This is a genomic window from Paraburkholderia sacchari (assembly GCF_000785435.2).
Classification (GTDB): Bacteria; Pseudomonadota; Gammaproteobacteria; order Burkholderiales; family Burkholderiaceae; genus Paraburkholderia; species Paraburkholderia sacchari.
This window is the reverse complement of record NZ_JTDB02000005.1, coordinates 57,672-171,501: the sequence shown is the minus strand read 5'-3', so window position 1 is coordinate 171,501 and position 113,830 is coordinate 57,672. Positions and strand designations below refer to the sequence as shown.

107 protein-coding genes and 2 pseudogenes (2 of these 109 only partly in view) are annotated in these 113,830 nt (G+C 63.5%); 50 read left to right on the top strand and 59 right to left on the bottom strand.

The window, feature by feature from the left end:
- Positions 1-906: the 5' portion of a chromate resistance protein ChrB domain-containing protein gene (locus NH14_RS19200; protein ID WP_035524469.1), read on the bottom strand. The gene continues 72 nt to the left of window position 1, outside the view; 906 of the gene's 978 nt are visible here — the first part of the coding sequence; its start codon is at positions 904-906; its stop codon lies beyond the left edge, outside the window.
- Between the two features lie 119 nt (positions 907-1,025).
- Here NH14_RS19200 and NH14_RS19195 point away from each other — a divergent pair, with 119 nt between their 5' ends.
- The 3 genes from NH14_RS19195 to NH14_RS19185 all read left to right on the top strand — a co-directional run bounded on the left by NH14_RS19195 (position 1,026) and on the right by NH14_RS19185 (position 2,965).
- Positions 1,026-1,349 (top strand): helix-turn-helix transcriptional regulator, encoded by a 324-nt coding sequence (locus NH14_RS19195; protein ID WP_035524466.1) that lies wholly within the window; start codon positions 1,026-1,028, stop codon positions 1,347-1,349.
- 240 nt (positions 1,350-1,589) lie between these two features.
- Positions 1,590-2,225: a hypothetical protein gene (locus NH14_RS19190; RefSeq protein WP_035524463.1), complete on the top strand. Its 636-nt coding sequence runs from the start codon at positions 1,590-1,592 to the stop codon at positions 2,223-2,225.
- Between the two features lie 17 nt (positions 2,226-2,242).
- Positions 2,243-2,965: a hypothetical protein gene (locus NH14_RS19185; protein WP_508613267.1), complete on the top strand. Its 723-nt coding sequence runs from the start codon at positions 2,243-2,245 to the stop codon at positions 2,963-2,965.
- Here the strand turns inward: NH14_RS19185 and NH14_RS19180 are convergent.
- Positions 2,931-3,666 (bottom strand): annotated as a pseudogene (locus NH14_RS19180) (IS3 family transposase). The gene NH14_RS19185 and the pseudogene NH14_RS19180 sit on opposite strands and share 35 nt — an antisense overlap.
- Positions 3,667-4,222: 556 nt before the next feature.
- Here NH14_RS19180 and NH14_RS19175 point away from each other — a divergent pair.
- The 13 genes from NH14_RS19175 to NH14_RS19115 are packed head-to-tail and all read left to right on the top strand — an operon-like array spanning position 4,223 to position 16,746.
- Positions 4,223-5,278: a Gfo/Idh/MocA family protein gene (locus NH14_RS19175; RefSeq protein ID WP_035524461.1), complete on the top strand. Its 1,056-nt coding sequence runs from the start codon at positions 4,223-4,225 to the stop codon at positions 5,276-5,278.
- A 51-nt stretch (positions 5,279-5,329) separates the two neighbouring features.
- Entirely contained in the window at positions 5,330-6,448 is a 1,119-nt protein-coding gene (locus NH14_RS19170; RefSeq protein ID WP_035524982.1) for a DegT/DnrJ/EryC1/StrS family aminotransferase, read from the top strand.
- On the top strand, positions 6,448-6,960 hold the full coding sequence (locus NH14_RS19165; protein WP_035524458.1) for an NUDIX hydrolase: 513 nt from the start codon (positions 6,448-6,450) through the stop codon (positions 6,958-6,960). Before NH14_RS19170 ends, NH14_RS19165 begins: the two co-directional genes overlap by 1 nt.
- Before the next feature lie 5 nt (positions 6,961-6,965).
- On the top strand, positions 6,966-8,060 hold the full coding sequence (locus NH14_RS19160) for a DegT/DnrJ/EryC1/StrS family aminotransferase (RefSeq protein ID WP_035524454.1): 1,095 nt from the start codon (positions 6,966-6,968) through the stop codon (positions 8,058-8,060).
- Complete coding sequence (locus NH14_RS19155; RefSeq protein WP_035524451.1) at positions 8,038-9,402, top strand: FAD-dependent oxidoreductase; 1,365 nt, start codon at positions 8,038-8,040, stop codon at positions 9,400-9,402. The genes NH14_RS19160 and NH14_RS19155 overlap by 23 nt, the downstream gene beginning before the upstream one ends.
- Positions 9,399-10,106 carry an HAD family hydrolase gene (locus NH14_RS19150; RefSeq protein WP_202031711.1) on the top strand — a complete coding sequence of 236 codons (708 nt, stop codon included), beginning with the start codon at positions 9,399-9,401 and terminating at the stop codon, positions 10,104-10,106. The genes NH14_RS19155 and NH14_RS19150 overlap by 4 nt, the downstream gene beginning before the upstream one ends.
- Entirely contained in the window at positions 10,103-11,218 is a 1,116-nt protein-coding gene (locus tag NH14_RS19145; protein WP_202031710.1) for a fatty acid desaturase, read from the top strand. The genes NH14_RS19150 and NH14_RS19145 overlap by 4 nt, the downstream gene beginning before the upstream one ends.
- Complete coding sequence (gene mtnP / locus NH14_RS19140) at positions 11,215-12,126, top strand: S-methyl-5'-thioadenosine phosphorylase (protein ID WP_084225264.1); 912 nt, start codon at positions 11,215-11,217, stop codon at positions 12,124-12,126. The genes NH14_RS19145 and mtnP overlap by 4 nt, the downstream gene beginning before the upstream one ends.
- 4 nt (positions 12,127-12,130) lie before the next feature.
- Positions 12,131-12,727 carry an NUDIX domain-containing protein gene (locus NH14_RS19135; RefSeq protein ID WP_035524445.1) on the top strand — a complete coding sequence of 199 codons (597 nt, stop codon included), beginning with the start codon at positions 12,131-12,133 and terminating at the stop codon, positions 12,725-12,727.
- Between the two features lie 16 nt (positions 12,728-12,743).
- The gene (locus tag NH14_RS19130; protein ID WP_035524443.1) at positions 12,744-13,949 is read left to right on the top strand and encodes an MFS transporter; all 1,206 of its coding nucleotides are present in this window, start codon (positions 12,744-12,746) and stop codon (positions 13,947-13,949) included.
- 19 nt (positions 13,950-13,968) lie between these two features.
- On the top strand, positions 13,969-14,658 hold the full coding sequence (locus NH14_RS19125) for an HAD family hydrolase (protein WP_035524440.1): 690 nt from the start codon (positions 13,969-13,971) through the stop codon (positions 14,656-14,658).
- A complete protein-coding gene (locus NH14_RS19120; RefSeq protein ID WP_084225262.1) occupies positions 14,651-15,631 on the top strand; it encodes an ABC transporter substrate-binding protein in 981 nt (326 codons plus the stop codon). Before NH14_RS19125 ends, NH14_RS19120 begins: the two co-directional genes overlap by 8 nt.
- On the top strand, positions 15,628-16,746 hold the full coding sequence (locus tag NH14_RS19115) for an aldose epimerase family protein (protein WP_084225260.1): 1,119 nt from the start codon (positions 15,628-15,630) through the stop codon (positions 16,744-16,746). Before NH14_RS19120 ends, NH14_RS19115 begins: the two co-directional genes overlap by 4 nt.
- Positions 16,747-16,899: 153 nt before the next feature.
- Here the strand turns inward: NH14_RS19115 and NH14_RS19110 are convergent, their stop codons facing one another.
- On the bottom strand, positions 16,900-17,802 hold the full coding sequence (locus NH14_RS19110) for a LysR family transcriptional regulator (protein WP_035524434.1): 903 nt from the start codon (positions 17,800-17,802) through the stop codon (positions 16,900-16,902).
- Between the two features lie 103 nt (positions 17,803-17,905).
- Between NH14_RS19110 and NH14_RS19105 the strand changes: the two genes are divergently transcribed.
- The 4 genes from NH14_RS19105 (at position 17,906) to NH14_RS19090 (ending at position 21,583) form a co-directional block, all read left to right on the top strand.
- The gene (locus tag NH14_RS19105; RefSeq protein ID WP_035524432.1) at positions 17,906-18,235 is read left to right on the top strand and encodes a MoaF-related domain-containing protein; all 330 of its coding nucleotides are present in this window, start codon (positions 17,906-17,908) and stop codon (positions 18,233-18,235) included.
- 71 nt (positions 18,236-18,306) lie between these two features.
- Positions 18,307-19,545: an MFS transporter gene (locus tag NH14_RS19100; protein WP_052147949.1), complete on the top strand. Its 1,239-nt coding sequence runs from the start codon at positions 18,307-18,309 to the stop codon at positions 19,543-19,545.
- 29 nt (positions 19,546-19,574) lie between these two features.
- On the top strand, positions 19,575-20,381 hold the full coding sequence (dkgB, locus tag NH14_RS19095) for a 2,5-didehydrogluconate reductase DkgB (RefSeq protein ID WP_035524430.1): 807 nt from the start codon (positions 19,575-19,577) through the stop codon (positions 20,379-20,381).
- 77 nt (positions 20,382-20,458) lie between these two features.
- Positions 20,459-21,583, top strand: coding sequence for an alkene reductase (locus NH14_RS19090; RefSeq protein WP_035524428.1), 1,125 nt, complete (start codon positions 20,459-20,461; stop codon positions 21,581-21,583).
- A 62-nt stretch (positions 21,584-21,645) separates the two neighbouring features.
- Here NH14_RS19090 and NH14_RS19085 read toward each other — a convergent pair whose 3' ends face one another.
- From NH14_RS19085 to NH14_RS19020, 14 genes are all read right to left on the bottom strand, one after another.
- Positions 21,646-23,061: an MFS transporter gene (locus NH14_RS19085; protein WP_035524425.1), complete on the bottom strand. Its 1,416-nt coding sequence runs from the start codon at positions 23,059-23,061 to the stop codon at positions 21,646-21,648.
- A 62-nt stretch (positions 23,062-23,123) separates the two neighbouring features.
- On the bottom strand, positions 23,124-24,389 hold the full coding sequence (locus NH14_RS19080; RefSeq protein ID WP_035524423.1) for an NAD(P)/FAD-dependent oxidoreductase: 1,266 nt from the start codon (positions 24,387-24,389) through the stop codon (positions 23,124-23,126).
- Positions 24,386-25,348: a VOC family protein gene (locus NH14_RS19075; protein WP_035524975.1), complete on the bottom strand. Its 963-nt coding sequence runs from the start codon at positions 25,346-25,348 to the stop codon at positions 24,386-24,388. Before NH14_RS19075 ends, NH14_RS19080 begins: the two co-directional genes overlap by 4 nt.
- A 23-nt stretch (positions 25,349-25,371) precedes the next feature.
- Positions 25,372-26,865, bottom strand: a complete 1,494-nt coding sequence (locus NH14_RS19070; protein ID WP_035524420.1) for an aldehyde dehydrogenase — start codon at positions 26,863-26,865, stop codon at positions 25,372-25,374.
- A gap of 20 nt (positions 26,866-26,885) precedes the next feature.
- Positions 26,886-27,710 carry an aspartate dehydrogenase gene (locus tag NH14_RS19065; RefSeq protein ID WP_035524418.1) on the bottom strand — a complete coding sequence of 275 codons (825 nt, stop codon included), beginning with the start codon at positions 27,708-27,710 and terminating at the stop codon, positions 26,886-26,888.
- Complete coding sequence (locus tag NH14_RS19060) at positions 27,703-29,361, bottom strand: thiamine pyrophosphate-binding protein (RefSeq protein WP_035524415.1); 1,659 nt, start codon at positions 29,359-29,361, stop codon at positions 27,703-27,705. The genes NH14_RS19065 and NH14_RS19060 overlap by 8 nt, the downstream gene beginning before the upstream one ends.
- Positions 29,354-30,181, bottom strand: a complete 828-nt coding sequence (locus tag NH14_RS19055; RefSeq protein ID WP_035524413.1) for an SDR family oxidoreductase — start codon at positions 30,179-30,181, stop codon at positions 29,354-29,356. Before NH14_RS19055 ends, NH14_RS19060 begins: the two co-directional genes overlap by 8 nt.
- Positions 30,178-31,053 carry an IclR family transcriptional regulator gene (locus tag NH14_RS19050; protein ID WP_035524410.1) on the bottom strand — a complete coding sequence of 292 codons (876 nt, stop codon included), beginning with the start codon at positions 31,051-31,053 and terminating at the stop codon, positions 30,178-30,180. Before NH14_RS19050 ends, NH14_RS19055 begins: the two co-directional genes overlap by 4 nt.
- A 26-nt stretch (positions 31,054-31,079) precedes the next feature.
- Positions 31,080-31,964, bottom strand: coding sequence for an alpha/beta fold hydrolase (locus NH14_RS19045; RefSeq protein WP_035524972.1), 885 nt, complete (start codon positions 31,962-31,964; stop codon positions 31,080-31,082).
- A gap of 63 nt (positions 31,965-32,027) precedes the next feature.
- The gene (locus NH14_RS19040) at positions 32,028-32,564 is read right to left on the bottom strand and encodes a cupin domain-containing protein (protein ID WP_035524407.1); all 537 of its coding nucleotides are present in this window, start codon (positions 32,562-32,564) and stop codon (positions 32,028-32,030) included.
- A 46-nt stretch (positions 32,565-32,610) separates the two neighbouring features.
- The gene (locus tag NH14_RS19035) at positions 32,611-33,387 is read right to left on the bottom strand and encodes an SDR family oxidoreductase (protein ID WP_035524405.1); all 777 of its coding nucleotides are present in this window, start codon (positions 33,385-33,387) and stop codon (positions 32,611-32,613) included.
- Positions 33,380-34,465 carry an aromatic ring-hydroxylating dioxygenase subunit alpha gene (locus tag NH14_RS19030; protein WP_035524403.1) on the bottom strand — a complete coding sequence of 362 codons (1,086 nt, stop codon included), beginning with the start codon at positions 34,463-34,465 and terminating at the stop codon, positions 33,380-33,382. The genes NH14_RS19035 and NH14_RS19030 overlap by 8 nt, the downstream gene beginning before the upstream one ends.
- A gap of 44 nt (positions 34,466-34,509) precedes the next feature.
- On the bottom strand, positions 34,510-34,821 hold the full coding sequence (locus NH14_RS19025) for a recombinase-like helix-turn-helix domain-containing protein (RefSeq protein ID WP_035524401.1): 312 nt from the start codon (positions 34,819-34,821) through the stop codon (positions 34,510-34,512).
- 1 nt (position 34,822) lies between these two features.
- Complete coding sequence (locus NH14_RS19020) at positions 34,823-35,137, bottom strand: non-heme iron oxygenase ferredoxin subunit (RefSeq protein ID WP_035524399.1); 315 nt, start codon at positions 35,135-35,137, stop codon at positions 34,823-34,825.
- Positions 35,138-35,583: 446 nt separating this feature from the next.
- On the opposite strand from NH14_RS19020, the gene NH14_RS19015 reads away from it, so the two are divergent.
- A complete protein-coding gene (locus NH14_RS19015; RefSeq protein ID WP_035524396.1) occupies positions 35,584-36,660 on the top strand; it encodes a porin in 1,077 nt (358 codons plus the stop codon).
- 39 nt (positions 36,661-36,699) lie between these two features.
- On the opposite strand, the gene NH14_RS19010 is transcribed toward NH14_RS19015, so the two are convergent.
- Positions 36,700-37,704: an IclR family transcriptional regulator gene (locus NH14_RS19010; RefSeq protein WP_035524394.1), complete on the bottom strand. Its 1,005-nt coding sequence runs from the start codon at positions 37,702-37,704 to the stop codon at positions 36,700-36,702.
- A gap of 237 nt (positions 37,705-37,941) precedes the next feature.
- Between NH14_RS19010 and sbcD the strand changes: the two genes are divergently transcribed.
- Positions 37,942-39,201, top strand: a complete 1,260-nt coding sequence (gene sbcD, locus NH14_RS19005) for an exonuclease subunit SbcD (RefSeq protein WP_035524391.1) — start codon at positions 37,942-37,944, stop codon at positions 39,199-39,201.
- Positions 39,198-42,740 (top strand): AAA family ATPase, encoded by a 3,543-nt coding sequence (locus NH14_RS19000; RefSeq protein ID WP_035524388.1) that lies wholly within the window; start codon positions 39,198-39,200, stop codon positions 42,738-42,740. Before sbcD ends, NH14_RS19000 begins: the two co-directional genes overlap by 4 nt.
- 21 nt (positions 42,741-42,761) lie before the next feature.
- On the opposite strand, the gene NH14_RS18995 is transcribed toward NH14_RS19000, so the two are convergent.
- Positions 42,762-43,406 carry an FMN-binding negative transcriptional regulator gene (locus tag NH14_RS18995; protein WP_035524386.1) on the bottom strand — a complete coding sequence of 215 codons (645 nt, stop codon included), beginning with the start codon at positions 43,404-43,406 and terminating at the stop codon, positions 42,762-42,764.
- 174 nt (positions 43,407-43,580) lie between these two features.
- Positions 43,581-44,891 (bottom strand): hypothetical protein, encoded by a 1,311-nt coding sequence (locus NH14_RS18990; protein ID WP_152617100.1) that lies wholly within the window; start codon positions 44,889-44,891, stop codon positions 43,581-43,583.
- A 634-nt stretch (positions 44,892-45,525) separates the two neighbouring features.
- On the opposite strand from NH14_RS18990, the gene NH14_RS18985 reads away from it, so the two are divergent.
- Complete coding sequence (locus NH14_RS18985; RefSeq protein ID WP_052147914.1) at positions 45,526-46,578, top strand: acyl-CoA dehydrogenase family protein; 1,053 nt, start codon at positions 45,526-45,528, stop codon at positions 46,576-46,578.
- A gap of 138 nt (positions 46,579-46,716) precedes the next feature.
- Complete coding sequence (locus NH14_RS18980; protein ID WP_035524380.1) at positions 46,717-47,094, top strand: hypothetical protein; 378 nt, start codon at positions 46,717-46,719, stop codon at positions 47,092-47,094.
- 226 nt (positions 47,095-47,320) lie between these two features.
- On the opposite strand, the gene NH14_RS18975 is transcribed toward NH14_RS18980, so the two are convergent.
- On the bottom strand, positions 47,321-48,073 hold the full coding sequence (locus NH14_RS18975) for an SDR family oxidoreductase (protein ID WP_035524376.1): 753 nt from the start codon (positions 48,071-48,073) through the stop codon (positions 47,321-47,323).
- Between the two features lie 198 nt (positions 48,074-48,271).
- Between NH14_RS18975 and pdxR (NH14_RS18970) the strand changes: the two genes are divergently transcribed.
- A complete protein-coding gene (pdxR, locus tag NH14_RS18970) occupies positions 48,272-49,798 on the top strand; it encodes a MocR-like pyridoxine biosynthesis transcription factor PdxR (protein WP_035524373.1) in 1,527 nt (508 codons plus the stop codon).
- A gap of 14 nt (positions 49,799-49,812) precedes the next feature.
- Here pdxR (NH14_RS18970) and NH14_RS18965 read toward each other — a convergent pair whose 3' ends face one another.
- From NH14_RS18965 to NH14_RS18940, 6 genes are all read right to left on the bottom strand, one after another.
- Positions 49,813-49,998 (bottom strand): hypothetical protein, encoded by a 186-nt coding sequence (locus NH14_RS18965; protein WP_084225256.1) that lies wholly within the window; start codon positions 49,996-49,998, stop codon positions 49,813-49,815.
- A gap of 414 nt (positions 49,999-50,412) precedes the next feature.
- The gene (gene aroE / locus NH14_RS18960; protein WP_035524371.1) at positions 50,413-51,249 is read right to left on the bottom strand and encodes a shikimate dehydrogenase; all 837 of its coding nucleotides are present in this window, start codon (positions 51,247-51,249) and stop codon (positions 50,413-50,415) included.
- A 6-nt stretch (positions 51,250-51,255) separates the two neighbouring features.
- Positions 51,256-52,467: a CaiB/BaiF CoA transferase family protein gene (locus NH14_RS18955; protein ID WP_035524369.1), complete on the bottom strand. Its 1,212-nt coding sequence runs from the start codon at positions 52,465-52,467 to the stop codon at positions 51,256-51,258.
- Positions 52,467-52,925 carry a MaoC family dehydratase gene (locus NH14_RS18950; protein WP_035524367.1) on the bottom strand — a complete coding sequence of 153 codons (459 nt, stop codon included), beginning with the start codon at positions 52,923-52,925 and terminating at the stop codon, positions 52,467-52,469. The genes NH14_RS18955 and NH14_RS18950 overlap by 1 nt, the downstream gene beginning before the upstream one ends.
- Positions 52,926-52,927: 2 nt before the next feature.
- Positions 52,928-53,320, bottom strand: a complete 393-nt coding sequence (locus NH14_RS18945; protein WP_035524364.1) for a VOC family protein — start codon at positions 53,318-53,320, stop codon at positions 52,928-52,930.
- A complete protein-coding gene (locus NH14_RS18940; protein ID WP_035524362.1) occupies positions 53,317-54,267 on the bottom strand; it encodes a ketopantoate reductase family protein in 951 nt (316 codons plus the stop codon). Before NH14_RS18940 ends, NH14_RS18945 begins: the two co-directional genes overlap by 4 nt.
- A 104-nt stretch (positions 54,268-54,371) precedes the next feature.
- Between NH14_RS18940 and NH14_RS18935 the strand changes: the two genes are divergently transcribed.
- Positions 54,372-55,277, top strand: a complete 906-nt coding sequence (locus NH14_RS18935; protein WP_035524966.1) for a LysR family transcriptional regulator — start codon at positions 54,372-54,374, stop codon at positions 55,275-55,277.
- 99 nt (positions 55,278-55,376) lie between these two features.
- Here the strand turns inward: NH14_RS18935 and NH14_RS18930 are convergent, their stop codons facing one another.
- Together NH14_RS18930 and glaH are read right to left on the bottom strand one after the other, a co-directional pair.
- The gene (locus NH14_RS18930) at positions 55,377-56,615 is read right to left on the bottom strand and encodes an alpha-hydroxy acid oxidase (RefSeq protein ID WP_035524359.1); all 1,239 of its coding nucleotides are present in this window, start codon (positions 56,613-56,615) and stop codon (positions 55,377-55,379) included.
- Between the two features lie 95 nt (positions 56,616-56,710).
- Complete coding sequence (gene glaH, locus NH14_RS18925; RefSeq protein ID WP_052147913.1) at positions 56,711-57,640, bottom strand: glutarate dioxygenase GlaH; 930 nt, start codon at positions 57,638-57,640, stop codon at positions 56,711-56,713.
- A gap of 263 nt (positions 57,641-57,903) precedes the next feature.
- Between glaH and NH14_RS18920 the strand changes: the two genes are divergently transcribed.
- The 9 genes and pseudogenes from NH14_RS18920 to NH14_RS34125 all read left to right on the top strand — a co-directional run bounded on the left by NH14_RS18920 (position 57,904) and on the right by NH14_RS34125 (position 68,463).
- Positions 57,904-58,884, top strand: a complete 981-nt coding sequence (locus NH14_RS18920; RefSeq protein ID WP_035524357.1) for a LysR family transcriptional regulator — start codon at positions 57,904-57,906, stop codon at positions 58,882-58,884.
- Positions 58,881-60,368 (top strand): flavin-containing monooxygenase, encoded by a 1,488-nt coding sequence (locus tag NH14_RS18915; protein ID WP_035524354.1) that lies wholly within the window; start codon positions 58,881-58,883, stop codon positions 60,366-60,368. The genes NH14_RS18920 and NH14_RS18915 overlap by 4 nt, the downstream gene beginning before the upstream one ends.
- Positions 60,365-61,339, top strand: coding sequence for an ABC transporter permease (locus tag NH14_RS18910; RefSeq protein ID WP_035524352.1), 975 nt, complete (start codon positions 60,365-60,367; stop codon positions 61,337-61,339). Before NH14_RS18915 ends, NH14_RS18910 begins: the two co-directional genes overlap by 4 nt.
- Complete coding sequence (locus NH14_RS18905) at positions 61,336-62,265, top strand: ABC transporter permease (protein WP_035524350.1); 930 nt, start codon at positions 61,336-61,338, stop codon at positions 62,263-62,265. The genes NH14_RS18910 and NH14_RS18905 overlap by 4 nt, the downstream gene beginning before the upstream one ends.
- A gap of 29 nt (positions 62,266-62,294) precedes the next feature.
- Positions 62,295-63,290: an ABC transporter ATP-binding protein gene (locus tag NH14_RS18900; protein WP_035524959.1), complete on the top strand. Its 996-nt coding sequence runs from the start codon at positions 62,295-62,297 to the stop codon at positions 63,288-63,290.
- Entirely contained in the window at positions 63,287-64,384 is a 1,098-nt protein-coding gene (locus NH14_RS18895) for an ABC transporter ATP-binding protein (protein WP_084225254.1), read from the top strand. Before NH14_RS18900 ends, NH14_RS18895 begins: the two co-directional genes overlap by 4 nt.
- 48 nt (positions 64,385-64,432) lie before the next feature.
- Positions 64,433-66,001, top strand: a complete 1,569-nt coding sequence (locus NH14_RS18890; RefSeq protein WP_035524347.1) for an ABC transporter substrate-binding protein — start codon at positions 64,433-64,435, stop codon at positions 65,999-66,001.
- The gene (locus NH14_RS18885) at positions 65,998-67,377 is read left to right on the top strand and encodes an acyl-CoA thioesterase/bile acid-CoA:amino acid N-acyltransferase family protein (protein WP_052147912.1); all 1,380 of its coding nucleotides are present in this window, start codon (positions 65,998-66,000) and stop codon (positions 67,375-67,377) included. Before NH14_RS18890 ends, NH14_RS18885 begins: the two co-directional genes overlap by 4 nt.
- Positions 67,361-68,463: pseudogene (locus NH14_RS34125) on the top strand (CMD domain-containing protein). The gene NH14_RS18885 and the pseudogene NH14_RS34125 overlap by 17 nt, the downstream one beginning before the upstream one ends.
- Before the next feature lie 84 nt (positions 68,464-68,547).
- On the opposite strand, the gene NH14_RS18870 reads toward NH14_RS34125, so the two are convergent.
- On the bottom strand, positions 68,548-69,606 hold the full coding sequence (locus NH14_RS18870; RefSeq protein ID WP_035524340.1) for a beta-keto acid cleavage family enzyme: 1,059 nt from the start codon (positions 69,604-69,606) through the stop codon (positions 68,548-68,550).
- Between the two features lie 110 nt (positions 69,607-69,716).
- Here NH14_RS18870 and NH14_RS18865 point away from each other — a divergent pair, with 110 nt between their 5' ends.
- Positions 69,717-70,745, top strand: a complete 1,029-nt coding sequence (locus NH14_RS18865; RefSeq protein ID WP_035524337.1) for an AraC family transcriptional regulator — start codon at positions 69,717-69,719, stop codon at positions 70,743-70,745.
- Positions 70,746-70,772: 27 nt separating this feature from the next.
- Here the strand turns inward: NH14_RS18865 and NH14_RS18860 are convergent, their stop codons facing one another.
- The 8 genes from NH14_RS18860 to NH14_RS18825 all read right to left on the bottom strand — a co-directional run bounded on the left by NH14_RS18860 (position 70,773) and on the right by NH14_RS18825 (position 79,310).
- Positions 70,773-72,041, bottom strand: coding sequence for an MFS transporter (locus NH14_RS18860; protein WP_035524334.1), 1,269 nt, complete (start codon positions 72,039-72,041; stop codon positions 70,773-70,775).
- Between the two features lie 26 nt (positions 72,042-72,067).
- Entirely contained in the window at positions 72,068-73,150 is a 1,083-nt protein-coding gene (locus NH14_RS18855; protein WP_035524332.1) for a sugar phosphate isomerase/epimerase family protein, read from the bottom strand.
- A gap of 149 nt (positions 73,151-73,299) precedes the next feature.
- Positions 73,300-74,766, bottom strand: coding sequence for a MocR-like pyridoxine biosynthesis transcription factor PdxR (gene pdxR / locus NH14_RS18850; protein ID WP_202031708.1), 1,467 nt, complete (start codon positions 74,764-74,766; stop codon positions 73,300-73,302).
- A gap of 17 nt (positions 74,767-74,783) precedes the next feature.
- On the bottom strand, positions 74,784-75,446 hold the full coding sequence (locus tag NH14_RS18845) for an HAD family hydrolase (protein WP_202031707.1): 663 nt from the start codon (positions 75,444-75,446) through the stop codon (positions 74,784-74,786).
- 22 nt (positions 75,447-75,468) lie between these two features.
- Positions 75,469-76,485 carry an ABC transporter ATP-binding protein gene (locus tag NH14_RS18840; RefSeq protein ID WP_035524324.1) on the bottom strand — a complete coding sequence of 339 codons (1,017 nt, stop codon included), beginning with the start codon at positions 76,483-76,485 and terminating at the stop codon, positions 75,469-75,471.
- Positions 76,486-76,495: 10 nt separating this feature from the next.
- Complete coding sequence (locus NH14_RS18835) at positions 76,496-77,266, bottom strand: ABC transporter permease (protein ID WP_035524323.1); 771 nt, start codon at positions 77,264-77,266, stop codon at positions 76,496-76,498.
- Positions 77,256-78,146 (bottom strand): ABC transporter permease, encoded by an 891-nt coding sequence (locus tag NH14_RS18830; protein WP_035524320.1) that lies wholly within the window; start codon positions 78,144-78,146, stop codon positions 77,256-77,258. The genes NH14_RS18835 and NH14_RS18830 overlap by 11 nt, the downstream gene beginning before the upstream one ends.
- 99 nt (positions 78,147-78,245) lie before the next feature.
- Positions 78,246-79,310, bottom strand: coding sequence for an ABC transporter substrate-binding protein (locus NH14_RS18825; protein ID WP_176329268.1), 1,065 nt, complete (start codon positions 79,308-79,310; stop codon positions 78,246-78,248).
- Between the two features lie 217 nt (positions 79,311-79,527).
- Between NH14_RS18825 and NH14_RS18820 the strand changes: the two genes are divergently transcribed.
- From NH14_RS18820 to NH14_RS18810, 3 genes are all read left to right on the top strand, one after another.
- Complete coding sequence (locus NH14_RS18820) at positions 79,528-80,313, top strand: UTRA domain-containing protein (RefSeq protein ID WP_331253462.1); 786 nt, start codon at positions 79,528-79,530, stop codon at positions 80,311-80,313.
- Between the two features lie 121 nt (positions 80,314-80,434).
- Positions 80,435-81,415: an ABC transporter ATP-binding protein gene (locus NH14_RS18815; protein ID WP_052147910.1), complete on the top strand. Its 981-nt coding sequence runs from the start codon at positions 80,435-80,437 to the stop codon at positions 81,413-81,415.
- Positions 81,412-82,173 (top strand): ABC transporter permease, encoded by a 762-nt coding sequence (locus tag NH14_RS18810; RefSeq protein WP_035524312.1) that lies wholly within the window; start codon positions 81,412-81,414, stop codon positions 82,171-82,173. Before NH14_RS18815 ends, NH14_RS18810 begins: the two co-directional genes overlap by 4 nt.
- Positions 82,174-82,185: 12 nt before the next feature.
- Here NH14_RS18810 and NH14_RS18805 read toward each other — a convergent pair whose 3' ends face one another.
- Positions 82,186-83,526, bottom strand: a complete 1,341-nt coding sequence (locus NH14_RS18805; protein WP_052147909.1) for a hypothetical protein — start codon at positions 83,524-83,526, stop codon at positions 82,186-82,188.
- A 218-nt stretch (positions 83,527-83,744) separates the two neighbouring features.
- Between NH14_RS18805 and NH14_RS18800 the strand changes: the two genes are divergently transcribed.
- On the top strand, positions 83,745-84,011 hold the full coding sequence (locus NH14_RS18800; RefSeq protein WP_035524946.1) for a hypothetical protein: 267 nt from the start codon (positions 83,745-83,747) through the stop codon (positions 84,009-84,011).
- 88 nt (positions 84,012-84,099) lie between these two features.
- Here the strand turns inward: NH14_RS18800 and ggt are convergent, their stop codons facing one another.
- The 5 genes from ggt to NH14_RS18775 form a co-directional block, all read right to left on the bottom strand.
- Positions 84,100-85,692 carry a gamma-glutamyltransferase gene (gene ggt / locus NH14_RS18795; RefSeq protein WP_035524308.1) on the bottom strand — a complete coding sequence of 531 codons (1,593 nt, stop codon included), beginning with the start codon at positions 85,690-85,692 and terminating at the stop codon, positions 84,100-84,102.
- Between the two features lie 71 nt (positions 85,693-85,763).
- Complete coding sequence (locus NH14_RS18790) at positions 85,764-86,558, bottom strand: amino acid ABC transporter ATP-binding protein (protein WP_035524303.1); 795 nt, start codon at positions 86,556-86,558, stop codon at positions 85,764-85,766.
- Position 86,559: 1 nt separating this feature from the next.
- Complete coding sequence (locus NH14_RS18785; protein WP_035524301.1) at positions 86,560-87,327, bottom strand: amino acid ABC transporter permease; 768 nt, start codon at positions 87,325-87,327, stop codon at positions 86,560-86,562.
- A 15-nt stretch (positions 87,328-87,342) separates the two neighbouring features.
- Positions 87,343-88,161: an ABC transporter substrate-binding protein gene (locus NH14_RS18780; protein ID WP_035524299.1), complete on the bottom strand. Its 819-nt coding sequence runs from the start codon at positions 88,159-88,161 to the stop codon at positions 87,343-87,345.
- A 93-nt stretch (positions 88,162-88,254) separates the two neighbouring features.
- Positions 88,255-88,938, bottom strand: coding sequence for a GntR family transcriptional regulator (locus NH14_RS18775; protein ID WP_052147948.1), 684 nt, complete (start codon positions 88,936-88,938; stop codon positions 88,255-88,257).
- Between the two features lie 511 nt (positions 88,939-89,449).
- Between NH14_RS18775 and gabP the strand changes: the two genes are divergently transcribed.
- From gabP to NH14_RS18760, 3 genes are all read left to right on the top strand, one after another.
- Positions 89,450-90,853 carry a GABA permease gene (gabP, locus tag NH14_RS18770; protein ID WP_035524296.1) on the top strand — a complete coding sequence of 468 codons (1,404 nt, stop codon included), beginning with the start codon at positions 89,450-89,452 and terminating at the stop codon, positions 90,851-90,853.
- A 144-nt stretch (positions 90,854-90,997) separates the two neighbouring features.
- Entirely contained in the window at positions 90,998-91,732 is a 735-nt protein-coding gene (locus NH14_RS18765; RefSeq protein ID WP_035524294.1) for an aldolase, read from the top strand.
- A gap of 19 nt (positions 91,733-91,751) precedes the next feature.
- On the top strand, positions 91,752-92,600 hold the full coding sequence (locus NH14_RS18760; protein ID WP_084225250.1) for an AraC family transcriptional regulator: 849 nt from the start codon (positions 91,752-91,754) through the stop codon (positions 92,598-92,600).
- A gap of 88 nt (positions 92,601-92,688) precedes the next feature.
- Here NH14_RS18760 and NH14_RS18755 read toward each other — a convergent pair whose 3' ends face one another.
- The 4 genes from NH14_RS18755 to eat all read right to left on the bottom strand — a co-directional run bounded on the left by NH14_RS18755 (position 92,689) and on the right by eat (position 97,799).
- Entirely contained in the window at positions 92,689-93,732 is a 1,044-nt protein-coding gene (locus NH14_RS18755; RefSeq protein ID WP_035524288.1) for a helix-turn-helix domain-containing protein, read from the bottom strand.
- Positions 93,733-94,080: 348 nt separating this feature from the next.
- Positions 94,081-94,923 (bottom strand): ethanolamine ammonia-lyase subunit EutC, encoded by an 843-nt coding sequence (gene eutC / locus NH14_RS18750; RefSeq protein ID WP_035524285.1) that lies wholly within the window; start codon positions 94,921-94,923, stop codon positions 94,081-94,083.
- A complete protein-coding gene (locus NH14_RS18745; protein WP_035524282.1) occupies positions 94,920-96,329 on the bottom strand; it encodes an ethanolamine ammonia-lyase subunit EutB in 1,410 nt (469 codons plus the stop codon). Before NH14_RS18745 ends, eutC begins: the two co-directional genes overlap by 4 nt.
- Positions 96,330-96,365: 36 nt before the next feature.
- A complete protein-coding gene (eat, locus tag NH14_RS18740) occupies positions 96,366-97,799 on the bottom strand; it encodes an ethanolamine permease (RefSeq protein ID WP_052147908.1) in 1,434 nt (477 codons plus the stop codon).
- Between the two features lie 392 nt (positions 97,800-98,191).
- Here eat and NH14_RS18735 point away from each other — a divergent pair, with 392 nt between their 5' ends.
- Complete coding sequence (locus tag NH14_RS18735) at positions 98,192-98,854, top strand: response regulator (protein ID WP_035524940.1); 663 nt, start codon at positions 98,192-98,194, stop codon at positions 98,852-98,854.
- Positions 98,851-100,209, top strand: coding sequence for an ATP-binding protein (locus tag NH14_RS18730; RefSeq protein WP_035524278.1), 1,359 nt, complete (start codon positions 98,851-98,853; stop codon positions 100,207-100,209). Before NH14_RS18735 ends, NH14_RS18730 begins: the two co-directional genes overlap by 4 nt.
- 27 nt (positions 100,210-100,236) lie before the next feature.
- Here NH14_RS18730 and NH14_RS18725 read toward each other — a convergent pair whose 3' ends face one another.
- From NH14_RS18725 to NH14_RS18695, 7 genes are all read right to left on the bottom strand, one after another.
- Positions 100,237-100,569 carry a nucleotide pyrophosphohydrolase gene (locus NH14_RS18725; protein WP_035524938.1) on the bottom strand — a complete coding sequence of 111 codons (333 nt, stop codon included), beginning with the start codon at positions 100,567-100,569 and terminating at the stop codon, positions 100,237-100,239.
- 414 nt (positions 100,570-100,983) lie between these two features.
- Complete coding sequence (locus NH14_RS18720; RefSeq protein ID WP_035524276.1) at positions 100,984-101,409, bottom strand: VOC family protein; 426 nt, start codon at positions 101,407-101,409, stop codon at positions 100,984-100,986.
- 139 nt (positions 101,410-101,548) lie between these two features.
- Positions 101,549-102,241 (bottom strand): DUF2848 domain-containing protein, encoded by a 693-nt coding sequence (locus NH14_RS18715; RefSeq protein WP_035524273.1) that lies wholly within the window; start codon positions 102,239-102,241, stop codon positions 101,549-101,551.
- 15 nt (positions 102,242-102,256) lie between these two features.
- Entirely contained in the window at positions 102,257-103,603 is a 1,347-nt protein-coding gene (locus NH14_RS18710; protein WP_035524270.1) for an amidase, read from the bottom strand.
- A 2-nt stretch (positions 103,604-103,605) separates the two neighbouring features.
- On the bottom strand, positions 103,606-103,992 hold the full coding sequence (locus tag NH14_RS18705) for a cupin domain-containing protein (RefSeq protein ID WP_035524267.1): 387 nt from the start codon (positions 103,990-103,992) through the stop codon (positions 103,606-103,608).
- 42 nt (positions 103,993-104,034) lie between these two features.
- Positions 104,035-105,516: a 4-hydroxyphenylacetate 3-hydroxylase family protein gene (locus NH14_RS18700; protein WP_035524263.1), complete on the bottom strand. Its 1,482-nt coding sequence runs from the start codon at positions 105,514-105,516 to the stop codon at positions 104,035-104,037.
- A 31-nt stretch (positions 105,517-105,547) separates the two neighbouring features.
- Complete coding sequence (locus NH14_RS18695; protein ID WP_035524260.1) at positions 105,548-106,078, bottom strand: flavin reductase family protein; 531 nt, start codon at positions 106,076-106,078, stop codon at positions 105,548-105,550.
- 272 nt (positions 106,079-106,350) lie between these two features.
- Here NH14_RS18695 and NH14_RS18690 point away from each other — a divergent pair, with 272 nt between their 5' ends.
- Complete coding sequence (locus NH14_RS18690; protein WP_035524257.1) at positions 106,351-107,574, top strand: IscS subfamily cysteine desulfurase; 1,224 nt, start codon at positions 106,351-106,353, stop codon at positions 107,572-107,574.
- A 50-nt stretch (positions 107,575-107,624) separates the two neighbouring features.
- Here the strand turns inward: NH14_RS18690 and NH14_RS18685 are convergent, their stop codons facing one another.
- Complete coding sequence (locus tag NH14_RS18685) at positions 107,625-108,167, bottom strand: MarR family winged helix-turn-helix transcriptional regulator (protein ID WP_035524254.1); 543 nt, start codon at positions 108,165-108,167, stop codon at positions 107,625-107,627.
- 122 nt (positions 108,168-108,289) lie between these two features.
- Here NH14_RS18685 and NH14_RS18680 point away from each other — a divergent pair, with 122 nt between their 5' ends.
- Entirely contained in the window at positions 108,290-108,883 is a 594-nt protein-coding gene (locus NH14_RS18680) for a nuclear transport factor 2 family protein (protein WP_035524251.1), read from the top strand.
- 69 nt (positions 108,884-108,952) lie between these two features.
- Here NH14_RS18680 and NH14_RS18675 read toward each other — a convergent pair whose 3' ends face one another.
- Both NH14_RS18675 and NH14_RS18670 read right to left on the bottom strand, forming a co-directional pair.
- Positions 108,953-110,134, bottom strand: a complete 1,182-nt coding sequence (locus NH14_RS18675) for an MFS transporter (RefSeq protein ID WP_035524248.1) — start codon at positions 110,132-110,134, stop codon at positions 108,953-108,955.
- A gap of 88 nt (positions 110,135-110,222) precedes the next feature.
- Positions 110,223-111,938 carry an amidohydrolase gene (locus tag NH14_RS18670; RefSeq protein ID WP_035524246.1) on the bottom strand — a complete coding sequence of 572 codons (1,716 nt, stop codon included), beginning with the start codon at positions 111,936-111,938 and terminating at the stop codon, positions 110,223-110,225.
- Between the two features lie 223 nt (positions 111,939-112,161).
- On the opposite strand from NH14_RS18670, the gene NH14_RS18665 reads away from it, so the two are divergent.
- Together NH14_RS18665 and NH14_RS18660 are read left to right on the top strand one after the other, a co-directional pair.
- Positions 112,162-113,022, top strand: coding sequence for a response regulator transcription factor (locus NH14_RS18665; RefSeq protein ID WP_035524244.1), 861 nt, complete (start codon positions 112,162-112,164; stop codon positions 113,020-113,022).
- Positions 113,023-113,072: 50 nt separating this feature from the next.
- Positions 113,073-113,369 (top strand): YciI family protein, encoded by a 297-nt coding sequence (locus tag NH14_RS18660; RefSeq protein ID WP_035524242.1) that lies wholly within the window; start codon positions 113,073-113,075, stop codon positions 113,367-113,369.
- A gap of 124 nt (positions 113,370-113,493) precedes the next feature.
- Here NH14_RS18660 and NH14_RS18655 read toward each other — a convergent pair whose 3' ends face one another.
- A protein-coding gene (locus tag NH14_RS18655) for an FRG domain-containing protein (RefSeq protein ID WP_035524239.1) crosses the window boundary here: on the bottom strand, positions 113,494-113,830 show its 3' end. 452 nt of this gene lie beyond the right edge of the window; the window shows 337 of its 789 coding nt (coding positions 453-789); the start codon falls outside the window, past its right edge; the stop codon is at positions 113,494-113,496.

The window sequence follows — 113,830 nt, the reverse complement described above, 5'->3', positions numbered from 1 at the left end:
CATCTGTTCCAGCAACTGGTCGTCGTTTTCCACGCGTTGGCGCGTGCCCGCCATCACGGCCTCGAAGCCGACCGTTTCGGCCGCGGCGGGCCCGCCCACGTCGAGCGCATGCACGATCTCGCCAAGCCGCAACAACGCAGGATCCGTGTCGAGCCCGAAACTCGCGAGCAAAACCTCGAACGTCACGCGCTCGCCCACGTGGGTGAACGCGGCACCGTCGAAATCGAAGCCGAGCGCGTCAGGTGGACAGTCCGCCGGCGAGGCGAGCCAGATGAAGCGCGCACGCGCGTCGATGAAGCGGCGAATCAGCCAGGCACTGGCGACGCGATCGACCCACATTCGCTGACGCGTTGCCCAGGTACGCCCTTGATACTCGCCGATGGCAAGCCGGCGGATCGCGCGCTCTGCCGCGTGCGGCTCACCCGGCGACAGTATGGTGTCGACGAGCGCGATGAAATCCTGCAACGCGACTTCTGCGCGAGTGGCCACGTCGCCCGGAAAGTAGTCGATCCCACGGATGGTGTCGAAATCCTTGCGCTGCCGGCGCAGCAGACGCGCCAGTTCCGTGGCCGACTGCCCAGCCAGCGTTTTGCGGGCCTGCGCGAGCGCCCTGGTGAAGGCGGCGTATTCCTCGCTGCGATCGAATAGCGCGCGGAATTCCAGTTCCTGCGACGCGTCGAGACTTGGCGCGCGTAGCAGATGGGCGGTGCCGCCGCTGTCGGCGATCGCACCTGCGAGCTCGCGCAGCATTGCCTCGCGCTCCTCCGTGTAGGGCAGCAGGTAGATGCCGTCGCGCAACACCGCGCAGCCCTTTGCCTTGAGCGCGCGCCAAAAGCGCATGCGGGCCGTCGCGTTTTCCGTAGGCAGGGTCAGGACGAAGAGCGACCACGTCGAAATAGCATTCATGTAGCGAATACTACTCACGCGTTATGATGTCTACAAGTTAACTTTTTACGTCTGACCGTCGCGGGCGAGCGATCGCGGAGAACCGTCAAGGCGGTTCGGTGACTTCGTGGCTCCGATCGATGATCGACCTCGACGCGAAGCTGACCCAGTCGAACGCGAGCATCGCCGAAAAAGTCATCCAACACTCATCTTTGCGCTATTGCCGGTTGGCGAATGCGATTCAGACTGGGTGGCGCAGAAACTTGGGGGGGCACCGGAAGACGCCCTATCGGCGCCTTGCCGAGCACGGCCATACCTGGTCATCGCTCGTGGATGAAGTACGGGCCGAGCTGGTGACCCGCTATATCGAGTCCGATGAGCGCCCCTTCACCGGCGTGGCGAGGCTGTTGGGGTTCTCGTCGCTGAGCGCGTTTTCGAGGTGGTTCACGGCTCGCTACAGATAGTCCTGCTTCGTCGTGGAGGCAGGGCCGATCGCACTAGCCACGCTTTATCCACTAGCGCTAGCCGTAGGCCGCAATTAATTTGACACTACCCGTCCCCAGTAACGACGTGCCAAAGCGCGACCCTGGTGACGTTTTTATTTACCTTTGAATCGCAATAAAAGCGTCAATTCGCACAAGTCCGCATTAAATTCGTCACTTCACCTCCTCGACTTCGAATCCCGTCCGTAAGGTTCTGATCTTATGGAGCATTCCCTGAAAATCCCGGAGCCGGTTGCGCTCGCTCGGCCTCGTGGCGCTCGCCGTCTTGAGGCATTCAGCCCGAAACTCGCGCGGCGAGTGACGTTTTTCCGTCGCGCCCTGCTGGATCAGTGGATTCTGCTTGAGGCGGACCCTGCCGTGATCACCTTCTGCGAACGCCTGGGCTACGTTATCGTTGATGACGAGAGACGGCTCGCAGATTTCCGGGTTCGTTTTTCTGGTCGCCATGAATTAGTAATCCTTAGTGATGAGGATGATGAAAGTGTGCCTGATGAATCGTGGCACGATCTCGACGCCGCTGCCTTGCCGATCCGGGAAGTGGTGCCTGCAGAGATCGCGGCAGCGCGGGCATGGATCGACAACTGGCAGCGCATGTTGCCGTATATCGTCGCGAACCGGGATCTCCCTTCCGCAGCGTTGTCCCGTGCGATCGAGCGCTTTCTCGCGCACCCGCACAGACTGCTTGATGTCGAGCGGGAGTTCGCGACTGGCGACCCCGTACTGGTGCGTACTGCTCTATTCGGGCTGTTGCACGCCGGCAAGGTCAATGCGCCGGAACTGCGCACGCAACCGCTGTCGCTGCTCACGACCTTTCTGGTTGAAGGGGCGCAGCCCTGAATTGCCGCAAACCGGAATTGCAGGGGATTGATGTCGCGGTGTGGCCGACCGTCGCTCACACTGAGTTCGATGATGATACACGACGTGTTTTCGAAGCACGGATGCAGGCGGTTCTGGGTTACGTCCGAGGAGACTCGCTTGGACAGATCGAGCAGTCAACGGGAGTTGACCGACGGCAGCTTTATCGTCTGCTCGGACGGGCCCTGTCTCCCCATCCCGATGGCAGACCATTTGGCTTTCGTGCGCTGGTCAGGTATGTAAGGATCGCCGACTACGTCAGGCTGCGTGCTGTTGTGGTGCGCGGTGAACGCGGCAGTCGCGGCGCGGCCGGCGCACTTTCCCAGCTTTTTGAGCGTCATCCGGCGCTCGCCGCGTGGCTGCTGCTGCAGGTGAAACAGCGCAGGGTACTGCTCGAACAGATCCACACGGATGGAAACTTGCGCACGCGTCTTCGCGGCCTGCAGACGATGCATGACGAGTTCCTGCGCCAGTGTCGCGCGGTGGGCCTGACTGCTGCCGATTACCCGTTCAACACCGCGGGGCACGCGATCCGCTCCCTGTCGTCCCGGCTGAAGGCGGAAATGCTTCGTAGCTTCGGCACCGCCGCGCGCGCAGCCGGTGCATCGCACCTGAAGGGGCTGCCGCGCTTCGATGATGACGAGAAGGTGAGGTTCCCTCGGTTTTTCGCCTTCCAGAGGCCTCGGGTTACGCGGCCGCATCCTTGGTCTGCTGAGCTTTGATCCGGTCTTGCAGGAACTGAACCGGCGATACAAAGCCGAGCGACGAATGACGACGACTGCGGTTATAAAACACTTCGATGTATTCGAACAGGTCCGCCATCGCTTCCTGATGGGTACGGTATCGCGTAGCATGCACCCGTTCGTTCTTCAGGCTGTTGAAGAAGCTCTCCGTGGGGGCGTTGTCCCAACAATTTCCTTTTCGGGTCATCGAGCAGCGCATGCCGTATTGCGCCAGCTTGCGCTGGAAATCGTCGCTGGCATATTGGCTACCCCTGTCCGAATGGTGCAGCGTGCCGGGCTCGGGCCGGCGTCGGAACCATGCCGTCGTCAGCGCATCGGTCACGATGTCAGCCGTCATGCGCGGCTTGATCGACCAGCCGACGACTTCCCGATTGAACAGGCCCGATAGCCATTCAGACTGACCGACAGGACCCCACACAACGCCGACAGCGGATAGTGCCAGCGATGCGAATCAATCCAGGCGTACTTCACAGGAGGTCCTTCGCGAAGAACGCCGCCGCTAATAGGATGGTCCGCCCCCCCCCCGCAGTCGCATAATCGGCCTTGACCCAGTTGCGCAGCGACTGGTGTGAAATCCCCAGTTCACGAGCAACATCTCGCGCGCTTTGCCCGCCCTTCACTCGCTGTACCGCGAGCGTCCTGAACTCAGCGGTGTACGCCTGCTTCGGTATTTTGAACATCGATTCTTTCCTTCCTTCGGGTCGAATTTACACATGACCTACTGGAAGGTGAAATTTCGGGGGAAGCTCAAAGGGGGCATGACGCGTTTCGCGAAATGGCAGTTTCAGTAAAAAATGCTGGACTATCGATAACAAGGGTTAGCGACAGGGCTCCGTTTTCGGGCGTCCGCACCTCCGCTTGTCGACACGCAATGCGAGGCTAATTCGGAACAACGCTGCCTTCGAACCTGCGAATTCAGACTCAACAAAAGTGATTCACAACGACTGAGCGCTGGACGGCGTACGTCCTGCACCGAGAAATCAGCTCTTACCATATTGCTATCTCTTTACAGCCTACATGCTTGATAGGTTTCTCTCAAAAAAAATCAGCGGTCTAATCGCTGGGTTTCTAACGTTTTTGCGTGAGTGAGTTTCAATCTGATATTCGTCTATAGCTTTCAGAGAACCTCTGTCAGCTGTTGCGAAAAACGCCACTTCGCAGCGGGTAATAGCGCTCCCCCCGGAAGGGCGCTGATCTCGTGCGCAAAGGCACAATTAACCTATTGGAGACAACAAGATGACGGCGATCAAGGTCGGCCTCGTCGGTATCGGGGCGCAGATGAAAGAGAATTTGCTTCCCTCGCTACTGCAAATGCCCGATGTCCGCATCATTGCTGCATGCGATACGGATCGGGCTCGCGTCACTGAGATTCATCGCTTCGTGCCGGGGATTCCGGTGAAAGACAGCGTTGTCGATTTGCTTAAAGACATACACGTGGATGCGCTAGTAATGGCCGGCCCGCCGCAGATGCATCGGGAGGCTGCTCTGCTTGCGATGCAACGGGGTGTGGCTGCCTTCGTCGAAAAGCCGCCATGTTCCACGCTCGCGGAGCTAGAGGAGCTCGTCGACGTTGCGAATCGTCACGGAGTCGTTACTGGCGTCGGTATGAACTTCAAGTTTGCGAAACCAATACGCCAGTTGCGCGAGATGACGACGTCACGTGAGTTCGGTGATACGTTGTTTGTCCAGATCAACCACTATGCAAACAAGCCGCGCACGCCATTGTGGGGTCTCGACTCATCGTTGCGATCATTCTTACTGGCTCAGGCGATTCACACGATTGATCTCGCGGTAACGTTTGGTCGCGGAGAATTGATTGATGTGCGACCGCGTGTTCAGCGCCACAGCGATGGGTTAATTGTTAACGGTGATCTGACATTTTCTTCTGGTGTGACAGCGAGCTTGCTCTCGGGCACCACTTTCCCTTATTTTGAATTCCAGATGAAGGTTGTGAGTTCAACTTCGACGATGGTGGAACTCGACAATCTCTGGAACATGACTGTCCATGAACCCGAGCACGGGACGAACGTAACGGGTGTAGCAAAGCGCTGGCGTGGCACTTGGCAACCGGGCCCGCTGGACTCGGGTTATGAGCGCAGTGGCTACTATGGTGAACTGCTCGCCTTCTTTGATGCAGTGAGAGCACGCGGCTGCTTCGAGGCGGATTACGCGAGTCTTTTGCCGACGTATCGCGTCATCGAAGCCATCTGCCAAGAAGAAACGGAGAGCGCGTTTGAGGGCCTTTCGTTACGCAGTCAATCGCGCTCGGAGCACACGGCCATTGCTCTTTAATGGCGGCCAAGCCCCACCGAAATAACTTCCATGATCAGAGGAACCCGCTTCATGAGCACCGTTCGCAAATCGGCCGCCCGCAGCAACCGCATGATTATTTCAGATAAATATCGTCCGACGTACGGCGATGACCTTCCCACCCTCAAGAAGACATTGAGTTGCTCATTATCAGGAACCAGTGACGTTGTCGGTGCTTACGAACGTGCGTTAGCCGAGTGGTTCGGTGCGAGCGAGGCTATTGCCGTGTCGTCGGGCGGAGCGGCACTGAGTGTCGCGCTATTCGCCGTCGGAGTGCAAGCGGGCGACGACGTACTGCTTACCCCAAGCTGCCCACTCTGTACAGCCTACCCCGTCATCGCGGCGGGGGCGAACCCCGTATTTGTTGACACACGGGTGCACGGCTTTGGCGCTGATCCGAATGCTGTGCGCGCCGCCATAACTGCACGAACAAAGGCAATCATTGACATCCCAATGTGGGGCTATCCCACCGAAGTCGACGAACTGCACACGCTGGCGCGGGCGAACGGAATCAAGCTCGTCCTTGATTTAGCTCATTCACATGGCACCACGCTCCATGGCCGGTCGCTTTCACATTATGGGGATCTCTCATGCTTCAGTACGCACGAGCGAAAGCCCCTTGCAACGGGCGAAGGTGGATTCATTCTGACTGACAATGCTGGCCTGGCACAGCGTTGTCGAGACTATAGCCGGTTCGGAAATCTAAACGGAAAGGATTTCGGCTTGAATTACAAGCTCGCGGCGCTGCCGGCTGCCTTGGGTCACAGTCGTCTTTCCGCTCTTGCACCGCAGATCGAAAAGCGCCGCCAGAACGTGCAGTACTTCATGTCAAAACTTGAAAATCACAAGGTACGGGAAAAGAAAATTATTAGCGGTGGCGTGCCAAATTACTACTTCCTGAATCTCGAACTGCTTTTCGAGAAAAATGGCGCGTTCATCGACTATCTGGACGAGTCGGGAATTCCATCTGACATCAAGCGATACGGCTGCAAGGCGCTATATGAATTCCCCGTGTTTGAAAAATATCGGCGTAGTTGTCCGAACGCAGAAGGACTGCTGGCGTCAATGACTACTATCCCCGTGCATCCTGACATCACCAATGAAGAGCTGGACTACATGGCCGATCATATTAACGCTTATCACGGTGCCTGATGAATAGCGAAGCAGCGGGGCGGTCGCTCCTTGAAAAACACTTCACCGCCTCGGCTTTTGTTCTTAATCCGCGGCGTGAAGTGTTGCTTGTTCATCACCGAAAACTTGATGTCTGGTTGTACCCAGGTGGTCATATTGAACATGGCGAAACCCCTGATGACGCGGTGCGACGTGAGGTACAGGAGGAGACAGGCCTGCCCGTCGATTTCATCGACGGGCGCGACATCTCATTGGGCGACCACGCTGCGGACGTGCAAGTTCTTCACCGTCCATATCAAGTACTTTGCGAGTTCATCGAAAGCAAGCAATCGCCGCACTACCACATTGACCTCATCTATTTGTGTTCAACTGCCGCGCGAGTCTTGCCGGCTCAACGCGAGGTCCGGGACGCTGGCTTCTACACCCGTAGTCAGGCGGCGGAGCTGAAGATGTTCCCGAATTTCGGGCGCATGCTCGATCGGTTATTCGACGACGAGTCGGTGTGGCGGGTCGTCATGGAGCGGCAGGCATAAAATTCATGATTGAACATCGCACAATAGCGGACTTAGGCTCGCACGATTCGCCTGATGATGTGAACGAGCTGACGCGCGCGCTCGCATCTGGATTTTCCGGTACGTCGGGGATCGTCGCTGAATACGAAGCAGCAATCGCATCACTGTATGGTGTGGAACATGCGATAGCGGTCTCGTCTGGGGCCGCGGCTGTTGCTGCCGCGCTCTCGGGTATCGACCACGACCCGGGAGACGAGATCATCGTGTCGCCCGCGTGTCCCATCTGTACCGTGCTGCCGATTCTCGCGTTTGGCTTGAAACCAATTTTCTGCGATGTTGCTCCAGATGGATTCGGGCTGGATCAGCAGGATCTCGTTCGGTGCATCACCGCGCGAACCCGCGCGGTGATCGAAGTGCCAATGTGGGGCTACCCGATTCGCTCGGATGAAACGGCAGCCCTTGTTGCAAAGCACGGTATCCCGCTAATCCAAGATCTCGCTCACGCACATCTAACCCGACTCAACGGAGACTGGATCGGACGGCATGGAAGTATCGCCTGTTTCAGCAGTCACGACTGCAAGTTCATGTCAACGGGCGAAGGGGGCTTCGTCACAACCGATGACAGCCTGCGTGCCGAGCGCATCCGGTCATATACCCGCTTTGGCAATCTGACCGGTGAGTCAGTTGGCGTCAACCTGAAGCTCGGTGGTCTGCTAGCTGCATTGGGACTTGCACGCTCGCGCCACCTGCTCGCGCACAGAGAGCGCCGGTTGCGCAACCGCGCGCGGTTGCTTGCCCTGCTGAATAACCACGCATTTCGAGAACTACCTGTGGTCACCGGCGGCGAAGTAAACGGCTATGCCTTGCTGCTTCAATCCGCCGGCCATGATGGACGCGATCTTGTGCGGTATCAGCAGGCCCATGGCATCCCGTCGGATGTCGGCAAATATGACAACAAGCCGCTGTTTTTGCTGCCATTGCTTACAGCGTACGAACGGCCCTGTCCAAATGCAACGCGTCTGTTGCGCTCGCTGACTACTGTGCCGTTGCATCCGGATCTTTCTGACGATGATATCGACTACATTGCGAAGGTGCTAAATGGATACGCTCCCACCCGCTGATCAACGCGCCAACCACGCGATTGTAATCGGAGCAAGCGTTGCTGGTTGTCTGACCGCTGCTGTTCTCGCGCGACGCTTCCAGCACGTGACGCTAGTTGAGAAAGGTGACTTCTACGACGAGTCCGCGCCACGTCGGAGCCTTCCGCAGGAACATCACGTTCATCTACTTCTTTCCCGCGGCAAGCAGGTGATTGAGAGGATTTTCCCCGGCTTTCTCGCTGAACTCGAGACCCACGGTGCAGAGGTCGCGGACCTCGGTCACGATGTGAAGTGGTATCAGGGGGGCTTGTGGAAGAACCGGTATCGCAGTGGTATTCGTGCGCATTACTGTAGCCGTCGCCTGATTGACAACCTCCTGAGACGCCGTATCACGCGCGAGGCCCGTATCCAAGTCTTGTCGGGCGCACGTGTGGAGAGTTGTGAGTTCGACGACAGCGATTCAGATCGGAAGATAACCGGTGTGCTGGTGGATGACGGCGGTGGGCGCAGACGCCTGCCTGCGCAGTTCGTTGTCGATGCGAGTGGTCGTGGAACCCGGCTGCCGGACTGGCTAGAGCAAGCGCAGTTCGGCACCGTAGAACGGACCGTTGTCCAAACCGATTTGGGTTATGCCTCGCGAATTTATCGCAGGATGCCTGAATTCGCCTCGAATTGGCGAGTTTTGCTCGTACTGCCTGAAGCACCAGCGCAACGTTCAATGGGTGTCATCAGCCCGATTGAGGATGACCGTTGGTTGGTTACGACAGGGGGGTGGTTCGGAAATTTTCCAGGGAGTGATCCTGACGAGTTCCTGGAAGCGCTCGCCAATTTGCCGGTTCCTGATATTTACGATGTGGTTAAGAGGGCTCAGCCGCTGTCGGACATCTCGACGTTTCGCATGCCGGGCAGCCAGCGCCGCCACTATGAACGCTTGCCGACGTGGCCGAGAGGTTTGCTCGCGGTGGGCGACGCACTGACGAGCATGAACCCACTGTATAGCCAAGGAATGACGCTCTGCGCGCTCGAAGCCGAGTGCATCGATATCCATGTCGACGCAGCGCTGCGCGGGGAATTGTCTTATCAATCACTGCAGCGACAGTTGTCGGACGTCGTCGAGTCCGCATGGCAAATGGCGACAACCGAGGATCAGCGCTTCCCTGAAACACGGGGTAAACGCAGCGTGAGTATCCGCTTTCATCACTGGTACGGCGCGCGCCTCGCGCGCGTGTCCGGCTATAACCGCCGCGCACTGGAAACGCAGATAGGTGTGGCAAATTTGGTTGTCGATCCGGACAGACTGTTCGCGCCCGGGATCGTAGCGCGCGTTCTGCGTGAATCCGTCTTTTCCACGAAGGGGCGATGATGACGTTAAGCCCTGGTTTGCTGCGCGGCGCAGAGCATATCGTGTTCGACTGGAATGGGACGTTAATCGATGATCTCTGGCTTGCCGTCAGGGGAGTGAACCATTGCGCCGAACGCTACGGCGTGAAACCGGTTACTCATGCGAGTTACCGGGAAGCGTTCTCTTTTCCCATTTCCGATTTTTACGCGCGCCTCGGTTTCGACCTGAAGCGCGTACCGTTCACGGAAATCGTGAACTTTTATCTTGAGTACTTTGATAAAAACGTCGCCGAATGTCCTTTGCACGATGGCGTTCACGAGTCAATCGCCGCTGCGGAACGCGCAGGCATGAGTGTCTCTATCCTGTCGGCATCACACAATGCAATTCTGATACAGACCCTTCGCGCAAAGTGCTTGCTTGAGCGTTTTACGTATGTTGTTGGTCTGACCGACAACCTTGCGATAGACAAGCGCGCCGCGGCGATTCGGCTGCAGAAGCAGTTAGGTGGAAATCCTGAACGGACGATTTACGTCGGCGACACGCTGCATGACTTCGAGGTTGCGAATGCCGTTGGCTGGACACCTGTTCTGGTTGCGACAGGTCACCAATCGGCAGAGCGGCTATTGGCAAGCAAAGCGACGGTGATCAAGAGACTCGGAGATCTGGCAAGGGCGCTGACGCTGGAAACCGACGTGGTGTCATTTGGCGAAAGGAGTGTATCGTGAGCGACGGATTATTCATTTCATTCGTAAGCGTGGTCGCAGCGAGTTTTATGATGCGTGCCAGCGTCGCGTTCTACTATCGTGACGGCGCTCGTATCTTGCGCCTGCTTCGTCTTATTCCGCGTGGGCCGGGTCGTCCTGAAGCATATTACCGCCCGTTTGACGCATGGTTAGCGCCTTTGCCCTTTATCTGGACATGGCTTGACATCGTAGCAGGTGTTTTATTCGGTTCGATGTTGCATTCACCGCTTGCGTGGATCGGAGTGGTGATATGGAGCGGTGGCAGAATGCGCGCGCTACAGGAATTTGGCCACAATGCAGTGCATTTCGCACTGTGCCGATCGCATGCGTGGCAATGGTGGCTGAGTGATGTTTTCTATCAGTTTCCAGTGTTCAAACGTGACATGCACAGTCGACACAAGGCTCACACGCTGGAACATCACCGCCACCCAAACGATTCGGTACGGGACCCCAATCGCGCACGAGTGGTAGCGGGAGGATATGTTGCCGGGCTGACGCATTGGGCATTCTATGCAAGACTTTTCTATCCACTAACGCCTGTCGGTGCGTACGGCAACATCGCGACGATGGTCCGCAGCAGCCTGCTGAACCACTCGTGCGCCACGAAGTTTGCCCGCTGTACTTCGCTGCTCGCAACGGCTGGCTTGATGTATTTGGCAGGTGGCTGGCAAGGGATCGTGTTTGGCTGGCTCCTTCCTTTGCTAACCACGTATCCGCTGTTTGCCTGGATCTCCTTGCTGACGGAACACCGTTGGATGATCGATGGCCAGCCCGAAGATCGCCTGGAACTCGAATTTTTGGTTGGCCGGCCAACCGACTACTTCGGAATCTCGGGATGGCTGGTGCGCGTATTTGTTGCGCCCACTTCCGACGCATATCATCTTGCGCATTCGCTTTATCCTGGTGTGCGATGGAACTATCTGCCACTGATAGACCGGCATCTCAAGGTTCATGAGCCACGCTATGTTTCTAACGCGAGTGAGGGACTTATTGCACGCCGTGGCAACGCACCTTCAGCACTATCAGAACTTTATGAACGCCTCGTCATGGGCGAGAGCGGTGATCCAGTTTTTCAAACGAGAGGTCCAGTGTGACAAAAGCCGAATCGAATGAATCGATGCCACGCATCGGCATTATTGGCGGAAGTGGTTTTCAGCAACTACTAGGGTTGGACGGGAGCGAAGTGGTTGAGTGCGAGACGGCTTTCGGTAAGCCGTCGTCGCCACTGACGCTGGGTAAGATCGACGGCGTGCCGGTGGCATTCTTGCAGCGGCACGGCGTAGGCCACGTGATACCTCCTGCGGCTATCAACGCTCGGGCGAATATCGCTGCACTTCGTCAGGCGGGATGCACGCAAGTACTTTCCATGAGTGCGGTAGGGAGCCTCGCGGAGGATGTGCCTCCGGGGCACTTCGTACTCGTTGACCAGTTTATTGATCGAACGCTGATGCGCGACAAGACGTTCTTCGGCCCGGGGCTGGTCGGCCATGTTCCGTTCGGCGAGCCTATCTGTGCTCGTATGCGCGCAACACTGATGGACAGTGCGGCTGTGGTCGATGTGTCTGCTCGCAATGGCGGCACGTACGTCGTCATGGAGGGGCCACAGTTTTCCACGCGTGCGGAATCGCACTTGTACCGGATGTGGGGGGGCACAGTAGTCGGAATGACGGCCATGCCGGAAGCAAAGCTCGCCCGCGAGGCCGAGCTTTGCTATGCGCTTGTTGCGGTCCCGACGGATTTTGATTGTTGGCACGACGCGCATGAAGATGTCAATGCGCAGATCGTTGGCGAGCAAATGAAGCATATCGGTGAATCAGCCATGCGCCTGTTAGGGGAGGCGGTGAGGCAACTCGGGGCGCATCACGGGGCGTGCCCATGTGGTTGCGACCGCGCGCTGGACACCGCGGTGATGACCACGCCCGCATTGCGTGATCCCGAGATGTTTTGCCGCTTGCTGAAGGTCGCGCCAAACGCGAGCCGACTGTCGTCCCATGGAGAGTAAATCAATGCCTGCCGTAACGAGTACACACGCGCGTGTACGAATCAAGTCGACTGAGCTCTTGTCCGACAATTGGTATGTCTTACGCAAGACGATATTCGATTTTCAGCGAAAAGATGGAAGCTGGCAGACGTTAAGCCGTGAAACATATGATAGAGGGAACGGCGCGACTATCCTGTTGTACAACGTCGAAAAGAAGACTGTCGTGCTTACGCGGCAGTTTCGATTTCCAGCGTTCGTCAACGAGCATGACGGCATGTTGATAGAAGCATGCGCCGGCCTGCTTGATCGCGACGACCCGGAAACATGCATTCGCAAGGAGACCGAAGAAGAAACCGGCTATCGGATCGAGAACGTTCGCAAGGTTTTCGAAGCTTTCATGAGTCCAGGCTCTGTCACTGAACGGCTCTATTTCTTCGTCGGTGAATACTTCGACAACGACAAGGTCGGCGATGGTGGTGGAGTAGAGGCAGACGGCGAGGAAATTGAAGTGCTCGAGATGACGCTGGACGAAGCGCTGGCGTGTGTCGAAAGTGGAGCCATCATGGATGGCAAGACCATCATGCTTTTGCAATATGCAAAGCTTCGCCGGCTTGCAGAGTGAACTGGAGCGCTGAGTCGTGAACGATATTTCCTTATACCCAAAGGTGCTGTTCCGAAGGGACGCGCCGACATGGTTTCTCTATCTGGTGCTGACAATTTTTGGTTTCCAGCAGTCGGTGCTGGGTTCCACATTACCGTTCCTGAGTAGTGAATTTCACTATGACACGGTACAGGTAGGATGGCACTTTACGTTTTACGCGATCGGACTTGTTGCCTCCGGGTTTTTGAGCAGTGCGCTGCTTAAGCGCATGCAGATCAACACATTGATTCGGATCTCTGCGGTTGCGATGGTAACGGCGGTGCTCGCAATCACGCAGGTGAGCGGCTTGACGGGTATGCTCCTCGTTGCGGTTGCAATGGGATTGACCGGGGGATGTGTACAGGCGGCCGTGCAAGCTGGCATTGCGTGGCACCACGCCGAGAATCGCGATATGGCGATGGTGGAGGCTTTTGTCTGTGCGGGAGTAGGCGTGTTCGTTGGACCTTTGTTGATCGGTCAGGTCTCGGCAGCAGGGTTCTCATGGCGTTTCGCTTTGCTAGTCTGCGCAGTTGCGCTGGCCATCGTCTTTGCGACGCTTCCCGGCCCGAGTATGCCGGCTGACGGCGCGGCGCCACTTCTTGCACCGGATGATGATGCAGGCGCGCGTTTGAGCAGGGTTCCATTTTCCGTGGTGTTGAGTTGGTTGATGGTTATGCTCGGCATCGGAGCGGAGTGGGGAGTCGGCTTCTGGGGAGCACAGTACCTTGAAATCCGCCTCTCACTTAGCCCTGCGGAAGCCGTGAGTATGATGGCGTTCTTTTTCGGTGGCACCGTCCTCGGTCGCCTGGTGTCGAGCCGTCTCCTGGCGGTGCTCGACGGTCGCATTATGCTTCCGGCCGTTATTCTGCTTGGCGGTATCGCCATCTTTACCCTATGGATCAGCGAACTGCGCTTGGGAACACTCGCCTCACTCGTAACGGCGGGTATGTGCCTCGGCAATTTTTTCCCGTTGATTATCAGTAACGCCATTCGGCTTGCACCAACACGCGTAACACTGATTTCTGTTGGTGCCACACAAGCCGTTGGTGTTTCGCTGCTCATCGTGCCAATTGCGCTTGGCTATCTGGGCCAGTCGATTGGGCTGGTCAACGCAGTCGGCATTCTTGCGGTGTTACCCGCGCTTATGGTAGTTGCCAATTTCTGCGCGTCTTCGTGCACCCGATCGAGCGCTCGCGGCGTCTAGTACCTGAAGGAATACTGAAATGCAGCCCTTTACGCTTCTTTTTGATTTGGACGGAACACTCGTCAATACCGACGAGTTGCATTTCGCCGCCTATCAGACGCTCCTCGCGGACTTTGGGCGTAGCATTACGCCAGAGATATACCGAACGCGGATAATGGGCGCGCCGAACGACGCCATCATGCGGGAACTGTTCCCTAACGAGCCTGAGAACCGGCATCGGCAACTCGCTGACCGCAAGGAGGAGCTGTTCCGGTCGGCGGTAAAGCACCTGGAGCCTACCCGTGGCGCTATCGATGTCTTCGACTGGGCAGCCCGGAATGATGTCGGTGTCGCAATAGTGACGAACGCTCCACGGCAGAATGCCGAGTTAATGCTGAACGGGCTCGGTTTGACGGAGTGCGTCGATTTACTGGTGATCGGTGACGAGTTGGCGCGTGGCAAGCCGGATCCGCTTCCCTATCTGACTGGCCTCGAACGCCTGGGTGGTACAGCACGGCAAGCGATTGCATTCGAAGATTCGCTCTCTGGTATTCGATCCGCGACGGGTGCAGGCATATATACGCTCGGGATAAGCACCGGTTTGCCAGCCGACGCATTACGTGGCGCTGGTGCGGCTGACGTGATCGACGACTTTACCGCCAGTGCAGTGTGGGACATCCTTGACCGGGTCACCAGAGAGGGAACGGCATTCGGGGGTAAATATGAGTAACCCATATAGAGGAAGCAATCTGCCTGCTGACGCAGTGCGGATAGAAGCCGCAACCGGTACCGGGTCAGAGGGGCGTTTGCGTGCGGTCAGTTCGTTTGAACCGTACGAACTTGTCGATTATCTTGCTGCACTCAAATTGCATCTGCCCGGCGTGGCAATCGATCTCTGGCGCATGCCAACAGCGACGCTGACCGAGTATCTGCTGTCGGGGGCGCAATGCGACTTGATTCTCGGTTGGGCTGAAACGGCTGCTAAAACGCCCGGGATCGCAGAGCGTATCCTTTGTTCCAACGCTGCGGCAGTGCGCTCCGAGATCGACGGATTCTGCCGTCCGACGGCATTCTCGACCGCATTCGTTGTCGATCCGTCGCTACTCAGGCAACGCGGATTAGCCGTGCCTGCCTCTTGGTCCGCTCTGGCCGATCCAATGCTCGCAGGGGGAATCGTGTTTCCCGATCCGCGTCGTTCAGGGGCTGGCTACCTGGCGTTGTCTACACTGATACAGTGCTTTGGCGATCGTGATGGCTGGCAATTGATGCACGACATTGATCGCAACGTAATCGACTATCCTGGTTCTGCATGGGAGCCTGCCCAAAGAGTTGGGACTGGAGGCATCGCGGTAGGCGTTACTGTTCAGATTGCCGCGGCGCAGCGCCGGCAGGCGGGCACAGGAGTGGAAATCGCATTGCCGTCAGAAGCGACAGGAATGGAATCAGAGGTATATGGGATGTTACGCGGCACGGTTCACCAGCAGGCATGCGAACGCGTCCTTGCGTGGCTCACGTCAGCCGCCGCAATACCCTACTTTGAGAGCCACGCCAAGATCGTGCGTCACCAGGCGAAGACGCAAACGTATTTCGAGTTGGATGCCGAACGTGCCGGGCGCGAACGTGACATCGTATTGCGTCAGTTCGGCATGCTGATCAACTCGCGGGATGATGGCGCACGACGTTTCGCGGGAGAGAGGCAATGATTGAACGGTCGACTTTCGGTGTGCTACCCGATGGTGAACGGATTGAGCGTATAACACTGTCGCTGGAGAGCGGCTTCTCGATAGACGTGATCTCCCTGGGAGCGGCGTTGCAGGGTCTGTGGGCACCTGACATCGAAGGCCAGTTTGCGTCGGTAGTACTCGGCTATCCGACGCTCGAGGATTACGTTTCAGCACCGGGCCGTATGGGGGCGACGATGGGGCGGTATGCGAATCGTATCGCGCGCGGGTGCTTCGATCTCGATGGCGTTGAATACCGGATCGAACGCAACGAAGGTCAGCATTCCATTCACGGGGGGCCACGGGGATTTGATCGCCGGCCTTGGCGCGTAGCGAACGTGGTCGACCAGGCGGGTAGCCCGAAGGTTCGTCTGGAACTGGACAGTCCATGCGGCGATCAAGGATTTCCGGGGGCGTTGGCCATCGCCGTGACATATACGCTCGCCGCGCCGGGTGATGTCATCATCGACTTTGAAGCCCAAACCGACGCTCCCACTGTATTCAACACGACCAATCACGCGTACTTCAACCTGGCGGGTGACGGCAGTGGCAGCGCGCTTCACCATGAGGTAGCGATATTCGCCGATCATTATTTGCCGGTGGACGAAGAATTGATACCAATCGGTCAGTTGCACGGCGTCGCGGGCACTGTTTTCGATTTTCGGAAAGCAAAGCCGCTCGGGCGTGATATTCGATCCGATGATCCGCAGATTCGCCTCGGACGCGGTTACGACCACTGCTTCGTACTGTCGAGCGCTGAGCACTCATTGCAACCACAGTTGGCCGCCTGGGTGAGCGAGGGCTCGCGTGGACGCACCCTCGAGGTTCTGACTACGGAACCCGGTTTGCAACTGCATAGTGGCAACGTGCTAAACGGACGCTATAGCGGATTGTCGGGACGGGCTTACCGGCAATCAGATGGCTTCTGTCTGGAAGCTCAGCATTTTCCGAATTCACCGAATGTGCCGGCTTTTCCAAGCACGGTGCTGCGGCCCGGTGACATTTTTCGTTCGACGACGATTTATCGAGTCGGACTTCTGGGCGGCTATGGGAAGAACGACGGACTATGGGATCCAGCGCAGGGAGGTCAAATATGATCGCGGTGCGGGGGAAGTTGTCGCAGGAAGTCGCCCACGCTGGCCGCCGACGGTTCGACGGCGGTCAAGGCCAGTCGCTCCAGTTGCCGATTGAGTTCGCGGCGAAGTGACACTTTTATTGTCACAACGGTGACAAATTCATTACGGTCTACGCTAGCGCTCGAACTCCGTCCCCCGCACCGCCTCGATCAAATAATCCACAAACGAGGCAATGCGCGCCGAAATCGCGGTATTTCGGTAGTACACCGCATTAATCGGCTGCCGGACCTCCTGGGTCTGGCGCGCGAACAGCGGCACGAGCGCGCCGTCGCGCCGGTCGCGCGCCGTCATGAAGTCGGATAGACAGACAATGCCGGCGCCGGCCAGCGCAAGCTGGCGCAGCGTCTCGCCGCTCGAGGACCAGATGGCCGGCGCGATCCGGTACGGCTCGTTGTCGGGTCCGAGAATCGGCCAGACGTTGAGCGTCTCGGGCTGATTGAACCCCAGCAGCGCGTGCTTCGCGAGGTCTTCCACGCGCTTCGGGTGGCCATGCGCCTCCAGATACGCGGGGCTCGCGAGTATGCGCACGCGGCTGCAGCCCACGAGCTTGCTGTGCAGCGTGGAATCCTTGAGCGCGCCAATGCGAATCGCCACATCGGTGCGCCGCTCCAGCAGATCGATGAACTCCTCATTGCTATTGAGCTCCAGTTCCACCTGCGGGTAGCGCTCGCGGTAGCCCTGCACCCGGGGCACGATCACATGAAGCATGAACGGCGTGGCCGCGTCCACGCGCAGCCGGCCCGACGGGCGCTCGCGGCGCGCGGCCATCTGTTCCTCCGCGCCCTCCACCGAAGCGATGATCGCCCGCGCATCGTTCAGAAACGCGCGCCCTTCTTCGGTCAACTCCAGACGCCGCGTCGTACGGCGCAGCAGCGTGGTCTTGAGCTTCTCCTCCAGCCGCCCGAGCGTGCGGCTCGTGGCCGAGATCGTGAGGCCGAGTTGCTGCGCGGCAGCCGTGATCGATCCGCTGTCGACCACGCTGACAAAGGCTTGCAGCTCATCGAGGGTGATTTTCATTGTTGATTTCAAATCAAAACATATTCATTTATAAACCGGTTTTTCTGCAAAAGTAAAGGGTGCACACTACGCCCCATCTTCTTCGAATCCAGGAACGGATCCCATGTCTCTCGCTCTCGCCCCCGCACTCCCCCCGTTTGCGGGCAAGACTTTCGAAGTCCGCTACGACGGACTTACCGCCATCAACGCCTATGCGCCGGATGGCATCCATATGCGCTACGAAATCACCGAAGGCGATTTCACGGGCGCGCAGGGCGAAGTCGCCTACACGTGGCAGCACGTTGCCGGCGAAACCTACGCAATCTCGTGGCAGGAAGCCAACCGCGCCACCGTCGTGCATATCGACGACTTCGCGGCGGGCACGTCGCGCTCGTTCTTCACCGCGCCGTCACTCGACTTCTTCAGGCTCGAAGGCAGCCTGCGCGCGCTGTGAACGTGAACGCACCTTCCACGAAACGTAACGGAGCATCGAGCATGGACGTGAATGCACCTGAAAAGACCGCGCTGCTTCAACAGGCGGGCGCGGAGAAAAGCGAACAAGGAAGCGCGTGGCTTTCGTTGCTGGCGCTCGCCATGGGCGCGTTCAGCATCGGCACCACGGAGTTTTCGCCGATGGGGCTGCTGCCCGTGATTGCCGACGGCGTGCACGTATCGATTCCGACCGCCGGCATGCTGATCACCGCCTACGCGATTGGCGTGATGGTCGGCGCGCCGCTGATGACGCTCGCGTTTTCGCGCTGGTCGCGCAGAACGGCGCTCATTGCGCTCATGAGCCTGTTCGTGATCGGCAATCTGCTTTCGGCTGTGTCGTCGAACTACACCACGCTGCTGATCGCGCGACTCGTCACGAGTCTCAACCACGGTGCGTTCTTCGGGCTTGGCTCGCTCGTCGCGGCAAGCGTCGTGCCGCGTCACAAGCAGGCCAGCGCCGTCGCCACCATGTTCATGGGCCTGACCATCGCCAACATCGGCGGCGTACCTGCTGCAACATGGCTCGGCCAGACGATCGGCTGGCGCATGTCGTTCGCGGCCACCGCCGCACTGGGCGTGCTCACGATGCTGATTCTGCGCATGGCGCTGCCCAAGGGCGAAGCCGGAAAAGTGCCGCACGTTCGCGGCGAATTGAAGGTGCTCACCCGTCCCGTCGTGTTGATGGCCATGGGCACCACGGTGCTGGGCGCCGGTGCGATGTTCACGCTCTACACCTATATTGCGCCGACACTCGAACATCTTTCCGGTGCATCACCCTCGTTCGTGACGGTCATGCTAGTGCTCGTGGGCGTGGGCTTCTCGATCGGCAACGTGGCCGGCGGCCGGCTCGCGGACCGCTCGCTCAATGGCAGCCTGATCGTGTTCCTGAGCCTGCTGGTGGCCATCATGCTGGCGTTCCCGCTGCTGGCGAGGAATCACATCGGCACCGCGATTGCGGTGGTCATCTGGGGCATCGCCACCTTCGCGGTCGTGCCGCCCTTGCAGATGCGCGTCATGCGCGCCGCTTCGGAAGCGCCGGGGCTGGCCTCATCGGTCAATGTGGGCGCGTTCAACCTCGGCAATGCGGTGGGTGCGGCTGCGGGCGGCGCGGCGATTTCAGCGGGCTTCAGCTATGCCGCCGTGCCCATCGTGGGCGCCGTGATCGCCGCGTCGGGCCTCGCGCTGGTGTTCGTGCAGATGTACCTGCAGCGCAACCAGCCCAACGGCGGCTCGCACAGTTCGGCGCGCGATCTCCCGTCGACTCATATCTGATTTTTTCTCATACACCAACGGAGAACCTCATGAGCAACATTCCCGCATTCGGTCTTGGAACCTTCCGACTGCAAGGCCAGGTGGTCATCGACTCGGTGCGCAACGGCCTTGAACTCGGCTACCGCACCATCGACACCGCGCAGATCTACGGCAACGAAGCCGAAGTGGGCGAAGCGATTGCCGCCTCGGGCGTCGCGCGCAAGGACCTGTTCCTCACGACGAAGATCTGGGTCGACAACTACTCGCGCGAAAAGCTCGTGCCGAGCCTCAAGGACAGCCTCAAGAAACTGCGCACCGACGAAGTCGATCTCACGCTGATCCACTGGCCCGCGCCCAACAACGGCGTCTCGCTCGAAGAATTCATGAGCGCACTCGCCGAGGCCAAGTCGCAAGGTCTCACGAAGCAAATCGGTGTTTCGAACTTCAACATCGAGCTCACGAAGCAGGCCATCGCCGTCGTGGGCAAAGAGAACATTGCGACCAACCAGATCGAATTGAGCCCGTATCTGCAAGGCCGCAAGCTCGTGGGCTTCCTCCAGCAGGAAGGCATTCACGTGACGTCGTACATGACGCTCGCTTACGGAAAGGTGCTCGGCGACCCGGTCATTCGCACGATTGCCGAACGCCGCCACGCCACGCCGGCCCAGGTGGCGCTCGCCTGGGCGCTGCGTCTCGGCTACTCGGTGATTCCTTCGTCGACGAAGCGCGAAAACCTCGCGAGCAACCTGCTCGCGCAAACGCTGCAACTGGGCGACGAAGACATGGCGGAAATCGCGGCGCTTGAGCGCAATGGCCGCGAGGTGAGCCCCGAAGGTCTCGCGGCGCAGTGGGATTAATCAGCGGCGTTAAGGCACCGCAGTCCCTTTTGAATGTTCGCTGCGCGTGCGCCGCGAACTAGAACAGGAAATACATCGTGAAGCATGATCCGCTGTTCCAGCCTCTCCAACTCGGCGCGCTGACGCTGCCCAACCGCATCGTGATGCCGCCGATGACGCGCTCACGCGCGAGCCAGCCCGGCGACGAAGCCAATGCGCTGATGGCCGAGTACTACGCGCAGCGTGCCGACGCCGGACTCATCGTGAGCGAAGGCACGTACATCGCGCCGCTCGGCAAGGGCTATGCGTGGACGCCCGGCATTCACACGGCCGGGCAAATCGAAGGATGGCGCAAGGTAACGGATGCGGTTCATGCCAAAGGCGGCCACATCTTCGCGCAGCTCTGGCACGTGGGCCGGCTGAGCCACACGAGCCTGCTCGGCGACGAGCAGCCGGTATCGTCGTCGGCACTTCAGGCGAAGGGCGTGAACGTGTTCATCGCCAGTGGCGACGACGGCGTTCCCGGTTTTGTTCAGGCATCCGAACCACGCGCATTGAGCGTCGATGAAATTCGCGAGATCGTGGACCAGTACCGCAAGGCGGCGCGCAATGCGATCGAAGCCGGTTTCGACGGCGTCGAGCTGCATGCCGCGAACGGCTATCTCGTGAACCAGTTCATCGACTCGAACGCGAACGCGCGCACCGACGAATACGGCGGCTCGCTCGACAACCGTCTGCGCTTTCTCGGCGAAGTGGCGCGTGCGCTCGTCGAAGGCACCGGCGACGCGCAGCGCGTCGGCATCCGCCTCGCGCCGCTCACGACGCTCAACGGCTGTGAGGACGCCGATCCGGCAACCACTTATCTCGGCGCGGCCAAACTGCTCGGCGAGATTGGCGTGGCCTACATCCATATCGCCGAAGCCGACTGGGACGACGCGCCCCATATGCCGCTCGAATTCAAGCGCCAACTGCGCGCCGTGTATCCCGGCGTGCTGATCTACGCGGGTCGCTACACGGGCGAGCGAGCACGCGACGCCATCGACGCTGGTTGGGCCGATCTGATCGCGTTTGGCCGGCCGTTCGTCGCCAATCCCGATCTCGTGCAGCGTCTGCGCGTTGGCGCGCCGCTCGCGCAGCATCAGCGCGAAACGCTGTTCGGCGGCGGCTCCAAGGGTCTTACGGACTATCCCGCGCTCAACGACGAGGCCGCGGCGGTTGCGTGAGCGCAGCGCCTGAGCCCCTTGGGTCGAACGCGATTCAAGCAGGCCTGCCAGGGACTGGAGGCTCAAGCCTCCAGTTGCTCCAGCACCTTGCCCTTGGTCTCGATGCCGAGGAAATGCACGGTGATGGCCGCGAGGAACGGCACGGCGGCGAGAATATAGAAGGCTACATCCAGATTGCCGCCGATCATCGTCTTCGAAACGATGGTGGGCGCGAAGATGGCCGCCACCTTGAGCCATGCGCCGCCCATGCCGCAACCCATCGCGCGGATGCTGGTGGGATAGAGCTCCGGCGTGTAGACGTAGGCGGTAATGAAGCCGCAGGCGAGCAACCCGAGCGACAGCGCGCAGAACGTCGCCACCACGTAGACCGACATCGCGTGGCAAATGCCGGCCAGCGCGAGCGACACCGCGCACAGCACGAACGAGACGTTGATGATGGGCTTGCGGCCCACCTTGTCCACCAGCAGCGCGCAGGTGAGCGAACCCAGCACGCCGAGCACCGACGCAGCCACCGCGAGATTGAGCGCGAGTTGCAGCGGCGCGTGATAGATGTTGCGGTAAATCGTGGGCAGCCATGTGGAGAGCCCGTACTGAATGAAGCCGCAGGTCATCCACAGCATAGCCACGGCGAGCGAGCGCTTGAGATACGCGGGGCCGAACAGATCCTTCACGCTGCGCTTTGGATGGCGCTTCACGAGGGCATCGAAATCGGCGGCGTTCGTGACCGGGGCGAGCGGCCCCTTGGCGGTGCGCTCGAATGCATGCACGGCATCGTCGGCCTCCTCCAGGCGGCCGCGTTCGGCCAGCCAGCGCGGCGACTCGGGCACGAGCTTGCGCAGCACGAAGAACAGCACCAGCGGCATCGCGCCAATAAAGTACATCGCCTGCCAGCCGAAGCGCGGCACGATCCAGGCGCCCAGCGCATTCGACGCCAGCAGGCCAACCGGGAACACGATCTCGTAGAGAAGAACGAAACGTCCGCGGCCATGAGCGCGGCTGACCTCGTTGATATAGGTTGCGGCCACCGGCAACTCGCCGCCCAGCCCCAAGCCCTGGATTACGCGCAGCGCGGCGAACGCCATGAACGACGGCGCGAAGCCGCAGGCAATGCTCGTCACGCCGATGATGCCCGAACTCCACGCAATCGCACGAACGCGGCCCTGGCGTTCCGCGAACCAGGGAAACAGGAACGCGCCGATCAATTGGCCCACCGAGCCCGAGGCGATCAGAAAACCGATCTCCCACGGCGTGAGATGCCACTTCTGGATCAGGATCGGCAGCGTCGCGGCAATCGCAATCACATCGAAACCGTCGAAGAAAGTCGCGAGGCCAATCAGCAGACGCGCGCGCACCTGCATGGCATTGGCCGGCAGCCGCTCGAGCCGCGCAATGATCGACCCTCGCGTGAGCGGTCCGCTGTAAGGCTCGGCGAGCGTGGCGCCGCCGCTATGGCCGAGGGTAGTGTCGAAAGTTGTCATGCCTGTCGTCCCGTCTCCGTGTTGTCTCGTATGTGCCGCCTTAGTGCTGCCTTACTGTTGCCTCAGGCGAGGGCCTTGCTGGTGTCCGTGAGTGCCGCGATATCGACCGCGCGCCCCTGGCTCATCCATTTGCGCGCGAGCTTGAGGTCGCGCGCCGAATTGATCGCGATGACGCCGCGCAAATGCCCGTCCTCGACGAAAAAGAGCGTCCCGCGCTTTTCTCCGAGACTGCCGCGCAGCGCCGGCGCGACGCCAGCCGGAATATCGCCGAGGATCTGCAGATTCACGTCGTACTGATCGGACCAGAACCACGGAATTTCCGCATAGGGCGCTTTCACGCCCAGCACGGCCTTGGCCACGGCAATCGCCTGATTCTGGGCATTGGCCCACGACTCCAGCCGCACGCGGCGCTTGAGCCATGCGTTCGGATGGTTGGCCACATCGCCGCACGCGAATATGCAGGGATCCGAAGTTTCACCGAATTCATCCACGGCGATGCCGTCTTCCACGGCCAGCCCCGCTGCCTCGGCCAGCGCGGTATGCGGCGCAAGGCCGATGCCGGCGACGGCGAAGTCCGCGTCGAGCGTGCTGCCGTCGGCGAAGGTCGCGCGTACGCCGCCCTCCGCGCTGTCTTCTAGCGAGAGCAGCGCCGCGTTCAGACGCACATCAACGCCGTTCGCACGATGCAGATCGAGCAGGAAGTCCGAGACGTCCTGCGGCAGCGAACGCGCGCACAGACGCGGCGCGCCCTCCACCACGGTGGCCGCCACGCCGAGCTTGCGCGCCGTGGCGGCCACTTCGAGCCCGATCCAGCCGCCGCCCACCACCAGCACGCGCTGGCTGCGGCGCAGCCGCTCGCCCAGCGCCATCGCCTCGTCGAGCGTGCGCAGATACGTCACGTGCGCGCTCTTCGCCACGCTCGCGGGCAGCTTGCGCGCCGCGCCGCCCGTGGCGATCACGAGGCGGTCGTACTTCACTTCACGCCCCGAGCGCGCGGTCACCACACGCGCCGCGCGGTCGATAGCCGTTGCGCAGTCGGGCTGCCACGCTTCGACATTGAGCGCGGCGAATTCGTCGGGCTTCGCAATGCGCACCGTTTCGATATCGGCTTCGCCCGCGAGCACGGCCTTCGAAAGCGGCGGACGCTCGTAGGGCAGATGCACTTCGTCGGCGATCATCACGAGACGGCCCGCGTAGCCTTCCTTGCGCAGCGTCTTCACGACCCAGCCCGCCGCCTGGCCGCCGCCGATCACGACAACCGTGCTCGGCGCATCCTGTGCGCTGCTTTCCACGCCGCTTTCCGCGCTGTTTTGCTGTGCGTCGCTCATTGCTTACGCTCCGTCATGAACTTGCCTTGCGGCGCCTCGGCGTTCTTCTGGCGACGCGTATTGCCGTCGAGGCCGCCGTCGATGGCCCACTCGGCGAACACGGTCGGGCCCGGCTCGAACTCGCGCGGCTGCCATTCGGGCGTGAGCACGTCTTCATCGGCGTAATACTCGATCAGGCCGCCCGCCGGGTTCTTGAAGTACCAGAAGTACGCCGACGAAACCGGATGCCGGCCTGGACCGAGTTGCGTGGTCCAACCGCAACGGCTGATATGCAGGCCGCCGCCGAACACCTCGTGGATGTCGCGCACCGTGAACGCCACATGGTTGAGGCCCTTCTTGCCGTCGGGCAGCGCGAGCAGGAACAAGTCGTGATGGCCGCCGTGCGGCGCGCAGCGCATGAACGCGCCGCGGTCCGGATAGCGGTCCGAGGTCTCGAAGCCGAGCAGTTCGTGATAGAACTTTTCCTGTTCCGCGAGGCAGTTCGTGAAGAACACCACGTGGCCCACTTCAACCGGCTCCGCGCGTTCGTAGATAGGCGACGGCGTATCCACGCGCAACGTCTGGCCCCACACGTTCGAGGGCGAGCCCTTCAGGTCGATCTCGCGGCGGCGCGTGACTTCCACGCGAATCGCCATGCCGGCCGGGTCGAAACAGCCCACCGCGTCGGCGTCGCTGTAATAGCCGGGCTGGCCCTTCAGGCGCTCGCGCAGCGCGTCGAGTTCTTTGCGCGTGGCCACGCCCCACGTCACCTCGCGCAGCGTCGGCCCCGCTTCGAATGCAGCGGGAAGCGCAGCATCGTTCGCGTCGGCCACGAGCACGGTGCAGCCGTTGAGCGTTTCGAAGCGCGCGCGCGTTTCGCCGTGCGACGTTTCCTTCAAACCCCAATCCGCGAAAAAGCGGCGGCAGGTTTCGAGGTCGGTCACGCCGTAGGTAATCTGTTCGATGCCGAGAATCGTCATGTTCATTGCTCCGTTGCGCGCGCTCAGGCGTTGGCCCAGGGCAGCGGCGCGTCGTTCAAGCCCCAGTAGAGGCTCTTTTGCTGCATATATTCGCGAATGCCGAGCCGCCCTTTCTCGCGGCCCATGCCGCTCTCCTTCCAGCCCGAGAACGGCGTGGAGATCGAGAACAGCTTGTAGGTATTGATCCAGACCGTGCCCGCTTCGAGCTTGCGGGCCACGCGCCACGCGCGCTTGTAGTCGCGCGTCCAGATGCCGGCGGCAAGTCCAAAGACGCTGTTGTTCGCTTCTTCGATCAGCGCGGCTTCGTCGTCGAACGGCATCGCCACCAGCACTGGCCCGAAGATTTCTTCCTGGCAGATGCGCGCACTGTTCTGGAGTCCTTCCAGAATGGTCGGCTGATAAAAGAAACCGCTTTCACGGCCATCGCCCACGGGACGCTCGCCGCCGCACAGCAGTCGGCCGCCCTCCTCCAGACCGATCGCCACGTAGCGCTCCACCGACTCGCGATGCTTCGCGGTGATGAGCGGCCCCATCTGCGTGTTTTCGCGCGACGGGTCGCCCACGCGCAGCTTGCGCGCGCCTTCCACGAGCCGCTGCATGAACGCGTCGTAAATCGAGCGCTGCACGAAGAGGCGCGATCCCGCAATGCACGCCTCGCCCGATGAGCTGAAGATGCCGTACAGCACGCCGTTCACGGCATGGTCGAGATCGGCGTCTTCGAACACGATGGTGGGCGACTTGCCGCCCAGTTCGAGCGACACGGGCATGAGCTTTTCCGCCGCAATGCGCGCGATGCCGCGGCCCACTTCTGTGCCGCCCGTGAACGAAACCTTCTTCACGAGCGGATGGCGCACCAGCACGTCGCCGATCACCGAGCCCTTGCCCGGCAGCACGCTCAAGATGCCCTTGGGTACGCCCGCTTCTTCGCAGATGCGCGCCAGCGCGAGCGAAACGAGCGGCGTGACTTCGGCGGGCTTGAGCACCACCGCGTTGCCGGCCGCGAGCGCGGGCGCGAGCTTCTGCGCATCCGAGGCGATCGGCGAATTCCACGGCGTGATCGCGGCGACCACCCCAATCGGCTCGTGCACGCTCATGGTCATATAGTCGCCGCGCGGCGGCGTGAGGTCGTCGTCGAGCGTTTCGAGGCAGGCCGCGAAGTAGCGGAACGTGTTGGCGGCGCTCGCCACCAGCACGCGCGTTTCGCCGATCGGCTTGCCGTTGTCGCGGCGCTGTAACTGGGCGAGCGCTTCGTGGCGCTGCATGATGAGGTCCGCGATGCGGTAGAGCACGAGCGCGCGCAGATGCGGCTTCATGCCGGCCCACTCGCTGTTCTTCCACGCCGCGTGCGCTTTCTCGACCGCCTCGCTGGCGTCTTCGGCGCTTGCCGTCGAGACCTCCATGTTCACCGACTGGTCGGCGGGATAGAGGCTCGCGAAGGGCGCGGCGCGGCCCTGGCGCCACTCGCCGCCGATCAGGATATCGCCGGTCGGTACGAGGCTGGTATCGAATGGAGTCATGTCAGAGGTCTCTTCGTTCGTCAAATCACGCAGCGCGCGGCCCGGTTGCGCAGCGCGCGAATCGCGCTGTACGCTGTGAGCGCCGAGGTTTTCGGGTTGTCGGGCAGCGGCTTGCCGCACATTTCCAGCGACATCTCGCCGAACATGCCGCGCGCGACGATACGGTGCACGTTGCGCTCGACCGCCGGATCGGCAATCAGGCGCACCTTCGTCTGGTCGAGCCCGAGGCCCGCCAGCGCGACGGTGGCCGCTACGTTCGCGTTCTTCGGAAAGAGCCGCGCGGCTTCGCGCGCGCTGCCTTCGAAGATCACCTGCTCTTTCGCTAGCGTGCGCAGATCGCAGACCTTTTCCGCCGGCGTATCGAGCCAGCCGAGCGGCGGCTTGCGGCCCGTGTACAGCACTTCGTCCAGACCGCCGAGCTTCGCCGCCGAAAGCGCGTCGATGCCGCCAATCGCGCCGGAGAGCAGCGTGACGGTGGCGCCGCCTTCATCGGCGGCGAGCGAGAGGCGTTCGAGCAAGTCGACGTCGGAGAGCGCGCCAATCGAGTTCACTGCGCAATCGGTGCCGCTTTGCAGCAGCGGCACGACGTGATCGATCAGCGCCGCGTGGCCCGCGCATTCGAGCGCGAATTGCGGCTGCGTGGAAAGCGCCCGCACCGACGACACCACTTCCACGGCGCCGTCCACCTGCTCGCGCACGACGGCGGCATGCTGCTCGGGCACGATCACATGCGAGACGTGCACGAGCGGGTCCGCCGCGACTGCGCGATACACCGTCTGCCCGATCGCACCGAAGCCGATCATCGCGATATCGATGGGCGCATGGGCGGCATGGCCGTTATGCATGTTGCGGCTCCTCTTTGCGCACCGGCGGGCCTGCGAACACGGTCTCGAAGCTGCCCACCGACTTCATGTCCACTTCGAGCAGCACGGGGCCGTCGAACGCCATGCCTTCCGCGATCACGCTGTCCGCATTGTCGAGCGACGACAAGCGGAAGTGCTTCAAACCCAGGCTCGCGCAGAACTGCGAGAACTCCGGCTGATGCAGATCGACGAACATGCGGCGGCCGCCGTACTGCGCGTCCTGAATGTTGCGAATCACGCCGTAGCACTGATCGTTCATCAGCACGATCATCACGTTGGCCTTTTCCTGCACGGCCGTGGCGAGTTCGCCCACGTTCACCATCAGGCCGCCGTCGCCCACGAGGCACACGGTCTTCGCAGCGGCATTCGCGAGTGCCGCGCCAATCGCCATCTGCATGCCCTGGCCGATGCCGCCGCCGAGCGCATGCACGCCCGCGCGCGGCGAGAAGATCTTCAGCAGGCGGTTGCCCCACGTGCTGTTCGAGATGGTGACGTCGCGCACCCAGTTGTAATCGCGGCCCACGGCGCGCTGCAACGACTCCACGAGGCGGCGATACGGGCCGAGACCCTTCGCGGTATCCGACACGGCGACCTCGCGCGCTTCGGCCAGATCGGCGGCGAACTGCGGATCGACTTTGATGCGGTTTTCCAGGCGCGTGGCGAGCGCATCGAGCACGCGCGCGGCGTCGCCGTGCACGAACAGCGCGTTGCGATAGCCGCGGTTGTCGGCGAGGGCGTCGGCATCGATGCGATAAAGCGGTTTCGGCAGGCCGAGCTTGTACTTGAGCGTTTCGTTGCCGCGCAGGCGCGAGCCCACCACGAGCATCGCGTCGCAGGTTTTGTAGAAGCGCTCGACTGAGGGGCTCACGTTGAACGCGCCCAGTGTGGCCGGATGATCTTCGGGCAGCACGCCGCGGCCCTGCACGCTCGTCACCACGCCAAAGCCCAGCGCCACGAGACGCTCGACCGCCGCGCGCGCGTGGCGCGTGCCGCCGCCGAGCCACAGCAGCGGACGCTTCGCTTTCGCGAGTTCGTTCGCCAGTTGCTCCACGCGCGCTTCGTCGTGCGTGAGCGTCGTGAGATGCGGGGCGCTCAGGTCGGCGGGCCATTCAGTCAGTGCTGCCTGGATGTCGATGGGAATCTCCACGCTCACCGGACCGCTAGGCGCGCTTTGCGCGATGCGCACGGCTTCGCGAATGGTCGGCAGCGCGGTCTCGACCGAGCGCACGCGGAACGCGGCCTTCGAGATCGACTGAAGCATCGCGAGCTGGTCCGGCGCCTCGTGAATATAGGCGAGGTCCTGATCGAGGTATTCGGTTTCGATCTGGCCGGTGATGTGCAGCACCGCCGTGCCTGCCGTGAGCGCTTCGACCATCGCGCCCGCCGCGTTGCCCGCCGCCGTGCCGGTGCTCGTGAACGCCACGCCGAGGCCGCCCGAAACGCGCGCAAGGCCGTCCGCCATGTTGACCGCGCCCGCTTCGCCGCGTGCGCCCACATAGCGGATATTGCCGCGACGGCCGATGGCGTCGAGAATCGGCATGTTATGAATCGAGATCACGCCGAAAGCGGTTTGGACTCCGCATTGTTCGAGGAAGGCGGCGATCAGTTCGCCGACGGTGGTTTGATTAGACATGACGTGCAACGCCTCCAGATACATCGATATGACTGCCCGTCGTATAGGACGACAGGGACGTGGCCAGATAAAACAGCGCCTGGGCCGCTTCTTCGGGACGGCCGAAGCGGCCGAGCGGAATATGTTTCTTGCGTGCGAGCTCGCGGGTCCAGTCTTCCCAGCTCTGGCCTGCGGCCTGCGCCTCGCCGTCGGCTTCGTAGCGGCGGCGCCATTGGCCCGACTCCACGATGCCGATCAGAATCGAGTTCACGCGAATATGCTCGGGCGCGAGTTCCACCGCGAGCGACTTGATGAGACTGAGCACACCCGCGCGCGCCGACGAGGTCGCCACCATGTGCGGCTCGGGCTGCAGGGCGAGCAGCGAGTTCACGCAGACGATCGCGGCGTTGCCCGTGCCGTTGTCCTGCTTCGCGGCGTGGCGCAGCATCGGCAAGAACGCGCGCGTCGGGCGGATGATGCTGAAGTACTTGAGGTCCAGTTCTTCGCGCCACGCTTCGTCGGTGGTATTGGCGAAGGTGGAGACGCGGCCCTGGCCCGCGTTGTTCACGAGCATGTCGGCGCGGCCGAAGCGCTTTTCGACTTCGCTCGCGAACGCGGCCACATCGGCAGCGTCGAGCACGTCGCAGCGCACGGCCAGCAGTTGCGCCTGCGGATGCCGCTCGCGCAGTTCGCGCTCGGCGCGCGCGAGGCGGTCGCTGTCGCGGCCGCAGATCGCGACCGATGCGCCCGCGCGCAAAAAGAGTTCGGCGGTGGCGAGGCCGATGCCGGACGAGCCGCCCGTCACCACTGCAACCTGACCAGTCAAGTCGAGTTGAATCATTTGATCCCCAATGCCTTCATAAAAGGTGAACTCTTGCCCTTCGACATCTGCGGGCGATAGTTCAAACGCTTCGAAAGTTCGTCGGCGGTGTGGCGCACCTTGTCGATCAGGCCGTTGTCGAGCAGTTCGGTGTCGATGCCGGGGCGCGGAATGGTCGTCGTCACCACGGCCGCGATGCGGCCCGTCTCGTTGCGCACCGGCGCGGAAACCACCGAAATGCCGCGCTCGAACGACGACTCGCTCACGGCGTAGCCGCGCTGCGCGTCCTCGCGAATGCGCTCGTAGAGCGCTTCGACCGTTTCCGGCGTGGAGGGCGTGAAGCGTTCGAGCTGGGGCTCCGGATAGATCTCGCGCAGTTCGTCGAGCGTGAGATCGCCCATCAGCACTTGTCCATGCGTGGTCGCGTGCGCGGGCAGGCGCGTGCCCACATTGACCTTCACCGAGCTGAAAATAGGCGCGTGGCTTTGCGCCTTGGCGACGAACACGATGTCGCGTCCGTCACGAATCACGATATGCGAGGTGAGCCCCGTGGCGTCGCGCAGCGTCTCGATCAGCGGCAGGCCGAGGTCGGTCAGTTCGAGCGAACTCAGATATTCGAAACCGAGCCGCAGCACGGCCACGCCGAGGCGATAGTTGCGGTCGCGGTCGGCGCGCTCCAGAAAGCCGAGCGATTCGAGTGTCTGCAACAGGCGAAACACCGTGGTGCGCGGAATGCCGAGGCGGCGCGACAGTTCGGGCGCGCCGAGCACCGGCTCGCGCGGCGAGAATTCGGTCAGAATGCGCAGGCCCCGCTCCAGACCCGGCACGCGGTAACTCGTGTCGTTGCGGTCTGCGTCGGCGTCGGGGGACGCGTTGGCGACGTCGGGTGTCATGCCTTCAAGCTCCGTAGTATTTAATGTTAAGCACAGAACATATCGATCAGCGCGCTGTATGCGTCGGGCTGCTCGATATAGCCTGCGTGGCCCGCGCGCGGCACGCTCTGGAACGGTGCTTGCGCGATACGCGCAAGCCGCTCGCAAGCCGGCGGCGGGGTAATCGTGTCTTGCGCGCCCACGGCAACCGCGATGGGCAGTTTGCCCGCGCAGCGCGCGAGGTCGGCGGCCAGATCGGCGTTCGCGAGCAGATGCGTGGCCTGCGCATAGCCGTGCGGCGCGACTCGCGCCATGTTCCAGCGCACCCATGCGCGCGAGTCGGCGCTCGCATGCGGCGAAAGCATGTTGGCGCTGCGCTTCTCCGCAAGGCCCTGGGGGCCGAGTTCGGCCAGCATCGCGAGGCGCGCGTCGCGCTTTTCTTCGCGCACGGCCGCATCGGCTGCGCCGTAGCCAGCGGCTGGAGAAATCAGCAACAGGCCCGCCACGCGTTCGGGATGCGCGGCCGCAAATGCGCCCGCGATGATCGCCCCGAGAGAATGCCCCACCAGCACGCAGCGCTTGATGGCGAGCGTATCGAGCCAACCCGCCAGCACACGCGCATAGTCGGCGGCAACGGGAGACGCGTTCGCGACCGGCGTGGAAGCGCCGTAACCCGGCGCATCCCACGCAAGCACGCGGCGCGGATTTGCAGCCGCCTCGCCCAGCGCTTCGAACTGCTGCACCCACGAAGCCGCGCCGGAGCCAATGCCATGCAGGAGCACGAGCGGCAGCGCCGCTTTGGCGTGCTCGCCACCTGCCTCGCGATAGCTCACGCGCGCCTCGCCCACCCGCGCGTCGCGCAGCGCAAAGCGTGCGAGACGCGTTTCGAGCGCGGCGGTTGCCGGGTTGGCTGATGAGGCTTCCGTGTGCATCGCTTCGTTCATGGCTATGGTGTCCGTTGCTGCCTGGTGAGTGACGGGCTTGACGCTGCGGCTTTACTTCGCTTCGCGCTTGATCTTCGCAAGCGGCGAATCCGGCGGGTACGTCGGCGTGATGGGCTTGGCCGAACCGAGCATCACGCACATCAGCGCGTCTTCTTCGCCGATATTGATTTCCGTGCGATACACGCCAGGCGGCACCGAGATCAGATCGCGCTCGCCAAGCACGGCTTCCCAGGTCTCGCCGTCCTTCTCGCAGATCACCTTCATCTTGCCGCGCAGCACGAAGAAGATTTCTTCCACGTCCATATGAATGTGGCTCGGGCCGATGTTGCCGGCCGGAATCACCATAGTCGAGAACGTGAAGTTTCCTGCCGGCACGGTGTTCACGTCCTTCGCGACGCCCGTGCCGCCCGTGCCCACATAGCGCATTTGCGCGCGGCGGTACTTCGGGTCGTAATCGGCCTGAAACTTCAGGGCATCCCAGTCGTAGCGGCGCGTTTCGTAGCGCGCCACGCGGCTGTTCATCCAGTCGTCAAAACTGGCATCGGCGGGACGGTCCCACGACTTGCTCTCGATCTCGACATCGGCCATTGCTTTCTCCTTGGGTTCTTTCGAACTCGTCTTCAGTTCTACGAAATCAATTCATCACGAAGCCGCCGTTCACCGGCAGCAGTTGTCCGGTCACGAAGCGTGCCGCGTCGGACAACAGGAACAACACCGGGCCCGAGACGTCCTCGGGCACCTGGGCGCGCTGCAACGCGCGCCCTTCGAGGTAGTACGCGTGACGCTCGGCCGGCACATAGGCCGTGGCCTCCACTTCGGTCAAGCCCGGCGCGATGGCGTTGACGGTGATGCCGTCCGCGCCGAACTCACGCGCGAGCGAATGTGTCATCGCAATCACGGCGCCCTTGCTCGCCACGTAGGCGAGAAGCTTCGGCGCGCCCCATAGTGCGGTATCCGAAGCAATATTGACGATGGCGCCGCGGCCCGACTCGCGCAGCCAGCGCTGCGCCGCCGCGCACATGAGCCAGGTGCCGCGCACGTTCACGTCCATCACGGCGTCCCACGTGGCCACGCTGATCTCGTACGCGAACTTGCCGCCCGAGTTCGTAATGGCCGCGTTGTTGATTAGTGCGTCCACGCCGCCCATGCGGCGCGCGGCGCCATCGACGAATGCCGTAATGCTTTCGGGCTGCGCGAGGTCGAGCGGTGCGAACGCCACATCATGGCCGCTGGACGCCAGCGACTGCGCCAGCGCCTCGCCGGCTTCGTGCAGTACGTCGCCAAAGGTCACGCCTGCGCCAGCTTGAGCGAGCGCGGTGACGAACGCCGCGCCAAGTCCTCGCGCGCCGCCCGTGACGATCACGCGGCGGCCGGCAAGCGAGGCTTGCGCCGCATGCTTTGCGTCATGCATGGCTATGCCCTGCTTCTTGCGTGGCGCTGGCTTGCTGGGTGCGCAGCGCTTCGAGTTCGGCAAAGTGCTGCTGGGCGCGCTGGCGCAGCATCCGGCGCACGCGCGTCATACCCACGTCGTGCTGGTAAAGGAATTCGTGATCGCGCGCGTTCGGCGCCATGCTTTCCAGCACGTAGCGGTCTTGTTCGAGCACGTCCCAGTGCAGGCCTTCGAGGCGATTGCGATAGAGGAAGCGCCACGCGTCGCGCTGCCAGCCCTGCACCTTGCGCGTGCGCCAGAAGTAGACCTGGCAGTTGTCGCCATCGACCGGCACCGCGAAGCCGATGATGCCGAAGTTGCCGCCCGGCCCGAACTTCTTCTTGTACGGGATCGCGAGGCGCATCCACAGGCAGCCCGTTTCGCCGAGTTCCACCCAGTCGAAGTTCACGTCGCGCTGGCCGACCTTCTCGAACATCAGGCCCGACTCGGTCTTGCGCACGCGCATGTCGGCCTGCTTGTCGCCTTCGGCCATCGAATGCGAGGTCGCGTGCAGATACGCTCCGTGCATCGGGTCCATCACGTTGTCGATCGCGTACTGGTAATTGCACTTCCAGTTGGACATGCAAAGGAAGCTCGCGTAATCATCGCCCACGAGTTCCTCGGGCAATTGCAGCGGAGCCGGTTCCTTGTGCGCTTCGTCGCCGAACCACAGGAAGACCGCGCCGGCATGCTCTTGCGCCGGATACGACTTCACGCACTTCGTGCCTTCGAGCGGGCAGGCCGAAACGGCGGGCACGTTCTGCACGGTGCCGCTGCCATCGACTTCGACGCCGTGATACCAGCACGCCACACGGTTGCCGAGGTTCCAGCCGAGCGAGAGGCGCGCGCCGCGGTGCGGGCAGCGGTCTTCGAGTGCGTGGACCGAGCCGTCCTGATCGCGCCACAGCACGATCTGCTCGCCAAGGCGCGTAATGCCGATGGGCGCGTTGCCCACTTGCCAGCTGGGCGCAACGGGATACCAGTAGTTCTTGATGCCGCGGTCGAGATAGGCGCGAATCGGGTCGGCGCCGCCGGCGGCTTCAGGCGTGGGGGACGTCATGTGGGGTCTCCGTGTTCAGTGTGTCCGTGTTTCCGGGCGCTGGCTCATTCGGCGAGCAGGCGGAATTCGGCGGCGAGGCGCTCGGCGGTCCATGCCGCGCCTTCAGGCGTGCGAAAGCCGATGCGGTTCAGGCCCGCGACCACTTCATCGAGTTCGGCGGCGCCCGCTTCGAACACCTGTTCGAGCGCATCGCCAAAGTCGTTTTCGTATTGCGTGGGCTCGGCCTTGCGCGTTTGCCAGACCATGTTTTCGGCCTGGCCCGGCTGCTCGATCACGCCCTTGCCTGCGACGTTGTTCGGTTGCGGCGCGAGCCAGGGCTTGAGCCACGGATTGAATTTCACGGGGACTTCTCGCATGTCATTCCACCTTGATCTGAATTTCTTCACCGGCGAGTCGCACCGCGTACGTCTTCAGATCGCGGCCGCCGGGCTCCTTGAGGCACTTCCCGGTTGGGATATGGAACACGGCTTCGTGCAGCGGACATTCGACGGTGTCGCCATCGACGAAGCCCTGCGTCAGCAACGCGTATGCATGGGGGCAGACGTTTTCGAGCGCATAGAGCGCGTCGCCCACCTTGTAGATGCCGATTTCCGTGCCGTCGAGCTTGTACTCGAGCGGCGCATCTTCGGACAGATCGCCGGCATGTCCGGCGCAACGCCATTCTTCAGCCATTTCTCACCTTTCCCGATCAGCTATGTTCCACATACGGAACATCAGTTCGTGTATGGTCAATTATAGGAACGTTCAGGCGGCGAGAAAATAGAAATTCATGGCTCCTGGGGAAAACACTGAGCACATCTCCAAAAAGGACGTGATCAACGTTGCGCAAGGTCCCGCTCAAGTTGCCAAAATGCTTACAGTGCAGGCACTTACGCGCGTATTGCGCCAATATCGGCGAGCCCGCACCTGGGGGAACTACCGTCCCAAAAAAGTATTTTGGCGCCGCGCGGAAGTTACTATACTGCCCAAAACGTTCCACTCAAAGTACATCAAACCATAGGCGGAACAAATAATAAAACGTGCGGAACGGTGCAGGAAGCACGCCGCACCAAGTCCGAGAAAATTGGGTCTGCCGGGCGATCAACCCGGCTTTTCGTCATACGATCAGGAGTCCAAACTTGAAACACTTCATTGCCGCGGGGTTGACGGGCATCTGCGCCGTCTCGTCTGCATGGGCGCAGAGCAGCGTCACGCTATATGGCAGTCTGGATGCGGGCGTGGCCTACATCAGCAACGTGGGCGGCCATTCGAAGTGGATGATGGAACAGGGCAATACGCAGCCCGACCGCTGGGGCCTGCGCGGCCAGGAAGACCTGGGCGGCGGCCTCAAGGCGATCTTCCAGTTGGAGAACGGCTTTTACACGAACACGGGCGCGATGGCGAAGGCCAACACGCTGTTCAACCGCCAGGCGTACGTGGGTCTCACTTCAGACAAGTTCGGCTCGCTCACGCTCGGCCATCAAACACCGTTTTCATTCGATGTGCTCAGCCCGTTCAGCACGGCGTATCTGGGGCAGAGCTGGTATGCCTTCCATCCGGGCAATATCGATCAGCTCGCGGATACCGGCGTGGTGCCCTATGACAACTCGGTGAAATACCGTTCGCCCAACTGGTACGGGTTCACGGCGGGCGCGATATTCGGCTTCGGCAACACCACGAACTTCTCGACTGGCCGCACGATGGGCTTTTCGCTTAGTTATGCGAATGGCCCGTTCAAGGCAGGGGCCACATGGTCGAACGAGCACGACCGCTCGGTGGCGATAGCCACCACGGGCATCCTCCCGACATTCCAGGGCCAGCCTTCCGCCACATATATGGCCGACAAGGTGGAGAACATGGGTGCCGGCGTGTCGTATTCGTTCGGCAAACTGCTCGTGCACGGTCTCTATACGCGCACGAAGCTGGAATCCAACGGCCACTCGGACACGTTCCAGAGCTACGACGCCGGTGCGAACTACCAGTTCACGGCGTTCAACAGCGTCGTTCTGGGCGGGGCCACCTCGACGCTGGACGGGCGCCGCTGGAACCAGGTGATGATCGGCGACGTATACGCGCTTTCGAAGCGCACGCAGGTCTACGTGAACGCGCTCTACGAACACACCAACTCGGAAGCGCACGCCGCCTTCTTCACCGCAGGCGTATCGAGCGGGCGCAATCAGGCCATCGTGCTCGCCGGCCTCCACCATTCGTTCTGATAGCCGGGCGTTGGCGCGCAGCGCGCGCGCCGAGCCCCATCAAGGCGCGTGCACGCCCCGGCTGCGCGCCGCGGCGGCTGGCGCCTGAGTGGCCAGGGCCGCCTGGGCCGCGGTGGGGTCGTTGGGCGCGGGCCGGTAATTGAGCCGCGTCGACAAATCCAGCGCCGCCGCGCACACCGCGGCCACGAGCGGCGCGCGCTCGGCCTCGCCGATGTCCGAGCGCGGCACGGTCGCCGTGAGCGCGGCCACGATGCGGCCCGACTGGTCGCGCACCGGCGCGCTCACCACCGAAATGCCGGTCTCGAACGAGGCTTCGCTCACCGCATAGCCCTGCTGGGCGAACTCGCGCACGCGCGCGTACAAGTCGGCCACGGTTGCGGGCGTGAGGTCCGTATAGCGTTCGAGCTGCTTCTCGGGATAGAGCGCGCGCAAGTCGGCGAGCGTGAGGTCACCCATCAGCACCTGGCCGTGCACGGTCGCATGCGCGGGCAGGCGCGTGCCCACATGGACCTTCACCGAGCTGAACATCGGCTCGCGCGTTTGCGCCTTCGCCACGAACACCACATCGCGCTCGTCGCGTATCAGCAGATGGGTGGAGAGGCCGGTCGCGTCGCGCAGGCGCTCCAGCACCGGCGTGCCGAAGTCGGTGAGTTCGAGCGAGCTCAGATATTCGAAGCCGAGGCGCAGCACCGCCACGCTCAGCCGGTACTGTCGGTCGCCGTTGGCGCGTTCGATGAAGCCGAGCGCTTCGAGCGTCTGCAAGAGACGAAACGTGGTCGTGCGCGGAATGCCGATGCGCCGCGACAGTTCAGGCGCGCCCAGCACGGGCTCGCGCGCCGAAAATTCGGCGAGGATGCGCAGCCCGCGCTCGAGGCCCGGCACGAGATAGGTGGACGTCAGCGCGCCCTCCGCATCGGCGTTCGCGTCGGCGCTGTTGTCTGCGCTGTTGTCCGCATCGGCGCTTGCCTGGGCGGCGTCGGCGTCGTCGCGCATCTCCTCGGGTGGCGGCGCGGCGCGCTTGCCAGTCGTTTTCTTTGTGGCCATGGTTGGCTTGGATCGGCTCAATATTCGGCTTGAACCGGGCGCCCTCCGGCGAACCCGCTTCAAGCATTCGGTAATGGAAGCAATGATAGCGCGAAGCGCCCTTCCCTCAGCCGTCACGCCATCAGGTTCCAGTACCGCGCCAATCGAACTCAGGCGCAGCGCGTGCACTACAATTGCCCACTTGCGCCCGCATCAGACCGCACAACGCGGGCCGCCTCTCCAACGAAATCGCCCCGCATGCGCCTCCTTCACACCTCAGACTGGCATCTGGGCCAGAACTTCATGGGCAAAAGCCGCCAGGCCGAACATCAGCAGCTCATCGACTGGCTGATGGAGCAAGTCGACGCGCACGCTGTCGATGCGGTCCTGATTGCCGGCGACATCTTCGACACCGGCACACCGCCGAGTTACGCGCGCGAGCTTTATAGCCAGCTTGTCGTGCGCCTGCACGCGGCCGGCGTGGCGCTGTTGCTGCTTGGCGGCAATCACGACTCGGTGGCGACGCTGCGCGAAAGCAGCGCGTTGCTGGAGCAGCTCTCGGCGCGCGTGGTTCCGGCCGCCGATGCGCCCGCGAACCAGGTGCGCGTGTTGCCGCTGCGTTCATCGCGCGGGGTCAGCGGCGCGGGATCGGCGCCAGGCTGCGTGGTTTGCGCGGTGCCCTTCATTCGCGCACGCGACGTCATGCAGAGCGAATATGGCCAGAGCGCCGAGCAAAAGCAGCAAACGCTGCAACTCGCGATCCAGGCTTACTATCAGGCCGTCCACGCGCAAGCGGAGAGCAAGCGCACACAATTGAGCGCGCAGCTTGGCCGCAATGTCCCGCTCATCGCCACGGGACATCTCACCACGGTGGGCGCGAGCGCGAGCGAATCGGTGCGCGAGATCTATGTGGGCGCGCTCGATGCGTTCCCCACCAGCGCTTTCCCGAACGTGGACTATCTCGCGCTCGGGCATATTCACCGGCCCCAGAAGGTGGGCGGGCTCGAGCATATCCGCTACAGCGGCTCCCCCATCGCGCTGAGCTTCGACGAAGCCGCGCAGCAAAAGGAAGTCTTGCTCGTCGACCTGGGCGAGACGGGCCTCGAAGCCGTCACGCCTCTGCCGGTGCCGGTATTTCAGCCGCTCGTCGCGCTGCGGGGCAATCTGAAGTCGCTGCCCGGCGCGTTCGCGCAGGTCGTACAGAATGCAAGCGGCGCCACGCCGGAGCGGCCCGTCTGGCTCGAAGTGACCGTGGCCGAAGACGACTATCTGGCCGACCTGCCCGCGCGCATCCAGACGATGGCCGAGGGCCTGCCGCTCGAAGTGCTGCGCATTCGCCGCGAACGCGGCAACGCCGTGGCGCAGTGGTCGGGCGACGCGGGCGTCACGCTCGACGAGCTCGATCCGCTCGACGTGTTCGCGCAGCGTCTCGCACACGAAACGCTGGAAGCCGACGTGCGCGACGCGCTCACCGAGCGTTACAAGAGCGTGCTCGCCGCCACCGTGGAGGGCGAATGAAGATCCGCAGCCTGCGCCTGAAGAACCTGAACTCGCTCAAGGGCGAGTGGCATATCGACTTCACCCAGCCGCCGTTCGCCGATAACAGTCTCTTCGCCATCACCGGGCCCACCGGGGCCGGCAAGTCCACGCTGCTCGACGCGATCTGCCTCGCGCTCTATCACGAAACGCCGCGCTTGAAGACGGTGTCCGCGTCGGCGAACGAAATCATGACGCGCCATACCGCGGACTGCCTCGCGGAAGTGGTCTTCGAAGTGAAGGGCGGCGTGTATCGCGCGTTCTGGAGCCAGCGCCGAGCGCGCGACAAGGTCGACGGCGCATTGCAGGCGCCGCGCGTGGAGTTGGCGAGCGTGTCGCCCGGCGGCGAAGGCGGCGACACGATCCTCACGAGTCACATCAACGAAAAGCTCAAGCGCGTAACGGAAATCACGCGGCTCGATTTTCCTCGCTTCACGCGCTCGATGCTGCTCGCGCAAGGCGGCTTTGCGGTGTTCCTCAACGCCACCGCGAACGACCGCGCTGAATTGCTCGAAGAGCTCACCGGCACCGAAATCTACGGCGAAATTTCGCGCAAGGTATTCGAGCGCGCTGCCGAGGCGCGCGACGCACTCAAGCAACTGCGCGCCAAAGCGGAAGGCATGGAACTGCTGAGCACCGAACAGCGCGCGGCGATGGAGCAGGAGATCGGCACGCTCACGGGCCAGTTGAGCGCGCTTGCCACGCAGACGAAAACGCTGCATGCCCAGCGCCAGTGGCGCCGCGAACTCGCTCAGGCCGAAACCGATGCGAATTCGGCGCAGGCGCGCCTGGCCGCGGCAGTGAGCGCGCTTGAAGCCGCCGCGCCCGAACTCGCGCGGCTTGCGGCAAGCGAGCCAGCGGAGGCGCTGCGCCCCGCGTTTCAGGGCGTGCAGCAAGCGGATGCCGCATGCGGGCAATCGAGCGCCGACCTCGTTGCGTTGCGCCGCGAACGCACGGAGCGGCTTGCGGCGCAGCGGCGCGAGTACGAAAAGACCGCAGCGCTCGCCTCGCGCCTCGCGCGCGGCGCACGAGCGGAACTCGAAACGCTCGAAGCGCAGAAGCAGCAGCTCGATGCCTTTTGCAGCGCCAATGAAAATCTCGCGCAGCTTGGCGAGCGGATCGGCGCATGGCGTCAGCAGTTCGAACAGCGCCGTCGCATGCAAGCCGATGTTGCCGCGCGGGAAAAACTGCGCGCCGATCTGAAGCGGCAACAAGCTGAACAGCGCGCACAACGCGAAAAGCATGCCGCAACGCTCACCACCGCCGAGTACGCCAAAGCCGAGTCCGACGCGAACGTGCAAACGCTGCACGCCGCGCAGGAACAGCGGCTTGCGGGCCAGACGCTCGCGCAACTGCGTGACGCCTGGCAGGCGGGACAAGCAACGTTCGCCCGCTGGCAACAACTGGAAGCCGTGGCGGAGCGCCGCCGTGCGCTCGCCGAGGAAGAGCGCGCGCTTGCGACCAACCTGGCGCGCGTGGAGCAAGAGATCGGCGCTCAAGACGCCAGGCTCAAGACGTTGCAGCAAACGCATGCGCAATGCCAGGCTCGCGAGGCCGACAAACAGAAGCTGCTCGAACAAGAGCAAATCATCCGCAGCCTCGCGCAGCACCGCGAGCAATTGCGGCCCGGCGAGGCCTGCCCGCTCTGCGGCTCGCACGAGCACCCGGCAATCGAGGCGTATCGCGCACTCGATGTATCGGCGACACAAACCGCATTGGTGGCAATTCGTGCGGAGTTGCAGGCGTCTGAGCGGAACCTGCGCGAAGGCTCGGAGGGCTTGTCGGCGCTGCGCGCGACTCAGGCGCAGCAGCGTGCGCAGCACGAGCGGCTCGCCGCGCGCGTCGATCAGGGTCGCGAGGAATGGGACGCGATTGTCGCGATGCTTCCCGCCCGGCCCGCGATGGGCGCGATGGGCGCGACGGGCTGGCAAGCTGCGGAAGGCATTGCAGCGTCGCGCGAATCAGCAGGGAAAACCTCGCAGCAACTCAAGCAGCATCTGGACGCCGCCGAGCAGGCAGAGGAAGCGCTCACCCGCGCACGCGAGGCAAACAACCGTTGCTCGGATGCATTGCAGGCAGCGCGCGCTCATGCCGCGTTGCTGGAGCAGTCGCTCCATACCATGCAGGAGCGGCTTGCCGAGATCGGAAATGAACGCGATACACTGCAAGCCGACCTCGAACGCGAGGCCAACACTTTGCTCGAAGCGGTGCGCGCGGGTGGCTACGCGCTCAATGCCGTTCCCGAAGACAGCGCCGTGTGGCTCCAGGCGCGCGACGCCGAATGGCGCACGTGGCAAGACACCCAGCGCCGCCTGCAAGCGCTCGAACAGGCGATCGTGCGCCAGCGCGTGCAGTGCGACGCGGCGCAGGCTCAACTCCAGGCGTGGCGCGAGCGTTGCAAGGTCATCGGAATAGAAATTTCGACATCCGAATCAATTGATACGGCACACCGCCAGCAGACGGCCTCCCTGTTTGACGATATCGATTATGACAACGGCGACGGCAATGAAGACGCCTCGCCGGAGGCGTTCGAAGCCGGCGTGGCGCGCGCCGATGCGCTCACACGCGAACTGGCCACGCTCGACGGCCAGCTCGCGCATCTCGAACGCACGCTCGCGCTACAGCGTGCCGCGCTCGATGAAGCCACGCAAACATGGCAAGCGGCACTCGCCAACAGCCCGTTTGCCGATCAAGCCGCGTTCCTCGCGGCGCTCTTGCCTGCCGAGACGCGCAAGCAGCTTCAGACGCTCAAGCAGCAACGCGAGCAGGAGCACCAGACAGCAGGCGCGCTGCTGCAAGGCGTGCGCGAAAAGCTCGTGCGCCTGCAAGCGCAAGCGCTCACCGAGGCAAGCGCCGACGCGCTGGAAGCACAACTCGAAGCCGTGGAAAGGGACAGCGCCGCGTTCACCGAACGCCTGGGCGAACAACGCGGGCTGCTCGCGCGCGATGCGCAGCAGCGCGATAGCCAGCGCGCGCTGTTCGAGCGAATCGAAGCACAGACCCAGGATGCCGATCTCTGGCAACGGCTCGACGCGCTGATCGGCTCCGCGAAGGGCGACAAGTTCCGCCGCTTCGCCCAAGGCCTTACGCTCGACCATCTGCTCGCGCTCGCGAACCGCCATCTCGACCGCCTGCACGCGCGCTACCTGCTGCGCCGCAAGTCCACTGGCGAACTCGAACTGGAGATCGTCGACAGCTGGCAGGCCGACGCCACGCGCGACACGCGCACGCTCTCGGGCGGCGAGAGCTTCCTCGTGAGCCTCGCGCTGGCGCTCGCGCTTTCGGACCTCGTGAGCCACAAAACCTCGATCGATTCGCTGTTCCTCGACGAGGGCTTCGGCACACTCGACGGCGATACGCTGGAAATCGCGCTCGACGCACTCGACACGCTCAACGCGAGCGGCAAGATGATCGGCGTGATCAGCCACGTGGACAGTCTCAAGGAGCGCATCGCCACGCAAATCCGCGTGGACAAGGGCGGCGGGATCGGCCATTCGCGGCTGTCGATTCACGCGCGCTAAGGCCGAATCGCGCGGCGCGCTTCAGCCCTGCTCGGCCTTGCGCGCGGCAATTTCGAGCATCTGCAAGCCCAGGTCCTCGTGGCCGCGCGCCACCAGCGCATCGCCCGCGCCGTGTATGTCGCGCGCCTCCTTGTTCTGGCCGAGCTTGCGCTTGCCCACGAGACGCGTGATCTCGATCTCCAGGCCCACAATGGCCTTGAGCATGGTGTCGAGATAGTCCTGCGGCGCGTCGCCCATTTTCCAGGGCGTGGCCTCGTTCGCCTCGTGGGTGCGCGTGAGGCGCGCCACCACGCCACGCACGAATTTTTCGTCGTCGCGAATGCGGATGCGGCCGTGCGCGTGCACCACGACATAGTTCCAGGTGGGCACCTGGCGGTGCGTCTCGTGTTTGCTCGGGTACCAGGTGGGCGAAACATAGGCGTCGCCGGCGCGGAAGATGGCGAGCACTTCGCCGCCATCGGCCACCTCCTGCCAGAGCGGATTCGCACGCGCGACGTGCGCGTGCAGCGTGCCGAGCGCGCCTTCATTGCCAAGGAGTTCGAATGGAATGTGATTGGCGTCCAGGCCGTTTGCGCCGTGCGTGACGAGCGTGCCGAACGGATGCTGCGCGATGAGCGCGTGCAGGACATCGGTGCGGGACTCGTCGAAATGGGCTGGGACGTACATGGCGGCTCCACGGGTAGGCGGGCGCTAACGGTGTGCTGGCCGCGCGCCCTATGAGAATGATCTGTTTATTGTCGCGCCAAACCGGCCCGCGCTGTAGAGCCAGCGAGGGCGGTTGGCGGGGGACCAGCGGCGCGCCGCATCGCGCAGCGATCCGAGGTCTGTGTCTGGCTGGTGTTATAGCGCCGCCGCGTCCCGGTCGATCAATTGCTTAGACGTCGCCAGACGGGGGGCCTGCTGGCCGGAATGATCCGGTGTTGTCTGGGTGCCGGGGTCCGAGGGCGCATACGCCGATTGCTCTGATGCGCCGCCCGCGTTCGCCGGCTCCGGCGAGGCGCTTTCATTCTCTTGCGAAGAGTGCAAGTCGCTGGCGGTATCCGGTGGCTGCTCGGGCGAATTTTCAGGAGCCTCCGCGGGCTCTTTGGACGCCCCGCCCTGCAAGCCGGCGTCGACCGGAGGCGAAGCGTCCTGTCCTTTGTCCGCGGAAACTTCAGGCGCATTACCCGCGTTCTCGTGCGAGGCAGCAGCCAGCGGCTCCACCTGAGGCTGCTGCCGTTGCGCCTCGGGCGACGAGACGTCCTGCTGTTTGCCGCCATCGCCCGACGCTCCACCCGGGTTCGCCGATTGATTCTGTGCCGGCGGCTGGGACGGCGTGCCGGCTTGCTGCGCTCCCCCTAAGGTGTACTCAGGCCCACGATTGCCGTCCTTGACGTCGACCGAATAGCTGCCATCCGGTCCGTAGCGGTAGGTCGCCGTCGAGAGAAACGTGCCGTCGGCGGACACCTTCTGCGATGACTGAATCTTGCCGTTCTCGAACCTCTGCGTGTCGACGTTTCCGGAGGGCCACCACTCTGTCATGGACGTGATGTCGCCTTTGTCGTCGCCGGAGAAACTCACGAGCGGAGAGGCGCCGGGCTCTGGCGCCGGCGCACCGCTGGCCGATCCGTAATAAGCGTAATAGGTCTTGCCCGGCGCCGTGCTGGGATTGCCGTTGACGTAGTCGTTCATCCCTAGCGTGATCAACTGGTTGCGATCCTGATCGTCCGACTTTCCGGCAATAACGTCGGCGGCGTGTTGATCGTCGAAGCGCTTTTGGGTGTTTTGATCGGCTACTTCGAAAGCAATCCGGGTTCCGGGGTTGTCGGGCGTAGCGGTTCCCCCGAGAACTTCTTGCCGCGCTTTCCAGTTGTTGTATACCGCCTCGCCTTCGCCATGCGCTCCAATCAACGCGGCTACGTTATAGGCGTAAGGATCGTGTACGTTGACCTGATAGCGGGATGCGAACGCCTGATCGTTGTTCTGGTTTTCAAAATGACCGAGTTCGTGCGACATGGCCCCTACGAAAACTGTGTCTGACTGGGTGGTGTCGGGACCGAACACGATATTATTCCCCGCATCGAAGTAGGTGCCGGGGGCTTTACCCGTCGAAAATGGCTGCAACTTTCCCGAGTTCACTGCTGCGCTGTAATCCGCCAGTTGGGATTGCAATGTGGGGCTCGAGTTAATGAGCTTGATTTGTTCTGGAGTGGGCCTCACGTTACCCCAGTAGGATTCCTGACCAGTTGTGGGTTGCGTATTTCTTTTAATGCTTGATGCCATCTTTTCTTGTCCTTTGCGGAATAAGGCGTGCGTTGCTGGTTGACTGCCTGTCTATGGTTGCGCTCCGCGCAAGCGCGGAGACCAGTCTGTCGATACGGAACCTGATTCGGTGGTAACAGGTCACTCGATGTTTTGATATTGCGGCGCCCAGGGAAAACCCTCTGCCGCGCCCGACGCCTTCACCGAAAGCCATCCACCAATTGCATATGCAACTACTCTGCGAAGCCTGACCGCAGACAACGCATATAAGGTCATTTCCAATTTCGAAATGGACTGATGCGCGAATCGGAACGGCCTTGGCGTATACCCCGAAGATCCGGGGCGGCAGGCGATTTCCCTTTGCGAATCAACGGGAATTCAACGACTCGGCAACGATACGAGGCCTTACACAAAGCACGAATCATTGCTGCGCCAATATTTTCATGTTGCCTGGCCTTGACCACGATCCTAGAATCGGACGGACTCGGGTAGCGCTCGCGAGCCTCCCGCAAAAAAGCTCGACGCCAATCCAGGGGAGAAACACATGGACGACATGCTGACCGCTTCGGCGCAAGCGGTGCTCGCCAGCCTCTGCACACCGCAATTCGTGCGCGGCGTGGAGGCGGCGCACAACCGCCGCGCGGGTCGCGAACTCTGGCGGCAACTCGAAACACTGGGACTCCTGGACGCGCTCGTGCCCAAAGCGCAAGGCGGCGCCGACTTGCCGCTCGCCGAGGCAGCGGGCGTGCTGTTCGCGTTCGGCCAGCACGCTTTGCCGTTGCCCGCCGCGCACACGATGCTCGCGCGCCATCTGCTGGCCGCCGCACGGGTGGAAGCGCCACGCGGCCCTATCGCGCTGGCGATTGCCGACTCCACGCAACGCATGGCCTTCGTGCCTTATGGACAGGTGGCCGATGCAATCGTGGTCGAGACCGTGGCAGGGGTGTACCTTGTCTCGCTCGATACGGCCTGCGTGGAGAAACACGGCGACGGACTGGACGCCACCGTGCGCTTCGACCCGCGCACGGCACGCGCGCTGCCCGCGCGCGGCATCGCCGAGTTGGGCGCGCTTGTGACGGCAGCCACAATGGCAGGCGCGATGCAGCGCGTGCTCGATATCACGATCGATTATGTCAATGGGCGCGAACGGGTTGATGAATCATCCGGGAAATCCGGCAAAGTCGAAGCGGTGCGGCAGCAACTGAGCGCGATGGCCGAGCAAGTTGCCGCCACGCGCACGTCTGCGCAGATGGGCTGCGCCGCGCATCGCAGCGGGCAGCAGCGTCTTGCCACCGCAATTGCAAAGGCGCGCGCAAGCCGTGCAGCACCGCTGGTCGCGAACGGCGCGCATGGACTCGTGGGCGCGACGAACGGTACGGCGAAGTCCGATCTCCAGCTTTATACGCGGCGCCTGCATGCACAGCGTCTGCAATATGGTTCGGAATCCTTCTGGGATGAGATTGTTAGCGCGCAGGCGATTGACCAAGGTGGCGATGTTTCGGGTATTTTCGATGCGCTCGATGAAGCGGCTACGCCTTTGGCGCACTCGCTGACGCTTTCGACGAATCAGCCGCGGCAGGGTCTGTCCATGCGCTAGTCATACGGATCTGGTCAGCGGCGCTGCGTGGGCACTTGTGGAATCGTGGGACTCCTTGACGTCAGACACGGCCCATCGCCGATGGTCGACCGCCCGCAGACATGCTAGGCTTTCCTTCAAACAACTCCGGAGACTGCGATGCCGTTCATCTGTGAAAACGTTGAATGTCGTGCCGTGCTGGCTCGTGGGCAGGTCCGACTCAGTCGTGACGAAGAGGCGTGGTGGTTCTACTGCCCGGACTGTAACGCGAGGAACGAGTTAAATAATATCGGGGCACCCGGCGGTCCTGTACAGTTGATTCAGCCGGAAAGACCCGGCCTTCCGCACAAGGTGATTGCGACAGCACGACCATTGGAGGACGGCAGGTACGCGGCGCAATTGCGCGTTCAGAGAGCACTCGGCATCAAGGGAACTTACGCGGTCGAAGAGCACTGGGAGCAGCTAGGTGTATTCCTCAACGCGCAAGAGGCCGTAGCGCACGCAAATTCTTTCGCGGCTGAGTTGCTGAAGGCATAGGCGGCTTTGGCTAGCTGCATTAAAGCGTAAATTCGATGCACGGGATCGACGATCGTCGATCCCGTGGTGCTATATGGCTGCCTGCGGACGGGAATGATTAACGGTGTATGGACACTTGCGGCCCCTCATCCAAACGTTGCGCAGTCGTTGTAACGTCGGTTCGAGCGCGCGGTCGCGACGATGCAATAGTCAAGCTTGCTAGACGCCTTGACGACTATCCCTGTCGTCACCCCTTCTTTGTTTGCGCCAGCCACTGGTCGAGACTGATGCGGCCGATTCGTGCGTCGCCGAGCGGGACTAGCGATTGTTCATCGACGTGACCGCCGTAATAGCGCGCATCACGATCCGTCTCCACTGGACGAGCATCGCCCACCGACTTCAGATAACGCGAAACGATCTCCGCGAACGGCGCGCGGTCTGGGCCGGCGATATCGACCGTGCTGTTCAGCGGCGCCCCGAGAGCGACCTGCGCGAGGGTCGCAGCGACGTCATCCGCGGCAATCGGTTGAAACAGTCCGTCCCCAACGCGTACCGTCCCGCCTTCGGTGCCGTAGTCGGCGATGGCGCCGATGAATTCCATGAACTGCGTCGCGCGCACAATCGTGTATGGCACGCCCGCGGCCTCGATCGCCTCTTCCTGCGCGACCTTGGCAACGAAGTACGCGTTCTCTGGCGTGCGCTCGCAGCCGACGATGGACAGAGCGACATGATGGCGTACGCCTGCCGCCACTTCGGCCTTGCCGAGGTTGCGCGCCGAGGTGCGGAAGAAGTCGAGCACCGCCTGAGGTTCCCACGAAGGTGCATTCGCCACATCCACTACGACATCTGCGCCTGCTAGCGCGTTGCTCAAGCCTTCGCCCGTCACGGCGTTCACACCGTTGCGCGGCGACGCAGCGAGTGGCTCATGGCCCGCCTCGCGAAGCAGCGTGACGAGGCGCGAGCCGATCAAACCGGTACCACCGATTACGACGATCTTCATGACACATTCTCCAGATGAGGGGCAGTGAACGCGAAAGCATGGCGGGTTAAGCATCGAATTAAAGGGGTCGCCGCCGTCGCATTGCGTAAGGCTATTGTGAGAAGATCATGGGCTATCGAAAAGTGCCAAGAATTGTCGTTTCGACCAGGACAAGTCATTGCCGCCCCCTGGCCGCTTGCCGGCAGGACGCTCATCACCATGCCCCCCACCGCATTCACCATAGATATCGACCGGCAGCAGCACGTGCCGATTTATCAGCAGATTTGCGAGCGGTTCAGAACGGCGATCGCCGCGGGGCACCTGCGCCCCGGCGATCGCGTGCCTGCGTTGCGCAGCCTCGCCACGCAACTGAATACGGCGCGCGGCACGGTCGAACTGGCCTATACAATCCTCGTGGACGAGGGCTACCTCCAGATGCGCGGTGCGGCTGGCACGTTCGTGTCGCCCTCGCTGCCGGCATCGATGACGCGCTCATTGCGTGCGCGTAGCGCTAGCGATGCGAACGGCAGGCAAAGCACCAAGGGCCCGGCCACTCCGCAAGCGCCGGGCGAAGCGCTCGGCGCTCGACCGGCGCCGCGTCAGCTCGCCATAGCCGCCGCCATGAGCGGCGAGCCGCGGCCGCTGCAACCTGGGCTGCCCGCGCTCGACGCATTCCCGGTCAAGCTGTGGAACCGACTCGTTTCCAATCGCGCGCGCAGCGGCGAGCTTGCGATGCTCGCATACCCGGATCCTGCCGGCTACCGGCCGCTGCGCGAGCACATCGCCACGTATCTTGGGCTGTCGCGCGGCGTGACCTGCCTGCCGGAACAGGTGTTCGTGACCGGCGGCTACCGTGCGACGCTCGAGCTCGTGTTGCGCAGTCTCGCCCGCCCGAACGACAGCGTGTGGTACGAAGATCCAGGCTATCTGCTCGCGCGCGGTTTTCTCGCCGAAACCGGCGTGCAACTCGTCGCGGTGCCGGTGGACGCAGAAGGAATCGACGTCGAACGCGGTATACAGCTAGAACCGCAGGCGCGCTTCGCGCTGGTCACGCCGTCGCACCAGAGCCCGCTCGGGCATACGCTATCGCTCGCCCGGCGCATGGCGCTGCTGGACTGGGCAGAGCAAGCATCGAGCTGGATCATCGAGGACGATTACGACAGCGAGTTCCGTTATCTGGGACGGCCATTGCCGGCTTTAAAGAGCCTCGACCGGCACGATCACGTGATCTACTGCGGCACATTCAGCAAGGTGATGATCCCCGGCTTGCGGCTCGCGTATACGGTGGTGCCGGAACGGGCCGTGGAGCGCGTCGGGCGAGTGACGCACAGCATGAACGCCGGATCGCCAACCCTTTTGCAGGCCGCATTGGCGGACTTTATCGAACAGGGGCATTTTGCGCGGCATCTGAAGCGCATGCGCGCGTTATATGCCGAGCGGCGCGTGCTGATCGTGCGTGCGCTGGAGCAAGCGTTCGGCGAACGGCTGGTCGTTGAATTGCCGCCAGGGGGAATCCAGTTCGCAGCGCAATTCGTCGAAGGCCCTGATGATGGCCCGATCGACGACGTTGCGGTTGCCGCGCGCGCACGCGAGGCGGGGCTCGCCGTGCTGCCGCTTTCGATCTGGTATGCCAATGCCCGCACGCGTCGCACGCCGCGTGGCCTTGTGATGGGCTTCGCGAACATCGCCAGTGCCGCAGAAGCGAGCCGCCTCGCGAGGACGTTGCGCGCGTGTCTGGGCGGCTAGCGAGCGGGTAAGGTTCAGGTTTCTGCGACTCGTAACGCCGTGTAACCACGTGCTCGCGAAGCGCGAAGCTCGGACGAATCGAGGAAGAAGTTCCGGTTGCCGGCCATGCGCTCAACCATGAAGTCGATGAAGGTCCTCACGCGCAGCGACTGTTCGGTTCGATGTCCGTGGGACTGTTGAACGTCACGCGTGACGAACATGAGTGGCGCACCTGAGTGACGAAAGCGGCGGCCAGGCGTTGGTTGGACCGTTGTAACCTGGATGTCGTCGTTTGGTGCCCGACGACGGGAAGTTCCGCAACGAGTCGCGTTCTGCCGATCGCTGCGGACCGAGGCGCGGGGGAGATTGAAAAAACAACGGCCAAATCGGCCTGACGCCTGAAGCGACTTGAGCAAGGTGCAACGGGGCCCGGACAGAAGCATGGTCTTAGGCGAGCCCGCTAGCCGGTCGAATGCTGGCTCGCCGCCTGGTGACGTTTCGTCGGATGCGCGTTCTCCGATTGAAACCATTTCAGACGAATGGCGCAAGTGAGTTTACTGCGCGGGCTCGCGCTTGCCGAACATGCTGCGATTGATGCCGTGAAGCATCACGACGTTCAGGTTTCCTTTGCACACCTAGTCGAGGGGAACGGTGAGTCGGTCGATCACGGCTGCCGTTTGCGGACGCACGCCGCGCCACCATGCAAACGCTTCGGCGGCCTGCTCGACCAGCATGCCCACGCCGTCGGCGACGCCATGCACGCCTGCATTGCGCGCGAGCCGCATGAACGGTGTGAGCCGCTTGCCGTACGCCAACTCATACGCGGTGCCATCGGGACTGAACACGCTCGGCGGGACGGGCGGCAACTCACCCGTCAGGCTCGCGGAAGTCGCGTTGACCACGAGATCGAAACGGCCCATCGCAGGCAGATCACCATAGCCGCGAGCACGCAACGCGGCGCCACGCGACCCGACCTGGCCCGCCAATGCCTCGCCTTTGGACACGTCGCGGTTGGCGATGACCAGTTCGGCGGGACCTGCGTCTAGAAACGGCAGCAACGCGCCACGCGCCGCGCCGCCGGCGCCGAGCATCAACACACGTTTGCCAGCGAGCGGTACGCCGAGATTGACCTCGATATCACGCAGCAGGCCAATACCGTCGAAATTCTCGGCGATGATCCGGCCATTCTCGAACTTGAGCGCATTGGCCGCGCCCGCCAACGCCGCGCGCTCACTGCGTTCGTCGGCAAGCGCAATGGCCTTCAGCTTGAACGGCGCGGTGACGTTCATGCCTTTGCCGCCCTCGTCGGCGAACTGGCGCACGACTCTCGCGAAGCCATCGCCGGAATCAAGAGGACCTTCTATCGCGACGTACTGCATCGCCTGTTGCTCCGCCTCGGCAAACAGGCCATGAATGAACGGAGATTTCGTGTGTCCGATCGGATTGCCGATCACTGCATACTGGTCAGTCATGGTGTCTCACTTCGAGTAGAGAACGCCTTCGCTTTGCATCGCGTCGATCTCGGCGCCGGAAAAGCCGAGCGATTGCGCGACCTCCGTGTTGTGCTGCCCCAGATCGGGCGCGACGTCGCGAATGGTCGTATCGCAATGAGAAAAGCGGAACGGCAGATTTGGCAAACGCAGCTTTCCGTAACGCAGATGATGCTGCTCGACCACCATGCCGCGCGCCTGGATCTGCGGATCGTCGAGCACCTCATCGATGCGCTGCACCTTCGCGCAAGGCACATCGATCCCATCCAGCAGTTCAAGCACCTGCGCGACGGGCCGCGCGGAGACCCACGGCTGCACAACGGACAGAATCGCCTGCCGATGCGTGTTGCGGCCCACGCTATCGTGAAAGCGCGCATCGCTGCCGAATCGGGCAGGCCCGCCATGCGCTTCGATCAGTGCGGCGAGGCGCTTCCATGCGTCGTCCACTTGCGCCGCGATCACGAGGTCGCCGTCAGCGGCGCGAAACACGCCATAGAGTGTCGAGGTCGGCATGTCGTGCCCTGTCTGCTCCGGCAGTACGCCTCGTAGCGTGTAGCACTGCACTGCGTACTCGTGCATCGAGACGAGCGTGTCGTACAGCGCCATGTCGATGTGCTGGCCGCGGCCGCTCTTCACGCGCCCGAGCAGCGCCGCGTTGATCGCCGCCACCGCGTGAATGCCCGTGTACATGTCGCCGAGCGAAATGCGCAGCAGCGGCGGCGGCTCGCCCGGCGTGCCCACCATCTGCATGATGCCGCTCTTCGCTTCCGCGATCAGGCCAAAGCCTGCACGATGAGCGTCGGGGCCCGTATGGCCATATGCCGAGATCGAGCAGTAGACGAGGCCCGGATTGCGCGCCGATAGCGCCTCATAGCCCAGCCCGAGTTTATCCAGTGCGCCGGGGCGGTAGTTCTCGACAAACACATCTGCCGAGTCGCACAGGCGGCGCATGAACTCCTTGCCACGCGCGTCTTTCATGTTGACGCTGACGCCGCGCTTGCCCATGTTCAGTTGCAGGAAATAGCCGCTTTGCTGGTCGTCGAGCACGGTGGCGTGCTGGCGTCCCGCGTCGCCGCTGCCCGGCCGCTCGACCTTGATGACTTCGGCGCCGAGCGCCGCAAGGCAGCGGCCCACATAGGGACCGGCAAGGAAGTGGCTATAGTCGACAACGCGTATGCCTTCGAGGGGACGTGCCTGCATCAAAACGCTCCCGGCCTGCGCGGCACCATCAGGCGATGCTCGCCGCGTTGAACTACCTGGTCATCCTGATTGATCAGCTCAGATGGAAGCACGACGATACCCCAACCCGGACGGCTGTTGCTGGGCCGCATGGCGCCGACGCGAAACTTCACGTGCAGCACATCGTTGACCTTGACAGGCAGCAGGAAATCCCACGTCCACCCGAGCGACATGCCGGGCAGGAAGCGATAGTCGCTCTGGGTCTTGAGGCCATCGGCAATCGAGAGCCCGAACAGCCCATGCGCTACGAGACAGCCAAAGTGGCTCGCGTTGGCATACGCCTCGTCCACGTGCACGGGCGTATGGTCGCCCGTGAGGTCGGCGTACGCGAGGATGCGTTCCTTGGTCACGGTGTAATTCGGACTTACGCACTCGTCGCCTTCGCGTGCATCGTCCCAGTACTTGTCGATGATCGTCATGCTCACGTCTCCGCGCGCGGGTTGATGCTCAGCGCCTGCGCGACACACGACGCGGGCCTGGCCTGAATCAGTTCGACGGCGAGGCCGTCGGGCAGGCGCAGCCAGTTGCGCCCTTGCGGCATTTCGCTAACGCCATAGGCTTGGGCCGCAGCCAATGCCGCCTCCAGGTCTTCACACATCACGCCAAGATGCGCGAGGCGCCCTTCGGGACCTTCGTGTTGCGGCGCATGAATGAACTGCAGGCCACCGAGCGTCCAGTACTGGCGCGGCGCGTCGACGCTGCCGTCGACTTCGCGCATGCTCATGCCGAGCACGTCTTCGAAAAATCGGATATGCCACCGGATATCCTTCACCCAGATCGCGACATGCTCCAGATAAGCCTTCGAGCCGCTCATGCCGTCGTCTCCTTGCGCTGCTCATCGGCCATCGCGCGTTCGATGCCCTTGATGCATGCCACCAGCGTCGCGTTGACGGGCGTCGGCACGCCGAGCCGTTGTCCCCAGCGCACCACCGAGCCGTTGATGAAATCGATCTCCGTGACCGAGCCTTTTTCGAGGCTTTGCAGCATCGAGGTCTTGAACGCGGGAGAGAGACCTTCGGCCGCGAGTGTCCAGGCCTGCTCGGGGTTCGTCATCGACAAGGTGATGCCGGCCGCCTGTGCTGCCGCCATTGCTTCTCCGATAGCCGCGAGCGCCGTTGCCTTCAACAAGGGCTCCTCATAAAGCTGACCGTAGGTGAGTCGGGTGATACCGGTGATCGCGCCCGTGGCGACGTTCACGAGCAGTTTGTCCCACATCGTGCCCATGATGTTGTCGCTGACCGTGGTCATCAGGCCGGCGGCGTTGAAGGCCTCGGCAATCGCCTGCACGCGCGGTGTGATCTGGCCATCTAGTTCACCGATATAGGTCGCCTTGCCAGTAACGCCCGACTGGATATGCCCCGGACCGCGCAACACGCCGCCGACATACGTCTTGCCAGCCAGCACGCGTTCGCGGCCCACGATATCGGCGAGCACGTCTTCGTGACCGAGTCCGTTTTGAAGCGACAGCACGAGTGTTTCGGGCCCGATCAGCGCGAGTGCGCCGCGCATCGCAGCGTCCGTGTGGAAGGACTTGACCAGCACGATCACCACGTCGGCCTCGCCGATTTCGCTCGCCTGCGTCGCGGCGCGCACCGCAATGCGCCGCGTGCCGTTTTCGTCGTCGACCCGCAGACCGTCGCGACGCATCGTGTCGACATGGGCGGGCGAACGGTCCAGCAGCCAGGTTTCGTGGCCGCCTTCCGTGAGGGTGGCGCCGATCGCGCAGCCTAGTGCGCCGGCGCCGAGAATCGCAATCTTCACTGAGCTTCTCCTTGACGTGTAGGCACACGATAGGCGTTGCCGCCTATATCGGCAATTCAATGACTACAATGGCGTCATTGCAATAGACAATAATGGCCGTCACCATGATGCCGCCCGATTTACCCGACCTGAAGCTGCTGCAACTCTTCGACCTGCTCTACGACACGCGCAGCGTCACGCGCGTCGCGGAGCAACTGGGGCAGAGCCAGCCCACCATCAGCATCTGGCTCGGGCGGCTGCGCGAGCATTTGCAGGACCCGCTTTTCATTCGCACGCCCGGCGGCATGGCGCCCACACCGCAGGCCGACGCGCTGATCGGGCCTTGCCGCGAAATTCTCGAGTCGCTCAGGCGCTTTGTCGCGTGGGAGATCGCGTTCGATCCAGCCACCGCGCAGCGGCGTTTTCGCATCTGCATGACCGATGCGAGCCATATCACGCTGCTGCCGCGCCTGCTCGCGCACGTGCGCGCACAGGCGCCCGGCATCCGGCTCGAAGCGGCGGGAATCGACGGCAACACGGAACGGGCGCTGGAATCGGGCGAAGCCGACCTCGCGATCGGCTATGTGCCGTGGCTTAGCGGTGGCATCTACCAGCAGCAGCTTTATCTACAGGACTGGGTGTGCCTGACGAACCGGCATCACCCGCGCGTTCGCGGGCGACTCGGTTTGAAGCAGTACCGTTCCGAGGGGCACGTCGCCATCGAATCGGGCACTGGTGCGCAACTGCTCGAACAGGCGCTGGCGCGCGAGCGGATCGAGCGCGACGTCGCGCTGCAACTGCCGGGTTTTCTGGGGCTCGGAACGATCGTCCAGACCACTGACCTGATCGCCACGCTTCCACGTCACATCGGGGAAACGCTCGCGCAGGCCAACGATCTGGCCGTTCATTCGTGCCCGGTTCCCGTGGATGGGTTTGCCGTGAGGCAACACTGGCATGCGCGGTATCACCAGGAGGCTGGGAATCGCTGGTTGCGCGGCGTGGTCGCTCAGTTGTTCGGCGTTTCACCGTGAGAATGAACCTAAGGCGCGCCGCGCGCAACGTCAGGGCGTACCGGGCGTTTGATATTCAGCTGCAGCCAGAATTTTTAATATGGCGCCCGCCGGCCACCCTCACGCAAGCACGTCACTCGTAACCTCCTCCACCGAACGCGCCCCAAGCATCGCCATGTTCCTGTCCACCTCGTCGCGCAGGAGCCCGATTGCATGCCGCACGCCCGCCTCGCCGCCCACCGCCGCCGCATACATGAACGGGCGCCCGACGAAGACGAACCGCGCGCCGAGCGCGAGCGCCTTCAGCACATCCGCGCCGCGCCGGACGCCGCTATCCATCATCACGACCAGATCGTCGCCGACGGCTTCGCAAATCTCCGGCAGCACCTGCAACGGCTCGACCGCGCCGTCGAGCTGGCGTCCGCCGTGGTTCGAGACGATGATGCCGTCCGCGCCGATGCTCGCCGCGCGCCGCGCATCGTCGGCATGCAGGATGCCCTTGATCACAAGGTTGCCGCTCCAGCGCGCGCGGATCCGTGCGATGTCCTCCCACGACAGATGATCGCGTCCTGTGGTGTCGCGAATCGCCGACGCGGACAGCATCGGCGCGCCGCGCGTCGCGAACGAGTTTTCGAAGTGAGGCATGCCGTGCTGGATCAAGGTCCGCAGGAACGTGCCGCAGAGCCAGCGGGGCCGTGTGAGGCCGTCCATCGCGAGACGCAGCGACGGGCGCAGCGGCATCGAAAAGCCAGTGCGGACATTGTTCTCGCGGTTCGCCCACACGGGAATGTCGACCGTGACGACGAGCGTCGCGAAGCCCGCGGCCTGGACCCGGTCGATCAGCGCATCGCGGCGCGCGGCGTCGCCAGGGAGATAGGCCTGAAACCAGGTGCCCGGAGCGGCGGCATGAACGGTCTCCATCGGGATCAGCGAGGTGCCGCTCATGATCGCGGGAATCTGCTCGCCCTGCGCCGCCTGAGCCAGCGCGACGTCGCCGCGATACGCGGAAATCGCGCTGATGCCAACCGGTGCAATCCCGAACGGCGACGCGTACGTGCGGCCGAAGATCGTGGTGGCCTGCGAGCGGCGCGCGACGTCCACCAGCACCTTCGGCCGGAATTTCAGGCGCTCGAATGCGCTGCGGTTCGCGGCGAGCGACAGCTCGTCCTCGGCGGCGCCGGAAATGTAGCCGTACAGCGGGCGCGGCAGGAAGCCCCGCGCCGCCGTCTCGAAGTCGGCCAGTGAAAGGATCTTGCGAAGCCGCGCCGGAACATCGTGCTTCACGCCGTATGCGGCCTGGCTTTTCTGCGGGGCAAGCGGGAGCGGCTGGACGTCCGCGGCGCCGAGGTGATCTTCCATCTGTCTCTCCACAATCTGCTTCTTCAAACACTTCAAAAGGCTCGACGCCCGATCCAGATTGCGCAGGCGCCCTGCCGGACCGGGCGAGTGCCGCATCATTGCGCGAACGTGCCCCGCTGACGCATCAGCTCGCGAAAGAGCGCCTCGTTCTTTTCGAACGGCGCGCGGCCGTGAACATAGAAGTAGTTGTTCAGGACAACCAGGTCCCCCTCCGGCAGCGCGACTTCCTTCGTGCCCCGCGAAGCTTCCATCGATGCCGAAAGGTCATGCAGATAAGCGGCCTCTTCGCGATTGGCCGGCTGCACGAACTGATCGATGAACGACAGCGACAAGCCGAATTCGCTCTGAAAAAACACGGGCCGCTCGACCCGCTCGCTCACGTTCTTGGAGCCAGGCGCTTTGTACAGGAACGGCCGGGTCGCGAACTTGTGGTTCACGAAGCGCTCGCACTCGTCCCAGTCGTCGAGGTGCAGGAAGCGCGACTCGCCGCCCACCGCGTTCTGCTCGGCGAATTTCATCATCAGCAGCCAGTCGGTGGCCTCGGTGACGAACGTGCCGTCGGTATGCATCGTGAACAGACGATAGGCCTGGCGCAGGTAGGAGTCGCTGTCGTCGGTATGCCTGACCACGAAGCGTGCGTAGTAGGTGCCCGACATGGAATCGTGGTTGCTCGGCCCGAGGATATGGCCGATTGCCGTACCGAACTTGACGTAGTCCGAACTATCCTGCGACAGCCCTTGAAGGCCGATGGTGAAGCCGCCGTGGTTGCGGTCCTTGACGAGGTCGACCAGAGTGCGCGCGAACGCATTGCCGAGGCGCTTGATCAGCAGGTCGGCCAGGTGGTAGCGCATGAACGGCACGTACTCGAGATTCTGGACATCGATCTCGCGGACATCTTCCAGGAACTGTTCGAGCGCATCGCGCCCGGCGCTCACGTGAACGATCCGGTGATGGTGCGGATGCGGCGACAGACGAAACGACGACGTGTGCGAAGTGGCAAGCGAGTCGGCAAGCATGAGTTCCATGGAGTTCTCCGTTGAGACGAATGACTCCATTTGAGCGCGCTTTTTTGATATCAACCAGCGGCTAAACAAGAATATTTATTCGTAACTCACGATTAAAAGCAGGCCGTTTTCTCGCGTAAACCCCTAGCTCACGAACCAAGGACATTCATTCGTTTGCACGTTGCGATATATCAACATGTGGATTTAGTATTTGTGTTTTGCATGCTCGAAGGTTAAGAATGCTTAAATCGCATGCAACGGGGTCTTCCCGCTATCACTGACTTATGGAACTTCGCCAGCTCGAAGCCTTCGCTGCCGTGATGACCACGGGCAGCATCACTGCGGCCGGCCGACTGCTCGGGCGGTCGCAGCCCGCCATCACGCGGCTGATCCAGGAACTGGAAGCAGAGATCGGCTATGCGCTGTTTGCGCGTAACGGCCCGCGTGTCTCGCCTACCGAGCAGGGTTTCCTGCTGTACGAAGACGTCGAGCGGATGCTCGCCGGCATGAAGCAGGTCCGCGACCGCGCGGGCGAGATCGCGCGCGGCGACGCACGGCCGCTGCATATCGCGGCCACCTCGGCGCTCGCGGCCGGTCTCCTGCCCGCGGCGCTCGCGCTGCCCGGTCCCGCGCACGACACGCCGAAGATCCAGCTGCGCAGCATGTCGCCCGAGCAGGTCGTTCACGAGGTGCTCACGGGCGCCGCCGAGATCGGCGTGACCAGCCTGCCGCTCGAACATCGCGGGCTGGTCGTGCATTGGATCGGCGAGTCCGCGTGCGTTGCCGTGCTGCGCCACGACGATCCGCTCGCCGCGCATGCGCGCCTGCCGCTGGCCGCGTGCGCGGGCCGGCGCATCGTCACGATGCAGAATCCGTACCGTCTGCGACGCCGGCTCGATCATGCGTTCGCGAGCGCAGGCATCGCGCCGGCCGCGCTGATCGAAACCAACTCGTCGCTCAATGCGCTGGCCGCCGTGCGCGCCGGGCTCGGCCTCTCGGTGCTCGAACCCGTGACCGCGTATGGGCTGCCGCTGCCCGACGTCGCCGTGCGCCCGATCGACACCGGAATTCCGTTCTTCTTCGGGGTCGTCACGCGCGACGCAAAAGTGCTGTCTGCTGTCGCGGCGGCGTTCGTCGAAGCGCTCGCCAGCGCCGCGCGTGCGCTGCTCCCCGATTTTGTCCAGCATGCGCCCAGCGAGCATGCCCAAGTCCTGCAGTCGCTCTACGGCGACCTGCCCGATCCGAAGGAAACCCCGTCACCATGAACCCGCCGACCGCTCGTCCCCCAGGCATCGCGGCGCTCGAAGCGCGCCTGCGCGAGGACCTCGCCTGGCTCGAACTGCCGGCCAGATCGTGGGTGCCGCCGCGCACGCACGAAGGCCGGCCCGTTGTCAGTGTCGCGATCATCGGCGGCGGCATGGCGGGGCTCGCCGCTGCGGCGTCGCTCACGCATCTCGGCGTCGATGCGGTGATCTTCGATCAATCGCCGCGAGGCTTCGAAGGCCCGTGGGCGACCACCGCGCGCATGGAGACGCTGCGCTCGCCCAAGCAGTTGACCGGCCCGGCGCTCGGCCTGCCCGCGCTCACGTTTCGCGCATGGTTCGAGGCGCAGTTCGGCCGCGACGCGTGGGCCGCGCTCGACAAGATCCCGCGTCTGCAATGGATGGACTACCTGCGCTGGTATCGCGAGGTGCTCGGGCTCGATGTGCGCAACGACCACCGTGTCACATCGATCGTGCCGCTTGACGATGGCGATGGCGTGGTCGCGCTGTCGATCTCGCATGCGGGCCGCGACGAGTTGGTGTACGCGCGCCACGTCGTGCTCGCGACTGGACGCGACGGCCTCGGCGGCCCGAGCGTGCCCGCTTTCGCGAAGGCGCTGCCCAAGCGCTTCTGGGCGCACTCGTCGGACGAGATGGATTACGGCACGCTGCGCGGCAAGCGCGTGGGCGTGATCGGCGCGGGCGCGTCGGCCATGGACAGCGCCGCCACGGCGCTCGAAGCCGGCGCTGCGTCGGTCGACCTGCTGATCCGCCGCGCGGACATTCCGCGCGTGAACAAGGGCAAGGGCGCGGGCAACCCGGGGCTCACGCACGGCCATGCCGCGCTGCCCGACGCGTGGAAATGGCGCATCCGCCATTACATCAACGCGCAGCAGGTGCCGCCGCCGCGCGGCAGCACGCTGCGCGTGTCGCGTCATGAGAACGCGCGCTTCAACCTCGGCTCGCCGATACTCGACGTGACCGTGGCCGGCGACGCGCTGCACGTTCGCACGCCTAACGGTCTGTTCGAGCTGGATTTCCTCGTGTTCGCGACCGGCTTCAGCATCGATCCGGCCAGCCGCCCCGAATTCGCGGCGTTTGCACGCCACATCCGCACCTGGAGCGACCGCTACACGCCGCCCGCCGGCGACGAAGACCGCGAGCTCGCCGATTCGCCCGACCTGGGCCAGGCGTTCGAATTCCTCGAAAAGACCCCGGGCGCGTGCCCCGGCCTTGATCGCATCCACTGCTTCTGCGCACCGGCGACGCTCTCGCATGGCGCGCTCTCCGGCGACATTCCTGCCGTGAGCGACGGCGCCAAGCGTCTGTCGCTCGCGCTCGCGGCCGTGCTCTATCGCGAAGACATCGATCTGCACTACGCGAATCTCGAAGCGTTCGAAGAACCCGAGGTGTTCGGCGACGAATGGACGCCGGCTGGCCCGCCCACCACATCCGCCGTTCAACCCGAGCCGGAGCCGCAGCGATGAGCGCATGGATCCTGCGCCGCATCTTGCAGGCGGTCGTCGTGCTGTGGCTGATGACGGTCGTCGTGTTCGTGGGCCTGCACGCGATCGGCAATCCTGTAGACATCCTGATCGGAGAGGACGTCGACCAGATCGACCGCGCGCGCATCATCGCGCGGCTCGGCCTCGATCAGCCGCTGTGGCGCCAGTACCTCGCCTTCGTGAACGGCGCGCTGCACGGCGACCTTGGCAACAGCTTCGTCTACAACGTGCCCGCGATCCGGCTGATTCTCGAACGGCTGCCCGCCACGCTCGAACTGGCGTGCGCGGCACTGCTGCTCGCAATCGCGATCGGCATTCCGCTCGGGCTCTTTGCAGGACTGAAGCCGAACCATCCGCTCGCGCGGCTATTGACGGCGGGCAGCATCGTCGGCTTCTCGCTGCCGACCTTCTGGGTCGGGCTGATGCTCATCATGACCTTCTCGGTTCATCTGGGCTGGCTGCCAGCCAGCGGCCGCGGCGCGACGGTGCCGGTGTTCGGCGTGGCGTGGTCGTTCCTCACGCTCGACGGGTTGCGCCATCTGATCCTGCCCGCGTTCAACCTCGCACTGTTCAATATCTCACTCGTGCTGCGCCTCACGCGCGCGGGCGTGGTCGAAGTGCTGCCGCAGGATTTCGTGCGCTTCGCGCGCGCCAAGGGACTCTCGCCGCTGCGCCTCGTACTCGTGCATGTGCTGCGCAATACGCTGATTCCGCTCGTCACCGTGCTGGGCATCGAGTTCGGCGCGACCATCGCGTTCTCGGTCGTCACCGAAAGCGTGTTTTCGTGGCCGGGCGCCGGCAAGCTGATTCTCGACAGCATCAACGCGCTCGACCGGCCTGTGATCGTTGCGTATCTGATTGTGGTCGTGTGCCTGTTCGTGACGCTAAACCTGATCGTGGATCTGCTGTACCGCTGGCTCGATCCGCGTGTTCGCCTGGAGGCTGCCGCATGAACGCGCCCGCTCCCCAATCTACGGTGCGTGCGCTCGCCGCCCCGGCGCGGCGCGAATCGCCGTGGCGCCAGGCCATGCGCGACTTCGCGCGTTCGAAAAGCGCGCTGATCGGCTTCGTGGTGCTTGTGGCGCTGATCGCCGCCGCGCTCGCCGCGCCGTGGATCACGCCGCAAAATCCCTACGACCTGATGCAGCTCGACGTGCTGGACGCGCGGCTGCCGCCGGGCTCCGCGAACGGCGCCGCCACCTTCACGTACTGGCTCGGCACCGACGGCCAGGGCCGCGACCTGCTCTCGGCCATCGTCTACGGGCTGCGCATCAGCCTGGGCGTAGGCGTGGGCTCGGCGCTCGCGGCCGGCATTATCGGCACGCTGCTCGGGCTCATTGCCGCGTATGCGGGCGGCAAGGTCGACGCGCTCCTGATGCGCATGGTCGATCTGCTGCTGTCGTTCCCGTCGATCTTCGTCGCGATGATGATCCTTGCCTACATCGGCAAGGGCATCGGCAACGTCGTGCTCACGCTGATCGTGCTCGAGTGGGCCTATTTCGCGCGCACTGCGCGCGGCCAGGCGCTCGTGGAGGCGCGCCGCGAATATGTGGAGGCCGCGCGCTGCCAGGCGATTCCGGGCTGGCGCATCGTGGTGGGCCACATCTTGCCGAACTGCCTGCCGCCGCTCGTCGTGGTGGGCTCGCTACAGGTCGCGCGCGCGATCACGCTGGAAGCGACGCTGTCGTTCCTCGGCCTCGGCGTGCCGGTGACCGAGCCGTCGCTCGGCCTGCTGATCGCGAACGGCTACCAGACCATGCTCTCCGGCCAGTACTGGATCAGCCTCTATCCGGGTCTCGCGCTGCTCGTGACCATCGTCGCGATCAATCTCGTTGGCGACCGCCTGCGCGACCTGTTCAACCCGCGGAGCCAGAAATGAACGTGCCGCAGCACGCATCGCAGCCCTCCTTGCATTCCGCAACGCCGGCACTCGAGATCCGCAATCTGCGTACGCAATTCGACACGCGCGCCGGCGTGATCAATGCGGTCGACGACGTGTCGTTCACGCTCGCGCCGGGCCGCATCATGGGGCTCGTTGGAGAATCGGGCTCGGGCAAGTCGGTCACGGGCTTCTCGATCATGGGCCTCGTGGACGCGCCGGGCCGCATCGCCGGCGGCGAAATCCTGTTCCAGGGCCGCGACATCGTGCGGCTGCCCGCGGGCGAGCGACGGCATCTGCAGGGCAACCGCATCGCGATGATCTTCCAGGATCCGATGATGACGCTAAACCCGGTGCTGCGCATCGACGCGCAGATGACAGAGGCCGTGCGCGCGCATCGCCGCGTGTCGGCCGCCCAGGCGCGAGAGCTTGCGCGCGACGCGCTGGCCGCGATGGGCATTCCGAGCCCGGACGAGCGGCTGCGCGCGTATCCGCATCAACTCTCGGGCGGGATGCGGCAGCGCGTGGCGATTGCGATCGCGATGCTGCACCAGCCCGACCTCATCATCGCCGACGAACCAACCACCGCGCTCGACGTGACGATTCAGGCGCAGATCCTCTGTGAGGTGCAGAAGCTCGTGCGCGAGCAACGCACCGCGCTGATCTGGATCACGCACGACTTGTCGGTCGTCGCCGGACTCGCCGATGAACTCGCGGTGATGTACGCGGGGCGGATCGTCGAGCACGGCTCGGTCGATGCGGTGCTCGACGATCCGCAGCACCCGTACACGGTCGGCTTGATCGCGAGCCTGCCGAGCCTGAACCGGCGCGGCGAGCGGCTGCGCCAGATTCCCGGGATGACGCCGAACCTGCTTTCGATGCCAGCCGGCTGCGCGTTCGCGCCGCGCTGCGCGCATGCGAGCGCGGCTTGCAACGTGCGCCCCGAATTGACCGAAACGCAGCCTGGCCGGCTGGTCCGCTGCTTCCATCCAGGCGCCGCGCGAATCGCCAGGGAGGCTGCATGAGCACGCCCCACGACCATCCCGGCGCGACCCTTGCCGCCTCCGCGCCTGCCGTGCCTGCGTGGCCGGTCGACCACGCCGCCGATGCCCTGGATGCATCGGCGCCGCTCGTCGCGCTGAACCGCGTCAGCAAGCGCTTCGGCGAGCGCCGCACGAGCCCTGTCACGCGCCTGCTCGAACGCGCGCGGCTGGCACACCCGCCCGCCGTCGTGCACGCGATCGACGAGGTCGATTTCGCGGTGCGGCGCGGCGAAGTGGTGGGCCTCGTGGGCGAATCGGGCTGCGGAAAATCGACGCTCGGCCGGCTGCTCGCGGGCCTGCTCGCGCCCTCGTCGGGCGAGGTCCGGCTGGACGGCCGACTCGCCGACTCGCTGTCCGCCGCCGAGCGCCGCGCCGCGCGCCTGAAAACGCAGATGATCTTTCAGGATCCCTATGCGAGTCTCAACCCGCGCCTGCGCATCGACCGCATCGTCGGCGAAGGCGCGCGCGTGCACGGCCTCACCGACCGCGCGGGCTTCGACGACTATGTGAGCGCGCAACTCGAACGCGCCGGGCTCGATCCCGCGCTGCGCGAGCGCTATCCGCACCAGTTCAGCGGCGGGCAGCGGCAGCGCATCGGCATCGCCCGCGCGCTCGCGGTGCAGCCCGATCTGCTCGTGTGCGACGAAGCCGTGGCCGCGCTTGACGTGTCGATCCAGGCGCAGATCCTGAACCTCTTCATGGACCTGCGCGAGCAGCTCAATCTCACCTACGTCTTCATCAGCCACGATCTCGGCGTGGTCGAGCATCTGTCCGATCGCGTCGTCATCATGTATCTCGGGCGCGTCGTCGAGAGCGCACCCGCCGACGAGATTTTTCGTCATCCAAATCATCCATACACGCGGGCGCTGCTCGCCGAGATCCCGCGCATCGACGCGCGGCACAAGACCTTCGCCGCGTTGCGAGGCGAATTGCCGAGCCCGCTCGCGCCGCCCAGCGGCTGCCATTTCCACCCGCGTTGCCCGCACGCGCTGCCGCGCTGCAAGACCGAAGCGCCGGCGCTGCGCGGCATCGCGGTCCGCCACCTGAGCGCGTGCCACCTGAACGATGCGGCATGAACTCCTCTTTCGACTAACCGGCACACCACTTTCACAGGATCTTCCGACATGAAACGTCTCCTGCTGTCTTCCGTAGCCGCCGTGCTGCTGTCGGCCAGTATTGCCGCCGATGCGCAAACGCTGCGCATCGCGTTCGCCGATCCGCTGTCGTCGCTCGACCCGCAGCTCAACAACCACGCGGGCGACCGCTCGGACGACCTGCACTTCTGGGATCTGCTGGTCGAGAACAAGTGGAACAAGCTGCAGCCGGGCCTCGCGGTGAGCTGGAAGCCGCTCGACGCGACCACCTGGGAGTTCAAGCTGCGCCCGAACGTGAAGTGGCAGGACGGCACGCCGTTCACGGCCGCCGACGTGATCTTCTCCTACCAGCGCGCGCGCAACGTGCCGGGCAGCGTCGCGACGTTCGCCGGCTATCTGCGCACCATCGACTCGGTCAGCGCGCCCGATCCGCTCACGCTCGTCATCAAGACCAAGGCGCCGAACCCGGATCTGCCGCTGAACCTCGCTTCGGTGCACATCGTCAGCAAGCACATCGGCGAAAAGTCCTCGACCGATGACTACAACTCGGGCCGCGCGATGGTCGGCACCGGGCCGTACAAGTTCGTCTCGTACACGCCGGGCGACCGCGTCGAGATGACCCGCAACGACCAGTACTGGGCCGGCAAGCCGCTCTGGGAAAAGGTCGATTACCGCTTCGTCAACAACGGCGCGGCGCGCACGGCCGCGCTGCTCGCGGGCGACGTCGACGTGATCGACAAGGTCTCGGCCTCGGATATTCCGCGCCTCAAGCAAGCGCCCAACGTGACCGTCTATCCGTATCCGGGCCTGCGCGTGATGTTGCTGCAGCCGAGCTTCCATGAAGGCCCGAATCAATACATCACCGACAACGACGGCAAGCCGCTGCCGAAGAACCCGCTGCTCGACGTGCGCGTGCGCCGCGCGCTGTCGCTCGCGATCAACCGCGACGCCATCGTCACGCGCATCATGCAAGGCACCGCGAGCGTCGCGAACCAGTGGATGCCGAAGAACACCTTCGGCTACGACCCGGCTGTGAAGGACATCCCGTTCGACGCGACCCAAGCCAAGAAACTGCTTGCCGAAGCGGGCTATCCGAACGGCTTCAAGATCACGATGCACGTGCCGAACGACCGCTATCCGCAAGGGCCGGAAACTGCTCAGGCGGTTGCACAGTTCTGGACCCGCATTGGCGTGAAGACGCAGGTGGAAGTGGTGCCCTGGTCGATCTACGCGAGCCGCGCGGGCAAAAACGAGTATGCGATGTCGATGCTCGCGTGGGGTAATGGCACCGGCGAAGCCAGCTACGCGCTCGTGAACGTGCTCGCGACCGTCGACGCGAAGAAGGGGCTTGGCGCGTCGAACTGGGGGCATTACAGCAATCCGGCCGTCGATCAGGCGCTCGATGCGGCCACCGCGGAGTTCGACGAAGGCAAGCGCGAAGCGATTCTGCGCCACTCGGTCGAGATCGTGTCGAACGATGTGGGCGTGATTCCGCTCTTTCACTATCAGAACGTATGGGCCGCGCGCAAAGGCCTGAAGGTGTTGCCGTACACGAGCGACCGCACCGTCGCGATGCAGGTCACGCAGGTCGGCAAATGAGCGGTACGCAAACGCTCTCATTGACCGTTCTGCCCGCCGACGCGTTGATCGACGTGCCGCGCCGCATCGTGCTGCACGGCGCGCCGGCCGGCGCGCGCGTGGCGATCGCAAGCCGCACCGAGCGCGCCCACGGCGCGCCCTGGAGCGCCGATGCAGCGTTTGTCGCCGACGCGGACGGCATCGTCGATCTATCACGAGACGCGCCCGTGTCGGGCAGCTACGCGGGCATCTCGGCGCTCGGCCTCGTGTGGTCGCAGACGCCCGTCGACGGCACGAGCCGCGATGTGTTCCCCACGCCGCTCAGTGCCCTGGTTACTGCGCCGCTCGTGACGACGCTGACCGCGAGCGTCAGCGACGCTTCGGTGTCCGCAAGATTCACTCAGCGGCTCGCAACCGAGGGCGTGACGCGCCGCGAGATCCGCGAGCAGGGTCTGGTCGGCACGCTCTATCTACCGCCCGGCGAGGGGCCGCATCCGGCCGTGATGGTGCTGAACGGCTCGGGGGGCGGCATCAACGAACCGCGCGCGGCGCTCTACGCCTCGCGCGGCTACGCGGCCTTCGCGCTCGGCTATTTCAAGGCGCCGGGCCTGCCGGACTACATCTCGAACACGCCGCTCGAATACTTCGAGCGCGGCCTGCGCTGGCTGCGCGACACGGTGCGTCCCGCGCACGATTTCGTCGCGCTGTCCGGACAATCGCGCGGCGGCGAGCTTGTGCTGCTGCTCGGCGCGACTTTTCCGGAGCTGGTGTCGGCGGTAATCGGCTACGTGCCGAGCGCGCTCGTGCACAGCGCGCAGAACGCCGCCGATCCGGCAACGGGCCGCGAAGGCCCGACCTGGCTGCTGAACGGCGAGCCGCTGCCGCACATCTGGGAGAACAACCGCACCGCGAGCTGGGCGCCCTACGACGAAGGCCCCCCGCCGCACCGGCACGCGCATGCCATGCTCACCGCGCTCGACGATCCCGACGCGGTCGAACGCGCGCGCATCCGCGTCGAGCGCATTCGCGGGCCGGTCATGCTGCTCTCCGCTGAAGACGACGGGTCGTGGCCGTCGAGCCGCTATTCGCGCATGGTCGCCGAGCGGCTCGAGGCGCACGGGCATCCGCATGCGGTCGAGCATCTGGACTTCGAGCGCGCGGGGCATGCGATCGTGTTTCCGTATGTGCCGACCACCCAGGTCGTCTACGCGCATCCCGTGTCGGGCCGGGTCAGCACCGGCGGCGGCGAACCCGCCGCGAACGCGCACGCCGACGAGCGCTCATGGGCCGCCGTGCAGGCATTTCTTGCACGCGCTATAGAGGCGCGCGCAACGCAAGCAGGCAGCGTGGCCGCTTCCGACTCATCTTCCGAGGATTCTCATGACACAGACCGTTGATGACGCAACGACTGATCTCATCGATCGCCTTGTCGGGCTCGCGCCGGGCTCGGCCACGCAAGCGCTACGGCGTCGGCGCGACAAGGTCGCGGTGGCGACCCAGCAGAGCTACGACGCGCTATTCGACCCCGCGCTCGAAGGGCTGACGCTTGCTGAACGGCTGCTCGTCGCGTGCTACGCGAGCCGGCTGACGCCGTCGGCCACGCTGTTCGCGCACTACCGGGAGGCGCTCGAACAGCATGGCGTGGACCCGGTGGCGCGCGCGGCAGTGCAGACCGGCACGCCCGACGATCTCGCGGATGCGAGGCTGCGCGCGATCCTCGCCTTTACGCGCACGCTGATCGAGAACCCGGTGGCCGGCGACAAAGCCGCGCTGGCAACGCTGCCCGCCGCCGGGCTGACGACGCCCGCCGTTGTCACGCTCGCGCAACTGATTGCCTTTCTCTCGTACCAGACGCGCGTGGTCGCGGGCCTGCAGGCACTGAAACAACTGGAGACGTCGACATGACCGACCTGATCCGCTCTCACGGTTTCACCAACGAAACGCTCGACTGGGACGCCTGGCTCGACGTGGTCGACCTCGAACACGCGACGCCGGAGCAGATCGCGGTGCTGGGAGAAAGCCACCCGAAGGCGAAAGTCTCGGACTACTACCTGTTCCTCGTGCATCAGCCCGAGATTCTCAGGCAGCGCTCGGCGGCCTTCAACGCGATCATGTACGCGCCCGGCGGCCTGCCGCGCGCGGAGCGCGAACTGTCGACCACGGTGGTCTCGCGCATCAACGGGTGTGTGTACTGCGCCTCAGTGCACGCGCAGCGTTTCGAGCAGCTCGCCAAGCGCAACGACGTGATCCGCCAGGTGTTCGACGAGCCGCGCAGCGCCGGCACGACCGAACGCGAGCGCGCGATTGCGCAGTTCTCGATCGCCCTGACCGAGCGGCCCGATGCGGTGGACGCCGCGCAGCTTCGCGCGCTGCGCGAGGCCGGTCTCGACGACGCGGAGATTCTCGACCTGATTCACTCGGTGTCGATCTTCGCATGGGCGAACCGGCTGATGCTCAATCTCGGCGAGCCGGTTTTCCCCTGACGCGGAGTAAACGACACGGGCGGCTCGTGGCCGCCCCGATCGCGCCGGCACATGCCGGCGCCATGCCGTAACCGGCGTCAGCAATCAGGCAATCTTGCGCAGATGCCCTTGTTGTCTGCCGGCGCGGTTCGGCGCGAAGCCGTTGGCGTCCAGGGTTTCTTCCACCGTGTCGTAGAACACGCCGATCTTGCTGATCTCGCGCGCCTCTTTAGCGGTGGCGATCGGCCGGCCGAATTCGCGCGAAATGCGCACCAGCTGTTCGATTTGCGCGGGCGTGCCGATCTTGGCCGTGCGCGACTGATTCCACAGGTTGTCCTCGGTGCCCGTGCGCACGTGCAGACCCATCGCGATGCCCATCATGTTCACCGGCAGCACATTGAGCACGGAGCTTTCCACCGTCACCACCGCGCCATCGGGCACCGCACGCATGAAGTTGGCCAGGCTGTAGATGTTGGGCGCGTCCATGCCGCCGCCAATGGCGACCCAGTTCATCACCAGCGGGCCCTTGTAGATGCCGCGGCGCATCAGTCGCTCCACCGACTCGAAGCTGTTGATGTTGTAGCACTGGAACGCGCTTTGAATGCCGGCGGCCGAAAGGCGGCGAATATGCTCCTCGGCCCAGCCCGGTTGCGCCGGCACCGTCATTTCCTTGTACGCGTTGAACACCGCCGGGTCTTCCATCGAGGTGCCCTGGATATCGCGCGCATCGAATTGCTCCAGGATATTCATCTGCGAGGTGTTGATCGTCACCGTCACCTGGTCGGGCTTGGGGTCCAGCTCGGCCAGCATGTGGCGCGTGTCGTCGGAAAGCCACTTGGCGGCCGCGCCCTCGGTTTCCGGCGCGAAGCTGATGGAGCCGCCCACCTGGATGATCATCTCCGGCACGCGCGCACGCACCCCTGCAATCAGCTCGTTGAACTTCGACAGACGCTTGCTGCCCTTGCCGTCCAGCTCGCGCACATGCAGATGCAGCACCGTTGCGCCCGCGTTGTAGCAGTCCACCGCCTTCTGGATCTGCTCCTCCATCGTGACGGGAATTTCCTCGGGGAAGTCCGATGGCAGCCACGACGGCGCGTAGGGCGCGGCAGTAATGATCAGCGGCTGCTGGTTTTCGGGGAACAGGTGTCCGTCGAGGAAATTCATGGCGTGCCTCCTGGCTAAGCATCTAATGGATAGTGAGTAGAAGGATATCGCCCTCAAATCGACTGCGATGTATTATTTGGGACATTCGATGTCGAAATTGGGACACCCCCATGAAGCGATTCATGCTCACGATCCGCAGCGCCAGCCTCACGGGCTATACCGATCTCGCCCGTCATGTGGGGCTGGATCCCGCGCGCATGTTGCGCAAGGTCGGCTTGAATGCCCGCGATCTCGTGAACCCCGATACACCCATCAGCACCTATGCGGTCCGGGAACTGCTGGAAAACAGTGCCGCGGCAGCGAACGTGGAAGATTTCGGCTTGCAACTGGCGATGCGCCGCCGGCTGTCCAATCTCGGACCGATCAGCGCCGTCATGAGCGAAGCGCCCACGGTGCGCGATGCGCTCGAGAGCCTGTGCCGTTACATACGCCTGCTTAATGCGTCGCTGCTGACCCGCATTGAGGATCATGGCGATGCCGTCTTGATTCGCGAGAACATTCTGGTAAGCGACAAGAATTCGGTGCGGCAGTCCATTGAAATGGCGGTCGGCGTGCTTTATCGGAGCATGGAGGAACTGCTCGGGCCGAGTTGGCGGCCGCGCAGCGTCTGCTTCGAGCACCGTCCACCGGATGGCGCGACATGCCACAAAACCTTCTTCAGATCGGCAGTCGAATTCAATTCGAGTTTCAACGGCATTGTGTGCAACGCGAAGGACCTGGCTGCCTGTCGGCTTGGCGGCGGGTCTGGCGGTGGCCCTGGCGGCGATTCGCAGATGGCGCTCTATGCCCGGCGCTTTCTGGATCAGGCCTTATCGGGCGCCAACGAAAGCACCACGCATACCATTCGCCAGGTGATCGTTGCGATGTTGCCCAACGGCCGGTGCACGGCGGACCAGGTGGCGAGGCACCTGGGCGTGGACCGGCGGACTTTGCAACGGCGTTTGGCCGCCGAGGAGACGAGCTTTTCGTCGCTGCTTCAGACGGTTCGCTGCGAACTCGCCTCTCGGCAAATCCGCGATAGCGATCGCTCGCTCGCGGAACTCGCGGATCTACTCGGTTTTTCCAGTTCGAGCGCGTTTGCTTTCTGGTTCCGAAAGCACTTCGGCATGACGGTTTCGAACTGGAGGGCGGCTCAATAGGTTGCGAAGGCGCGTGCACCGCCTTCGCTACACGGCCGTTGCGGGGCTCGGGGCGCGGCCCGTGCGCGTGACGCGCGCCAGCACATTGGCCACGCCGATTCCGATCAGCGCCATCGCGGTCATCGACCCAAACACATAGTGATAGCCCGTCACCCCAGGATACGCATCCAGCATCGCGCCGTAGATCATGAATGCAAACATCCCCGGCGCGTAACCGATGAGGCAGGCAACACCAAAGGCGGCACCGCTGATTTCATTGGGAATCCCGGCCTCCTCCATCGGCGCCCAGAACACGCCGCGCATCGTGAAGACGATCAGTGAAAATCCCAGCGTGGCAATCATCCCGGCGATCATGTATTCGGGTTTTCCAGGCAGACACAGAATCACCGCCATCATCGGAATCAGCGCAAAAAATGCCGCACGTATATAGCTGATCGCGCTGCCGAATTTCTTGTCGGACAAATAGCCGCCCAGCGGGCCACCCACAATTTTCAAGCCATACTGATTGATAATGCCGTAGGCGCCCACGAGGCCAACCGGCAAACCGTACACGTACTTGAGATACGGAATGAAATAGGTCAATCCGCAATACACCACGTACACCATAAAGACGTTCAGACTGACGAGCCACAGTTTCGGCAGACGTATCGCCATTTTCAACGCCGCCAGACCCGATACTTGCGAAGCATCACGCTCGGCGGGCGAGTGCTTGTCGGCTCCACTGAGCAGGAAGAACGTAAGCACGCCAACCAGGATGTCGATCACCGAGTACATCAGGATCGCCGCCTTGAACCCGCCTGGGCCCGAGCCCATCACGACGAACAGTCCGAGCGCGGAAAATGCCACCAGCGTATCGATCACCCCGCGGCCGCCTTCCAGGAAGCCGAACATGCGCCCTTGCTCATCGCTGTTGCCAAGATTGCGAATCGCCTTGAGCAGCGCGGGCCAAAACAGGCAGTCGGAGCAGACCGCCAGCGCAGCGAACAGGACGAGCAACTGGTTGTAGCCCGGGAACGTGCTCAGATAAATGCCGATGACGCCCGCACCGACCATCCCCAACGAAATGGTCCGGCGCGCCTGGAATCGATCGGACAAGTAGCCCCCGACCACGAACAGTGCGGTCGCAAACAACGAGTTGACGCTCAACAGCACGCCGATCTGCGCGTTGGTCAAACCCAGGTACTGCTGCATCGGCACATAAAACGCATCCTTGAGGTTCGCCAGCTTGTAGACTGTCCCGCCTCCCATCACAAGCACTACGAACTTAAGCCATTTCATCCTGTCAATCGACTTCATTGTCTTCTCCATGGGGTCGTTTTATTTCAGCAGCCGGATGCGGTCCCGGCCATCTGCAGGCGCAAATCTGCAAGCTCGCGCAGACGCAGCAGCAGCGAGCGCACGTACCGGATCTGATTGAAGGCCCAGCGAGGCTCCTGCTCGAGCAGCGTCTCCTTGCTGAGGCCGCCGGGAATGCCCGTTTCGCTCATTTCCCGGTACGGTATAAATGGATCGTCTGCTTCGCTCATCCGGCGAAACATCGGTGCGTAGTAGTGATTTTCCTGTTCGAGTGCGAACGCAACGATTTGCGGCTTCGATTCGCCAAGCATCAGCAGTTCGAACAGCATCCGTGCGCCGGGAAGATCGTCGTCCGCACTGCCCTGCAATACGCCGCGATGGCCGAAGCCGTCGCCTTCCTTCAGAATCCGCACACCCTTCATGTGAACCTGGCCAATGTATGGCGCCAGCTGGCGCAATGCGCTCATCGGCGACTCGCATGCGTTGATCATGTTGCCGAAGTCGAACAATGCATGCAGGCGCGGGTGCCCGACCGTGCGCAACAGATCCACGATCTCTGCACTCTTCAGTTCCTCGTGCTGCTCGAAATAAAAATGCAGACTGTGGCGGTCGGCGAGTTCCGCGAGGTAGCGCAGGTCGGCTTCCACACGCTTCATTACCTCGGACAGCAAGCCCTCGTAACGCGAATACACGCGAATGTGTTCGACCGCCATGATCCGCGCGATGCGCACGACTTCGTCCACGTCCGGACGCCGGGTGCTACTGATCTCGAGATGCACGTCCAGGCCGAGCCGGCTCGCGTGAGCCGCCACCTCGCGCAGTTGCGAATCGGACATTTGCCCGAGGCTGCGCTCCTCGCCGTCGAGCAAATGAATGCAGATGCCGTCCAGTTCGTGCCGATACGCGTGATCGAGCAGATCGCAAGGATGAAAGCTGCCGTAGGTGAAATTGCCCAGCATGGTGTACGCGTGCGCGAACAGGCGTACGCTGTCGATACGCTCGATCAGCTTGCGCGCCAGCGCCGGGGTGAGTTCGGGAATATGCGCAGATTCCTCGGCATCGAGCTTCTGGCCGATCAGCGTCGCGAATCGGGACTGGACGAATGGCATTCGAACTCCTGTTGAGGAAGGATGCATGAGAGGAGCGCATCCAGAATGCCGTCATTAGATCACCATAGCGGACCGGTCGTTAGAGCCATTAAATAGCGTCCCGACATGTCCATTTTGAGCCGCCGCGCAACTCCTGCAGGGCACGTTCGTTACGCCACGCCCAGTTGCTTCAACGCATCGGCCATGCGCGCCACCGCTCGCCGCATATTGGCCTCGGCCGTGCCCGCAAAGCCGATGAGCAATGCGGAGCGCTGCGTCTGCTGCAGGCAGTATTCCTGAAGTGCATACGTGTAGACGCCGCGTTGTGCGAGCGCGCGGGCGACGTGCAGGTCGTCGACATCCTCGCCCAGCCAGCCAAGCACATGCATGCCGGCATCGACCGGCCCGGCGCTCAGGCAATGCCCGAGTTGGCCGCCAAGCTCCGTCAGCAGCGCACCTTGCCGCCGTTGATACAGCCCGCGCGTGTGCCGGATATGAGCCTGCAGATGGCCTTCGCGGATGAAATCGGCAGCAACCGCCTGCATGAGCGTGGACGGGCTGCGCCCGATCACCGTGCACACCGCGGCGAATGGGGCGACGAGATCCCGCGGCAACACCACGTAGCCTAGCCGAAGCGACGGAAACATCACCTTGCTTAGGGTTCCGACATAAATGACATGCTCGTTCCGGTCGAGGCCAAACAGGGCCGGCAGGAGCGGCCCGCGATAACGCAGTTCGCTGTCGCAATCATCTTCGATGATCCAGCTCTGCGAATCGCGTGCCCAGTCGATCCACTCCATGCGCCGCCCCAAACTCATGGTCATGCCGAGCGGATGCTGCCGCGAAGGCGTGACGAACGCCAGACGCGCGCGAGGGTGACGGGCAATGCCAAACGACACGTCGGCACCCTGTTCGTCGAGCGCGATTCCGCAGAGCCGGCAGCCTTGCGCCTGAAACGCGAGGCGGGCCGCAATATGGCCGGGATCCTCGACCCATACCGCATCGTCCGGATCGAGCAGCAACATGGCGAGCACGTTGAACGCCTGCTGGGCGCCCGACGAAATGGCGATCTGATCGACCTCGCAGTCGAGCCCACGGACATCGTTCAGGTAATCGGCAATCGCCTCGCGCAGGGGCCGGTAACCGAGCGGATCGCCATAGCCGAGCAAATCGATGTCGCGCCGCGCGCCGTGGCGCGACAGCAGACGCTTCCAGACGCGCACGGGAAATTCCTCGAACGCGCCCTGACTGGAGATGAACGATTCCGGCTCGTCCGGCGACCACGATCGCGGGGCCCGGCTGAACAGGTCGCCTCGCGCGGAAATGGTCGCGGCGCCCCGCGCGGAAAGATGCGGCCGTTCGCGCGAAGGTTGCGGCCGATGCGGCGCGCTCCACTCGCCGGCAACATAGGTGCCGGCGCCAATGCGCGAGGTTAAAAACCCTTCCGCGCCCAATTGCTCGAACGCGTTGACGATCGTGATGCGAGAAACGCCGAGTTCGCGAATCAATGTGCGCGTGGAAGGCAAGCGCGTACCGCCGGTCAGCCGGCCACTCAGGATTTGCCTGCGAATCTGCAGGTAGAGTTGCCGATGCAATGGAACGTCGCTCGTGCGGTCCAGCGCAATGTCGGCTAGCAATACACCTCCCGACACTTTCACTTTTCAATCCCATCGCGTTGCCTGCTGGGCGGCAGCCAGTGCAGCACTTGCCAGCCGCGCTCCATGGCGATTGCGCGTAACGTCGCATCCGGATTCACCGCGTGACCATGATCGACCGCCGCGAGCATCGATACATCGTTGAACGAATCGCTGTAGCCGTAGCTTCCGTCGAGACTTTCGCCCTCTGCATTGAGCCAGGCGCGTATACGGGACACCTTGCCTTCGCGATAGCTGAGTTCCCCATGGGTATCGCCGGTATAGCACCCGTTTCGCGTTTCCACGACAATCCCGATGGAGTCTTTCACGCCGAGCCGATCGGCAATCGCGCTGACGAGGTGCTCGCCCGTAGCCGACACAATGAGCAGCCGGTCCCCCCGAGCGCGATGCCATTCGAGCTGACGCAAAGCTTCCGGAAAAATACGGGGCAAAACGATGCCTTCGACGAACTCCGCCATCCAGGCCGCAACGACTTCCCGCGTCAGCCCGCGTATCGGCTCCAGTGCGAAACGCACGTACTCGCGCATGTCGACACGGCCTTCGCGATAGGCCTGCAACAGGGCCTCCTCGCGCGGCAGCATCGCGCTCGGGGCGCGGCCTCGCTCCACGAGATAGTGCAGCCACAGGTTCGCGCTGTCGCCGTCGACGAGCGTATCGTCCATATCGAATATGCCGAGCGCCATGTCAGTGCACCTCTCGCATCTGCTGCGGGTCGACCGTCAGCGCGACGAGCGTTCCGGGCGCAAAGAGCTGGTCCTCGCGCTGATTGAGCCGGTCGACACGAAGCATCACGCCTGACGATTCCACCTGATAGCGAATCACGTTGCCGAGCAACTGGCGATGCCGGACCGTTCCCGTAAGCGGTGCCAGCTGCGTCTCGCCCACGACATCCGCGAGCGAAGCAACCTGAATGGCCTCCGGCCGAATCGCCAGATGCCCATCGATGGTCATGTCGAATAGCGCATTCGCGTCGCCCGGCGAGAGCATGTTGTAGTTGCCGATGAAGCGTGCAACGAATTCCGAAGCCGGCCGCGCGTAGATGGTCTCCGCTTCCCCTTCCTGCACGATGCGCCCCTGATCCATCACGAAGATGCGATCGGAAAGCGTCAACGCCTCCTCCTGATCGTGGGTCACGAAGATCGTCGTGACGCCAAGGCGCGACTGGATGTCACGAATTTGCTCGCGCAGCGAGCGGCGAATGCGTGCGTCGAGCGCGGACAGCGGTTCGTCGAGCAGCAGTATGCGCGGCTCTACCACGAGCGCACGCGCGAGCGCGACGCGCTGGCGCTGCCCGCCCGAGAGTTCATGCGGATACTGATGCTCCTTGCCGCCCAGCGAGACGAGACGAATCGCATCCACGACTTTGCGCGCGCGCTCGTCTGCTGCCATCTTCTTGAGCTTGAGGCCGAACTCGATGTTTTGCGCAACCGTCATGTTCGGAAACAGCGCGTAGCTTTGAAACACCATGCCGATCCCGCGCTTTTGCGGTGCGACGCGCGTGATGTCCTCGCCATCGACGCGGATAGTGCCCGCGTCCACATCGGTCAGTCCCGCGAGACTGCGCAGCAGTGTCGACTTCCCGCAGCCACTCGGCCCGAGCAGCGTGACGAATTCGCCTTTGCGCAACGAGAAGCTGATATCGCGAAAGACCGGCGTCGTGCCGTATTGCTTGGTCAAGCCGTTCGCTTCGACGTAGTTCATGGTGGTCGTCCTATTTGCTGAATCGCGCGGTAAGCCAGGTCAGAATCAACGCGGTGAAAAAGTAGCTCATGACGATGGCGCTGGTGAAGTGGCCACTCGTCTGGCGCACGTTGTACAGATAGACTTGCAGCGTTTCGTAATGAGATCCCGCGAGCAGATTCGCAAAGACAAAGTCGCCAAGCAAAAACGCAAATGACAGGAACAACGAGGCCATCAGCGCCTTGCTCAAGTTCGGCAGAATGATCTTCACGAAAGCAAGCGATGTGCTCGCGCCAAGCAGATGAGCGGCATCCATCAGGTCGCGGATATTCATGCTTGCCATGCTGTTCGCCAGCGCGCGGTACATGAACGGCAAAGCGATGGTGAAATAGCAGCCGAGCAAAATCCACGGCGTGCCGTTGATCGCGATCGGCCCGTCTGCGTAGATATTGAGCAGACCTACCGACGTCACGACCGGCGGCACCGCGAATGGAATCAGGATCAGCGCGCTCATCACCTTGTCCAGGCGCGGAAACCGGTAAAAGACCACGAAGGCCGTGGGGACGATGATCAACGCGCTGAGCGCGAGCGCGCCGAGGCACACGGCCATCGAGCGACCGAATGCAGCCATGAACGCCTTGTCATGCAAGAGTTGCCAATACCAGCTCAGCGAAAGGTCGTCCGGCAGGATCGTGGCGCCCCAGTGCCTGGACAACGAATACAGCAGGGTGGCGAGTATCGGCGCGGCCAGGATGGTCACGAGCACGCCAACCACGGCGCGATGGTAAAGGTCAGCGCGCATGACGAGTCCTCCTGTTCAGCAGCCACTGATTGGCGACGGTCACGGCCAGCAGGAGCAGCATCAGCAGTACCGAAAGCGCGGCCGCCATGTTGGGATCGAGGAACAAATCCCCCGATACGAGTCCAGCGATGCGCACGGTAATCAGATTGAAGTTCCCCTGGGTTAGCGCATAGGCGCTGGCATACGCGCCGATCGCATTCGCGAACAGCAGGATGAACGTGCCGAAGATCGCGGGCGCCAGCACCGGCAGACCGACATGGCGCCAGTATTGCCAGAGCTTCGCGCCGAGCAAGGATGCGGCGGCCTGCCAGTCGTCGTCGAGCGCGTCGAATGCCGGGTACAGCAGCAAGATGCCAAGCGGAATCTGGAAGTACGTGTAGATCAGAATCAGTCCGTTGATCGAATAAAGATCGAAGTGCTTTGCCAGCCCCCACGCCTCGAAGAGCAGCGTCAGCGATCCGTTGGTGCCGACGAGGATGATGAATGCGAACGCCAGCGGCACGCCGGTCAGATTGCTCGTCATGTTCGTGACCGACACGACCAGCCGCCGCAGCCTGCCCGGCACGCGCCTCAACGAGGCGGCGCCGAAAATTGCGATCACGAGGCCAATCGCGCTCGACCACAGCGATATGCGAAGGCTGTTCCCGAACGCCTGCCGATAGAAAGGCGACGACAGAATTTCCGCGTAATTCGCGAGCGTGAAGCCTTGCGTGGATTGCACGCTGTTGGCGATCACCCATACCATCGGCGCGAGACAGAACAGCGTGAAGACGACGGCAAATGGAACCAGCCAGATGGCGGCTATGCCGGACCGCCATCGAATGCGCGCGCGTGCGCGTTCGGCATGCTCGCCGGCGACTAAAAGTGAGGGGGTTTTCATCACAAAGGAAACTCCGGTTCACGAAGTTGGACAAGCGAGCGTTCGACCGGACCGGCGCCCGAACGCATGTTTCGGGCGTCGGCCGGCGGCGCGCTTGCGTTACTGCATGTTCACCATCACCACGTCCTGCCACTGGCGCGGCAGCTTTTTGACCGACTCATCCCACGCGGCAAAATCCTGAATCGGCTTCACCGACTTGTACTCGCTCGCGGGGAGCAGCTTCGCCTGCACGTCGGGCGGGAATTTCACGGACGTGCGAATCGGGCGCGCATAACCGCGCGCGAGATTCAACTGCCCCGCATCGCTCAGCACGTATTCGCGGACGAGCTTCGCGGCGTTCGGATGCTTCGCATACTTGTTGATGATAAGCGTATAGCCGGTTGTCACCGACCCGTCCGAAGGAACGTTGACCGCGAAGCGGGACGGGTCGATCCGGTCGCGATAGCCAAGCGCCGTGAAGTCCCAAAGAATGCCGACCTCGATTTCGCCCTTTTCCAGATTGGCCAGACTCGGATCCACGAGCGACAGCCGCCCCTGCTTCGCCAGTTCGGCAAACAGCTTGAGGCCCGGCATCAGGTTTTTCTCGCTCCCCCCCTGCGCAAGCGCAGCGGCCAGAACCGCGCTGTTCGCGCGTGCCGCCACGCCGACGGCTCCGAGCGTCACCTTGTACTTGCCGGAGAGCAGATCGGCCCAGGACTTCGGCGGATTTTTCACCAGCCGCGTGTTGGTGATGAACGCGATCGTGCCTGTGTAATCGACGATACAGTTCCCGTCCTGGCTCTTCGCCCAGTCCGGAATATCGTTCCAGGTACCCGGCTTATAGGGTTGCGTCACCCCGCGCTGCACCGCAAGCGGACAGAAGCTCTGGCCGACGTCGCCTATGTCGGCTGTCGCATTACTTTTCTCCGCGTCGAACTTGGCAATTTCTTCCGCCGAACTCAGGTCTGTGTCATGGTGGTCCAGTCCATATTTATGCGTCAGTTGAGCCCAAGTGTCCTTCCAGTTCGCCCAGTCGTCAGGCATGCCGACGCTATAGACCGCGCCCTCTTTCTTCGCTGCCTGCGTAAGCGCATTCAAATCCTCCGCCCCGGCCTGTGCCGCGCTGGCGCAAACCACAACCCCAATGACACCCACGAGTGTTTTCGCTTTCATGACGCCTCCCATCTGGTCCAGTCCAGTTTCGCCATGCGCAGAACATATCCGGTGGTAATATCAGTGTCAATGGCTTTTCGCATCTCACCGGAGAACCCAGGCAGAGATGCGAAAAATCATTTCATGTCATTGATTTTTAATAATTTTGTGAAACACAGGCAAACGCATCTGTGGCGTCGTCTGCCCACCGGGACGAGCGCCTGAACTGGCGATTTCCTCAGACGAAACGTTGACCATTGCACCAAAATTTGGAGTAGTCCAATTGGCAGAATCTGAGCGCAGTACCACTCTAGCGGCCCATATCAGGCAGTCCATCGAGATGCAGATCGACGGCAAGTTGCTGCTGCCGGGCGCGAAACTGCCGTCCGAACGAGAGCTTTCGGAACTGTTCGGCACCACGCGCACGACGGTGAAGGAAGCGCTGGTGGCCATGGAGGCGGAAGGACGGATCTATTGCGAGGACCGGAGAGGCTGGTTCGTTGCGCCACCGAGGTTGATTTACAACCCGCTCTATCGCTCGCCGTTCCATCAGATCGTCACCGATCAGAAGCGCTGCCTCGAAACGCGGGTGCTGCTGTCGCGCACGATCGTGGCGACGCCTGCGATCTGCCAAAACCTCGAGTTGCCAACCCTGTCGCGCGTGCACGAAATCCATCGGCTGCGCAAACTGGACGGCCGTGTCGTGATGCTGGCAAAGCACTATCTCAAGCCAGAGAAGTTTCCGCGGATATTCGAACATGACTTGAGCCAGTCGCTGACGACGCTGTACCAACAGAGCTACGGCATCCGCTATGGCCGCTCGCGGTTCGAGATCACTCCGACTGCCGCGTGGGGCGAAGTCGCCCAGGCGTTGATGTTGACGGAAGGCAGCCAGATTCTGATGATTTCGAGCATCATCTACGATCAGAACGATGAAATCGTCGAGTTTGAAATCGAGCACTGGCGGCACGACGCGGTTCGCATCATCGTCGACAGCCTGGAACTCGAACGCATCAAGGCGCAAGCGCAGCAATGACCGGCGCCACAAACGCCCTGCGTGTGTGAACGCTTTGCCGGCATCGCCAAGGCTTAATGCTCGACGTGTCATGCGTTTGCGGCTCGAACGAGCACCCAGGCTTTCTGGTAATGTCACGCACATGCAAACGATCCTCTCCGTCGAGAATCTCTCGAAAACCTATGCGTCGGGATTCCGCGCGCTCAAGCACGTCAACCTGAACATCCAGCGCGGCGAGATTTTCGCGCTGCTGGGGCCGAACGGTGCGGGCAAGACGACGCTCATCAGCATCGTCTGCGGCATCGTGAATGCGAGTGAAGGGAGTGTGCGCGTCGCGGGTCACGATATCGTCGCCGACTATCGCGCCGCGCGCTCGCTGATCGGCCTCGTGCCCCAGGAGCTCACGACCGATTCGTTCGAAACGGTCTGGGCCACGGTCTCGTTCAGCCGCGGCCTGTTCGGCAAGCCGCCCAACCCCGCGCATATCGAGCGCGTGCTGCGCGACCTCTCGCTGTGGGACAAGCGCAACAACAAGATCATCACGTTGTCGGGCGGCATGAAGCGCCGCGTGCTGATCGCGAAGGCGCTCGCGCACGAGCCGCAAGTCCTGTTTCTGGACGAGCCCACCGCGGGCGTGGACGTCGAATTGCGCCGCGACATGTGGGAACTCGTGCGCGGGCTCAAGGCCAGCGGCGTGACGATCATCCTCACCACCCATTACATCGACGAAGCCGAAGAAATGGCCGACCGGATCGGCGTCATCAACCGCGGCGAAATCATGCTCGTCGAACACAAGGACGCGCTGATGCGCAAGCTTGGCCGCAAGCAGCTGACGTTGCAGCTCGAAGCGCCGTTGAGCGCCATTCCGGCGAGCCTTGCCAACTGGGGACTGGAACTCGCCAATGGCGGCGGCGCGCTCATCTACACCTACGACGCCGAGCACGAACGCAACGACATCCTCACGCTGCTCAAGAACCTGAGCGAGGCCGGCATCGGCTTCACGGACCTGCAAACGAGCCAGAGTTCGCTGGAGGAGATTTTCGTGAGTCTTGTCCACAAAGACCCTGCGGCCGTGGACTCGGCCGTTGCGGATAGCAACAAAGCACAGGTGAGCTCCCGATGAATCTTCACGCCATTCGCGCCATCTACCGTTTCGAAATGGCGCGCACCCGGCGCACGCTGATGCAAAGCATCGTCGCGCCGGTGATATCCACTTCGCTTTACTTCATCGTGTTCGGTTCCGCGATTGGCTCGCGCATCCAGGAAGTGAACGGCGTCAGCTATGGCGCGTTCATCGTGCCGGGCCTCATCATGCTGTCCCTGCTGTCGCAAAGCATTTCCAACGCGTCGTTCGGCATCTACTTCCCGCGCTTCACGGGCACGATTTACGAGCTACTCTCCGCGCCGGTGTCGTATCTGGAAATCGTGATCAGCTATGTGGGTGCGGCCGCAACCAAATCGGTGCTGCTGGGCGTGATCATCCTCGCCACCGCTGCGCTGTTCGTGCCGATCCAGATCCAGCATCCGTTCTGGATGGTGCTGTTCCTGCTGCTCACGGCGGTGACGTTCAGCCTGCTCGGCTTCATCATCGGCATCTGGGCCGACAACTTCGAGAAGCTGCAAATCGTGCCGCTCTTGATCATCACGCCGCTGACCTTCCTCGGCGGCAGCTTCTACTCGGTCGACATGCTGCCGCCGGCGTGGAAGGTGGTCACGCTGTTCAACCCGATCGTCTATCTGATCAGCGGTTTTCGCTGGAGCTTTTACGGGCTCGCCGACGTCGACGTCAGCGTGAGCCTCGCCATGACGGCCGCGTTTCTCGCGGTGTTCCTCGCGATCACCGCCTGGATCTTCAAGACCGGTTACCGCCTGAAAAGCTAAGCAGCACGCTCATCAGGCCGGCAGCGGCCCCGGCGAGTCGTCCTGCGGCGCGGCCTCGCGCTTGCCGTCCAGGATAGTCAGCTTTTCGGTCAGGTCCGGAAATGCGTGACCCGCCGCGCGAAGCTCGCCCACGAGCCGATGCGCGGCCGCCCTGCAGTGCGCCAGCGTTTCGTGCAAGCGCGGCTCCGCCTGCAGACCGGCCACCGCCTTCTCCAGTTCCGCCGGGGGCTCGCTCAGCAGCGCGGGCACCACTTCATCGGCGGGGATCAGCGAGCCGTGACTCAATAGCTGGCCGGTCCAGTCGCAGCCGTACAGCAGCGCGCGCCGCTCGGCTTTGCGCGCCTCGTCCTGGTCGAGCGCGGCGAGGCTGTTGCGGTTCTTCTGAATCTCGGCGCGCCAGGTCGCCAGAATGTCGGCGCGCAGCGCCGCGACCGCGTCGCCGAGCGGCGCGTTCTGCCCGCCTGCCACGAGGCGGCGCTCGTCGAGCCGGTCCACCTGTTCGCGGTAGTTTTCGAGGTACGACTGCCAGTTCAACGGCAGCGACGGCTTTTCGAAGAACGCGCGGCGCACTTCGTTGAGTTCGTTGCGGATATCCTGGAGCGCCTGGTTGTCGGCGATGCGTGCTTCGTGCACGTCATGGGCCGTCACCATCTGCCGATGCAGCGGGAATAGCGGATTGCCGTGGCGACGCTGCAGATGCCGTTCGGCGGCGCCCGGGCGGACACTCCATTTCCAGTTCGGCAGCAGTTTCGCGTCGAATTCGACGGCCTCGATCATTGGCCGGAACAGCGCCAAAGCTTCGTCGGTAGCGTGGCGGAAGCAGTCCGCGAGCTTGTAGTCATTGCCTTGCAGCGACGCGCCCGCATCTCCCGCATAAGGGGACTCGGGCATGAGCCTTAGCGCGCCCGTGGCCAGAAAGAACTCCATCGGCAATTCCACGGCCTGGCCTTCCTGGCTGAAGGTGCGCTGTTCGGCGGAGATGGTTTCGACGGAACGCGCGAGGCGGCTTTCGAGGTCGAGCAGCGCGTCGATGGCGTCGCCCGACGCCGGCTGCGCGGCATCGGCAAGCAGGCAGAACGTTTCGCGTGCCATGCGCGCCGCGATGGCGCCGTGCTTGCCGGCGAACAGCCAGAACCAGAGGGCGAGCTGATAGCCCTTGACGGCGTTTCGGGCTGTCGCTTCGACATTGGGTGCGAATGCGATGCCGGGCGCGGCCCAGTTCGCGAACGGCGGGGTTCCGGCGCCCTGGTACATGCCCAGCAGCTGCCGAATCGATTCATGCGTACCGGTGGGCCAATGGTGCGCCTCGGCCTCTTCGTGGCGCTTCTCAGCCTTCCAAAACCTCCAGTCCATCCCGTACCTCGCAAGAAGAGCAAGCGTATTCGTGCTACGCGGTGCGCGCGATACTTGCATAATCCGCCGGAGGCGTAAACCAATGTTGCGCTTCGTTACCTCGTTATCGCGGCGTGCAAGGGTCTGTTCATGAACAGACCCTGGGGATACTCCCAAGTTTGCGCGAAATGACCGCCGTGCCACTCTATCTCTCAGTGCCATTCCCTACGGAGGCAGGCATGCAAGCTGAGACGCGCAAGAATGCAAGGGTCGCCGCTTTTCTGAACCGGTCGGCGTTGTGTCTGCTGATGTTGCCAGTTGCGTGTCTTGCCTGGGCGCTCCAGACGTACCCGCCTCATCACGCGTATTTGCTCACCTTCTCGCTGGGCACTTGGGTCTGGACGTTCGCCGGCGTCCTCTTTGTGGTCTCGGCGGCCTTCCACGTCGACACTCCCGATCAGCACATCGAACACGACACCGGATTCCGGGAAGCGCACGGGCACTGAGTTGCCCGTGTATGGTGCAAGCGGGTGGTCATCACGCACGTGACGGCCACCTCGTCTTGACGCCCGGTGAGGGCGCGTAGTCACGCCCTCAATATCCGAGCGCGCATCCGTCTTTTCGATGATCGGATGCGCCCGTCAGCACGCCTCGCTCCCAATCGATGCGGATCGCCTGCGAGCCGCCAATCGGTCCGGCGCTGGGCAGGAGCGCGAAGCCTCGGTCCGCGAGTACCGCGCGCGTGGCTTCGGGCAGCGTCGATTCGATTTCCACCGTGGCCGTGCCCGGGCGTGGAAACACGCGCGGCAGATCCATCGCCGTCTGCATGTCCAGCCCGTAATGCAGCACCTTCGACAGAAAATGCGCGTGCCCCATCGCCTGATAGTGGCCGCCCATCACGCCGAAGCTCATCTGCACGCGGCCATCGCGCGCCACCATGCCGGGGATGATGGTGTGCAGCGGGCGCTTGTGCGGGGAGATTGCGTTCGGATGCCCCGGCTCGACCGAAAAACCCATCCCGCGATTGTGCAGCATCACGCCCGATTCCTTGCCCATCAATCCGCTGCCGAATGCATAGAACAACGAATTGATGAAGCTCACGCAGTTGCGGTCTCGATCGACAACGGTGATATAGACCGTATCGCGATGCTCGACCGAAGCGAGCGCGGCGGCCGGGTCCAGCACGCTCTCGAGATCGATGCGGCTACGCAGCGCGTCGACGTACGCGTCGGATAGCAGGCGCTCCACATCGACGCCCTGCTTGCGCGGGTCGCCCAGCACCGCATCGCGCACCGCGTAGGCGAGCTTGGCCGCTTCGATCTCGCGATGCAGGCGGTCGGGGTCGAGCGGTCCGCCTTCGGCATCGTACTTGTCGAGCAGCCTCAGCATCAGCAGCGCGATCATGCCCTGCCCCGCCGGCGGACATTCGATCACGTCGTAGCCGCGGAACTTCGCGCGGATCGGCGTAACGTACTCGCCGCTGAACGCCGCGAAATCGTCGAGCGTGTGCAAGCCGCCGTGCTCCTGCAACTTGGCCACGAGATCGGCGGCCACCGCGCCGCGATAGAATGCGTCGCGGCCCGTCTCCGCAATTGCGCGCAGCGTGTTCGCGAGGCGCGGCTGCCGGTGGATTTCGCCCGCGCGCAGCGCGGCGCCGTCGACGAGCATGGCCTTGGCCGCCACTGCGTCGCGCGCGAGCGTCTCCACTTCGGCGGCCCAGTCGCGCGCGGTGCGCGGCGCGACGGCGTAGCCTTCTTCCGCGAAACGGATGGCCGGCGCGAGCACGTCGCGCAGCGGCAGACGGCCGTGATCGCGATGGAGCGTCGTCCATGCATCCACGGCGCCCGGCACAGTCACTGCGTGCGGCGAATGACGCGCAATCGCTGTGACGCCCATCGCGCGCAAACGCTCCGCGCTCGCGGCGGCGGGCGCCCAGCCCGAGCCGTCATAGGCGATTACGTCGTCGCTGCCGCCGCGCGAATAGAGCGCGAAGCAGTCGCCGCCGATGCCCGTGGAACCGGGTTCGACCACGCATTGCACTGCGCACGCGGCAATCGCGGCGTCCATGGCGTTGCCGCCCGCAGCCAGTATCTGGATGGCGGTAAGCGTGGCGCTCGGGTGCGAAGTCGCGGCCATGCCGTTGCGGGCCATGACGAGCGAGCGGCCCGGCGTTTCGAAGTTACGCATCAGCGTACTCTCCTTTATTTGGTGTCCTGATGATGGATCATGGAAGGCGGCGCTGCCGCCTTCGGTATGGATTACGCGGGCGCGGCGGTGCGCAAGGTGCGCCGCAGGAAAGTCTGCGTGCGCGGGTGCGAAGGCGCGGTAAAAATGCGCTCTGGCGGCCCTTCCTCGATCAGCTCGCCCTGGTCGAGCACGACCACGCGGTCGGCCACCTCGCGGGCGAAGCCCATCTCGTGCGTGACGACCACCATCGTCATGCCGTCTTCCGCAAGCTCCTTCATGACCTGCAGCACCTCGCCCACAGTTTCGGGGTCAAGCGCACTCGTGGGCTCGTCGAACAGCAGCACCTTGGGCTGCATCGCGAGCGCACGCGCGATGGCAATGCGCTGCTGCTGCCCGCCGGAAAGCTGCGACGGATAGTGGTCGGCGCGATCCGCGAGTCCCACGCGCGCGATCAGCGCCTTCGCTTGCTTGACGGCTTCTTCGCGCGGCATTTTCAGCACGTGAATGGGCGCCTCGATCACGTTCTCCAGCGCGGTCATGTGCGGAAACAGATTGAAGCGCTGAAACACCATGCCGATGTCGCGGCGCTGCCTTGCGAGCGTGCGTGCCGAATCGCGCACAAGCGTGCCGTTCGGACGCTCGACAAAGCCGAGCAGCTTGCCGTTCACGCGCACGCGCCCGCTGTCGTACGACTCCAGCAAGTTCAGACAGCGGATGAAGGTGGTCTTGCCCGATCCCGAGGAGCCGATCAGCACCACCACCTCCCCCTTCGCGACGCTCAGCGAGATGCCGTTGAGCACCTTGGTCGAGCCGAAGGACTTGTGAATGTCCGACGCCTCGATCACGATTTCCCGAGCTTCGTTCATATCAGCGCCCCCGCAGCAGCTTCATCGTTTGCGCGCCGAACAGGCGCGTGTTCGCAGCCGGCTTCGCCTCGCCGCGGCCGAAGTGCGCTTCCAGCTTCCGCTGCACGAAGCCCCAGAGCGTGGTGAGCGCGAGGAAGTAAATGCCGAGCACGAGATAGAGCTCGAACACGCGGAAGTTCACCGAGGTGATCATCTGCGTGCTGAGCAGCAGTTCCGGCACGCCGATCACGCTCACGAGCGTGGTGTTTTTCAGCATCACGTTGAACTCGTTGCCGAGCGGCGGCACGATCACGCGCAGCGCCTGCGGCAGCACGACCCGGCGCATCAGCAGCACCGAGGTCATACCGAGCGAGCGCGAAGCTTCGTACTGCCCACGATCGACCGAACTCAGTCCCGCCCGAATGATCTCCGCCTGATAGGCAGCCGAGTTCATGCCGAGTGCGAGCACGGCGGCCTGGATATTGCCCGGCAGCGTGACGATGCCGAAGTCGAGATCGTGAAAATGAAAGATGTTCGCGGCGGCGAACGCCGTGTACAGAAACACGATCTGCATGAGCAGCGGCGTGCCGCGCATGACCCAGATGTAGCCGCGCGCGAGCGACTGCACCGGCAGGCTCGGCGAAAGCCGCATGAGCGCAACGACGAGGCCAAGCGTTGCGCCAAGCACGACCGCGCACGCGCTGATCGAGAATGTGAGCCACAGCCCGCGCAGATACGCAGGGCTGGGCTCCAGCAAGAACTTCCGGAAAATTTCCCAGCTGAAATTCATGGCTTCACCCCACGCTCAATAGCGGTCGTTCTCGAGCTTCCAGGTCGCGAGCATCTTGCCGTAGCGGTCGCTCTTCACGAGGTCGGCCACGACCTTCGCCACTGCCGGCGAAAGCGGCTCGCCCTTGCGTGCGCCAATGCCGGTTGCGATGCGGTTGAAGCCCGGCACCGCTTCCTCGAACATGTCGCCCGATGCCTGGCGGAAGTGTGCGGCGCTCTCCGAGGTGGTGCCGTAGGCGTCGACCTGTTGCAGGCGGAACGCCTGAAATGCATCGGCGTCCGAACTATAGACAACGATGTTCATCGGCGCCTTGCCTGCCGCGGCGAGCTTCTGATTTTCCTTTTCGAGCAGCGAGCTGATGGTCGTGCCGTTGAGCACGCCGACTTTCAGGCCCGATAGATCGTCGAGCGAGCGCACGTGGCGCGGGTTGCCTCGCGGCACCATGATCGACTGGCTCGAATACATGTAGTCGACGATGTCGATGATCTGGCGCCGCTCGGGCTTGTCGAACAACTGGCCGATCACGAGATCGCATTGACGCGCCTGCAGCGCCGGAATCTGTCCGCTGAACGACATCACCTTCCACTCGACCTTGAGATTGCCGAGTTGCTTCGCCACGTCGTGCGCAACATCGACGGAGAAGCCGCGCGGCTGCTGATTCTCGTCGTAGGACGCGAGCGGCGGCGCATCCATGCTCGAACAGTAAGTCAGCGTGCCGCTTTTCACGAGGCCCAGATCAGCCGCGTGCGCCGTGGCGGCGCCGGCAAGCTGCGCCAGCACCACGACGCCGGCGCAGGCGGCAAGACGAAAACGCTTGAACTCTTTTGCTGACATCGGGAGGCTCCTGGCTGAGTGTGGTGACAACGTGTGGGCACAACGTGAAACACAACGAGTGGGGCACAACGACAAAATGGGCAAACCAGCGCGTCATTCCCGCGACGGCGGCGATTCGAGGAATGCGATGATCTGCGGCACCGTCGATTCGATGTGCGCGCGCAGCGCCTGCTCGGCCTGCGCGGGGTCGCGCGTGCGCAGCGCGTCGATCAGGATCTGGTGGGCGTCGCGCGCGCGCTTGCGCCTGAAGGTCGCCTGCTCGATCCACAGGCGCATGGGGCCTTCGATCAGCGTATAGAGCGAGAGAATCTGCTGATACAGGCGAGTGCGGCCGCTGATTTCGCACAGGTATTCGTGAAAAGCGCAGTGGCGCTGCACCCATGTGTCGGTGTCGCCGACGCAGGCGTCCATGTCTTCAAGCAGGCGTTCGAGTTTCGCGAGGTGCGCTTCGGTGCAGCGCGGCGCGGCCACGCGCATCGCGAGCCCCTCGAGCGCGATGCGCATGTCGAAGATGTCCTGGATCTCGTCGACGGAAAGACCGCGAACGATCGCGCCGCGGTTCGGCCGCTGGATCACCAGCCCCTCGCTGTGCAGGCGTCGCAGCGCGGCGCGCACGGGCATGCGGCTCATCGAAAGCGCTTCGGCCACGGTCTCCGCGACGATGCGCTGGCCCGCCGCATAGCGGCCTTCGATGATCGCCTCCAGCAAGAAACGATAGGCCTCCTCCTCGGCGGATAACGCCAGACCGGCAGTGCTGCGAACGTTGGTGGCATGCATGGTGCAATGCGGCATGACGCCGCGTCCGGTTGTGCGATGTCAAGGAGATTACCCCAGCTGGATTTTTGGATCCAGTCTTTCAAAAAAGAGATTTCGCCGTCTGGCGGATTCGGGCTGAGTGGGGAATGAGCGCCAATATCCCGGCATGGACCCCACCGCCGACTCGCCCAGCGTCTGACCGACCGTCAGTGCGCCGCCATTTTCGCGCCGGCCATCATGGTGGCGAGCTTGGGCGAGCGCGCCGAAGACGTCATCGCATGGATTCGCGCGGCCCGCTCCAAATAGTTTGCATTCCAAATTTATTAGCACCTATGCGGGTGATGTCCCCGCTGCGCGCTCGCGCTATCGAATTTCATCCCTCAATCGCCGGGAAAAAGCGGGATCCCGGCAAATTCTTTATGCCGAATCACGCCGTTATCAAGTGCGCATGGATTGGCCCTTGACGCCCATTCATCGACAAACGAGACTCTGCGCGCCGTATTGGACTCAAGTGGTTGACTTTGGAGACAACATGCAGGTATCGAACGACGCTAAATTAAGCAATGGACTCAAGCAGCGGCACGTCACGATGATGTCGATCGGCGGCGTGATTGGCGCGGGGTTGTTCGTGGGCTCGGGCCACGCGATTGCGGAGGCCGGTCCGGCCGCACTGCTTGCCTACATCTTCACCGGCGTGCTCGTCGTGCTTGTCATGAGAATGCTGGGCGAAATGGCCACGGCGCAACCCGACAGCGGCTCGTTCTCCACCTACGCCGACCAGGCCATCGGCCACTGGGCCGGCTTCACGATCGGCTGGCTGTACTGGTGGTTCTGGGTGCTTGTCATCCCCATCGAAGCCACGGCCGCCGCCACCATCCTCAACGCATGGTTTCCCTCGATTGCAACGTGGGTCTATGCTCTCGGGATCACCTTCATCCTGACCGTCACGAATCTTCTCTCGGTCAAGAACTACGGCGAATTCGAGTTCTGGTTCGCGCTGGTCAAGGTGGTCGCCATTATCGTGTTTCTCTGCATCGGCGGCGCGGCGATCTTCGGCGTGCTGCCGCATTCGGGCGTGTCTGGCGCTTCGCGGCTCGTCGATAACGGCGGCTTCATGCCCAACGGGATCGGCGCGGTTCTCGCGGCCATGCTCACCACCATGTTCTCGTTCATGGGCACGGAAATCGTCACCATCGCCGCAGCCGAATCGCGCAACCCGCGCCAGCAGATCGTGCGCGCCACCCGCTCGGTCATCTGGCGCATCTCGCTGTTCTATTTCGGCTCGATCTTCGTCGTCACCGCCATCGTGCCGTGGACCGATCCCGGCCTGACTTCGCAGGGCTCATATCAGCGCGCGATGGAACTGATCGGCGTGCCGCACGCGAAGGCCATCATCGATATGGTCGTGCTGCTGGCCGTGGCGAGCTGCCTGAACTCTGCGCTTTACACCGCTTCGCGCATGCTCTTTTCGCTCTCGGTGCGCAGCGACGCGCCGCCCCTGCTGCGCACGACCGACAATGCGGGCACGCCGCGTGCGGCGGTGCTCGCCTCCACCGCGTTCGGCTTTCTCACGGTGGTCGCGAACTACCTCGTGCCCGAGCGCGTATTCAGCTTTTTGCTGGCGACGTCGGGCGCCATCGCGCTGCTCGTTTATCTCGTCATTGCCGTTTCGCAGTTGCGGATGCGCGGAAAACTAAACATGGTCAAGGACGACCTTCAGCTGAAGATGTGGTGTTTTCCTTGGCTGACGTGGGTGGTGATTGCGTTTATCTGCGGCGTGCTGGTCGTGATGCTGATGGGCGAAGATCACCGGACCGAGGCCGCGGCAACGGGCGCGCTGGCGATTTGCGTGGTGGTGGCGTCGTGGCTGAACCAGCGCCATCAGCAGCGCCAGAAGCAGGCTCACGCTCAGCACGCTTCCACGCGCGTCCACTGAAGGCGCCTGCGGCTGCCCGATCGAATAATCTCCCCGGATGGGCTGGACATCGCCGCCGCGAGCCGGGAAACTGGAGCCCGCCGGGCACGCAAGCGACGCGTCACGAAAATTGAAAACGCCCGGCCTGAAACAGGAGATCGAACGGTGAACGAGTTTCCGGCCATATTTCACGACCCGGGCGTCGAAAAGCTGCGCGCGGATCTCGCGCTTGCACTGCGCGCAGCCGCGCATTACGGTCTCGGCGAAGGCGTCTGCAATCACTTCAGCGTCGCGCTTCCCGGCGAACACGGGCTCTTCCTGCTGAACCCGCGCGGCCTGATGTGGAGCGAGGTCGGCGGCGACGACATCGTGATCGTGGATGAGGCCGGCGCCGTGGTCGCGGGCCGGCACGAAGTGGAGCCAACGGCCATGTTCATCCACGCCGCGATCCATGGCATCGCTGGCAAGACCTGCGTTCTGCACACTCATATGCCCTATGCCACGGCGCTCACGCTGACCGAGGACTGCGGGCTCGACACAACCCTCTCGCAGAACGCCATGCGCTACCACGGCCGCATCGCGCTCGATCGCGAATACAACGGTCTCGCGCTCGGCCCCGAGGAAGGCGAGCGCATCGCGCACGCGCTGGCCGGCAAGGACATCGGCTTTCTCGGCAATCATGGCGTGGTGGTATGCGGCGAGCGCATCGATTACGCGTTCGACGATCTCTACTACCTGGAGCGTGCATGCGCGGCGCAGGTGCTCGCGCGCTCGACCGGGCGTGCGCTGCGGCCCGTGGCCGCCGATCTCGCGCAACGAGTCGCGAGCCAGGTGCAAGGCGAGCGACTGCAATCGGAGCTGTTTTTCGCGGCCTTGCGCAGAACGCTGCCCAGCGCGTAACGGCGCGCCCGTTCACGCCATGCCGAAATCCCGCCCTCCGGCCGCCACGAGCGCACGCAAAGTGCTGCAGCACGTGAGCCCGCCGCCGTTCGCGGACACGCTGCCCGTGCCGGTCTATTTCCGCACCGAGCACCTGCCATCGCACGCGCGCTATCCCACGATGCGGCATCCGTGGGGCGAGTTCGTCTATTCGTTCAGCGGCATCACCGAAGTCACGGCCGGCGAGGAATACTTCCTCGCACCGCCGCACATGGGCCTGTGGATTGCGCCCGGCACCGAGCACGTGGGCTTCAATCATGCGGAGACCGTGCACTGCTCGGTCTACATCAGCCGCGAGCTGTGCGGCGCGATGCCGGCGCACACCTGCGCGATGATGGTCTCGCCGCTCGTGCGCAGCATGCTCGACCATTTGCGCGCGCTGCCGCCGGCCGGACACGACGGCAGCGAGTCGCCTGCGCGCGCACGCCTCTTGCGCGTGCTGGTGGACCTGCTCTCGACCTGCGCCACCACCGGCAGCTACCTCCCGCACGCGGACAACCCCGAGTTGAACGCCGTGCTGCAAGTCTTCCATGGCAATCCCGCCGACAACCGCCCGCTCGCCGAACTCGCCACTGCGTTCCATATGAGCGAGCGCACGCTGATGCGCCACGCGCAGCGCGAACTGGGGATGTCGCTGACCGAGTGGCGCGCGCGCCTGCGTCTCGTGAGCGCGTTGCCGCTGCTGCAAGCGGGGCGCAGTGTGGAATCGGTGGCGCTCGATCTCGGTTATGCGACTTCGTCGGCGTTCATCGCCATGTTTCGCCGGCTCACGGGCACGAGTCCAGGCAAGTTCGTGGCCCGTCCGGCCAATCATCAGGCATCCGAATGAAATCGCGCGTGGGCTGCGAGCGGGCATAACGCCGTCGAAGCGCCTGACGCGCAGGGCACCACGCGTTACGCGGAGGCACCGGCAGTGCTCACATGGCTCGCAACGCCTCCGAAGGCCGCATGCCGAACATGCGCCGATAATCCGCCGCGAACTGGCTCAAATGCCCGAAGCCCCAAGCGGCGGCCACGTCCTGCACCGATCCAGCCGCGCGCCCGCACAGGTCGCGGCGCGCGCCGTTCAACCGCAGCGCGCGCAGATAGGTCGCGGGAGCCATCCCCAGCACGTCCTGGAAGCAGTACTGCAAGGTGCGGCGGCTCACGTGCAATTGCTCGCAAAGTTCCGGCACACCCACCGGGCGCGAGCGATGCACGAGCACGTAGTCGCGTGCCTGCGCAACGATCCAGCGGCGCCGCGAGGCTTGATCGACGCCCGGCTCCGCCGTCTCGGCTCCATCAGCCACGCAAGCGTCGAACAGCGCCGCCAGCAACTCGGCCTGCAGATCGTTGCGCTCGAAGTCCGTGAGCGGCGCAGGAGCCCGCCGGCCCACGCCGTCCGCCGCATCGTCCGCATCGTTCAGGCGCTGCGCCAGCAACCCACACAGATACGCGAGGCGCCCCGCACCTGCCTGCACGATGGGCATATCCGGCTGCCATGCGTCGAGCGGCATGCGCTCGACGGTCTCGGCATAGTGGCGCAGCACTTCTGCGCGCACCACCACACCGTAAATCGAAAACTGCGCGGGCGTGAGCAACTCGAATTCGACGTTGCCTGGCCGCACCGCAAAGGTCTGGGCGCCAAACGGCTGAGTGTCGATGCGCGCCTGCTGGTCGCGCGCGGCGGGAATGCCGAACCAGTACGCGTCGCCGCGCACCTCGCACGCCTGGCGCAGCGTGTGGCTCGTGGTTTCGCAGAAGATCTTCATGGTGTCGAGCGAAATCTCGGTGAGCGTGCCGACAAAGCTCCCTGCCGCAAGCTGATCGTAGGTCTGCCGCCAGCCGACCAGGTTGCGAGCCTGTTCATCGGCATCGTGTGCGACGCTCACCACCGCGCGTCCGGCCAGCGCGTGTGCACCCTGCGCGCCAAGGTGCGTGTCTTCGGCCGTCTGCTCGAACGGCTTGGCCGTGTGCTCCATGGAGTGCCTCCTTGTGCAACCAGTCTATCGAAACGATCGGCGCAGGAGACGCAAAATCCGTGCCATGTCGCGCAGCCATGCGAGGAGGCTCATGGCACGCGCGTGCGGCATATTGCGCGTTCCGCGTCGTGCGGAGGGTGCGCAACGGGTGTGCAACCGTGGCGCACTGCGCTCGCTTCGGTGTTCAACAATTGCGCACTATCGGTGCAGCCCCGCGCTCCCACCCATGCGGTACAACCATTGGTCGACGCGCGATTGTGGCGCAAATGAGGGGTGCGAACCTGTGCGCGCGACGCACGGCGCATTACGCCATGAAATCATGGATCGCAGGAGCTTGCCATATTGGCTTTATACAGCGTCGTGGGAAGACGCAATCCGCCCCATTTTCTGCCGCTCCTCGGGCAGGAGCGCATCGCTATCGTCCTTGAGGCCCACCCCAGTAAGTCCGAGCCGCCGCGCGTGCGTGAGCAGATAGTGCAGCTTGTGCGCGGCACCATCGTAGGGAAGGCCCTCGGGCCGCACGTTCGAGATGCAGTTGCGCATCGCATCATGGCAGCCCACCTTCGGCGCCCAGGTCAAATACACGCCCAGGCTATCGGGCGAACTCAGGCCTGGCCGTTCGCCGATGAGCATCGCCACAAGCTTCGCGCCCAGAAGTTCGCCGATCTCGTCGCCGAGCGCGACGCGCGCCTGGCGCGCCACCACCACAGGCCCGACGCGCCAGCCGTGGCCCGCCGCGGCGTCTGCCTTCAGCCGCTCGCGCACAGCTTGCAGAAGCGGCAAGGCCTGCTTTGCGGCGGCAAACGCGGACAGACCGTCACCCACCACGAACACAATGTCGGGGCCCGCATTGCTCTCGTTACCCTCGCGGATTGCGCGACCCGCATCGCCCAGCGCCGCACGGCTCTCGTCCGAGAGCCGCCGCCCGAGGTCGGGGCGACGCAGGTAATGATCGCGGTCCGGCGCGGCGCTCTGTGCCGCGAGCGCCGTGAAGCCCGACTCTTCCAGTTCGCGCAGCAACGCCTCGGCGTCGAGCGGCTGATGCACGGCGTCGCGCGCCTGCGCATGCGAGAGATTGAACGCGAGCAGCGGCGCAGTCGGCAGGCCGTTGCCCGCGCGGCCCAGCGCGATGCGCGCATTCGTGAACGCCTTCAGGCCGGCCCAAGGATTTTTTTCGACGGCGTCGCTCATGTGCCCACTCCCATCCCGCTTCCCATCCATTCATCCACGCCCGCGAGCAGCGGCACGCGTGGCGAGGCAGGCAGCAGCGCGCCTTTCGCGTCGGCAATCTCCATCGTCTCCAGCCACTCCTCGAACTCTGGCGCGCGCCGCAGGCCCAGCAAGTCGCGCACGTACAGCGCGTCGTGAAACGAGGTGCTCTGGTAGTTGAGCATCACGTCGTCGGCGCCCGGAATGCCCATGATGAAGTTGATGCCCGCCGCGCCCAGCAACGTGAGCAGCGTGTCCATGTCGTCCTGGTCGGCTTCGGCGTGATTCGTGTAGCAGATGTCACAACCCATCGGCACACCTAATAACTTGCCGCAGAAATGATCTTCCAGACCCGCGCGAATGATCTGCTTGCCGTCGTAGAGATATTCCGGCCCGATGAAGCCCACCACGGTATTAACGAGGAACGGCTCGAAGCGGCGCGCGACGGCATAGGCGCGCACCTCGCAGGTCTGCTGATCGACGCCATGATGCGCATTGGCCGAAAGCGCGCTGCCCTGTCCCGTCTCGAAGTACATGAGGTTGTTGCCCACGGTGCCGCGCTTGAGCGAGAGGGCAGCCTCGCGCGCCTCGCCCAGCAGCGCGAGCGAGATGCCGAAACTCGCGTTGGCCTTCTCCGTACCTGCGATCGACTGGAACACGAGGTCGACGGGCGCGCCTTTCTCGACGGCCGCAATCGTGTTGGTGACGTGCGTGAGCACGCACGCTTGCGTCGGTACGCGATAACGCTCGCGAAAGCCGTCGATCATCGTGAGCAGCTTGACGATGGCTGCCAGGCTGTCGGTGGCCGGATTAATGCCGATCATCGCGTCGCCGCAGCCGTACATGAGGCCGTCGAGCATCGAGGCGGCGATGCCTTTCACGTCGTCGGTGGGATGATTCGGCTGCAAGCGCACCGACATGCGTCCGGGCAGCCCCACCGTGTTGCGAAAGCGCGTGACCACGGGGCGCTTTTTCGCCACCGCGATAAGGTCCTGGTTGCGCATGAGCTTCGAGACCGCCGCCGCCATCTCCGGCGTGATGCCCGGCCCCACGCGCTCGAGCGTGGCGCTGTCCGCCCCGGGCGAGAGCAGCCAGTTGCGGAAATCCCCCACGGTGAGATGCGAGACCGGCGCGAACGCATCCTTGTCATGCGTATCGACGATCAGGCGCGTCACTTCGTCTTCTTCATAAGGCACCAGCGCCTCATTCAGGAAGATCTTGAGCGGCACGTTGGCGAGCGCCATTTTGGCTGCCACGCGCTCCTCCTCGCTCGCCGCCGCCACGCCCGCGAGCTGGTCGCCGCTGCGCAGCGGACTCGCCTTGGCAAGCAAGGTTTTGAGGTCCGCGAAACGGTACGTGCGCAGACCGATCGTCTCCGTATAGGACATCGCTTCAACTCCTGCTGACTTGCATATCGCTCGCGCTCATTCCTCGAGCAGCACGCCGGGGGATTCGATCGGCGCATCCGTCTCGTGGTCCGGATGCGCGCCCGAGGCTGCGTCGCGCTGTGCCCGGGTCGCCAGAAAATAAGCATAGCCCAGTGCGAGAAACACCACGAAGATCAGGGCTACGAGCGTGTTGTAATAGAACATCGTGCCAAGGCATACGAGCGCGGCAACGAGCGCGAAGGCCGGAAACAACGGATAGAGCGGCGCGCGGAACGGCCGCTCCATATTGGGCCGGGTGCGGCGCAGCTTGAATAGCGCCGCCATGCTGACGATGTACATGACGATGGCGCCGAACACCGACATCGTCACGATGTTCGCGGTGAGCGTCTGGCCGCCGAACTGGATGAGTTCGTCGCTATAGATAGCCGCGATACCGACCACGCCGCCGGCCAGGATCGCGCGATAAGGCGTCTTGAAGCGCGGATGCACTTTGGCGAGCCACGCGGGCAGATAGCCTTCGCGGGCAAGCGCGAAGATCTGGCGCGAGTACCCGAGAATGATGCCGTGAAACGATGCGACGAGGCCGAACAGCCCCAGCCACACGAGCATATGCATCCAGCCGCTGTGCTCGCCCACGATGTACTTCATGGCCTGCGGCAGCGGGTCGTTGATGTTGGCGAGCCGCGACCAGTCGCCCGCGCCGCCCGCGAACACCATCACGCCCACCGCGAGCGCCACCAGCGTGAGAATGCCGGTCACGTAGGCAATCGGAATCGAGCGCTTGGGGTTCTTGGCTTCTTCGGCGGCCATGGCCACGCCTTCGATGGCGAGGAAAAACCAGATCGCGAAAGGAATAGCCGCGAACATGCCATGGACGGCGCCCAACGAGAAATGATCGTTGCCCGACCAGCCGCCCTTGAGGAAGTGCGACCATGCGAAGCCCGGGGACACGACGCCCATGAACACGAGCAGCTCGAAGATCGCGAACAGCGTGACCACGAGCTCGAACGTGGCGGCAATCTGCACGCCCACGATATTGAGCGCCATGAACACCAGATACGCGCCCACGGCGGCGTGTCTGGGCTCGAGCGCCGGAAACTGCACGTGCAGATACGCACCGATGGCAAGCGCGATGGCCGGCGGCGCGAACACGAACTCCACCAGCGTGGCGACACCCGCGAGGTAGCCGCCGGCCGGGCCGAACGCGCGGCGCGCATACGCGAACGGGCCGCCAGCGTGTGGAATCGACGTGGTGAGTTCGGTGAAGCTAAAAATGAAGGTGGTATACATCGCCGCCACGAACAGCGCCGTGACAACGAAGCCGAGCGTGCCGGCCGTGGCCCAGCCATAGCTCCAGCCGAAGTATTCGCCGGAAATCACAAGCCCGACGGCAATGCCCCATAGCTGCCACGTACCGAGCGTTTGCTTGAGCGCTGGCGCGGCGCCACGGCCTTTAGACTCTGCCTGCATGGTGTTTTATCCTCCTGGGTGGCCCGCGCGGTCGGCGCCGGATTGGGTGTTGGGACCATGCTAGACAGTCATTAATCGAGGCGTTATCGAAAATCGGCAATTGCGCGTTCCTTACGTTTTGCCTGCGAAGCAAAATACGGCACCCGATCCCACCCTTAAGCAGCACATAAGCGTTTTCCCGGCAGACTGCGCTGCAGTCCACCGAGCGCATTTCAGCGCGGTGTTTTTTTCTCGTGCAGATGCCGCTCGTGCTGCTGCCGGCGCTGCTGCGCTCCTGCAAGCACGGCGCGGCACGCCACGGGGAAGCTGAAGCATAAGGAGACGAGGAGGGCTGTGCCATGCGCGCAACTGAGCGACAATTGCAGGCCGAAGAAGCAACCTGGAGCAACACGATGCGTCTCTTGCTCGTCGAAGACGACGAAATGATTGCCGAGCCCGTGCTCGACGCGCTGCGCCGCGAAGGCTACGCCGTCGACTGGGCCAAGGACGGGCGCGAGGCCGAGCTCTCGCTCGCCAACGACGTTTACGACCTCGTGCTGCTCGACCTGGGCCTGCCGAAGAAGGACGGCGTGAGCGTGCTGGCCTCCTACCGCCGGCGCGGCGGCGAAGCGCCGATCCTGATCATCACCGCGCGCGACAGCGTGACCGACCGCGTGAGCGGGCTCGACGCGGGCGCCGACGACTACCTCGTCAAGCCCTTCGATCTCGACGAACTCGCGGCGCGCGCCCGCGCGCTGCTGCGGCGGCGCACGGGCCGCAAGCAGCCGGTCTACGAACACGGCGACCTCGCGCTCGACCCGGCCGCGCACGAAGTCACCCAGGGCGGCGAAACGGTCTCGCTCGTGCCGCGCGAGTTCGCGCTGCTGCACGTGCTGATCGAGGAGCCCGCGCGCGTGTTCACCAAGGCCGAACTCGAAGAACGGCTCTACGGCTGGGGCGAGGAAGTGGGCAGCAACACGATCGAAGTGCATGTGCATAGCCTGCGCCGCAAGATCGGCGCGGACCAGATCGTGACGGTGCGCGGCGTGGGGTATCGGCTCAAGAGGGCCGAATGAAATCGATCCGCCGCCGGCTGCTGGGCTGGCTGATCTGCGGGTTCGCGGCCGGCTCGGCTGTGGCGGGCTTCGGCATCTTTCACACCGCGCACGACGAGGCGAACGAGCTGTTCGACTACGAACTGCGCGCCGTGGCGCTCTCGCTGCCGTCTAACCTCACCGCAGGCCACACGGCGCACGCGGCGCCCGATCTGCAGGGCATTGCCGACGACCGCATCCTCATCGAGATCTGGGACGCCAGCGGCACGCCGATCTATCACACCTCGCACGATGCGCCGCTGCCGCGCAATCCTGAAGGATTCCATACGATCGAGCAGTCGGAAACGCACTGGCGCACTTTCGGCGTGCAGCAAACCGGGCGCTTCGTGCAAGTCGCCCAGCCGATCTCCGTGCGCGAAACGCTGGCGCTGCGGCTCGCGCTGCATACGCTCTGGCCGCTCGCGCTGTTCGTGCCGGTGGCCATCGTGCTCGTGCTGCTCGTGGTGGCGCGCGGGCTCGCTCCGGTCGGCGCCCTTTCGGCGCTGCTGGCAGCGCGCTCGCACAATGCACTGGAGCCGATCAAACTGGACCGGTCGGCGCCCATCGAACTGCGCCCGCTGGTGGAGGCGCTCAACGGCCTGTTGCAGCGCCTGAACGCCGCTTCGCAGGCGCAGCGCACCTTCGTCGCCGACGCCGCGCACGAGCTGCGCTCGCCGCTCGCGGCGCTCAAGCTGCAATTGCAGGCCGCGCTGCGCGACGGCACGCTCACCGGCGAGCCGCACACGACCGGGCGCATCGAAACCCGCCTGAACCGCTTGATCCGGCTCGTGCAGCAGTTGCTCACGCTGGCGCGCGAGGACGCGCAGCCCGCGCTGCCCGTCGCCGTGGTGAGTCTGCGGCGGCTCGGCGAACAGGCGATCGGCGACTTTTCGCTGCTCGCCGAAGAAAAGGACATCGACCTCGGCCTCGAAATGCGCGCGCCCGTGACCGAAGGCGATGCCTGCAACGTGGCCGCCGACCCGCACGGGCTCAACACGCTGCTGAACAATCTGCTCGACAACGCAATCCGCTATACGCCGCGCGGCGGCAAGGTCGATCTCGTGCTCACGCGCACGGGCGAACAGCTGGGCTTCGAAGTCGTCGACAACGGGCCCGGCATTCCCGAGGAGGATCTGGACCGCGTGCTCGACCGCTTCTATCGCGCGAGCCATGTGCAAGGCACCGGCAGCGGTCTCGGCCTCTCGATTGCGATGCGCATCGCGCAGCGTCACGATCTGCAACTCGTGCTGCGCAACAATGCGGACGGGCATGGGTTGACCGCTGCGGTTAGCGGGTTGCGCCCGCGCGTTGAAGCTCGGGCGGACGCGCAGGCTTGAGTCTGCGCTTTGTGTTCAATATACGCGTCAAAGCTCGCTGTGCTTTCTCGCGTTGCCCCTCGCCTTGTTGGCCGGATAGCGGGTCTCGTTCAGCCTCACCTTGTCCGCCGCGGCCTTCACCAGGTCGAAACCGGCCGTATGCGCGACGAGCAGCAGATAGATGAATACATCGGCGCATTCCTGCTCCAGATGCGCACGGCCCTGCGGGTCGGCCACCAGCGCGGCGATCTGCGCGTCGTCCTTCCACTGGATCGTTTCGAGCAGCTCGCCGGCCTCGATGCTCGTCGACACGATCAGGTTGCGCAGCGTGTGAAATTGCTGCCAGTCGCGCGCGTCGCGGAAGGCGAGGACTTGCTCCATGAGACGGTCGAGCGGCGTGGGCGGGGTCGGATTTGGCGAGGATTCGGTCATGGTAGTGAGGAACGGAAAGATCGAACAGGGTGAACGCCCAGGCACCGGAGTTGCGGCGTCAAATGGCAGGAGACCGGCAAGGAATGCGCTGGACAGCACAGTTGCGAGCACGCAACGCAAATTGCGAGAACTGAGCGGTTTACCTCGCTTTGCTCATGAATTCGTCCCACGAATTGCGGCCGTAGACTAGTCTTGCATTCAAACAACGATGGTTTGATGGGGGAACAAAATGAACGTGACCAACTGGATCGTAGTGCTCGACTGCGCGTACATGGAATATTCGAGCTGGCTCGGCAGGAACATCTACCGGCGCACGGTCGCATACGACCGCGTCGTGTGGTGCTGAACGGCTCAAGGGCCGCTTCAGGGAGTTGATTCCAGCCACTGCGGATTCCAGGCGACTTCCCAGAGATGCCCATCGGGGTCCTGGAAATAGCCTGCGTAACCGCCCCAAAATGTGTCGTGCGCGGGTTTGACAATGCGCGCGCCAGCCGAAGCCGCTTGTGCCATGGCGGCATCCACTTCGGCCTTCGAAGCAACGTTGTGACCGAGGCTTAGCTCGGTTGGGCTGGCCGGCCCCACCGCCAGCCCCGTGTCGTGGGCCATGCTCGCGCGCGGCCAGAGCGCCAGACGGAGGCCGGGCTGGAGGTCGATGAACACCACGGCCCCGTGCTCGAATTCCTTGCCTACGATGCCTTCGGTTGGAAACCCCAGACCATCGCGGTAAAAGCGCAGTGAAGCGTCAAGATCGTCGACGCCAAGCGTAATGACGGTGATGCGGGGTTTCATGCGATGGACTCCCTATCGGTAACGGTAAGGCGGTTAGGCGTGACGCCGATGCAGCCAACAGGCTGCCCAGCGTACGCTTACCGTGCAATGAAGTCCAATCGCCGGGCCGGTTCCGCGTTCGAATGTGTCAGCTCATGCCTCAGCCCACCACGGGCAGCGTCTCGACCTCATACGCATGCCGCAGCGTCCGCCCGAGCACGGGGTCTTCGAGCACGACCTCGAACGCCTGCGCCGCGCGGATGCCGCCAATCGCCGCCAGCGTGCCGCACAGCATCGCGGTGCCGTCCTCGAACTGGCCGCCCCGGCTCGCGAACTGCGCGAGCAGATCTTGCGGGCTGCGCATCGCCGTGACCTTGCCTTCCTGATACAGCACGCGCTCGCCGTCGATCGTCGCATACGAGCGCAGCAGCAGGTCGTCCCAATGACCGGCCACGTCGCTCAGGCGCCACAGCGTGTCCGCGCAGGGCTTCTCGCACATCTGCTTGGAAACCGTGATCCCATAGGTTTCCACCTGGCGGTCGGTGTGATCGGAGGCAATGCCCACGAAGGTCTCGCCGCCGTCCTTCACCAGCACGAACTCGGCCTCGCCGCTGCTTTCCTCGCCCGTGACCTGAATGGCAGGCGCGGCGCCGATGCGATCCGCCGCCACGCGATAGAAGACCGGCGTATACGCGGGGCGCTTCACCCCGAGTGCTTCGAGTTCGCGAATATGCTTTTCCATGGCGACCGTGTCGCGGCCGGTCCAGCCGGCGATGACCAGGTGGTTGATGGCGATCGCGCGCTCGGTGTATCGGCCCGCGCCCTCTTCGATCCTGAATTTGATGACCTTCACGATATCTTCCTTCCTTTAACGGGTTTGGCGCACGACGTTCTCGACGTCCATGCCAATCGCGAGCACGCGCCGGTCGCTCATGTGCCGGCCCATCAGCATGAGTCCGACCGGTTCGTCTCCCGGCGCGTGGCAAGGGATCGAAACGGCGCACAGGTCGAGCATGTTGGCGATGGCGGGGTTGCGCAGCAGCAGGCGGTTCGTCGCGGTGTATTCGGCCTCTTCAGCAAGATCGGCGATGCGCGGCGCGACGATGGGCACGGTGGGGCAAACCACGGCGTCGTAAGGCTGAAGCTCGTCGTCGGCGCGCAGGCAGAGTTCCGAGCGCAACGCCTTCATGCGCACGTATTCCGCAATGCTGTTCTGGCTGCCGAGGCGAATGCGCGCCAGCACGCGCGGGTCATACTCGCCCGCCTGCTCCTTGATCAAGCCGACGTGCCACGACCAGGCCTCCATCGCAACCAGGCCGCCGTGCTCGCCAAGCGCGCCAAGACGCTGCCAGCTGTCGAACGCCACTTGCTTGACGATTGCGCCCGCAGCGCTCAACCGCGCAATCGCCCGCTCGAACGCAGCCGCGACTTGCGCATCGAGACCTTCCATCACGATGGCCGACGGCACGGCCAGGCGCAGTCCGGCGAGCGCTTGCGCCTCATGGGGCTGGATCTCCAGGTCCCCCGCCATGATCGAATCGAGCGCCGCGCAACACGCCACGCTCGGCGCCATCGAGCCCACCGAGTCGTAGCTCGTCGAGAGCGGCACCGCGCCTTGCAGTGGAATACGCGCGGCAGTCGGCTTGAAGCCCGCGACGCCGCATAGCGCAGCGGGAATCCGGCACGAGCCGCCGGTGTCCGAGCCGATGCCCGCGGCGGCCATGCCGTCGGTGACCGACACCGCCGCGCCCGACGACGAGCCGCCGGGAATGCGCCCCGCGGCCCGGTCGAACGGATTCGCCGGCGTGCCGTAGTGCGGATTGATGCCAAGCCCCGAATAGGCGAACTCGGTCATGTTGGTTCTGCCAACCAATATGGCCCCCGCCGCGCGCAGCCGGCCAATCGCCACGGCGTCGCGGGCAGCCGGCGCGCCGGACAGCGCCCGGCTGCCGGCCCGCGTGATTTCGCCCTGAACGTCGAACAGGTCCTTGACCGAAACCGGAATGCCCGCGAGCGGCCCGGCCACGCCGAAGCGGCGCATCGCATCGCTGGCTTCGGCTTGCGCCATGGCGGAAGGACTCGCCCCATGGGGGAACACGCGCCGCCCTTCGCCGGCGCTATCCTCGATTCGCGCCACGCACGATGCGACCACTTCCGCCGCATCGATCTGGCGATCCGCGAGCCGGGCTCGCAATGTGTCGAGCGTTGGCAGCATGATCAAGCCGGATCGTAGTAGTGGATTTCCAGCAGCACGCAGCCGTCGTTCGACTTGAACGGGCCGTGCCACGCGCCGGGCGGGCGCACCGCATAGGTGTAGCCCTTGAAGGGCTTGCCGCCCTGACCGTGCTCGTCGTTGCCCACGGTCAGGTCGCCCTCGACGAGGAATACCTCTTCCCAGTAGTCGTGCACGAACGGCTTCTTCGTAAAGAGCCCTGCGGGCAGGCGCAGCAGGCGCGTGCGGCTGCCGCGCTTGTTATCCGTGTCGAGTTCGCCGGAAAGAATCAATTCCTGCGCGCCGGATTCGGGATCGTAGCCTTCGGGAAGGCGCCAGCCGTTGATCATGTCCAGGCCATGAAACTCGTCATGGAGCTTATTGATTGCCATGTGTCTCTCCTTGATGGAATGTGAATTGAATCGACGTTGCGCTCAGGCCGCGCGCGGCGTCCTCGCCAGTTCCTGGTCGAGCGAATAGCTCGACAGCAGGTCGTCGACGAGGCCCGTGGCCTTGCGCCAGTCATAGGTGCGATAGGCGTGACCCTTGGTCACGAACGATGCGCCGGCGTAGAACAGCTCGTACTGGTTGTGGCGCGACGCGAATTCCGAGCCCACTGCGTCCCACGCGAGCTTGAAGAACTTGACGCGCTCTTCGGAGCTGCAAACCGGCGACTTCTGGGTCTTTTCGATGATGCGCAGCAGTTCTGGATTTTCGAAGTCCTGAATACTGGACGGCAGCATGATCATCCCGCCGCCCGCAAGTTCGCGCAGCGTGTTGAGAATCTTCGAGTAAAGCTGCTGCGTGAGCACCTGCGAGCTGTACAGCATGTTGCGGTCGGGCACGTAGTAGCCGTTGACCACGGTGCCCTTTGCTTCCATGCCGTACACATAGGCCTCGACCATGGACGCTTCCGCCGAAAGCTGCCCGAGCGCCTCGCGTACCTGCGGGAAGCTGTTGGTGCCGTTCACTTCCGAAATTTTGAGGCCGAGCCCGACCAGGAAACGCAGCTTCGTCATCAGACGAACCTGGCACTGGTAGTTTTGATAGACGTGCGCCGGCGTGGCGTGAAACTGCTTCGCACACAACGACACGTCGCCGGCCACGAAAATGCGCTCCCACGGCACCTTGACGTCGTCGAAGTACAGCACCGCGTCGTTTTCGTCGTAACGGCTCGAGAGCGGGTTGTCGAACACCGAGGTCGCGTTTTCCTCATAGGACTTGCGCGAAATTACCTTCATGCCCTTCGCGTTCATTGGCACCACGAACGACAACGCGTACATCTCGTCGCCTTCGCGCAGCGGCTGGATGCAGCTACAGAACACTTCGTTCGCCATGATGCCGCTCGTCGCCAGCATCTTCGCTCCGCGCACGGTGATGCCTTCCGCGTCCTGGTCCACGATGCCCACAGCCAGATACTTGTCCTGCTGCTCGTGCGCCGACTGGGCCTGGTTCGCCTGCGGGTTGACGATCACATAGGTCAGGAACAGATCGTTGTCGCGCGCATATTTGTAGTAGTCGCGCAGCGCGCCGGCACGCGCTGGATCGGCTTGCTCGAAGACGTCGATGCCCATGTACATGCCGGCAATACAGGACGCAACGTGGTCCGGCGAGCGGCCCATGAAGCCGAAATGCTGTTCCGTCCAGGCTTCGAGGGCGGCGCGGCGTTCGACCAGCTGCTCGTAGGACGTGGGCAGTTCCCAGATCCGGCTCACGCGGCGGCCCGTGTCCGGGGACGCGAACGTCATTTTCTCGACGTTTTCCGGACGCGCCTGGTAATCGTAGAGATTCGCGTAGCTGCGAATCGAATTGCGAAACGCGGGATGCGTTGTCACATCGCCTACCAGCTTGCCGTTGAGGAACACCTCGCGCCCGTCGCGCAGCGATGCAATATGTTGAGTTCCGTTCTTGATCACGTTCTTCTCCAGAGTGAATTCTTCTGCGGTATTACGCCGATGCGGTTTGAACAGCGTCGAGGGAGCAGTAGCGCCCGCCAAAGAAAATCAGGGGACGGCCATGGGGGCGCGCCTGATGGCGCGTGACGCGGCCCACGAAAATCACGTGATCGCCGCCGTCGTATTGCGCATAGGGTTCGCATTCGAAGGTCGCGAGCGCGTCGGGCAGGAGCACGGCGGCGTCGCGCTCGCTCGCCTCGCTGTCGCGCCAGCTCCATTTGTCGCCATTGGCCTTGGCGAAACGGTTCGACATGTCCTGCTGGGTCTCGTCGAGCACATTGACCGCGTAACCGGACGCGCTGCATAGATCGGCGAGGCTCAGACTGCGACGGTCGACCGAGAACAGAATCAGTGGCGGATCCAGCGACACCGCATTGAACGAGGCCACCGTGATGCCGATTGGATGCCCTTCGCGCCGCGGCGCGGTGATGACCGCCACACCCGTGGCGAACATCGACAAAGCCGCCCGGAACTGCCGCTGGACGTCGACGTTGCCGTCGGTCGGTACTGTTGTGCTGCCCATCTCGCTCTCCTTGCTTTGCCGCCTTGCGCATCCGTTTCGCACGGCCACAATGCGAGTTAATTTAGCTTTGTTACATAGCAATTATTAAAGTCAAAACAAAAGAGCTGCTCAAGCTATGGTTTACCACTACAAGAAAGCTTTGTTTAAAAGACAACCCTACTGGCGGGATGGATGTTGGCGGGTTCGGGAAAGGGGCCGCGCTACACTTCGTCCCGCGAGTTCGCCCTCGCGTGGCACGTTGCATGGCACACACCGCATCAGGAGCACGATTGATGGAATCCAGGACCGATTCACGCCCGATCTACATGGACTACAGCGCGACCACCCCGGTCGACCGGCGCGTGGTCGAGAAGATGGTGCCCTTCCTTCACGAGGATTTCGGCAATCCCGCATCGCGCAGTCACAGTTACGGCTGGACCGCCGAAGCTGCCGTCGAAACCGCGCGCCAGCAGGTTGCCGATCTGCTGCATGCCGATTCGCGCGAGATCATCTGGACCTCGGGCGCCACGGAAGGCAACAATCTCGCGATCAAGGGCGCGGCAAACTTCTACAAGGGCCGTGGCCGTCATCTCGTCACGGTGAAAACCGAGCACAAGGCGGTGCTGGACACGTGCCGCGAACTGGAGCGGCAGGGTTTTGAAGTCACGTACCTGGACGTGGGCGCGGACGGGCTGCTCGACCTCGACTCGCTGCGCGCGGCGCTGCGCGACGACACCATTCTCGTTTCGGTCATGATGGTGAACAACGAGACCGGCGTCATTCAACCGGTTGCCGAAATCGGCGCGATGTGCCGTGCCAAAGGCATCGTTTTTCACTGCGACGCGGTGCAGGCCGCGGGCAAGATCGTTATCGACGTGAACTCGCTCGGCGTCGATCTGCTTACGGTCACGGCGCACAAGCTCTATGGCCCGAAGGGCATCGGCGCGCTTTATGTGCGCCGAAAGCCGCGCGTGCGCATCGAGGCGCAGATGCATGGCGGCGGCCATGAGCGCGGCATGCGCTCGGGCACGCTGCCCACGCATCAGATCGTCGGCATGGGCGAGGCGTTCAGGCTTGCGAAGGAAGAGATGGAAGCGGAAAGCGCGCGAGTGGGCGCGCTGCGCGACCGGCTGCTGGCCGGCCTGACGAAACTGGATGAAGTCTACGTCAACGGACACCTCGCGCAGCGCATTCCCCACAACCTGAATGTCAGCTTCAACTTCGTGGAGGGCGAGTCCTTGATCATGGGCATCAAAGGTGTGGCGGTATCGTCGGGGTCGGCGTGCACGTCAGCGTCGCTGGAGCCGTCGTACGTGCTGCGCGCGCTCGGGCGCAGCGACGAGCTTGCGCATAGCTCGATCCGCTTCACGATGGGCCGCTTCACGACCGAGGCCGAAGTGGACGAAGTCATCCGGCAGGTGACCGATACCGTGGCGAAGCTTCGTGCGCTGAGCCCGCTATGGGACATGCATCTCGAAGGCGTGGACCTCGCAACGATTCAATGGGCGGCGCATTGAAGGCGGCGCGCCATGGTGATCGATAATGACCGTCGCCACGGAAATTGCGCTCAGGGCTTTTCCTGGCGAGCGATCATATGCGAAAGGTCCAGCGTCGCGCGGTCGCCGTTGCCCACCAGCCGGTCCACGACCGAGCACAGCGCCTTGAATTCCGCCTTCGTCACGCCTTCGAAGAGGACGTTGTTGATGCGCTGCTGGTTCTCCGCAAGCGCGCGCAGCAGTTTCCATCCGGCCGTGGTCACGGTCAGGCGCATCTTGCGCTTGTCGTCGGGATCCGAGCGCTTGTCGATCAGGCCGAGCTTCTTGAGCTTGCCGGTTTCGAGCGTGACGAACGCGCCGCTCAGGTGCAGATGGTCCGCCAGCCGGTTGACCGTCACGATCTCGTCGTCCGACAAATGAGAGATCGACACGAGCAGCGAATACTGAATGCCGCTCAGGCCGATCAGCGCGCCGAATCCGTCGCGGATCGACAGCAGCCGCGCCGCGAACGGCAGCAGTCCATTGATCAGATGCCGAAATTCCCGGTCGCTGCCATCGACGAGGCAGGCCGGATTGGTTACCGTCAAGACGGACTGATCCTGTTGTTTCGCCATGCTCTTTACACTCCCCGGTTGCTTGCGCGGTTACCTTTGTAAGCTAATTATACTGCAAAGCCTCGGTCCTCCCGCACCGCCAAGGTGCATACGTGCGGGCGTCCGCGCTCAGGATTCACGACATGACCTCACTTTCCCTCTCATCCGCACGGTCTCTGCTCGAATGCTATCTGCATGCGAAGGACCAGAACCGGCCCGAACTGATCGCGCAATGCTTTGCCGCCGAAGCCACGCTGACGTTCTCGATAGCCACCGATTCGATCGATTTTCCGCGCAGCGTGACGGGTACGGACGCGATTGCGAAAACGCTGGTGTCCGATTTTGGCGAGCGTTTCGATCGATGCCGAACGTATTACGTATGCGTGGAGCCGAGCCTGGATGCGGACGGCGTCTGCATCATGCCGTGGCTCGTGGTGATGCGCGAGAAGGAAACCGAAACGCTGCGGCTCGGCAAGGGCGCGTATCGCTGGAGAATGGGCCGCGCGACTGGCGGCGCGGAGAGAATCGTCGGGCTGCATATCCATATCGAACGCATGGATACGATCGCTGACTCGGGTTCGGTCAAGCTGGGCGCATTGCAGGACGCGCTGACCTACCCGTGGATGCCGACCGCGATGCTGATGCGGGGTATTCAGGCGTTTGAGAAAACGTGTGCGAATTCAGCGTTTGTCGCGGCGTTTCGGGAGCCGTCATCGACCGACGCGGTGCGCGGCTAAAAGCCGTTCACCGCTGTGCGCCGGGCGAATGCCATTTCTTTGGCACTCGCCCGGCGCACCGCCGTCCCGTCACTCGCAGGTCGGCACGAGCGCGGCATCGTCATCGAGCCGCCGCAGCTTTGCATAGAGCACGAACGCCAGCACGCACAGCGCGATGGCCACCTCGAGCGCCGCGCGCGTGCCCGACGCCTCCAGCAATTCGCCGCCAGCGATGGAGCCCACGCCGAAGCCGAGCGCGAGAAAGCCGGGCGAGAGCGCGGCGAAGCGGCCGACGAAATCGTACTGAGGGATCGTCGCGAAGATCAGCAGCGCGCCGCCGGTCCAGCAGACGATGAACACCACGGCGCCAATCGCGAACGACAACGGCGAGGGCGGCAGCGCGAGCGACGCCGCGGCCAGCACGCAGCCCGCGAGATTGAACAGCGTCCAGCGCCGCAGGCCGCTGCCCACGCCGAGCCTCGGCATGAGCACGCAGGCGGCCAGGCTCACCAGATTGGCGACCGCCAGGACGCCGGAGATGTATCCACCGCTCAGGCCCGCATCGGCGCCGATCTTCTCCAGAAAGGTCCACACCACGCCCACGCCGCCGTACAGCGCAAACAGCGCAACGAGCGAAAGCAGCGCGCCGCCTTTATCGACGTGTCCTTGCATGGCTTGCTGCGGCGTAGCCAAAGTTTCGTCGCGCCCTAACTGCCACGCGGTGCAGGCAAACGGCACGGACAGCGCCGCCACGAACGTGAATACGCCAGGCGCGCCCCATGTAGCGCCCAGCCATGGAATCACCACCGCGAGCAGCGCCATGCCCCAGAACACCTGCCCCATCACCAGCATGCCGAGATGGCGCTCCGGCGTGCCCGTGTACGAGAGGTAGCGCATGGCGATGCCGTTGAGCGCCCCCGCTCCGATGCCCGCCAGCCAGCGCCACAGCGCGAACGCCACGAATCCGTGCACGCCAGGCGTCGCGAGATTCGCGCCGGCCGCCAGCACCGCTGCGGCAAGCAATACGTGCCGGACCGGCTGGCGTCCCAGCCCGAATGCCACGAGCAGCGAACCGCACGACATGCCGAGCACTTCGACAAACACCGCGACGCCCAGCGTCGCATCGCCAAACGCCCAATGCTGCGCGACCTGTCCGACCACGGCGGGCAGCCCCATGAACACCGTCGGCGCGAACACGCCGAGCGCCACCATTGCCGCGACGAAAGCCTTCTCCGATCGTCGCGCGCCGTCTTCTCCATTTGCTCTATTCATTGCACCATCCTGTCTTGCGCCCGGGCATCGCGGCCCGGGCTGTCTCCTCCAACACGCGCGGCGCGCCTTGCACCACGCGGCCCGCGCCTTACCGGTCCAGCGCCTCGCGCGCGAAATCGCCCTGCGCATGGGTGAGTTCGCCGTTCATCATCGTGAGGCCCACGTCGACCTTGCCGATCTCGTACTTGCCCACTTCGAACAAATCGCGCTCGAGCACGATGAGGTCCGCGCGCTTGCCCACGCTCAGCGAGCCGATTTCTTTCTCCATGCCAAGCTGATAAGCGCCGTGGATCGTGTAGGCGGCAATCAACTGCGGGATGCTCAAGCGTTCGTTGATGTCGGGGAACACCGCTGCATCGGGCTCGCCGGCCAACTGGCGCGTCAGGCCCGACTCGATGTGCTCGACGGGCCGGTGCTGGCAGCGGCACTGGCATGCGAGCCCATCCATGCCGATCGACACCGTCACGCCCTCCTCGATGAAGGTGCGGAACTTGTACATGCTGCTCCAGCGCTTCTCGCCGTAGAACTCGCGAATGGCCTTCGTATACGTGTCGACCACGCCCCATTGCAACTGCGTATTCGCAAGCACACCCAGCCGGCGGAAACGTGGAATGTCCGCGGGATGCGTGAGAAACGCGTGCGTGATCACATGACGGCGGTCGCGCGGCGGATTGAGCGTGTTGGCGCGCTCGATCGCGTCGAGCGCGCCGCGCACGGCCGCGTCGCCCACGCAGTGCACCATCACGTCGACGCCATGGCGGTCAGCTTCCAGCACGAAGCGATTGAAGTCCTCGATCGGCGTATTCGGCTCACCGCAGTAGTGCGGCCGGTCCTCGTACGGCTCCAGCAGGTAAGCCGTGTGATTCATCTCGGTGCCGTCGAGAAACAGCTTGAGCGTGCGCGCCTTCACGAGCGGCGACTGATAGCGCGCGCGATATTCGAGAATCGTCTCCACCGGGTCGCGCGTCGCTTCGATAGCGGCATAGCTGCCTACCACGCGCAATTTGAGCGCGCGGTCGCGCTCCATGCGCATGAGCGTTTCGTAGAGCCAGGTTTGATCGCCGCTCGGGTCGATGAAGCCGGCGTCGAATACGGTCGTGATGCCCGCGGCCACGAGCTTCTTTTGCCACTTCAGGAACGAGTCGTAATAGAGCTCGCCCCACGGCGGCAGAAAGCCGGCTTCGGAGAGGCGGCGCATGAGCAGCGAATACGCTGCGCCGTCGACGATCACGCCCGTGGGTTCGCCCGTCACCGGATCTTTTTCGAACCAGCTTGCGCCTTCCTCGACCGGCGGTGTGGATGCATCGATGCCGCCGACCTCGAGCGCCTTCGAATTGACCCACATGGTGTGGAAATCGGTCGAAAGCAGGCAGACCGGACGGTCGGCGCAAATCGTGTCGAGCGTCGCGCGATTGAGCAGTTCGGCAGGCATGGCCGCCTGCACCCAGCCCATGCCAATGATGCTTTTCTCGTGCGGATGCGCCTCTACGTAGGTGCGCAGCGCATCCAGCACCAGTTGCGGGTCTTCGAAATTGATGAACGCCTGCGCGGCGAATGCCGTGGTGGAGAAATGCCAGTGCGACTCGACGAAGCCCGGCAGCATCAGCCGGCCACCCACGTCGATCGTGCGCGTATGCGCGCCGGCAAAGCGCTGCGCGCCCAGCGTATCGCCCACGAAGACGATCCTGCCTTCGCGCACCGCGACCGCGCTCGCCCAGGGGCAATGGGGATCGACCGTATAAGCCCGTGCATTCGTGAGAATGACGTCGGCCGGGGTCTCCTTGTATTGGTTCTGTAAATTCATGGCGGGATTCAATGAGGGAATTCAAGTGCCGTCAATCGATGGCTGGCGACAAAGGTATCGGGTAGCTTCATCGAGGTATGCCCTACTTCGAGGAGGGCAAGACAGCATTTCCCACATGGCGCGCGTTTCATGAATTTACCGATTCTGGCGACTGCGGCTTTCTGATAAGGTTCCGCGCACGATCGACCAGAGGACCAACCCGCGGACTGACGAGGGTGACACCATGCTATTGAACGTCGACCCATTCAACCAAGGCAGCCAATACCTCAATGTGCCGATCAAGCCGATGGGCGAGGTCGTCCAGGCCGTGGGCCAGCCGCATTTCGTGCACCGGCTCACGCTGTTCCTGAACGACCTCGTGCCGCTGGACTTCGTGCACGTCGAGCGTTCTCGCCTCGACAGCCGCTCGCCGCTCGGTTACCGCTGCGAGTGGCTCGGCAGCGGCGCCGTGAACGAAGCCCAGTCCGTTGTCGACGACGTCATGGCGCTCTACTACGAGCGCTTCCAGGCGGCCGATCCGCTGTTCGCGGGCATCCGCACCACGGTGGGCACGCATCTCGTGGTGCGCGACATGAGCCAGGTGCCCGCCGGGGAGTTTCGCGAGCGCATTTTCGAAAGCCGCGAGATCGCCCATGAATGCGTGCTGACGAAAAGCGCTCCGCGCACGCAGTGTTCGCTCGCAATCGTGCGCCGCGATCGCCTGCCGCCGTTTTCGCTCGCGGACCTGAATTATTTGAGGCACCTGGGCGAGCTGCTTTTTCCGCTGGTGGAATTGCATGCGTCCACGGCCGCGATCAAGCGAACCGCCAACGCGGTAACCGATACCGACCCGCTCGTGCTATTCGACGCGCGCATCGAGCGTGACGGCATCCGGCTTTCGAAGCGCGAATATGAAACGTGCAGGCATTTGATCCGGGGGCACACGGTGCCCGAGATCGCGGAGTTGCTGGGCGTGCTGCAAACCTCGGCCAAATCGTACGTGCAGCGCGCGTTCGCCAAGCTCGGCGTGCGGACCCGGCGCGAACTGGCGCAATGGGCGCTGGGGCAGACCGCGCAAAACGAGGGACATGCCGGCCCACGGTAACGCCCAGCCTCTACAATGCCTCACGCGATCGCAATCTGAATGGAGCCCCCATGTACATCGTCTCGCTGACCTACACCGCCTCGCTCGAACGCATCGACGACGCCCTGCCGGCCCATCGGGACTACCTCGACGCGCAGTTCGCCGCCGGCAACTTCGTGGCTGCGGGGCCGAAAGTGCCGCGCGACGGCGGCGTGATCCTCGCCTCGAATATGGAGCGTGCGCGGCTCGACGCCATTCTCGCCGCCGATCCGTTCGCGGAGCAGGGGCTCGCCGCCTATGTGGTCACGGAGTTCAGGGCCACGCGTCTGGCGCCGAACCTCAACCTGCCGCTGCCCGAGGCGCCATGAGCGCGCAGCGCGGCCAGGCGGATCGTTGCGTGGTTATTTCGGGCTGCTCGGGCGGCGGCAAATCCACGTTGCAGGACAGTTCAAACGCGCGCGGCGAAGACGCGGACGCCCGGTAACGCCGCCTTCACTGCGCCTGTATCATCCCCGACCACACGATCTCCAGTTCCACGCCGATCGAGCGCGCGAGCCCGTCTAGTCCGGGAAACAGCGAAGCGTTCGTGATGTTCATGCGGTAGAGCCACTTCATCGCGTCCATGCGAATGCGCGCGGGCAGCACGATCTGATGCAGCAATTCCTCGTTGCTCTCGTAGCCGTCGAGAATGCTCTGCAAGGGCCTGTCGATCACGCCAGGCACGACGAAAGTGCCCGACTGGGCCACGAGCCGGTCGTCCATCTCGGTAGGCTCGCCCGACCACAGCACCTCATTGGTATTGCAGAAAAAATACCGTTCGAAGTGTCCC

Bases quoted from the DNA above. Each gene is read 5' to 3' on its own strand.
- NH14_RS18930 (WP_035524359.1), bottom strand. From the start codon at position 56,615: ATGGAAGATCACCTCGGCGCCGCGGACGTCCAGCCGCTCCCGCTTGCC.
- NH14_RS18670 (WP_035524246.1), bottom strand. From the start codon at position 111,938: ATGAATTTACAGAACCAATACAAGGAGACCCCGGCCGACGTCATTCTC.
- NH14_RS18730 (WP_035524278.1), top strand. From the start codon at position 98,851: ATGAAATCGATCCGCCGCCGGCTGCTGGGCTGGCTGATCTGCGGGTTC.
- NH14_RS19075 (WP_035524975.1), bottom strand. From the start codon at position 25,348: ATGACGATTCTCGGCATCGAACAGATTACCTACGGCGTGACCGACCTC.
- NH14_RS19040 (WP_035524407.1), bottom strand. From the start codon at position 32,564: ATGGCCGATGTCGAGATCGAGAGCAAGTCGTGGGACCGTCCCGCCGAT.
- NH14_RS18910 (WP_035524352.1), top strand. From the start codon at position 60,365: ATGAGCGCATGGATCCTGCGCCGCATCTTGCAGGCGGTCGTCGTGCTG.
- NH14_RS19135 (WP_035524445.1), top strand. From the start codon at position 12,131: ATGCCTGCCGTAACGAGTACACACGCGCGTGTACGAATCAAGTCGACT.
- NH14_RS18915 (WP_035524354.1), top strand. From the start codon at position 58,881: ATGAACCCGCCGACCGCTCGTCCCCCAGGCATCGCGGCGCTCGAAGCG.
- NH14_RS18790 (WP_035524303.1), bottom strand. From the start codon at position 86,558: ATGAACGAAGCTCGGGAAATCGTGATCGAGGCGTCGGACATTCACAAG.
- NH14_RS18660 (WP_035524242.1), top strand. From the start codon at position 113,073: ATGTACATCGTCTCGCTGACCTACACCGCCTCGCTCGAACGCATCGAC.
- gabP (WP_035524296.1), top strand. From the start codon at position 89,450: ATGCAGGTATCGAACGACGCTAAATTAAGCAATGGACTCAAGCAGCGG.
- NH14_RS18735 (WP_035524940.1), top strand. From the start codon at position 98,192: ATGCGTCTCTTGCTCGTCGAAGACGACGAAATGATTGCCGAGCCCGTG.
- NH14_RS19045 (WP_035524972.1), bottom strand. From the start codon at position 31,964: ATGCACACGGAAGCCTCATCAGCCAACCCGGCAACCGCCGCGCTCGAA.
- NH14_RS18755 (WP_035524288.1), bottom strand. From the start codon at position 93,732: ATGGAGCACACGGCCAAGCCGTTCGAGCAGACGGCCGAAGACACGCAC.
- NH14_RS18690 (WP_035524257.1), top strand. From the start codon at position 106,351: ATGGAATCCAGGACCGATTCACGCCCGATCTACATGGACTACAGCGCG.
- NH14_RS18870 (WP_035524340.1), bottom strand. From the start codon at position 69,606: ATGAATTTCCTCGACGGACACCTGTTCCCCGAAAACCAGCAGCCGCTG.
- NH14_RS18965 (WP_084225256.1), bottom strand. From the start codon at position 49,998: ATGTTCGTCACGCGTGACGTTCAACAGTCCCACGGACATCGAACCGAA.
- NH14_RS18845 (WP_202031707.1), bottom strand. From the start codon at position 75,446: ATGGACGATACGCTCGTCGACGGCGACAGCGCGAACCTGTGGCTGCAC.
- NH14_RS19010 (WP_035524394.1), bottom strand. From the start codon at position 37,704: ATGGCCACAAAGAAAACGACTGGCAAGCGCGCCGCGCCGCCACCCGAG.
- NH14_RS18830 (WP_035524320.1), bottom strand. From the start codon at position 78,146: ATGAAAACCCCCTCACTTTTAGTCGCCGGCGAGCATGCCGAACGCGCA.
- NH14_RS18710 (WP_035524270.1), bottom strand. From the start codon at position 103,603: ATGCTGCCAACGCTCGACACATTGCGAGCCCGGCTCGCGGATCGCCAG.
- NH14_RS19055 (WP_035524413.1), bottom strand. From the start codon at position 30,181: ATGATTCAACTCGACTTGACTGGTCAGGTTGCAGTGGTGACGGGCGGC.
- NH14_RS18805 (WP_052147909.1), bottom strand. From the start codon at position 83,526: ATGGACTGGAGGTTTTGGAAGGCTGAGAAGCGCCACGAAGAGGCCGAG.
- NH14_RS18890 (WP_035524347.1), top strand. From the start codon at position 64,433: ATGAAACGTCTCCTGCTGTCTTCCGTAGCCGCCGTGCTGCTGTCGGCC.
- eutC (WP_035524285.1), bottom strand. From the start codon at position 94,923: ATGAGCGACGCCGTCGAAAAAAATCCTTGGGCCGGCCTGAAGGCGTTC.
- NH14_RS19155 (WP_035524451.1), top strand. From the start codon at position 8,038: ATGGATACGCTCCCACCCGCTGATCAACGCGCCAACCACGCGATTGTA.
- NH14_RS18695 (WP_035524260.1), bottom strand. From the start codon at position 106,078: ATGGGCAGCACAACAGTACCGACCGACGGCAACGTCGACGTCCAGCGG.
- NH14_RS18685 (WP_035524254.1), bottom strand. From the start codon at position 108,167: ATGGCGAAACAACAGGATCAGTCCGTCTTGACGGTAACCAATCCGGCC.
- NH14_RS18955 (WP_035524369.1), bottom strand. From the start codon at position 52,467: ATGCAGGCACGTCCCCTCGAAGGCATACGCGTTGTCGACTATAGCCAC.
- NH14_RS18835 (WP_035524323.1), bottom strand. From the start codon at position 77,266: ATGCGCGCTGACCTTTACCATCGCGCCGTGGTTGGCGTGCTCGTGACC.
- NH14_RS18975 (WP_035524376.1), bottom strand. From the start codon at position 48,073: ATGAAGATCGTCGTAATCGGTGGTACCGGTTTGATCGGCTCGCGCCTC.
- NH14_RS18775 (WP_052147948.1), bottom strand. From the start codon at position 88,938: ATGCATGCCACCAACGTTCGCAGCACTGCCGGTCTGGCGTTATCCGCC.
- NH14_RS19030 (WP_035524403.1), bottom strand. From the start codon at position 34,465: ATGACGTCCCCCACGCCTGAAGCCGCCGGCGGCGCCGACCCGATTCGC.
- NH14_RS19175 (WP_035524461.1), top strand. From the start codon at position 4,223: ATGACGGCGATCAAGGTCGGCCTCGTCGGTATCGGGGCGCAGATGAAA.
- NH14_RS19150 (WP_202031711.1), top strand. From the start codon at position 9,399: ATGATGACGTTAAGCCCTGGTTTGCTGCGCGGCGCAGAGCATATCGTG.
- NH14_RS18920 (WP_035524357.1), top strand. From the start codon at position 57,904: ATGGAACTTCGCCAGCTCGAAGCCTTCGCTGCCGTGATGACCACGGGC.
- NH14_RS18950 (WP_035524367.1), bottom strand. From the start codon at position 52,925: ATGACGATCATCGACAAGTACTGGGACGATGCACGCGAAGGCGACGAG.
- NH14_RS19115 (WP_084225260.1), top strand. From the start codon at position 15,628: ATGATTGAACGGTCGACTTTCGGTGTGCTACCCGATGGTGAACGGATT.
- dkgB (WP_035524430.1), top strand. From the start codon at position 19,575: ATGAGCAACATTCCCGCATTCGGTCTTGGAACCTTCCGACTGCAAGGC.
- sbcD (WP_035524391.1), top strand. From the start codon at position 37,942: ATGCGCCTCCTTCACACCTCAGACTGGCATCTGGGCCAGAACTTCATG.
- eat (WP_052147908.1), bottom strand. From the start codon at position 97,799: ATGCAGGCAGAGTCTAAAGGCCGTGGCGCCGCGCCAGCGCTCAAGCAA.
- NH14_RS18865 (WP_035524337.1), top strand. From the start codon at position 69,717: ATGAAGCGATTCATGCTCACGATCCGCAGCGCCAGCCTCACGGGCTAT.
- pdxR (WP_035524373.1), top strand. From the start codon at position 48,272: ATGCCCCCCACCGCATTCACCATAGATATCGACCGGCAGCAGCACGTG.
- NH14_RS18745 (WP_035524282.1), bottom strand. From the start codon at position 96,329: ATGTCCTATACGGAGACGATCGGTCTGCGCACGTACCGTTTCGCGGAC.
- NH14_RS19160 (WP_035524454.1), top strand. From the start codon at position 6,966: ATGATTGAACATCGCACAATAGCGGACTTAGGCTCGCACGATTCGCCT.
- NH14_RS19190 (WP_035524463.1), top strand. From the start codon at position 1,590: ATGGAGCATTCCCTGAAAATCCCGGAGCCGGTTGCGCTCGCTCGGCCT.
- NH14_RS18675 (WP_035524248.1), bottom strand. From the start codon at position 110,134: ATGAATAGAGCAAATGGAGAAGACGGCGCGCGACGATCGGAGAAGGCT.
- NH14_RS18980 (WP_035524380.1), top strand. From the start codon at position 46,717: ATGCCGTTCATCTGTGAAAACGTTGAATGTCGTGCCGTGCTGGCTCGT.
- NH14_RS18855 (WP_035524332.1), bottom strand. From the start codon at position 73,150: ATGCCATTCGTCCAGTCCCGATTCGCGACGCTGATCGGCCAGAAGCTC.
- NH14_RS18995 (WP_035524386.1), bottom strand. From the start codon at position 43,406: ATGTACGTCCCAGCCCATTTCGACGAGTCCCGCACCGATGTCCTGCAC.
- NH14_RS18680 (WP_035524251.1), top strand. From the start codon at position 108,290: ATGACCTCACTTTCCCTCTCATCCGCACGGTCTCTGCTCGAATGCTAT.
- NH14_RS18935 (WP_035524966.1), top strand. From the start codon at position 54,372: ATGATGCCGCCCGATTTACCCGACCTGAAGCTGCTGCAACTCTTCGAC.
- NH14_RS19000 (WP_035524388.1), top strand. From the start codon at position 39,198: ATGAAGATCCGCAGCCTGCGCCTGAAGAACCTGAACTCGCTCAAGGGC.
- NH14_RS19165 (WP_035524458.1), top strand. From the start codon at position 6,448: ATGAATAGCGAAGCAGCGGGGCGGTCGCTCCTTGAAAAACACTTCACC.
- NH14_RS18860 (WP_035524334.1), bottom strand. From the start codon at position 72,041: ATGAAGTCGATTGACAGGATGAAATGGCTTAAGTTCGTAGTGCTTGTG.
- NH14_RS19050 (WP_035524410.1), bottom strand. From the start codon at position 31,053: ATGACACCCGACGTCGCCAACGCGTCCCCCGACGCCGACGCAGACCGC.
- glaH (WP_052147913.1), bottom strand. From the start codon at position 57,640: ATGGAACTCATGCTTGCCGACTCGCTTGCCACTTCGCACACGTCGTCG.
- NH14_RS18945 (WP_035524364.1), bottom strand. From the start codon at position 53,320: ATGAGCGGCTCGAAGGCTTATCTGGAGCATGTCGCGATCTGGGTGAAG.
- NH14_RS18705 (WP_035524267.1), bottom strand. From the start codon at position 103,992: ATGGCAATCAATAAGCTCCATGACGAGTTTCATGGCCTGGACATGATC.
- aroE (WP_035524371.1), bottom strand. From the start codon at position 51,249: ATGACTGACCAGTATGCAGTGATCGGCAATCCGATCGGACACACGAAA.
- NH14_RS19025 (WP_035524401.1), bottom strand. From the start codon at position 34,821: ATGCGAGAAGTCCCCGTGAAATTCAATCCGTGGCTCAAGCCCTGGCTC.
- NH14_RS19195 (WP_035524466.1), top strand. From the start codon at position 1,026: ATGATCGACCTCGACGCGAAGCTGACCCAGTCGAACGCGAGCATCGCC.
- NH14_RS19060 (WP_035524415.1), bottom strand. From the start codon at position 29,361: ATGTCTAATCAAACCACCGTCGGCGAACTGATCGCCGCCTTCCTCGAA.
- NH14_RS18905 (WP_035524350.1), top strand. From the start codon at position 61,336: ATGAACGCGCCCGCTCCCCAATCTACGGTGCGTGCGCTCGCCGCCCCG.
- NH14_RS19110 (WP_035524434.1), bottom strand. From the start codon at position 17,802: ATGAAAATCACCCTCGATGAGCTGCAAGCCTTTGTCAGCGTGGTCGAC.
- ggt (WP_035524308.1), bottom strand. From the start codon at position 85,692: ATGCGTAACTTCGAAACGCCGGGCCGCTCGCTCGTCATGGCCCGCAAC.
- NH14_RS18800 (WP_035524946.1), top strand. From the start codon at position 83,745: ATGCAAGCTGAGACGCGCAAGAATGCAAGGGTCGCCGCTTTTCTGAAC.
- NH14_RS18840 (WP_035524324.1), bottom strand. From the start codon at position 76,485: ATGAACTACGTCGAAGCGAACGGCTTGACCAAGCAATACGGCACGACG.
- NH14_RS18785 (WP_035524301.1), bottom strand. From the start codon at position 87,327: ATGAATTTCAGCTGGGAAATTTTCCGGAAGTTCTTGCTGGAGCCCAGC.
- NH14_RS18725 (WP_035524938.1), bottom strand. From the start codon at position 100,569: ATGGAGCAAGTCCTCGCCTTCCGCGACGCGCGCGACTGGCAGCAATTT.
- NH14_RS18720 (WP_035524276.1), bottom strand. From the start codon at position 101,409: ATGAAACCCCGCATCACCGTCATTACGCTTGGCGTCGACGATCTTGAC.
- NH14_RS18810 (WP_035524312.1), top strand. From the start codon at position 81,412: ATGAATCTTCACGCCATTCGCGCCATCTACCGTTTCGAAATGGCGCGC.
- NH14_RS19120 (WP_084225262.1), top strand. From the start codon at position 14,651: ATGAGTAACCCATATAGAGGAAGCAATCTGCCTGCTGACGCAGTGCGG.
- NH14_RS18815 (WP_052147910.1), top strand. From the start codon at position 80,435: ATGCAAACGATCCTCTCCGTCGAGAATCTCTCGAAAACCTATGCGTCG.
- NH14_RS19085 (WP_035524425.1), bottom strand. From the start codon at position 23,061: ATGACAACTTTCGACACTACCCTCGGCCATAGCGGCGGCGCCACGCTC.
- NH14_RS18760 (WP_084225250.1), top strand. From the start codon at position 91,752: ATGCCGAAATCCCGCCCTCCGGCCGCCACGAGCGCACGCAAAGTGCTG.
- NH14_RS19170 (WP_035524982.1), top strand. From the start codon at position 5,330: ATGAGCACCGTTCGCAAATCGGCCGCCCGCAGCAACCGCATGATTATT.
- NH14_RS19035 (WP_035524405.1), bottom strand. From the start codon at position 33,387: ATGCATGACGCAAAGCATGCGGCGCAAGCCTCGCTTGCCGGCCGCCGC.
- NH14_RS18780 (WP_035524299.1), bottom strand. From the start codon at position 88,161: ATGTCAGCAAAAGAGTTCAAGCGTTTTCGTCTTGCCGCCTGCGCCGGC.
- NH14_RS19020 (WP_035524399.1), bottom strand. From the start codon at position 35,137: ATGGCTGAAGAATGGCGTTGCGCCGGACATGCCGGCGATCTGTCCGAA.
- NH14_RS19105 (WP_035524432.1), top strand. From the start codon at position 17,906: ATGTCTCTCGCTCTCGCCCCCGCACTCCCCCCGTTTGCGGGCAAGACT.
- NH14_RS18885 (WP_052147912.1), top strand. From the start codon at position 65,998: ATGAGCGGTACGCAAACGCTCTCATTGACCGTTCTGCCCGCCGACGCG.
- NH14_RS19065 (WP_035524418.1), bottom strand. From the start codon at position 27,710: ATGCATAACGGCCATGCCGCCCATGCGCCCATCGATATCGCGATGATC.
- NH14_RS18985 (WP_052147914.1), top strand. From the start codon at position 45,526: ATGGACGACATGCTGACCGCTTCGGCGCAAGCGGTGCTCGCCAGCCTC.
- NH14_RS18825 (WP_176329268.1), bottom strand. From the start codon at position 79,310: ATGGGAGGCGTCATGAAAGCGAAAACACTCGTGGGTGTCATTGGGGTT.
- NH14_RS18665 (WP_035524244.1), top strand. From the start codon at position 112,162: ATGCTATTGAACGTCGACCCATTCAACCAAGGCAGCCAATACCTCAAT.
- NH14_RS18895 (WP_084225254.1), top strand. From the start codon at position 63,287: ATGAGCACGCCCCACGACCATCCCGGCGCGACCCTTGCCGCCTCCGCG.
- NH14_RS19125 (WP_035524440.1), top strand. From the start codon at position 13,969: ATGCAGCCCTTTACGCTTCTTTTTGATTTGGACGGAACACTCGTCAAT.
- NH14_RS19070 (WP_035524420.1), bottom strand. From the start codon at position 26,865: ATGACTCCATTCGATACCAGCCTCGTACCGACCGGCGATATCCTGATC.
- NH14_RS19080 (WP_035524423.1), bottom strand. From the start codon at position 24,389: ATGAGCGACGCACAGCAAAACAGCGCGGAAAGCGGCGTGGAAAGCAGC.